A 111,916-nucleotide genomic window follows, 5' to 3' on the forward strand; every position below is an offset into this window, starting at 1 on the left:
GAGGAGCCGATCCTGCCCAACGTCGACACCTGGCGGCTGGAGGACCCCGGCCACCGCGAGGAGGTCATGGACCGCCTCGACGAGCTCGTGCTCAAGCCGGTGGACGGCTCCGGCGGCAAGGGCATCGTCATCGGCCCGCAGGCCAGCAAGGAGGAGCTGGACCAGCTCCGGGCCACCGTGAGCCGGTCGCCGCGCGGCTGGATCGCGCAGCCGGTCGTCCAGCTCTCCACCGTCCCGACGATGGTCGACGACGGGCTGCGGCCCCGGCACGTCGACCTGCGGCCGTTCGCGATCAACGACGGGGAGAAGGTCTGGGTGCTGCCCGGCGGCCTGACCCGCGTCGCCCTCGGCGAGGGCGAGCTCATCGTCAACTCCAGCCGCGGCGGTGGCTCCAAGGACACCTGGGTGCTCTCCGGGGACGGCCGCCGCACCCGCGTCGAGCCCCGGCCCCAGCGGCAGGTCCAGATCGGGACCGCCCCGCAGGTGGCCCTCAAGCGCTCCGAGGCCGAGCCGGCCGAGCAGGAGCAGCAGCAACAGCAGCAACGGACCACGACGAGCGCGGAAGGAGGCGCCCCGTGCTGAGCCGGATCGCCGAGTCGCTGTTCTGGATCGGGCGCTACCTCGAGCGCGCCGAGGACACCTCACGGCTGCTCGAGGTGCACCTCACGCTGCTGCTGGAGGACCCGGTCGTCGACGAGGAGGCCACGAGCGAGGTGCTGCTGCGGGTCATGGGCATCGACGGCACCGCGAGCCCCGACCACCAGACCGTCCTGCAGCTGCTCGGCTGGGACGAGACCTCGCTCACCTCGATGGTCGCCGCCTTCTACGGCGCCCGCGAGAGCGCGCGCCGCTCCCGCGAGACCGTCTCCCTGGAAATGTGGGAGGCCGTCAACACGACGTGGAACATGATGCGCGGCAACCGGCTCCAGCACGTACCGGCGCACCGCGCCTGCCAGCTCGTCCGGGAGCGCTGCGCCGTCGTCGGCGGCATCGCGGACACGACGATGACCCACGACGAGGGCTGGCAGTACATGATGCTCGGCCGTCAGCTGGAGCGGGTCGACATGACCTCCCGGATCATCGAGTCCGCGGCGTACAACGCCGACAGCCCGTATGCCTGGACGCAGACCCTGCGCGCCTGCGGCGCCCACCACGCCTTCATCCGGACCTACCGGGGCGCGGCCACCGACGCTCAGGCGGCGGAGTTCCTGCTGCTCGACCGCCTCTTCCCGCGGTCGGTGCTGGTCTCGCTGCAGGCCGCCGAGGAGGCCCTGGCCCTGCTCGACACGGCCGGCGGCGGCGGGCGACGCTCCGGGCTGACCGGAGAGGCGGTGCGTGCCCTCGGACGGGCGCGCGCCGAGCTGGAGTTCGGATCACTGGAGGAGACGATGGCCGACCTGCCCGAGCGCATGAGCAGGCTGCAGCGCACCTGCAGCGCCGTGAACGACACGGTGTCCGACCACTACTTCGACGGTGCCGGCCAGTCCGTCTGGCGGGCGGGGGTGCGCTGATGCTGCTGCGGATCGTGCACCGGACCGGCTACAAGTACGCCGGCATGGCCTCCCACTCCTTCAACGAGGCGCGGATGTCGCCGCGCTCGACGCTGCACCAGGCGGTGCTGCACACCAAGGTCGACATCGCGCCCACGGCGTGGACCAACACCTACACCGACTACTGGGGCACCACGGTGACGCAGTTCGAGGTGCACGAGCCGCACCCGCGGATGGCGGTGACGGCCTCGGCGACCGTGGACGTGCAGCGTCCGGAGGTCACCGGCGAGGGCCTGAGCTGGGACGCGGTCCGCAGCTCGGAGGTCTTCGACGACCTCAGCGAGTACCTCCTGCAGTCCCCGATGGTCGAGCCGCCCGAGGAGCTCAAGGCGCGGGTGGAGGAGATCGCCGGCCGGAGCGACACCCCGAGCGACTGCGCGCGCGAGGTGGTCGAGCTCATCCATGAGGAGATGGAGTACGTCTCCGGCTCCACCGGGGTGCACACCCGCGCCTCGGAGGCGTGGGCCAACCGCTCGGGCGTGTGCCAGGACATGTCCAACCTCACGATCGGCTGCCTGCGGGCGGTCGGGATCCCGGCCTGCTACGTCAGCGGCTACCTGCTGCCGGCGCGCGAGCCGGAGATCGGCACCCCCTACACCGGTGAGTCGCACGCGTGGGTGCGCTGGTGGGACGGCGACTGGGTCGGCATGGACCCGACCAACGCCATCCAGCCGGGAGGCCGCCACGTCGAGGTCGCGCGCGGCCGCGAGTACGGCGACGTCCCGCCGCTGCGGGGCATCTACACCGGCACCAAGAGCAGCTCGATGTTCGTCGAGGTGGAGCTGACGGCCCTGCGGCCCTGAGGCGCCCCTCGCTCAGCCGATGGAGACCGTGCCGCCGTGGTCGTCACGGGGCAGGTCACCGTCGGTGACAGCGCTGACCTGCAGGCTCTGGAAGTTCATCCCGCCGGAGTGCACGGTGAGGAAGGACGTCTCGCTCGCGTCCGCGCCGGCGCTGATCCGCACGAGCGACTGGCGCGGCGCGAGCCGCGTCGGGTCGACGACCACCCAGCGGTCCCCCACCGCCGCCTCGACGACGGCGTGGAAGTCCATGGGCGACAGGCCGGGGGCGTAGCAGGCGACGAGCCGGGCAGGTATGCCGCGCGCCCGCAGCAGCGCCAGCGTCAGGTGGGCGAAGTCACGGCACACCCCGGTGCGGGAGAGGTAGGTGTCGCTCGCGCCGTCGGTCACGGCCGAGGAGCCGATGACGTAGCGGATGTGCTCGTGGACCCACGCCGCGACGTCGAGGATCCCCTGCTCGCCGTCGACGTCACCGACCTCGGCGCGGGCCACCGCCTCCAGCCGGTCCAGGTCGACGTAACGGCTGGGCCGGACGTAGTGGATGCGGTCCAGCGGGCTCACCGGGGCGCCCGCGCCGCCGTCGGTCACGGTCGCGGAGTAGCTGACGGCGAGCTGGCCGGGCGGGACGTCGCGGATGACGTGCCAGCGCGTCCCGCTCGCCTCGTCGAGGACGTCCTCGACCTCGACCGCGTCGCCGTCGAGGGTGACGGTGAAGCGCTCCTTCTCCCGGCCGACGTCGTCGGCCACAGTCACGCCCAGGGTCGCCTCGACCGGGCTCGTGATGGCAGCGGTCAGGTCCGCGGAGAGGTGTCGTCGCATGCCCTCATGGTGTCAGGCCACCGGCGTGCCGCAACGCCCAGTGGTACATCACGACCGCCGCGGCCGCCCCGGCGTTGAGCGAGCGGGTCGAGCCGTGCTGCGTGATCGCGACGATGCCCTCGCACCCGGCCACCGCCTCCGCGCTCAGACCCGGCCCCTCCTGACCGAGCAGGAGCACGCAGTCGCGCGGGAGGGCATACCCCTCGAGGGGGACCGAGCCGGGCACGTTGTCGACCCCGATGACCGCAAGCCCCCGCTCCCCCGCCCAGGCCAGGAGGTGCGCGACGTCGGGGTGGTGCTCCTCGTGCAGGTAGCGGTCGGTGACCATCGCACCGCGGCGGTTCCACCGGCGGCGCCCGACGATGTGCACGCCACCGGCGTTGAAGGCGTTGGCGGTGCGCACGACCGAGCCGATGTTGAAGTCGTGCCCCCAGTTCTCGATCGCCACGTGGAAGCCGTGCCGCCGGGTGTCGAGGTCGGCGACGACCGCCTCGTGCCGCCAGTAGCGGTAGCGGTCGACGACGTTGCGCCGGTCGCCCTCGCGCAGCAGCCCGGGGTCGAGGTGCCCGGGCAGGTCGCCCCGCTCGTCCTGGGGCCACGGCCCGGCCCAGGGCCCGACCCCGACGCTCTCCTCCTGCTGCTCGCCCACCGCACGAGTGTGGCAGTCTGCCGCGCCCTTAACGTGGCCGACCTGCGCGTTTCGCACTACGGTGAGGATCACTCGCGGGCACCAGCCCGCACGCATACCCGAATGCGGCCCCGCGCGGGCCGCCGAACGGAGGGACCCACGATGGACAGCCCCACCACCTGGATCATGCTGATCCTGCTGCTGCTCCTCATCGGCGTCGTCGTCTTCTGGTTGCTGCGTCGTCCGGGGGACGACACCGGCGCGGCGCTGGACGCCCGCGACGAGGGCGGTCTGATCGGCAGCGAGGGACAGGACGGGGTGACGCCGGGCGCCGACCCGGCGACCTCCGGCTACGGGGGCGCGGACCCCGCGACGACCCCGTATGCGGGTGCGGACCCGGCCACGACCGAGCACGGGGGCACCGAGCCCGTCGAGCAGGCACCCGGGGTGACCGGCGAGGCACCGACCGGCGCCGCGGTCGGCGGCACCGAGAGCCACCGGCCCGAGGCGCAGGAGGGCGAGCTCGCGGGCACCGAGGGCGAGGCGCTCGCGCCGACCGAGTCGCGCTACGACACCGCCGCTCCGGCGTCCGCAGAGGAGGGAACCGTCGCTGACGCCGGCGCCGGGGACGAGACCGGTGAGGACGACCCGGACCGCTGGCGCGAGGCCGCCGCCATCGGCGCCGTGGGCGCGGCCGGCGGTGCCGCCGCGGTCGCCGCGCAGCCCGACGAGGGTGACGCCAGGTCGGACGACATGGAGGTCGTCGAGGAGACCGCGGTCGTCGACGAGGCGCCCGCCGACGAGGTCTACGTCGAGGAGGGCCCCGCCGAGGAGGTCTACGTCGAGGAGACCACTGTCGTCGAGGAGACCGAGGGCGACCAGCTCTACGCCGGCGAGACCTCCGACGAGGTCGTCGTCGAGGAGACGGTCGTCGACGAGACGCCGGCCGAGGAGGTCTACGTCGAGGAGACCGGCGGCGACCAGGCCTACGACGGCGCCTCGGACGGCGAGGTGGTCGACACCACCGTCGTCGAGGAGACCCCCGACGAGGTCGTGGTTGAGGAGACGGTCGTCGAGGAGACCCCCGACGACGAGGTCTACGCCGGGGAGACCCTGCCCGACGAGGTGCCCGCCGACGAGACGCCCTCGGGCGAGGAGGTCGCGGTCGGTGGCGTGCACGCGCTCTCCGACGAGGAGGTCAGCGACGGCGCCAGCGACGAGCCGCTGACTGGCGGCGGTCAGGCACCGGCCGGAGAGCCCCTCACCGCGGACGAGGTGCTGGACGCGCAGGAGGGCCAGGATGAGTACCCGGTCGGGGACTCCTCCACCACGTACCGCGCGGACGGTGGCGAGGCCGTGGCCGTGGAGACCGACGACGGCGTCGCTCCCGCGGCTCCGGAGGAGGACCAGCCCGGACGCTACGCCGAGCCCGACCGGGGCGGCGAGGGTCGCTGGACCGAGCCGGCCGGCACCGAGGCGGAGCCGGCCGAGGGCGGGTCGTGGACCGACCGCGGCACGGCGACGGGGACGGACCCGGTCGTCGACGACACCCCCGACCAGGGGTGGACCGAGCAGGGCACCGCGGCCGGTGCGGCGGGCCTGGCGGAGCGGGAGGACCAGACCTGGACCGACCAGGGCACGGCCACCCGCGACCACGAGACCGCGGTCGAGGAGCACCCGGCCCAGGGCTGGACCGACGAGGGCACCTCCGCCGGGGCCGCCCCCGCGCTCGACGACGAGCCGGCCCAGGGCTGGACCGACGAGGGCACCACCACCCAGGAACCCGGGTCCGCACCCGCTGCCGGGTCCGTGGCCGGGCCCGCGGTCGAGGACCAGCCCGCCCAGGGCTGGACCGACGAGGGCACTGCCGCCCCGGCCGAGCCCGCGGCGGGCGGCAACGACGTGGAGGCCCCGGTCTTCGCCGAGTCGATCTACGGCGCCGGCTCCGCCGAGCCGCTCGAGGACGGGTCCGGCCCCGCCGGCTGGGCCATCAAGGGCAACTCCGGGTCCATGCTCTTCCACACCCCGGAGTCACCGAGCTACGACGGGGTGCGTGCCGAGGTCTGGTTCGAGAGCGAGGAGGCGGCCCGTGCCGCCGGCTTCGCGCACTGGGACCGCCGCCAGCGCTGAGCCCCTGACCCCACCGAGCGGCCCACTCCGGCGGCCTCCGCACCGCGGATCTCCTGCCGGAGCGGGCCGCTCGGCATGTCCCGGGGCAGGTTCGTGCGGCTCAGCCCAGGCCGAGATCGCCCAGCTGGTATGCCGCCCGGTAGGTCAGGCCCTCGGCTTCGACCCGCTCGCGGGCGCCGCTGTCCCGGTCGACGATGACCGCCACCGCGACCACCTCGGCCCCGGCCTCGCGCACCGCCTGCACAGCCGTGAGGGGCGAGTTCCCGGTCGTGGAGGTGTCCTCGACCACGACCACCCGGCGCCCCTCGATCGAGGGACCCTCGATGCGCTGCTGCAGCCCGTGCGCCTTCTCACTCTTGCGGACGACGAAGGCGTCGAGCGGGCGGCCGTCCCGCCCCGCCGCGGCGTGGAGCATCGCCGCCGCCACCGGGTCGGCGCCCATCGTCAGCCCCCCGACGGCGTCCACCTCCAGGTCGTCGACGAGGTCGAGCATGACCTCGCCCACGAGCGGGGCCGCCTCGCCGTGCAGGGTGATCCGCCGGAGGTCGACGTAGTAGTCCGCCTCCGCCCCCGAGGAGAGCGTGACGCGGCCGTGGACGACGGCCAGGTCGGTGACGAGCTCGAGCAGGCGGTCGCGCGCAGTGGTCATGGCAGCAGCGTAGGCGAGGTCGGGCACGGGCCCGGTCGGGTCAGGGCCGCGCGGCCAGCACCACCAGCGCGGCGGTCCAGGCCAGGGGGGCCACGGCGACCGGGTCACCGTCGTGCAGCACCTTCTCCGGGAGGGCGCCCGCGTCGGTGCGGTGGTTGTCCAGCCAGTCCAACCACTCCTGCGCCTCCTCGGGCCGGCCGGCGTGCGCGGCCGCCAGCGCCTGGAGCGCCGTCTCGGGCGTCCAGGACACGCCGTCGTTGCGCCAGCCTGCCCCTGGCGCGAGACCGCCGGCCGGCCGGCGCTGGGCCGCCTGCGAGCGCAGCCTGGCCGGCTCGGCGCCGGCGACCGGCTCGTCCACGAAGGGCGGGAGCAGGAAGGTGACCGCGGCATCGGGACGGCCCCCGACGTGCCGCGGGAAGGACGGGCGGAACTCGTCCACCACCCGCTCGCGCACCGCCGCGGCCGTCGGCTCCAGCCGGGTGGGATCCACCCCGGCCGCCAGCCACTCCCCCTCCGCGACCGCGCCACCGGCATACAGGTCGGCGGCCGCCTCGAGCCCCATGAGCGAGGTGGCGGCGATCCCGAGCGTGAGCTGCTCCTCGGGTCGCTCCCAGTAGTCCGGCGAGGGGCGCGGCAGACCGGTGGCCGGGTCCAGCCGGTCCAGGAGGCGTGCGGTCGAGCGCACGACCAGCGGCGTGAGCAGCGTTGCCGAGTCCTCCCCGGAGCCGCTCACCGGCAGACCGGCGTCGGCGTCGATGACCTCCCGGGCAGCCCAGAGCGCCCAGCCCGGGCCATCCTCCTGCGCGAGCCGCTCGTCGGGCACCGTGCCGTCGCCGGCGGGCAGGTAGCGGGCCTGCATCGAGCCGTCCGGGGACTGCAGGTCCTGCAGCAGCAGGAGCACGTCGAGCGCGTCCTGCTCGTGCCCCGTCCGGGCCAGGGCCACGGCGACGAAGGAGGCGTCCCGGGGCCAGACGAAGCGCCAGGCCGGCGAGGCCCCGGCGAGCACCGCGCCCGGGGCGGTATCGGTGGGCCCGGTGAGGGTGTGCAGGTCCTCCAGCGCAGTGCGCAGCAGGTCGGCGTGCGGGGCGGCGGGATCGGGCTGCCACCCGGCCCCGAGCCAGACCTGTCGCCCAGCGGCACGCGAAGCCAGCACCGACACCTCGAGCGGTCGGGTCTCGCCGTCCGTCGACAGCGGGAGCCAGCCCTCGGCGGTCCGGCCGGGAGCGACCGCGACCAGGCGGCCCCAGGCGTCCCGGGTGACGCCCTCCTGGTGCAGCGGCACCTGGCGGTGACCCCCCTGCCACACCAGCGCACCGCTGCTGACGAGCAGCACGACGAGCAGGGCCGCCAGACGCCCTCTGCGGGTCATCCCGGAGGGTGCGGCGCGCGCCGTCGGGCGGCGAGGGAGCCCGCCACGGTGCGCGTGAGCCGGCGCGGGGCCACCCGCAGCACCCCGACCAGCACCTTGTAGGGCAGCGACGGCACGGACACGACCCGTCCGGCCGAGACGTCGTCGAGGCTGGCCCGCACCACGTCGGGCGCCTCGAGCCAGAGCGCGTCCGGCAGGCGGGACATGTTCATCTCGGCCCGCTGGTGGAACTCGGTGTGCACGAAGCCGGGACAGACCGCGGTGACGGTGACGCCGTGCGGCGCCAGCTCGGTGGCCAGGGCCTCGGAGAAGACCGTGACGTAGGCCTTGATGGCCGAGTAGTGGCCCATCACCGCGTAGGACGCGACGGAGGAGACGTTGAGGATCGCGCCGCGGCCCCGGGCCCGCATGGCCCCGCCGGCCGCGTGCGAGAGGACCATCACCGCCCGGACCATGAGGTCCAGGGCCGCCTCCTCCTCGGCCAGCTCACCACGGACGAAGCCACGCCTGGAGCCGAAGCCGGCGTTGTTGACCAGCAGGTCGACCGGCCGCTCGGGGTCGCCCACGCGTTCTGCGACCCGCGCCAGCTCCTCCCGGTCGGTCAGGTCGGCGAGGACCACCTCGACCTCGACGCGGTGCCGCGCCACGAGCTCGGTGGCCAGGCCCTCCAGCCGGTCGCGGTCGCGCGCCACGAGCACGAGGTCGTGTCCGCGCGTGGCGAGCTGGACGGCATACTCCCGACCCAGGCCGGACGAGGCCCCGGTCACCAGCGCTGTTCCCATACCGCCCAGGGTATGCCGGTGCTCCCCCCTCCCTTCTCTCAGAGGTGCTCGCGCAGCCAGTCGAGGTCGGCGACGTGCTCCTGCGCCCCGCCCGGGGTCTCGACGACGACCGGCGCCCCGGCGGCGCGCACCACGTCGGCCAGCTCGTCCGCAGGGAGCTGCCCGGAGCCCAGGTTGGCGTGCCGGTCGGCACCCGACCCGGCGGCGTCCCGCGAGTCGTTGGCGTGCACGAGGTCGATGCGGCCGGTGATGGCACGCACCTGGTCCACGACGTCGCCGAGCTCGATGCCACCGGCCCAGGCGTGGCAGGTGTCGAGGCAGAAGCCGACCCGCTCGGCGTCCTGCGTCGCGCTGATCGCCTCCCAGACGCGGGCGATCCGGTCGAGGTGGCGGGCCATGGCGTTGTCGCCGCCCGCGGTGTTCTCGATGAGCACCGGGGTGTCGCCGATCGTCAGCGACGCGATGGCCTTGCGCCAGTTGTCGAAGCCCTTCTCCGGGTCGTCGTCGGCACCCACGTGACCGCCGTGCACGATGAGCCCCTTGGCGCCGATCTCGGTCGCCGCGTCGAGGTGCTGCTGGAGCAGCTTGCGCGAGGGGATGCGGATGCGGTTGTTGAGCGTCGCGACGTTGATGATGTAGGGCGCGTGGACGTAGAGGTCGACGCCGGCCTCCTGCGCCGCGCTGCGCAACGCCTGCGCGCCGCCCTCGAAGCGCACCTCCGGCCCCTTGTAGCCCTGGGGGTCCCCGAGGAAGAACTGCACCAGCGACGCCTTGCGCGCCTGCGCCTCGGCGATCGGGTCGGTCTGCTCGACATGTGCTCCCAGGGCCGGCGTGCTCATGCGCTCCATCGTAGGCACCGTCACCGACAGGCCTACAGTGGTGCCGTGGCCTCCTTCTGGTTCGACGTGCTCGTCCCCGGACCGCCCGAGCAGGTCTGGGGACGGCTCTGGGACCTCGAGCGGCACACCGCGGCCATCCCGCTGACGACCGCTCTCGGCGGGCCGCTGGGCCCGGGCGCGGGCTTCGTCGCCCGGACCCGCCTCGGGCCGGTGCGGATCGACGACGAGATGGTGGTCCGCGAGTGGTCGCCGCCCGCGCACGCCGTCGTGGAGAAGGTCGGCCGCCCCCTCGGCGGCCGGATCGAGGTCAGCCTGCGCGCCGCCGGGCCGGACACCCGGGTCCGCTGGGAGCAGGGGTATGCCGTGACCGGGGTGCCCGACGCCCTCGCGGCGCTGGCTGCCCCGGCCGTGCGCGCGGCATACCTGCGCGCGGTGCGGCAGATCACCGCACCCTGATCAGGAGGTGTGCCCCTCCTCGTCGTGCTCGTGGTCGTGCTCGCCGTCCTCGTGGTGACCGCCCTCGTCACCGGTCTCGAGGTCGCCGGAGACCCCGGAGACCTCGTTGGGGACCTCGGGGAGCTCGGCCGAGTCGATGACCTGCATGTTGTCCAGGTCGACGATGTGGATCTCGTTCGAGGCTGGCTCGGTGACGAAGCCGAACTGACCGTGGACGAAGACGGTCGGCCGCGGCTCCTGCCACTCCAGCGGCTCCTCCCACGCCTCGACGACCGGGACCTCCTCGGTGACCTCGCCGCTCTCGGCGTCGATCACGTGCAGCGCCCCGTCGGTCCCGAGGACCAGCGCCTCACCCTGCGGTCCGCGGGCGAGGGAGCGGAAGGAGTATGACGTGCCCAGGTCGACCAGCTGCATCTCGCCGGTCTCGGTGTCGGTCAGGCTGACCCGCTCGGGCCGCTCCAGCTCGGCGTCCTCGTCCACCTTGTAGTCGCCGAGGACCACGTGGGAGAGCTCGGTGCCGGCGACGTTGCCGACCCGGCCGTAGTCGTCCGGGGACGCGACCTTGGTGAACGAGCCGTCGGCATACACCACGGGGCCGTCCTCGCAGCCCAGCACGACGGCCTCACCCTCGGCGACGGTCTCCCCGTGCACCCCGGGGCACTCGTCGGTGGTGGCGACCTCCTCGCCGTCGGCGTCGAGGACCCTGGCCCCGGTGCGCTCCTCCTCGGTGCCCACCGTCTCGAGCAGCGACCCGTCCTCGAGCCGCACCGCGACGCCGTGATGCGGGTCGGCGACCTCGATCGACTCGGTCACCGGCAGCTCGGCGGCCGTGGCGTCCAGCTCGGTGGGGTCGACCAGGTCGATCCGGCCGGCGCCGTCGAAGTAGAGCGCCGTCGTGCCGGCATGGCGTACGACGTGGCCGGGGTGCGAGCCCTCGGCGGCCAGGCCGGTCACTGCAGGGGCGGTCGTGTAGCTGTGGTTGTGGTTGCCGTGCGGCTCGCTCCACGTCCCCGCGTCGAGCAGGCGGAACGCGTCGCCCTCGGTGAGGAAGAGGTGCCGGCCGTCACCGGCGGGGTTGAGCCGGGTGAACCCCTCCGCCTCGAGGTCGCCCTCGACCTCGAGGGACAGGGCGTCGAGCACGAGGACGCCGCCGTCGTAGGTCACGGCCAGGCGGGGCGTGGGACCGGCCGCCTCCACGGTGGCGGCGGCCTCGGAGTCCTCGCTGGCCGACCCCTCCGCCGTCTGCTCGGAGTCCTCGGACTCCATGGACCCGGTGTCCTCGGTGCTGGAGTCGTCCTGCTGCTCGTCGGTCCCGGCTCCGGACGTCCTGGGCTCGGTGGCGCAGCCCGCGAGCAGGAGGGAGGCGGTCAGGGTCAGGAGAAGGAGGCTTCTATGCATGTGGGAATCATTATCAATCTCGATGACGGAGTCAAGTCCCCGCTGTGCACACCTCCATCACCCGCGCGGCACCGCGAGCCACCGCGTCGCCATGCCCTTCCTCGTCAGCTTCCCCACACCGCGGTCGCACCGCTGTGCCCGGCGAGGGTGACGGCCACGATCGCCCAGACCGCGGCAGCGGCCGCGAGCACCCCGAGCGTGGTACCGACCCATCCCGGCCAGCGGCCCGCCCAGCGCGATCGCCCCCACGGCGAGGTCGCGACCCAGTGCAGGACGCTGAGGACGGCCAGGATGATGCCGCCGAGGGCGGCGCGCACGCCCCAGGCCCCGTGCTCCTGCAGGACCTGGCTGCTGCCCACGGTCTGGAGCAGGATGTCGCCGTAGCTCTGCGTCACCCGGACGACCACCGCCGCGACCACGGCGAGCACCGGCATACCCCAGCCGAGCCAGCGGCGGAAGCGTGGCAGGACCACGGCGAGGATCTGGGCGCCCGCTGCGAGCAGCAGCAGGACGATGGCGAAGTGCACGAGCAACGGGTGTGCCGGTAGTCCGAGGACCATGGCGGCCTCACTCTCGGGGTCGGAGGTCCGAGACTTGCAGCGCACCCTGAGCGGTGGCTGTGTCGCACCTGGTGTGGAGGGTATTCGTCGCCGGCGGGGATTCGGGTGGCCGCGACGACGGGAGGGGGCGGGCGCATAGGGTGATCCGGTGCGCATCGCGACGTGGAACTGCAACAGCATCCGGAGCCGCGTGGACCGGGCGGTCGCGCTGCTCGAGCGGCACGACCTGGACGTGCTCGCCCTCCAGGAGACGAAGTGCCGGGACGACCAGTTCCCGCTGCTGCCCTTCGAGCAGGCGGGCTACGAGGTCGCGCACGTCGGGCTGAACCAGTGGAACGGCGTGGCGGTCGTCAGCCGGGTCGGGCTGGAGCAGGTCGAGGTCGGCTTCCCCGGGCAGCCGACGTGGGGATCCGGGGACGCCGAGGCCGTCGTCGAGGCGCGGGCGCTCGGCGCGACCTGCGGCGGCGTGCGGGTATGGAGCCTCTACGTGCCCAACGGCCGCTCGTTGGAGGACCCGCACCTGGGCTACAAGCTCGCGTGGCTGGAGGCGCTGCGGACGGCCGGCGCCGGGTGGCTGGACGCGCAGCCGGAGGCGCCCGTCGCGCTGATGGGCGACTGGAACATCGCCCCGACCGACGAGGACGTCTGGTCGGTCGAGTTCTACGAGGGGCGGACGCATACCAGCCCGGCGGAGCGCGAGGCCTTCCGCGCCGTCGTGGAGGCGGGGTATGCCGACCTCACCCGGGAGCACACGCCCGGCCCGGGGACCTACACCTACTGGGACTACACCCAGCTGGCCTTCCCGAAGCGGCGCGGCATGCGCATCGACTTCTGCCTCGGCTCGCCGGCCCTCGCCGCGCGGGTGGAGGGCGCCTTCATCGACCGGGAGGAGCGCAAGGGCAAGGGCGCCTCGGACCACGCGCCGGTGGTCCTGGACATCGCCTGACCCTTCCCCACCCGCTCCCCACCCCGGAGTGCCGTTACCTTCCTGCAACCTCCATCGCCCTACAGAGTGATGGAGGTTGCAGGAAGGTGACCGCACTCCCTCAGCGGCGGGCGTGGACCAGCGCGAGCGGCAGGGTGAGCAGCGAGATCGCGGCGACGAGGGCCATACCCCAGCCGAAGCCCGCCCCCACGGCCACGGCACCGACGAGGAGCGAGCCGCTGGCCGTGCCGGTGTCGAAGCCCGCGTTCCAGACCGTGCTGGCCGTGCCGACGCGCCGCGGGCCGGCCGCGGCGAAGGCCTGGAGCATCGTGAGGTTCTGCAGAGCCCCGTAGCAGAGGCCGACGAAGGCGCAGGTCAGCACCCATGCTGCGGCCTGACCCGTGGTGACCGGCTCGTGCACCAGCCACGCCATCACGGTGAAGACCGCGACGGTCAGGACGATGAAGGGCGCCACCAGGCGGTCCACGCCGATGCGGTCGGTGACCTCGCCGATGCGCCAGCGCGTGATGGCCGAGACCAGACCCATGGCGAAGAGGCCGGCCGCCGAGAGCCAGGGCAGGGCGACCAGCTGCGGGGCGAAGGTGATGACGGCGCCACCGGCCAGGGTCACGGCGAGCAGGACGAGGGTCGGCCGGAGCAGCGCCAGGTAGGTGCGGACGGTCGCCGGTGGTTCCTCCACCTCGGCCTGGCGAGGGTGGTGCGTCGCCCGGGCCGGCAGGTGGCGCGCGACCGCGATGCACGCGGGGATGCCGAGCAGCGGGATGGCGCCGACCGCGAAGACCGGCCAGTAGCCGAGCGTCTGCGCGGCCCAGCCGCCGAGCGGCATGAAGATGACGTTGGGGATCGACAGCGCCGCCGAGTATGCCCCGACCGCCGCGCCGCGCCGCGCGGGCTCGACGAGGAGGACGGCGGCGGCGTTGGCGGCGACGGTGAGGATGCCGAAGCCGACCCCGCGCACGGCCGAGAGCGCCAGGGTCGGTGCCAGCGCGTCGGTGAACCCGTGCAGCAGCGATGGCACGCCGAGGAAGAGCATCCCCAGCGACAGCACCCACGCCCAGCCGAGGCGGCTGATCGACCAGGGGACGGCGAACTGGGTGGCGACGGTCATGCCGAGCAGGACGAAGTTGACCAGGCCGGCGCCGCCGCTGTCGGCACCGCCGTTGACGGCCCACAGCGGCGCGACCGGCAGGAGCGCGGCATACCCGGAGAAGCCGGTGAGCGCGACGATCCCGATCGCGACCATGCCCGGCGCGGACCAGACCGACGCAGGACGCGGAGGTGGGCCGGCCTCCTCGTGGTCGGCCGGCTCGGGCGCGTGCGCGGTCACGCGCGCGCGGCCTTGGCGGCGGCCTTCTTCTCCTTCTTGTAGGCGCGCACCTGCTGCAGGGAGTCGGCGCTCGTCACGTCGGCGATGGACATGTGGACACCGTCCCGGCCGTAGTCGCCGGCAGCCTCGCGCCAGCCGTCCGCCGTCAGGCCGCGCTGCTTGCCGAGCAGGGCGAGGAAGATGCGGGCCTTCTGGTCGCCGTAGCCGGGGAGTGCCTTGAGCCGCTTGAGGATCTCCTTGCCGTCGGGCTCCCCCTGGGTCCAGATCGCCGCGCTGTCGCCGTCGTAGTCCTGGACGACCGCGGTGGCGAGGTCGTGCACCCGCTGGCCCATGGACTTCGGGAAGCGGTGCACCGAGGGCGGGGTGGCACAGAGCGCGACGAACTCCTCGGGGTCGGTCTGCGCGATCGCGGCCGGGTCGACCGACCCGAGCCGCTCGAGGATCTTGCGCGGGCCGTCGAAGGCGACCTCCATCGGGATCTGCTGGTCCAGGAGCATGCCGGTGAGCAGCGCGAACGGGTGCTCGGTGAGGATGCGGTCGGCCTCGGCCTCGCCGACCAGGTGCAGGGTGTCGCTCATGCTCCCAGGGTAGGGCGTGGTCGCGGGGCTACGGTGACGGCATGGAGCCTGATGACGCGGCGGTGCGCGGCGCCGACCCGGAGGTGCAGGCGTGGGCCTTCATCGACCAGCACCGGGCGATGCTGCGCGCCTCGCTCCACGGGCTCACCGAGGAGGAGGCGCGGGCCTCGCTGGTGCCTTCGCCGACGACCTTGCTCGGCCTGGTGAAGCACGCGGCCTTCGTAGAGCGGGTCTGGTTCGGAGAGGCGGTCACCGGGAGACCGCGGTCCGAGCTGGGCATCCCGGAGACCGTGGACGAGTCGTTCGAGCTGACCGCGGATGACACCGTCGGGTCGGTGCTGGCCGAGCACGCCGCGGCCGTGGCGGAGTCGCGCGCGGCGGTCGAGGGGATGACCGGCGACTCGATGCTGACGGGAAACCGTCGCGGTCCCCTCCCCCTGCGGTGGGTGCTCCTGCACGTGCTGCGCGAGCTGGCCCAGCACTGCGGGCACGCGGACATCCTGCGCGAGCAGGTGCTGGCAGCTCGGGACTGACACCGGGCTCGGGCAGCCAGACGCGGTATACCCCGGCGAGATGTCTGCGCGGGCCGATGGTCCTGCCGGTGCTCGTGCCCGCGCGACCTAGGCTGGGCTGCATGACGCTCGAAGCAGCCGCCGACGGATCCGCGCTCGGCAACCCCGGACCGGCCGGGTGGGGGTGGTACGTCGACGCGGACCGGTGGGCCAGCGGCGGGTGGGAGCGCGGCACCAACAACATGGGTGAGCTGACCGCGGTGCTCGACCTGCTGCAGCAGACCGGGGACCTGGAGGAGGATCTGCTCGTCTACTGCGACTCGCAGTACGCCATCAAGTCGATCACCCAGTGGATGCCGGGGTGGAAGCACAAGGGCTGGCGCAAGGGGGACGGCAAGCCGGTGGCCAACGTCGAGATCATGAAGGCGCTCGACGCGGCGATGCGCCCCAACGTGCGCTTCCAGTGGGTCAAGGGGCACGCCGGCCACGGGCTCAACGAGGAGGCGGACCGCCTCGCCAACGCCGCGGCGCAGGCGTATGCCGCGGGCCGCGAGCCGGAGGCGGGTCCCGGTTTCGCCGGGGCGTCTCCGGGCGGGTCCGAGCACGCCTTCGAAGTCACCACCCGGCAGCCGGAGGCGGACCTCTTCTCGCTGTCCGAGGAAGTCAGCGACGAGGACCAGGTCGTCGCCCTGGAACGCTCGCTGCTCAGCGACGAGCTGCGCGCCGACCCGGCCGATGTCGCCGGGCTGCTGCACCCGTCGTGGCAGGAAGTCGGCCGGTCCGGGCGGCTGCGGACCCGTGAGCAGCTGCTGGCCGAGATCGCGCCGCTGGCGGAGCCGGTCGAGCTCGAGGTCGTCGACACCCAGCGGCTTGGCCCGGACCTCGTCCTGGTGCTGTGGCGGGGCTCCGGCGACGGCGGGAGCACGCTGCGCAGCTCGCTGTGGCAGCGCACCGGCCAGCAGTGGCGTCAGCGCTTCCACCAGGCGACGCCCGAGGGCTGAGCCCGCGCGGTCACGTCGCGAGCGGCGGCGCGGCCGTCAGGTCGGGTGCCCGAGATTGCCCGCACCCCGAGGGCGAGCGCGACGACGGCGGCGAGGGCGGCGGCATACCCGGCACCCGTCAGGACCGTCTGCACCTGCACCACGGCAGCGTCGAGCAGGGCGTCGGTGTCGGTGGGGTCCGCTAGCGTCCCGACCTCAAGGTGGAACCGACGCAGGCCGAGGGAGGTGAGCAGCGCCAGACCCACGACCATCCCGACCATGCGCGCCACGACGACGAGCGAGCTGACGGTGCCGTGACCGTCCTCGCGGGCGTCGGCGAGCGCCGCGTCGTTGACCGGTGCGATCGCCAGACCGACACCGAGCCCGGCGCCGACCAGCGCCAGCGTGGTGCTGACGACCTCGTCCAGCGAGGCCCGTTCCCAGCGCGCCATCGCGAAGATCGAGACCGCCGCGACCGCCAGCCCCGGGGCGGCGACCAGCCCCGGGCCGATGCGGCGCAGCAGCCAGCCCCCGAGCAGCGCACCAACGGGCACGGCGACGAGGAAGCGCACCAGCACCAGCGCCGCATCGGTCTCGTCGGTGCCCTGGGTGAGCCGGGACAGCAGCGGGACGTCGACGACGATCGCGACGATCGCCGCGCCGATGAGGAGGCTGACGACCAGCGCGGGCCAGACCCGGCGGCGGACGACGCCCTCGGGGATCAGCGGGTTCGCGGCGAGCCGTTGCCGGAGCAGGAAGGCCACGGTCGAGGCGGCACCCAGCGGCAGCAGCCATACCCCCCAGGGGCCGAGCACCTCCTCCTCCGGGTTGGCCGTCGAGAAGGTCAGGACGAGCGACCCGAGGGCGATGGCCACGAGGGTGGCGCCGGGCAGGTCGGCGCGCAGCAGCAGCGGCAGCCAGCGAGACGCGGTGACGAGCACCAGGAGCAGCGTCGCCACGGCCGCGGCTGCACCGATCGGCGTCGCGACCCGGGAGGCCGACGCGGTGTCGAAGGGCACGAAGGGCACACCCAGATCGATCGAGGTGGTCAGGGCCTCGGGCGCCCACAGGGTCAGCGTCCAGAGCACGGTCGCGAGCGCCGCCAGCAGGTATGCCGTCGCCCGCGCCAACCTTCCGCGACGCCCGGTGGGTCCGTGGGCAACCATCCCCGACGCTCGGTGGGGCGTGGGGGAACCATTCGCGACGCCCGGTGGGCGCGTGGGGGGCGAGGGCCGGATGACGGCGACGCCGACCAGGGCCAGCAGCCCGAGCGCCACGTTGAGCCAGAAGATCTCCCGCCACCCGGCGACGGCGAGGACGAGCGCGCCCAGCAGCGGACCGACGACCGAGCCCATCTCCTGCACCGCGCCGACGACGCCCAGCGGCATACCGCGCCGGCCGGGCGGCCAGAGGTCGGCCACCAGCGCCAGGGTCGCGGGCACCAGACCGCCCCCGCCGAGACCCTGGAGGAAGCGGCCCCCCACCATGACCGGCAGCTCGACCGCGGCCGCGGTCACGGCCGAGCCGATGACGAAGACCACCAGGCACCACAGCAGGATCCGGCGCCGGTCGACCAGGTCGGACACGCGGCCGATGAGCGGCAGGACGGCGATGTAGCCGAGCAGGAAGCCCGAGATGATCGGGGTCCCCCGCTGCAGCGACTCGATGCCGACCCCGACGCCGGCCATCATGTCCGTGAGCGCCAGGACGACGACGTAGGTGTCGGCCGCGGCGAGGGCCACCGCGAGCGCGGCGACCGTCAGCAGCGCCCGCGCCCCCCGAGCCGGACGACCAGCCGCAGCGCCCGCTGCGACCCCCTGATCCCCCGCCGGCACTAGGGCTCGGTGACCGTGACCGGCTCGCCGTACTGGTCGAGGGTCACGGTGTAGGTCGAGGTCGTCGGGGGGTAGAACGGACCGGTGATCTCGACGCTGCGGACCTGCCAGGACTCCTCGACCAGCCCGTAGGTGACGTCGAAGGAGGACTCGGCGTCCCCGGCGTAGAGCAGGGCGGTGACGATCTCGCCGGGCAGCGTGCCCACGACCTGCTGCACCACCTCGGCCCCGGCCCGGGAGCGCTCGCCGAACTGAGGGTCGTCGGTCTGGGTGAGCAGCGACACCAGGCCGCTCTCCCGGTCGAAGAGCGTGGCCGGGTCGGGCACGCCCAGCTCCTCCGGGTCGGTGTTGACGTGCGCGGGCACGTAGGGCAGCTTCACGAAGAGCTGGCCGTCGAGCGCGACGGTCGGGATGTCGGCCTGGACCCCGGCCACGACCGCGGTGATCGTGCCGTCGAAGGCGGGCGGGTCCATCGTGCCGCTGCCGTCGGCGCTGATGATGTAGGAGCTCTCCTCCTCGGGCAGGTCGGCGCCGGCCATGGTCAGGTGGACCGACCCAGCGTCGGTGAGGACCCCGTGGGCCTGCTCCAGCCGGTCCTGCGCCGTCGGGGGCGGCGCCGAGCTGGTCGCGCTCTCCTCGCCGTCGTCGTCGGAGCACCCCGCGAGCGCGACGAGGGCGGCGAGCCCCACCACCCCGAGCATGCTCGAGCCGCGGGTATGCCGTGCGCCGGGAGACCTCATACCTTCAGTATCACGCACCCGTCCCCGACAGACCGTACGGCCGGTCGAGCGGAGATCGAGAGGGGAGTCTTAGCCGAAGCGGCCGGAGATGTAGTCCTCGGTCGCCTGCTGGCTGGGGTTGTTGAAGATGTTCTGCGTGCTGTCGTACTCCACGAGCTCCCCCGGCTTGCCGGTGGCCTCGAGGTTGAAGAAGCCGGTCTTGTCCGAGACGCGCGCCGCCTGCTGCATGTTGTGCGTGACGATGACGACGGTGTACTTGTCCTTGAGCTCGTTGATGAGGTCCTCGATCGCGAGCGTCGAGATCGGGTCGAGCGCCGAGCACGGCTCGTCCATGAGGATGACCTCCGGCTGGATCGCGATGGCCCGCGCGATGCACAGGCGCTGCTGCTGGCCACCGGACAGCCCCGAGCCCGGCTTGTCCAGCCGGTCCTTGACCTCGTTCCACAGGTTGGCACCGCGCAGCGACTTCTCGGTCAGCTCGTCGGCGGCCTTGCTGGAGATGCGCTTGCTGTTGAGCCGCACGCCCGCGAGGACGTTCTCCTTGATCGTCATGGTCGGGAAGGGGTTGGGTCGCTGGAAGACCATGCCGACCTGCCGACGCACGTCGACCGGGTCGACGCCGCGTCCGTAGAGGTTGGTCCCGTCGATGGCGACCTCGCCCTTGACGTAGGCGCCCGGGATGACCTCGTGCATTCGGTTGAGGGTGCGGAGCACGGTCGACTTGCCGCAGCCGGACGGGCCGATGAAGGCGGTCACGGATCGCGGCTCGATGGTCATCGACACCGTCTTCACGGCGTGGAAGTCGCCGTAGTAGATGTCGAGATCCTTGACGTCGATGCGCTTGGACATATCAGTGATTCTCTCTTCTCGGAACAGGGGGTATGCCGTCAGCGGCCGGTCTTGGGGGCGAAGAACTTCGCGATGGCGCGCGCGGCCAGGTTGAGCGCCACGACGATGAGCACCAGGAGCAGCGCCGCCGCCCACGCCCGCTCCCGGCTCGGCTCGATGAGCGCCGGGTCCAGCGGCTTGGTGAACATCCAGTAGGTGTAGACCGCCAGGCTGTTGATCGGCCCCTCGAACATGTTGGTGTTGAAGCTGCGCGCGAAGCCGATGGCCACCAGCAGCGGCGCCGTCTCACCGATGACGCGGGCGATGGCCAGGGTGATGCCCGAGGCCAGGCCCGACGCGGCTGTCGGCAGCACGACCTTGGCGATGGTGCGCCACTTCGGCACACCCAGGGCCAGCGAGGCCTCGCGCAGCTCGTTGGGGACGATCCGCAGCATCTCCTCGCTGTTGCGGACGACGGTCGGGATCATGAGCACCGACAGGGCGACCGCCCCGGCGATGCCCATCTTGGCGTCCCGGATGCCGACCACCTGCGTGAAGAGCGCGAAGGCGAAGAGGCCGGCGACGATGGACGGGATGCCGGTCATGACGTCGACGAGGAAGCGGATCCCCTTGGACAGGTGGTTGCTGCCGCCGTACTCCACCAGGTAGATCGCGGTGAACAGGCCGATCGGCACCGAGATGAGCGCCGCGGCGCCGGTGATGATGAGGGTGCCGACGATGGCGTGCCCGGCACCGCCGGCCAGCGTGCTCGTCTCCCCGTTGGCGTATGCCTGGTCGTCGGCCCCGGTGATCCCGACCATGTCCTGGGTCCAGAACCCCGGGCTGAAGGCCAGCGGCAAGCCCTGGCTGAACACGGTCCAGAGCATCGAGACGAGGGGCACGATGGCGCAGATGAAGGCGGCGTAGACCAGCCAGCGCATCACGACGTCGGTGGCCACACGGGACCCGCCGGTGGCGCGGTAGGTCGCCCACGACGTGGCGAGGAAGGCGAGGTAGGACACGACCAGCGCGAAAACCGGGTGCAGGTCGACGACGAACCAGAGCAGCAGCCAGAGCAGCACCGCCCCGGCGCCGATGAGCAGCAGCGGCCGCGAGCTCGTGGCCCGGACCGGTGAGGGGATGTAGCTCGGTTCGTCGTCCTGCCGGGGGGTCTGGGTGGTCTGGGTGGTGGTGCTCATCAGTTGGCTCCGGAGAACTCGGACCGACGCTCGACGATCCAGCGAGCGATCAGGTTGACGGCCAGGGTGAGGATGAAGAGGACGAGACCGGCGGCGATGAGCTCAGAGAGCCGCAGGCCTGCCGCCTCCGGGAAGTTCAGGGCGATCTCGGCCGGGATGGTGTTGTTGCCACCACCGATGAGGTTCCAGGTGAAGACGCCGGGCGAGAGGATGATGGCCACCGCCATCGTCTCGCCGAGAGCCCGCCCCAGGCCGAGCATCACCCCACCGATGACCCCCGGGCCGCCGAAGGGGATGACCGCGGTGCGGATCATCTCCCACTGGGTCGCCCCGAGGGCGAGCGCCGCCTCCTCGTGGAGCCGCGGCGTCTGCAGGAAGACCTCGCGGGAGACCGAGGTGATGATCGGCAGGATCATGACGGCCAGCACGATCGAGGCGGTCATGAGGGTGCGTCCGGTGGCCGAGCTGTCCTGGAAGAAGGGCAGGAACCCGAGGTTGGCCTCGAGCCACTCGAAGAGCGGCCGCAGCCGGGGGGCGAAGACGAACAGGCCCCACATGCCGAAGACGACCGAGGGCACCGCGGCCAGCAGGTCGATGACGAACCCGATGGCCTGGCCGATGCGGGGCGGCGCGTAGTGGGAGACGAACAGTGCGATGCCCACCGCGATCGGGGTGGCGATGAGCAGCGCGACGACCGAGGAGACGATCGTGCCCAGCAGCATGGGCCAGACGTAGCTCCAGAACCCGTTGCCCCCGCTGATCTCCTCTGCGGGCGCGGTGAGGGCCGGCATACCCTGCCACACCAGGAAGATCGCCACCAAGGCGAGGATCAGGAGGATGAGGACGCCGGAGAAGAGGGACGCGCCACTGAAGACGACGTCTCCGGCGCGCCGCTTCGCCTTGCCGTTCGCGGCCGGCGGCTCGGCCGTGGCGACGCCGCCGTTCGGTCCCGGATCAGGCTGCGCTGTGCTCATCGTGTACCTCTCGTCTGCGGTCGTCGGGCCGTGTCACGCACATGACGACGGACGTCCCCGGGGGCGACGTCCGCCGTCATGGCGTCAACTCGATGTCGGACGGGCTCAGCCGCCCTGGATCATGTCGATCGAGGACATGATCTGCTCCCGGGTGTTCTCACCGATCGGGGCCGAGCCGGCCGCGTCGGACGCCGCCTGCTGGCCCTCCTCGGAGGCCACGTAGGACAGGAACGCCTTGACGTTGTTGGCGCGGTCGGCGTCGTCGTACTCCTTGCAGGCGATGTGGTAGCTCACCAGCACGATGGGGTAGGCGCCCGACTCGGTGGTGTCCCGCGCGAGGTCCAGGGCGAGGTCGCCCTCGACGCCCGTGTCCGCCGACTCGGAGGTCTCGACGACCTTGGCCGCCGCCTCCGGCGAGAAGGGCACAAACTCCTCCCCGACCCCGATGGACGCGGACTGACCGGTCACGGCCGAGGCGTCGGCATACCCGATGGTGCCCTCGGTGGAGTTGATGACCTGCATGACCCCGGTGGTCTGCGCTGCGGCCTCGCCGCCCTCGATCGGCCACGCGTCGGAGGCCTCGTGCGGCCACGCGTCCGGGGCCGCGGCGGTGAGGTACTCCATGAAGTTCTCGGTGGTGCCGGACTCGTCGGAACGGTGGACCACCGTGATCTCCTGCTCGGGCAGGTCGGCGTCAGGGTTGTCGGCGGCGATGGCCTCGTCGTTCCACATGGTGATGTCGCCGTTCATGATCCCGGCGAGCACCTCCGGCGCGAGGTTGAGCTCGTCGACGCCGGGCAGGTTGTAGGGGACGGCGACCGGGGAGATGTACATCGGGAAGTTGATCGCCTCGCCGCTGGCACAGGCGTCCCCGACCATGCCCCGCTCCTCCTCGTCCAGGTAGGCGTCCGAGCCCGCGAAGTCGGTGGCTCCGGCCAGGAACTGCTCGCGACCCGCCCCCGAGCCGACGGCGTCGTACTGCACCTCGACCTCGGGCTCGACCTCGAGGTAACCGGCGATCCATGCGGTCATGGCCGACTCCTGGGAGGAGGCGCCGGCGCCGACCAGGCGACCGGAAAGGGCGTCGCCGCCCTCGGAACCGCTCTCGGCGCCGCCGGCGTCCGAGCTGCTGTCGTCGTCGCCGCCGCAGGCGGCGAGCGCGAAGGACGCCGCCATGGCGATGGCGACCGTGCGGGTCAAGCGGTGCTGCTTCACGGGGAACCTCTCTCAACGTCTGTCAGGGTCGCACCCCCGGCCGGTGGCACCGGCGCGTCCAGGGCGCGCTGGCGGCGTCGCCAACGCTTCCGAAAAGTAGGAGCCGCACGTGACGCGTTCTACGGCGTTGGATGAACGAGCGGTAAACGAGGGACGAAAGTCCGGCACGCTCGAGGTTCGGCGACGGTATGCCGTCGCGCCCCTGCTCAGCGCAGGACCAGGTCGTCTCCCTCACCGTCGACGTCGACCACCACGGTGGAGCCGTCGCGGACCTGGCCCGCGAGCAGCGCCCGGGCCAGCCGGTCGCCGATCTGGGTCTGCACCAGGCGGCGCAGCGGCCGGGCGCCGTAGGCCGGGTCGAAGCCGCGCTCGGCCAGCCAGCGCGAGGCCTCGTCCGTCACCTCGAGCGTGATGCGGCGGCCCTCCAGCCGGCGGCCCAGCTCGGCCACCTGCAGCCCGACGATGGTCGCGAGCTCGTCCTGGCTCAGCGGGTCGAAGATGACGACCTCGTCCAGCCGGTTGAGGAACTCGGGCTTGAAGCTCGCCCGCACCGCGCCCATGACCTGCTCGCGCTTCGTGGCCGCGTCGGTGGTGGGGTCGATGAGGAACTGGCTGCCGAGGTTGGAGGTCATCACGAGGATGACGTTGCGGAAGTCGACGGTGCGGCCCTGGCCGTCGGTGAGTCGGCCGTCGTCGAGCACCTGCAGCAGGATGTCGAAGGTCTCGGGGTGGGCCTTCTCGACCTCGTCGAGCAGCACGACCGAGTACGGCCGCCGGCGGACCGCCTCGGTGAGCTGCCCGCCCTCGTCGTACCCGACATACCCCGGGGGCGCGCCGATGAGGCGCGCGACCGCGTGCCGCTCGGAGTACTCCGACATGTCGATGCGCACCATGGCGCGCTCGTCGTCGAAGAGGAAGTCGGCCAGGCTCTTGGCGAGCTCGGTCTTGCCGACGCCGGTGGGTCCGAGGAAGAGGAAGGAGCCGGTCGGCCGGTCGGGGTCGGAGATCCCGGCGCGGGCACGACGCACGGCGTCGCTCACGGTGCGCACGGCCAGCCGCTGCCCGATGAGCCGTTCGGCGAGGACGTCCTCCATCCGGAGCAGCTTCTCGGTCTCGCCCTCGAGCAGGCGCCCGGCGGGGATGCCGGTCCAGGCGGAGATGACGTCGGCGATGTCGTCGGCACCCACCTCGTCCTTGACCATCGGCACGCTGTCGGGCGCGCTCTCCAGCGCCGACTCCTCCTCCTGCGCGGTCGCGAGCTCGGACTCGGCCGCGGGGATCTCGCCGTAGAGCAGGCGCGAGGCCCCCTCGTAGTCACCCTGGCGCTGCAGCCGCTCGGCCTGCGTGCGCAGGTCGTCCAGCCGCGCCTTGAGCTCACCGACCCGGTTGAGGCCGGTCTTCTCGGCCTCCCAGCGCGCGGTGAGCGCGGCCAGCTCCTCGCGCCGGTCGGCGAGGTCGGCGCGCAGCTTGGCCAAGCGCGCCTGCGAGGCCTCGTCGTCCTCGCGGGCGAGGTGCATCTCCTCCATCGTCAGCCGGTCCACCTGACGCTGGAGCTGGTCGATCTCGACCGGGGAGGAGTCGATCTCCATCCGCAGCCGGCTGGCCGCCTCGTCGACGAGGTCGATCGCCTTGTCCGGCAGCTGGCGCCCGCTGATGTAGCGGTCGGAGAGGTCGGCCGCGGCGACGAGCGCGGAGTCCTCGATGGCCACCTTGTGGTGCGCCTCGTAGCGCTCCTTGAGGCCGCGCAGGATCGCGACGGTGTCCTCGACGCTGGGCTCGCCGACGAAGACCTGCTGGAAGCGGCGCTCCAGCGCGGGGTCCTTCTCGATGTTCTCGCGGTACTCGTCCAGGGTCGTCGCGCCGACCATGCGCAGCTCGCCGCGGGCGAGCAGCGGCTTGAGCATGTTGCCGGCGTCCATGGAGGAGTCGCCGCTGGCGCCCGCCCCGACGACGGTATGCAGCTCGTCGATGAAGGTGATGACCTGGCCGTCGCTGCCGGTGATCTCGGCGAGCACCGCCTTGAGCCGCTCCTCGAACTCGCCGCGGTACTTCGCGCCCGCGACCATCGAGCCGAGGTCGAGGGAGATGAGCGTCTTGTCGCGCAGCGACTCGGGCACGTCGCCGGCGACGATGCGCTGGGCCAGGCCCTCGACGACGGCGGTCTTGCCGACGCCGGGCTCGCCGATGAGGACGGGGTTGTTCTTGGTGCGCCGGGAGAGGACCTGGACGACGCGCCGGATCTCGGAGTCGCGTCCGATGACGGGGTCGAGCTTGCCCTCGCGGGCCAGGGCGGTGAGGTCGGTGCCGTACTTGCCCAGCGCGTCGAAGGTCGACTCCGGGTCGGCCGAGTCGACCGGCTTGCCGCCCCGCAGGGCGGGGATCCGCTCGGCGATGGCGTCGGCGTCGAGGGAAGGGAAGGCCCCGGAGCGGGCGAGCGCGAGGAGCAGGTGGTCGGTGGAGACGAAGGAGTCCCCCATGGCCGACATGGCGTCCTGCGCGCCCTTGATGACGGCGTGCATGGAGCGGGACAGGCCGGGGTTGCCCATGCTGCTGCCGCTGGCCGTGGGCAGCGAGCGCAGCGCGGCGTCGGCCGCCTGCTTGGCGGCCTGCGGGGTGCTGCCGGCCGACTCGAGCAGCGGTCCGGTCGTCGTGTCGCCCTGCTGGGTCAGCGAGGCGAGCAGGTGGGCCGGCTCGACCTGGGCGTGGCCGGCCGCGGCGGCGTCGCGGACGGCGGTGGACAGGGCCTCCTGGGCCTTGGTGGTGAGGTTGAGATCCATGGTGGTGCGGTGCTCCTCCCGGCCGAGGACACGCGCGCGTGGTCGGCCCCTTCAGGTGGTGTCAAGAATGTCTGACGAGGACAACGCCGGTAAAGTTGAGTCCATTCCGCTCAACTTTGACTACAGCGTCAGGAGAGCCAGGGACAGGCCCATGACCACGGCGCCGAGGGAGAAGCCGGCGACCAGGTCACGGCGGCGGGCGGCATACCGCAGGGCGGTGGGGATCAGCTCGACGAGGCTGACCGCGATCATCATGCCGGCGACGAGCGCCAGCGAGAGGTCGACCCACTCGACGGGGAGCAGGGCCCGAAGCGCGAGGTAGCCGAGGACCGCCCCGACCGGCTCGGCCAGCCCCGAGGCCGCCGCCCAGAGCATGGCCCGCCGGCGGCTGCCCGTGGCGGCGTAGATGGGCGCCGCGACGACCAGGCCCTCGGGGATGTTGTGGATGGCGATGGCCGCCGCCAGCACCACCCCCACCCTCGGGTCGTCGAGGGTGGCCACCAGCGTGGCCAGGCCCTCGGGGAGGTTGTGCAGCCCGACGACGCCGGCGAGGAGCAGGCCGGTGCGGAGCAGCCCGACGTCGAGCTCGCCGGACCGGATCCGCCGCAGGTCCTCGCCGCCCCCGGCCTCGGCCGGGGTGAAGCGGTGCGGCATGAGGTGGCAGAAGAGGTGGACGACGGCGCCGCCGACCACCATCGCCCCCAGCACCCAGAGCAGGGCGGCCCGGCCACCGACGACCTCGGACAGTGCGCGCTGCGCCGAGGGCGCGATCTCGAGGACGGAGATGGTGATCATGACCCCCGCCGCGAAGCACAGCGCCGCCGCCATCACGCCGGGGCGCAGCGCGACGCGCCTCGTGCCCAGCCAGCCACCGACGCAGGTCGACAGCCCGGCGAGCACGGTGACGGCGAGCGCCAGGGCCACGGCATACCTCCTCGGGGACTGCCGTGCGAAGTATGCCCGACCGCGCCACCATGGGCCCATGGAGATCACGACAGAGGTCGGCGACATCACCGAGGCGGACGTGGACGCGGTGGTCAACGCCGCGAACTCGACGCTCCTGGGCGGCGGGGGCGTGGACGGGGCGATCCACGCGGCCGCGGGGCCGGAGCTGCTCAAGGAGTGCCGGCGGGTGCGGGCGGCGCGCTGGCACGACGGGCTGCCTGTCGGCGAGGCGGTCGCGACCGGGGCCGGGAGGATGCCGGCGCGGTGGGTCATCCACACGGTCGGCCCCAACCGCCACCGCGGGCAGACCGACCCCGAGCTGCTCGCCTCGTGCTTCCGGCGCAGCCTCGAGGTGGCCCAGGAGGTCGGGGCCGCCTCGGTGGCCTTCCCCGCGATCAGCGCCGGGGTCTACGGCTGGGACCCGGGCGAGGTGGCGCGGGTCGCGGTGGCGACGGTGCGGCATACCGCCGAGGTCGTGCCGGGCGTCGAGGAGGTGCGCTTCGTGCTCTTCAGCGAGGACGTGCTCGCCCGCTTCGAGCAGGCCCTGGCGTAATCCTGTCCCCCGCTGCCCAGCCCCGCCGCCCGCCCGCCCCGCCCCCGCCGGAGTGCGGTCACCTTCCTGCAACCTTCATCGCGCTAGAGGGTGATGAAGGTTGCAGGAAGGTGACCGCACTCCGGGCTCAGGGGGTGGGGGCGCTGTCAGGGGGTGGGGGCGCTGTCAGGGGGTGGAGGCGGCGGTCGGCGGCTGCGTGGCCGGCGCGAGGGTCTCCGGTGCACGGAGCCAGATCAGGGCGCCCAGGAGGCTGACGGCTCCGGTGGTCGCCAGCGCCGGGCCGAAGCCGACGAGGTCGACGACCAGCCCGGTGAGCACGGGTCCGACGATCACCCCGCTGTCGGTGGCCATCTGGTAGGTCGACAGGACCGTGCCCCCGTTGCGCTCCTGACCGACGATGTCGGCGATCGCCGCCTGCTGCGCCGGGTTGACGAAACCCGCTCCCACCCCGGAGACCAGGCTCAGCCCGAGCAGCACCGCCAGCGAGGAGGCCGCCCCGAGCCCGGGCAGCAGGCTCAGCCCCAGCATCCCGAGCGACACCCCGGAGGTGACCATCCCGGCGATGATGAGGGGCCGGCGCCCGACCCGGTCGGCGAGCCGGCCCGTGACCTGGAGGGTGATCGCCGTGCCGAGCGCAGCGGTGGTCAGCGTCGCACCGGCCACCCAGGTCTCGTCGCGCACGGCAGCGGCCAGCAGCGGGATCACCGCCATCCGGACGCCGAGGTTGGCCCACCCGTTGGCCACGCCGCACGCCAGCGCGGCACGGTATGCCTTCTCCCCCAGCGCTTCTCGCACCGTGAGCACGGGGCGGTCGGCCTCACCGGGCGGCGGCCGCAGGCGCGCCCCGCCGAGCCCCACGGCGACGACGAGGGCGGCGACAACGAGGGCGACGGCATACACGACGAAGGGCACGCGCATGCCCCACTGGGCGATGAGGCCGCCGATGACCGGCCCCACCATGCTGCCGATGATGAACGAGCTGCCCCACAGCGAGGAGACCCGCCCGCGGATGCCGGGCGGCGCCAGCCCGACCACGAGGGCGATGGCCGAGATGGTGAACATCGTCGAGCCCAGGCCGCCGAGGCCGCGGAAGACGAGCAGCTGCCAGTAGCTCTGGGCGAAGGCCGTGGCCAGCGAGGAGACCGCCACGACCATGAGCCCGGTGAGGTAGACCGGGCGCTCCCCCAGCCGCTGGACCAACCGGCCGCCGGCGGGGGCGAAGACGAGGCGGCAGAAGGCGAAGGCGGACACGACGATCGTGGCGGCGGTGGCCCCGACGTCGAAGGAGCGGGCGAAGCCGGGCAGCACCGGCGAGACGAGTCCGAAGCCGACGGCGATGACGAAGGAGGCGCCGACGAGGATCCAGATCTCGGACGGTATGCGGACCCGCTCGGCCGTGGGGGCGCTCACCGGCGCCTCAGGTGCTCGCGCAGGTAGGGCAGGGCGACGTCGACGAGGCCGTGTCCGGCCGGGACGATGAGCTCGCGGTCGATGAGGCGGCCGCGGACGACGTTGCCGTGCTGCTTGCTCACGCCGAGCCGGGCCGCGACCTCGCCGGTCGAGGAGGGCCCGTCGTCGATCGACATGGCCTGGAGGTAGTCCAGCTGGCCCTGCGGCAGCTCGCGCAGGGCGGGTGTGTGGACCAGGCGGCTCATGCGGTCCACGACGAGCGGCAGGGTCGTCTCGACGTCGGCCTCGGTGATGACCTCACCGTCCCCCGCCGCGCGCCAGGCCTGGTAGCCGACGAGCTGCAGCAGGTAGGGGTAGCCGTGGGCGATGACGGCGAGCCGCTCCACCGCCTCCGGGCTGATGACGCGCCCGGCCCCACGCACGGTCTGCACCGCGGCGTCGCGCACCTCCTCCTGGCGCAGCGGCTCCAGGTCGACCCGCTCGGCCCGCCGCAGGAAGGTCGAGCCCTGCTGGGCCAGCAGCGTCCCGATGCCGGCGGGCAGCCCCGCCCCGACGAAGGCGACCTCGCGCTCGTCGCGCAGCAGGTGCTGGTATGCCGACGCGAGCCGTGCGACGTCCTCGACCGGCGCGGCCTGCACCTCGTCCAGCGTGAGGAGCACCCCGGTGCCGTGCGACTCGGCGATCTCCGTGAGGCGCTGGAGCATGGTGGCGACGCTCTGGCTCGTCGGGTAGGTCTCCGTCGTCTCGGTGGCCAGCGACCCGACCGCGCTGATCCCGCCGCCCGTGACGCGGCGCCGCTCGGCGTCCGGGTCGTGCTCGGCCAGGTGGGCGGGCAGGACGCTGCGCTCCAGCTCGTCCAGGAGGCCCGGCCCCTCGGGCAGCCGGATGACGTGCCACCCCCGGGTGCGGGCCCGCTCCTCGAGCTCGTTGAGCACGACGGTCTTGCCCATCCCCCGGGCGCCGCTCACGAGGATCGAGCGCATGGGCGAGCCGGGGCCCTCGTCGAGGGCGACGTCGAACTCCTCGAGCAGGTCGCCGCGGCCCGCGACGACGCGCGGGCTGGCGCCGAAGCTGGGCCGGAAGGGGTTTCCTCGCCTGGGCACGTCTGTCACGCCTTTCCCGGAACGCTCCGTGTTTGATCTGTTTTACCGGCGAGAGATGATTTTACTTATTTTACCCATCGGTCGCCTCGCCACCCAGGAGCCGGGCATACCGGGCCAGGTCGACGTTGCCCCCGGTGAGCACCACGCCGACCCGCTCGCCCGGCCGCACCGGCACGGCCCCACTCAGCACTCCCGCCAGGCCGAGCACGCCGGTCGGCTCGACCACCTGCTTGAGGGTGCCCGCGACCAGTCGCATCGCCTCGATCAGCTCGTCGTCGGTCGCGGTGACGACCTCCTCCACGCCGGCGCGCAGGATCGGGAAGGTCAGCTCGCCGAGGTGCTGGGTCTGCGCCCCGTCCGCGATGGTGACCGGGGTGTCGATGTGGACGATGCGGCCCTCCGCCATCGAGCGCCTCGCGTCGTCCCCCGCCGCCGGCTCCACGCCGTAGACGCGGACCCCCGGCGAGAGCTGCCGGGCCGCGAGGATCGACCCGGAGAGCAGCCCGCCGCCGCCGAGCGGGGTCACGAGCACGTCGAGCGGACCGGCGTCCTCGACGAGCTCCCTGACCGCGGTGCCCTGGCCGGCGATGACGTGCGGGTGGTCGTAGGGCGGGATCACCGTGGCGCCCCGCTCGTCGGCGAGGGCGCGCCCGATCTGCTCGCGGTCCTGCGTGTAGCGGTCGTAGCGCACCACCTCGGCGCCGTAGCCCTGCGTCGCCTCGACCTTGAGCTCGGGCGCGTCGAGCGGCATGACGATGGTGGCGGGTATGCCCAGCTCCCGGGCCGCGAGCGCGACCGCCTGGGCGTGGTTGCCGGAGGAGTACGCGACGACCCCGGCCGCCCGCTGCCCGTCGTCGAAGGCGGAGAGCGCGGTGAAGGCGCCGCGGAACTTGAAGGCGCCGACGCGCTGGAGGTGCTCGGCCTTGAGCAGCACCTCGGCGCCGACCACCGCGTCCAGCCGGCGCGAGGTGAGGACCGGCGTGCGGTGGGCGACCCCGGCCAGCGTGGCGGCTGCCGCCTCGACGTCGGCGTAGGTGGGGAGCTCGGGCATACCCGCAGCCTGCGGCATCGCCCGCCCCTCGGCAAACCGGTCGGCGCGGGTCTGGGTATAGGTTCGAGGGCCATGCAGACGTGGCATCGGGTGGGGGACGTCGACTGGGTCGAGGGCGAGCCGTTCGCGGCGCCGGAGAGCGGTGGGGAGCCGCCGGTCATGGCCGGGCTGGTCATCGGGCGCGGGTATGCCCATCAGAGCATCGCCACGCTCGGGGCCGCCGACACGGTGGCCTTCCTGCTGCGCCGCGAGCTGTCCCGTCCCCTGGAGACCGCGAGCGGCACGGTGCAGGTCGAGGCGCGCTCCTCGGTCGGCCTGCTGGAGACGACCCTCTCGGCCCTCGGAACCCGCGCCGCGGTCACGAGCGCCCTCCAGCGGTTGGTCGAGATCCTGCACGATCCCGGGCTGCTGGAGATCCCGAGGGAGCTGCCCGCCGGGGACGAGCACCCCTGGGCCGGGTGGAACAAGGAGCTCGGGGCATGGTTCGGCGTCGGGCCGGCGAGCCTGTCCGCCCAGATCAACCCGGCCTGGACCGGTGACCCTGCGGCGCTGCGGCAGGAGATCGCCGCCGCCGGGCCAGCCCGGGCCCCGGTCGTCGGCTTCGTCTCCGACCCCGAGCTCATCCGGCCGCTGCCCGCCGGAGGCGGCTCCGACCTCACGGTGCCCCTGCGGTGGCGGGACGTGGGCGGCCACGCGGTCGGCGCGACCTTCGAGAACAACCTGCTCACCGCCCGCGCCGGTCTCGGTGCCGCCGGGATGACAGCGATCGACCTGCTCGCCGGCACCCTGCACCGGAGCGTGATCACGATGACCGGCGCGGCCAAGGATCTCGCGGTCACCGCCTACCCGGTCGGCGACAGCCGGCTGCTGACGGTGCGCGCGCTGACCACCCCCGCCACCTACGACCACCGGCGCGCCCGGTCTGCGGTCGGCGAGGCGCTCGCGGCCTACCCCGCGCTGTCGGAGGAAGCGCTGGCCGCGCGGCTGGACAGCATCCGGTCCCAGGCCCAGCGCCCACCGGCCGTCGCCAACCTGGCCCTGACCCGGCTGCTCACCGGCGAGCGCACCGACGACGCCGTCCGTGCGGCCGAGGTGGACGCGCTCACCGCCGAGGCCGTGCGCGAGGCGGTGGAACGGCTCGCCGACAACCTGCTCGTCGGGCAGGCCGGCACGGAGGAGGACCCGGCATACCCGCTGCTGGTCCCGGCCCCGGTCCCGGACCCGGGCGGCGACGCGGTGACCACCCGCACCCGGGTGCCGATCCTGGACGAGCGGCGCGGGGACACCCACCTCGAGATCTCCGCCACCCCGACCCGGGTGGTGTCCACCACCAAGCCGCTGACCTGGGTCAACGCCGTGTTCCCCGACTTCCCCCGCCGGCGTGGCGAGCCGCTCCCGAAGCAGACCGAGCCGGTCGCGCCGTCGACCCTCGACCTCACCCGGCTCGTCGGGAGGTTCGACCAGGGCGAGACCTACAGCTCGCTCATCGACGAGGACGGGCGCGTCGTCGGGATCCCGTGGAACGCCCTGCGTCGCCCCGGTCCGCTGCGGGAGATCGTGGACGGCGCGACCTCGCCGGAGCAGCGTCGCGCCCTCCCGCCCCACCCGGAGGCCGACCTGCTCGTCACGCGGCGGATCCGCAACCGGCGGATCAGCGTGGCGCTCTTCACGGTGGTGCTGCTCTTCTTCGCCAGCATGTTCTTCTGGCCGGACTCGCGCGGCCCGCAGCAGGAGCCGACCGTCGCGACGGTGCCGCTGGGCGAGCAGGTCACGCTGGGCAACGGGTCCACCGTCACCGTGTCGGACGCGCGCTGGGAGACCGCCGAGGCATACCCGCACCAGACGGTCCTCGCGGAGGTGGAGTTCTGCGGCGGGGGCGAGACGGTGCAGCGCGGGTCCGACGCCCAGGACCGCAACGTGGTCGGCGAGTCCCACTTCGACATCGGGGGGACCGACGCGGCGACCCGGCGCGGTATGCGGCCGGGCGGGACCTATCTCGCCGCGACCGAGCTGGAGGAGGGGCAGTGCACCTCGGGGCTGGTGTCGATCGAGGTCGAGGTGGACGCGCCCACGCAGGAGGCGACCGTGCAGTACACCAACCAGACCGGCGACGACGTGCAGTGGGAGCTGTGAGCCCGGCCTGACCCGGGGGGCGAGCCGCTCGCCCTCGCCGGAGTGCGGTCACCTTCCTGCAACCTCCATCACCCTGTAGCGCGATGAAGGTTGCAGGAGGGTGACCACACTCCGGCGAGGGGGAGGGCCTGTGGACAAGATCTGCGGGCCGGTCCCCGACTCGGACACAGTGCAGGTATGCCGAACGAACCCCACCAGCCCGAGCCGTGGCCGTTGCAGGCCGGCCAGCAGGACCTCGTGCTCCGTCTGCTCGAACGCGGGCACGGCACCGTCCTGGGCCGGGAGCTCTTCGAGCTCGGGCTGACCCCTGAGACGACCCGGGTCCTGGTGTCGAGGAAGCTGCTGGTCCGGGCAGGCCGTGGGGCCTTCATCGACGGTGCGGCGTATGCCTCGGCAGACCCGGAGGGACGGCACGTGCTGCGCTCGGTCGCGCTGGCCCGCACCTGGCCGCCGGGTGTGCTCGTGAGCCACTCCAGCGGCGCGCTGCTCCACGACCTGCCGCTCGTCCAGCCCGTAGGCGACCGGGTCCACGGGTGCCGCAGGACGGCCGGCCAGCACCGCCGGCGGAAGGCATACACCATCCACACCGGCTACGCGGACGCCACCTGGACGACGATCCGCGGGGTCCAGGTGCTCGAGCCGCGCCTGGTCGTCATGGGCGTGGCCGAGCTCCATGGACGCGACGCCGCAGTGGCGGCCGCCGATGCCGGCGTGCACCGGGGGCTGGTGCAGGCGCAGGACCTCCGCGACGCACTGGTCGGCCGTGACCACCATCCCGCGCACGCCGTGATGACGCAGGTGGCGGAGCTGGTCGACGGCCGGACCGAGTCGCCGGCGGAGAGTCTCGGTCGTCTGCTGCTCGTCGACCTGGGCTACCGACCGGTCCCGCAGGTGGAGATCCGTGACGCCTTCGGCGCCTTCCTGGGGCGCGTGGACTTCCTGCTGGACGGGACCAGGGTGGTCATCGAGATCGACGGGATGGGGAAGTACGCCACCGCCGAGGACCTCGCCGCCGAGAAGCGTCGCGAGCTGGGGCTGCGCCGCGCCGGGTATGTCGTCGTCCGGCTCGTCTGGTCCGACCTGCGGCATCCCGGCCGGGTGCGGGCGCTGGTCGAGGCCGCGCTCGCGACCGCCGCCTGACGGCATACCCCCGCCACCGCCGGCGGAGGCATACCCCCGCCACCGCCGGGAGTGCGGTCCACCCCCACCACGAGCGAGAGTGCGGTCACCTTCTTGCAACCTTCATGGCGCTAGAGGGTGATGGAGGTTGCAGGAAGGTGACCGCACTCGGCGGGTATGCGTGGTCGGCGCCTGCTCGGCGGGACTTCAACCTGGGGCGAGTATCCCTGCCCGGGGCGAGGGCGCCGGGCTCAGTCGCGCGGCCAGCCCTGGGGCCGCCAGAGCGCGAGGGCCGTGGTGCTGCGGCCGCGGGGGCGCTGGCCGGCGCGCACGGCGACCACCTCGCCCTCGAGGTCGGCGGCGAAGACCCGGCCGGCCTGGGCCGCGTGGTCGCGGAGCCGCTCGTTCTCGGCGAGCAGCTGGGCGGCACGGTCCCGCAGCGCCTCGACCTGGACCTCCAGCTCCATGATGCGCTGGATGCCGGCCAGGCTGACGCCCTCGCCGGAGAGCCGCTGCACCTCGCGCAGCCGGTCGACGTCCCGCGAGGAGTAGCGCCGTCCCCCACCCCGCGTGCGGGACGGGGTGACGAGGCCGAGCCGGTCGTACTGCCGCAGCGTCTGCGCGTGCATACCCGCCAGCTCGGCCGCGACCGAGATGACGTAGACCGGGGTGTCGCGGTCGACCATGTCGATCAGGCCCTGGCCCGCGCGATGAGGTCGGCGCGGGGATCGCTGCCCTCGGCCTCGGCGCGCAGCGCCTCGACCGCCTCCTTGGCGGAGTCGGACAGCTCGGTCGGCACGACGACCTGCACCTTGGCGAGCAGGTCGCCGGTGCCCTTCTTGGTCGCGATGCCCCGGCCCCGGACGCGCAGGACGCGCCCCGACGGGGTGCCCGGGGAGACCTTGACCTTGACGGTGCCACCGTCGAGCGTCGGCACCTGCACGGTCGCGCCGAGAGCGGCCTCGGCGAAGGTCACGGGCAGGTCGACGGTGAGGTTGTCGCCGTCCCGGCCGAAGACCGGGTGGGGGGTGACGGCGACCTTGAGGTACATGTCACCGGCCTCGCCACCCTGCATCGGCGCGGGCATGCCCTTCCCCTTGAGCCGGATCCGCTGGCCGTCCTTCACCCCGGCAGGTATGCGCGTGGTGATCCGGCCGCCGTCCGGCTTGGACAGCGTGACGGTGTCGCCCGCCGCCGCCGACCGGAAGTCGAGCGTGGTGGACGCCTCGACGTCCTGGCCCTTCGGCATACCGCCGCCGTAACCGCGACCGGCGAAGCCGCCCCCGCCCGGGAAGCCCTGGCCCCCGGGCTGGAATCCACCCGGGAAGCCCTGGCCGCCCTGCGAGAAGCCTCCACCGCCGCCGAAGGCGCCGAGCAGGTCCTCCAGGTCGACACCGCCCATGCCGCCCTGACCGCCGGTGCCGAAGCGCACGTTCTGCGCGCCGCCGCCGCCGAACATCTGGGCGAAGACGTCCTCGAAGCCGCCGCCGCCCGCGCCCGGCCCGCCGGAGCCCGCGGTGAAGCGGGCGCCGCCGCCCATGGCACGCACGGCGTCGTACTGCTTGCGCTGCTCGGCGTCGGAGAGCACCGCGTAGGCCTCACCGATGTCCTTGAACTTCTGCTCGGACGCGGCGTCACCCGGGTTGTTGTCCGGGTGGTACTGCCGCGCCAGCTTGCGGTAGGTCTTCTTCAGCTCCTTGGCGTCCACGTCCTTGCTGACGCCGAGGATCGCGTAGAAGTCCTTCTCGAACCAGTCCTGGTTCACCATCGGTGCTCACCTCCTCCTTGGCTGCTCATTCTGGCGACCGACCGCACGGTCTGCGTCGACCGGCCGCGCGGCCGGTGTGCGCAAACCGTGCGGTCGGTCGGGGTATGCCGCATGGGTACGTCCCTCAGCTCGGGTCCGCGACGGCGACGCGCGCGGCGCGCACGACCTGCTCGCCGACCTTGAAGCCGGGCTGCATGACCTGCACGACGGTCATCTCCGTGGTGCCCTCGGGCAGCTCGACCTGCTCGGCCGGCAGGTGCATGAGCGCCTCGTGGACGTTGGGGTCGAAGACGTCGCCGACCGCGCCGACCCGCTCGACGCCGAAGCGGCCCAGGGCCTGCTCCAGCTTGTCGGCGATCGCCGCGAACGGGCTGCCCTCGGTGAGGTCGCCGTGCTCCCGCGCGGAGTGCACGTCGTCCAGCACGGGCAGCAGGGCCTCGACCACGGCACCGGTCGCCCGGCCGCGGTCGGTCTCGCGCTCGCGCTGGGTGCGGTTGCGGAAGTTGACGAACTCCGCCTGCATCCGGCGCATCTCCTCCAGCCGCTCGGCGGCCAGCAGGGTGTCCGGGTGGGTGTCGGTCTCGGTCTGCGGCTCGGTCGCCTCGGCGGCCTCGCCGGCTGCCGGGTCGCCCCCGGCGGGGGTGGTCTGATCGCTCACAGCCTCTGCGCCCTCGTTGTCGGTGGTCTGCCGCAGCCGGCCCGTCTCGGGGTCGATGCGGCGCTTGTCCCGGATGACCGGGCCCTCCCCGGGGCGCTCCTCGTCGGGAGCGCCCTCGGGGTGGGTGCCGTGCGGCTGGTCGGTCACTTGGTGTCCTCGTCGTCGTCGACGACCTCGGCGTCGACGACGTCCTCGTCGGTGCCCTGCTGGGCCCCGGCGTCGGCGCCACCGGGCTCACCGCCCGGGAAGCCGGCCCCGGCACCCGCGCCCGCACCGGCCCCGGCGTCGCCCGCCTCGGACTGCGCGGCATACATCGCCGAACCCATCTTCTGGCTCTCGGTGGAGAGGGTCTCCATCTTGGCCTTGATGTCGTCCAGGCTGGCACCGCTGTCGGCCTTGAGGGCGTCCTTGAGGTCGGTCAGCGCGGTGTTGACCGGGCCACGGGTGTCCGCGGGCACCTGGTCGCCGGAGTCGGAGAGGAACTTCTCCGTCGAGTAGACCAGCTGCTCCGCGGTGTTGCGGGTCTCGGTCTCCTCACGGCGGGCCTTGTCCTCCTCGGCGTGCGCCTCCGCATCCTTGATCATCCGGTCGATCTCGTCCTTCGGCAGCGCCGAGCCGCCGGAGATCGTCATCGACTGCTCCTTGCCGGTGCCACGGTCCTTGGCGGACACGTGCACGATGCCGTTGGCGTCGATGTCGAAGGTGACCTCGATCTGCGGCACGCCACGGGGGGCCGGGGCGATGCCGGTGAGCTCGAAGTTGCCGAGCAGCTTGTTGTGCGCGGCGATCTCGCGCTCACCCTGGTAGACCTGGATGCCCACCGACGGCTGGTTGTCGCTCGCCGTGGTGAAGACCTCGGACCGCTTGGTCGGGATCGCGGTGTTGCGCTCGATGAGGCGCGTCATGATCCCGCCCTGGGTCTCGATGCCCAGGCTCAGCGGGGTGACGTCGATGAGCAGCACGTCCTTGCGGTCGCCCTTGAGGACACCGGCCTGCAGGGCGGCGCCGACGGCGACGACCTCGTCCGGGTTGACGCCCTTGTTGGGCTCCTTGCCGGTCATCTTCTTGACCAGCTCGGCGACCGCGGGCATACGGGTGGAGCCACCCACGAGGACGACGTGGTCGATCTGGTCGACCTTGATCCCGGCGTCCTTGATGACCTGCTCGAAGGGCTGCTTGAGCCGGTCGGTGAGGTCGTTGTTCATCTGCTCCAGCTGGGCGCGGGTCAGCGTCTCGTCCAGGTGGATCGGGCCGTTCTCGCCCATCGAGAGGTACTGCAGGTTGACCGAGGTGCTCGTCCCGGAGGACAGCTCCTTCTTGGCCTGCTCCGCGGCGTCCTTGAGTCGCTGCAGCGCGATCTTGTCCTTGGACAGGTCGACGCCGGACTGGTTCTTCACCGTGGTGACCAGGTGGTCGATGATGCGCTGGTCCCAGTCGTCACCACCGAGCTTGTTGTCACCGTGGGTGGCCTTGACCTGGATGGTCGCGAAGCCGTCGTCGGCGTCCTTGCCCACCTCGAGCAGGGACACGTCGAAGGTGCCGCCACCGAGGTCGAAGACGAGGATGAGTTCGTCCTCCTTGCCCTTGTCGAGGCCGTAGGCGAGCGCCGCGGCGGTGGGCTCGTTGATGATGCGGAGCACGTTGAGGCCCGCGATCTCGCCGGCCTCCTTGGTGGCCTGGCGCTCGGCGTCGTCGAAGTAGGCCGGCACGGTGATCACCGCGTCGGTGACGTCCTCGCCCAGGTAGGCCTCGGCGTCCCGCTTCAGCTTCTGCAGCGTGCGGGCGCTGATCTCCTGCGGGCTGTACTCCTTGTCGTCGATCTTCGTGCTCCAGTCGGTGCCCATGTGGCGCTTGACGGAGCGGACGGTCCGGTCGACGTTGGTGACGGCCTGCCGCTTGGCGACCTCACCGACGAGGACCTCGCCGTTCTTGGCGAAGCTGACGACGGACGGGGTGGTGCGCCCACCCTCGGCGTTGGCGATGATCTCGGGCTCGCCACCGGTCAGCACGGCGACGGCCGAGTTGGTGGTGCCGAGGTCGATTCCGACTGCACGTCCCATGAACTGCTCTCCTTGGTATGTCGTTGCGCACCTCGTGCGCGGGGGTTGACACGTCTGCACTCAACTCTGCTCCGTGGCCGAGGTCTTGTCAACCCGAGGCTCAGTGAAGTTGAGTTCATCAGGCTCAACTACATACCGGCCCCCGTTGTTCCCGCCCGGCCCCCTGCTTCGGCCCCGTCCTCGCGCAACCGGGTCTACCGTGACCCACGTGACCGACTCCCAGCAACCTGCCGAGCAGGGCGGCAGCCTGCTGACCGTGCTCATCGCGCTCGGCGCCAACACGATCATCGCCGTCGCCAAGAGCGTGGCCGCCTTCCTCACCGGGTCGGCCTCGATGGTCGCGGAGGCCTCGCACAGCTGGGCCGACGCGGGCAACGAGATCTTCCTGCTCATCGCCGAGCGGCGCGCAGACAAGGACCCGGACCGGACCCATCCCTTCGGCTACGGCCGCGCGGCCTACGTCTGGTCGATGATCGCGGCCTTCGGCCTGTTCACCGCGGGGTCGATCCTGTCGATCACGCACGGGATCGCCGAGCTGCGCTCCGACGACCCCGGCAGCGACTACCTCATCGCCTACATCGTGCTCGCCATCGCCTTCGTCCTGGAGGGGGTGTCCTTCCTGCAGGCGGTCCGCCAGTCCCGCGAGGGCGCCGCGCGCGCCCAGATGCGCCCGCTGCGCTTCGTCATGGACACCTCCGAGACGACCCTGCGGGCGGTCTTCTTCGAGGACCTCGCCGCGCTCATCGGCATCCTGCTCGCCGCCGGTGGGCTGGTCGCCCACGAGATCACCGGAGAGGCGATCTACGACGCCATCGGATCGATCCTCGTGGGGGTGCTGCTCGGTGCGGTCGCGCTGCTGCTCATCTCCCGCAACATGCAGTTCCTCGTCGGTCAGGCCGTGAGCCCCCGGGTGCGCAAGTTGGCGCTCGACTCGCTGCTCGCCGAGGACTCCATCGAGCGCGTCACCTTCCTCCACCTGGAGTACGTCGGTCCCTCCAAGGTGCTCCTCCTCGCCGCCGTGGACCTCGTGGCGGACGAGACCGAGTCTGTGCTGCAGGTCCACGTGCAGGACATCGAGGACCGGCTGGAGTCGAACCCGCAGGTGGCCCGCGCCATCCTCAGCCTGTCGGCCCCCGGCACCGAGGCGATCACCGGCTGAGCTGGGGCAGACGCACCTCCCGGCGTGCACTTCCCTGCGTCTTGCGCGGGTGACCTGGGGTTTCACGATGCGGGACGCGGAAGTGCGCGCCGGTCGGCACGCTGGGACTCGCCGATGAAGACGCCCGCGTTGCTCGCGCACGGCTTCGGCGTGCTCGCGACCGTGCATGACGCGCTCCGCCGGGCCTCCTTGCCGCGCGCGGCGTCAGAGGTCGGCGTGGCCAACCACGTCGGCGCACTCGAGCTGCCTGCGGCAGTGGCACGCGGCACGGACCGGATCCACCAGTGGGCCGACCCCACCCTCACCGACTACGTCGACCGGGCGCGCCGGCCCCGGGTCGACGACCTCGCCCTCACCGCATGGTTCTGGCTGCTCGAACCAGCAGCCGGCCCGCCCTGGCCACAGCAGGCCGGGCTCGTCGCTGCGTGGTACGAGCGCTACGACGCCGCAGCCGAGGCCGCGACGGCTGCTCACGATCAGCGACCCTGTGACCTAGCATCATGATGCTAGGTTGGGTGCATGAGGACGACGATCACCCTGAGTGATGATGTCGCAGCGGAGGTCGACCGGCTCCGGCGGGAGAAGGGGATCGGCCCGAGCGAGGCGGTCAACTCCCTGGCGCGCCGGGGCATGGCGGCCCCGGAGGAGCCGTCCTCCGGCTACGAGCACCGGTCCACCCGACTCGGGCTCAAGGTCGACGTCCGCAACATTGGCGAGGTCCTCGACCTGCTCGACGAGGCACCGTGATCCTCGACGCCAACATCCTGCTCTACGCCGTCGACGAGGACAGCTCCTACTGGCGGCCCGCCTCCCGTTGGCTCACCGATGCACTCCGCGGCCACGAACGGATCGGGCTGCCGTGGCAGAGCATCGGCGCCTTCCTGCGGATCTCCACCCACCCCCGGATCGCCGAGCGTCCCTTGTCGGCCGCCGCAGCGCAGGAGTATGTGGACCGCTGGCTCGCCGCTCCTCCGGTGTGGGTCCCTCCTGCCACCGAGCGCACGGTCGAGGCCTATGCCCACCTCGCCGGTACCCATCACATCACCGGCAACCTCGTGCCCGATGCCCAGCTCGCTGCACTGGCTCTGGAGCTGGGCGTCGCCGTCGTCTCGGCGGACTCCGACTTCGCCCGCTTCCCCGAGGTCCGGTGGCTCAACCCCCTCGCGAGCACTGGCTAGTCTCTCCGGCATGGCCCACGGAACCCACGACCACGGCGACGACCCCCGCAACGAGGACATCCTCATCTGGGTCAACGGCGACCTCAAGCCGCGGGCCGAGGCGGTGGTCTCGGTCTTCGACTCCGGCTTCGTCCTCGGCGACGGGATCTGGGAGGGGATCAGGGTCCACGACGGCCAGCCCGTCTTCTGGGAGCAGCACCTCGACCGGCTGCTCGAGGGCGCCGCGGCGATCATGCTCGACATCGGGATGACCCGGGAAGAGCTGCGGGCCGCGGTCGAGGACACCCTGCGCGCCAACGAGATGCGCGACGGCGTCCACATCCGGCTCATGGTCTCCCGCGGGGTGAAGTCGACGCCCTACCAGGACCCCCGCGTCACCGTCGGCCCGGCGACGGTGGTCATCATCCCCGAGCACAAGGAGCCGCTGCCGGCCACGGTGCGCGACGGGATCACCCTCTTCACCACGCACGTGCGCCGCGCGACGCCCGACACCCTGGATCCCAAGCTCAACGCGCACAGCAAGCTCAACGACATCACCGCCTGCATCCAGGCATACACCGCCGGCGCCGACGAGGCGCTCATGCTCGACCCGCACGGCTTCGTGGCGACCTGCAACAGCACCCACTTCTTCGTCGTCAAGGGCACGCCGGAGGAGCCAGAGGTCTGGACCAGCGACGGCCGCTTCTGCCTGGCCGGCATCACCCGAGCCAACGTGCTGCAGGTCTGCCGCGACCGCGGCCTGCCCGCGCAGGAGCGGACCTTCAGCCTCACCGACGTCTACAGCGCGCAGGAGGCCTTCGTCACCGGCACCTTCGCCGGCGTGGTCCCGGTGCGCTCGGTCGACGGCCGCACCATCGGCACCGGCGCGCGCGGCCCGGTCGTGGAGCGGCTCCAGGGCTGGTATGCCGAGCACGTCGCCGCCGACGCCGCCCGCCGGAGCGCCTCGTGACTGTCCGCATCGCCATGTGGTCCGGGCCTCGCAACATCTCGACCGCGATGATGCGCTCCTGGGAGAACCGCCCGGACAGCGAGGTCTTCGACGAGCCGTTCTACGCGGCATACCTGCAGCGCACCGGCATCCACCACCCCGGTCGCGAGGACGTCATCGCCTCCCAGCCGACGGACCCCGCCGAGGTCGCGCGCCGGCTCCTGGCGCCCACGGAGGCGGTGGTGTCCTACTCCAAGCAGATGACCCACCACTACCTCGACGGCGACGACCTCACCTGGGCGGGGCAGGTGCGCAACGTGCTGCTCATCCGCGACCCCGCCGAGGTGGTCTCCTCCTACGTCCGCTCCCGCGAGTCCTGCGTCCCGGAGGACATCGGCCTGCTGCAGCAGCGCACGCTCTCGGACCTGCTCGGGTCGCCACCGGTCATCGACGCGGCGGACTTCCTGCGGGCACCCGAGGCATACCTGCGCTGGCTGTGCGAGTGGCTCGGCATCGACTTCACCGACCGGATGCTCACCTGGCCGGCGGGCCCGCGCGACTCCGACGGCGTCTGGGCGCCGCACTGGTATGCCGCCGTCGTCGCCTCGACGGGGTTCGCGCCCTACCGGCCGCGCGAGGTGGAGCTGAGCGAGCACGACGCGGCGGTCGCCGAGGCGTGCCGGCCGGCCTACGAGGAGTTGCGCGAGCGGGCCCTGCGCCTCTGAGTCCTAGGCCTGCAGCAGCTTGGCCGCCCGCTCGCCGATGACGACGCTCGGGGCGTGCGTGTGCCCGCGGATGATCTCGGGCATGACCGAGGCGTCGGCGACGAGGAGCCGCTCGACGCCGCGCACCCGCAGCTCCGGGTCGACCACGGAGTCGGGGTCGGAGCCCATGCGGGCGGTCGAGGTGGGGTGGTAGAGCGTGTGCGCGTGCTGCTCGAGCGCCACGACGGCGCGCTCGGTCGGCGAGATCTTCTCGCCCTCGACGGGGCGGACGAAGGTCCCGTCGGTCACGGCACGAAGTGCGGGCGAGTCGAGGATCCGCTGCGCGATCGCGAGGCCCGCCAGCATGGTCGCGCGGTCCGCGCCCTCGGGGTCGCTGAGGTAGCGGGGGTCGATGACCGGGTGCGCGAAGGGGTCGACCGAGGCGAGGGCGATCGTGCCGCGGCTCTCCGGCTGGAGCAGGATCGGGCCGAGCGTCAGCCCATGCTCGGGGATGCCGTGCAGCCCCTCGTCGGCATACGCCACCGGGGCCCAGATCAGCTCCAGGTCCGGCTCGGCCAGCTCGGGCCGCGAGCGCACGAAGCCGTAGGCCTCGGCGACGTTGGACGTGAGCATCCCGCGGCGCCGCAGCAGGTAGCGCGCCAGGTTGGCCACCGAGGTGGCCGAGGCCAACGTGTCCGCCGAGGTGCGCGGGATGAGCCCGCTGACCAGGTGGTCGCGCAGGTTCTTGCCCACCTCGGGGGCGTCGACGACGACCGGTATGCCGTGCTCCTGCAGCTCATCCCTGGCACCGATGCCCGAGAGCATGAGCAGCTGCGGCGTGTTGACCGCGCCGCCGCAGAGCACGACCGCCTGGCGGGCGGTGGCCGTGCGCGTGACCCCGCCGACGGCATACTCCACACCGGTCGCGACCCGTCCCTCGAGGAGCACCCGGGTCACGTGGGCTCCGGTGCGGACCTCGAGGTTCTGGCGGCCCGCTGCCGGCTTGAGGTATGCCCGCGCCGTGCTCGAGCGCGCGCCGCGCCGCTGCGTCACCCGGGTCCGGGCGAAGCCGTCCGGTGCGTGCGGGTTGGCCTCCTCGACCGCGTACCCGGCCTCGGCGGCGGCCCGCAGCAGCCGGTCGGTGAGAGGGCTGGGGTCGCGCTGGTCCTCGACCGACACGAGGGTGGACTCCAGCAGGGGCGCGACCTCGTCCGGCCCCCAGGTCGGACCGGCCAGCTGAGCCCAGCGGTCGTAGTCGGCCGCGAAACCCGGCACCCACATCATCGCGTTGAGTGATGAGGACCCGCCCAGCACCTTGCCGCGCGGCCAGTAGATCGAGCGGCCCGCGAGCCCGGGCTGGGGCGTGGTGCGGTAGTTCCAGTCCGCCGAGGACTCGAAGAGCCGCGAGAAGGCGGCCGGGATGTGGATGTCAGGCGAGCGGTCACGGCCACCCGCCTCCAGCAGCAGCACCCGGCGCGAGCCGTCCGAGGTCAGCCGGTGCGCGACGACGGCGCCCGCCGACCCTGCTCCCACGACGACGACGTCGAAGGCCTCCTCTGCGCTCACGGGCACCAAACTAGCCCGGGCTCAACGCCGAGGTCCCCGATCCGGACGGGCGCGCCGGCGACACGCCTCTGAGACGGTATGCCGGTGACCAGACCGACGCTCCACCTCATGGTCGGGCTTCCGGGCACCGGCAAGACTGGGTGCCGACGTCGCGCTGTGCTACCTGGAGCTCGAGCCGGCCGAGCAACGCCGCCGGCTGGACGCCCGTCAGGTCGACGCACCGCAGACCACCTGGCCCATGTCCGAGGAGGAGCTGCGCGGGTGGGCAGACGCGTTCCAGGTCCCGACACCTGGCGAGCTGGACGGCACCGAGCCCATCGACGAGCCGCCACAGGGATTCACGAGCTGGGCCTCCTGGCGCGCCCACCGCTGGCCGCCCTCCCTGCCGTGACCGGTCGGCCCTGGCCCGTCGTGACCGACGGTCGTCCCACCCTGCGGTGACCAGCGATGTTGCGTATACTGGCAGGTGACGCTCGGGGGTGCGCGTCAGGGAATTCTCAGGGATGGTCTCTACCGTGGGAAAGGTTATGGTCTCTTTTCGTCGTCTCACCAGCCTGCCGGTGCTCATCGGCGCGCTGGTCCTGGTGACGTACCTCGCGGCGGCTCCGCTGCGCGAGTTCGACCGTTCCCTGCACGGCTTCTGGTCCGACGAGCTGACCCCGCGCTGGACCGACTTCCTCGACCAGGTGCCCAACGCCGTGGCGGGTCAGGCCGTCTGCCTGCCGGTTCTGCTGCTCGTGGCCTTCACCCTGGCCTGGAAGCACCGCACCTGGCGGCCCGTCCTCATCGCGGGCGCGACCGAGGCCGGGTTCTACGGCGTGGTCGGCGGTCTCAAGCTGGTCCTGGCGCGCACGTCCCCGAAGGCCGACGACGTCTCCGGACGCTTCTTCAACGGCGGCGCCGAGGAGCACGGGTGGTACGGCATGACCTACCCCTCCGGTCACGCCGCCGAGGCCATCCTCATCTACGGCGCGGCGGCCTACCTCCTCGTCGTCTACTCGCGCCCGGACTCGCGGCTGCGGCGCCGGCTCGGCTGGGCGATGACGCTCATCACCATCAACGCCGTCGCCGTCGCCTACTACCTCGGCTACCACTGGCCCTCGGACCTCATCGGCGGGATGCTCACCGGCGCCGTCGTGCTGCGGGTCATCATCGACGTCGACCAGTGGCTGGCCCGTCGCCGGGCACGCGCCGCGTGGCAGCGTCTCGAGCGGACCCGCGAGGCCGCTCCCGTGGCCCCGCGCCCGGCGCCGACCCCGGTCGGTGCCGCCAGCCCCGCTGCGGCGCCCGCCCCCGTCCCGCCGCGCATACCGGCCGGGCACGGTCACCGCGAGCACGACCGCGAGCCCGAGCTCGTCCCCTAGCCTGACCCGGTGAGCCGCACCGACACCGACGCCCTCGTCGTCGGTGGTGGTCAGGCCGCGCTCGCCGCCTCCTACTACCTGCGTCGGCAGGGTGTGGAGCACGTCCTGCTCGACGCGGCACCGGACCCCGGCGGCGCGTGGCGGCACACCTGGCCCTCGCTGCGGCTCTTCTCCCCCGCCGCATACTCCTCACTACCGGGCTGGCGCATGCCCCCGACCGAGGGCGAGGAGAACCCGGACGCGGGTCACGTCATCGACTACCTCACCCGCTACGAGGAACGCTACGACGTGCCCGTCCGGCGCCCCGTGCGCGTGCTCGACGTGCGGCGCCGCGGCGAGGGCTTCGAGGTGAGCACCGACTCCGGGAGCTGGCGGGCCCGCGCGGTCGTCGGGGCGACCGGCACGTGGTCGCGACCCTTCGTCCCGGCGGTCCCGGGACTCGCCGACTTCCGGGGTCTGCAGCTGCACAGCGGGGGGTATGCCGGTCCGCGCGCGTTCGCGGGGAAGCGCGTCCTCGTCGTCGGCGGGGCCAACTCCGGCGCCCAGATCGCGACCGACCTCCTGCCCGTCGCGGAGGTGACGTGGGCGACCCTCGGGGAGCCGCGCTACCTGCCGGACCACGTCGACGGGCGCGAGCTCTTCCGGGTCGCGAGCGCCCGGCTGCGCGGGGAGGGCGAGGGCGTCGGCAGCCTGGGCGACATCGTCGCCGTGCCCCCGGTGCGCGAGGCCCGGGACCGTGGCTCGCTCGTGCCCGGCCCCATGGTGCGCGGGCTCACCCGCGACGGGGCCGTGGGTGCGGACGGGGTCGAGCGGCCGGTCGACGCGGTGATCTGGTGCACCGGCTTCCGGCCCGAGTTGTCCTGGCTGTCCGGCATCGAGGTGCCGCGGCGCGAGGGACGCCCGGTCACCGACGGCACCCCAGTGGTGCCCGACGTGCCGGGCCTCTTTCTCCTCGGCTACGGCGACTGGTGCGGCGCCGCGTCGGCGACCCTCATCGGCGTCGGCCAGTGGGCCCGGCTCGCCGCGGAGCGGATCAGAGCTGCTTGACGACGCGCGCAGGGTTGCCGACCGCCACCACGTCGGCGGGCAGGTCCTTGGTGACCACGGCACCGGCCCCGACGACGGTGTTGTCGCCGATCGTGACGCCCGGGCAGACGATGACGCCCCCGCCGAGCCAGACGTTGTCGCCGAGCGTGATCGGCTCGGCGGCCTCCAGCTTGTCCCGGCGCGGCTCCGGGTCGATCGGGTGCGTCGGGGTGAGCAGCTGGACGTTGGGCCCGATCTGGCAGTCGGCGCCGATGGTGATCGGCGCGACGTCGAGCAGCACCAGCCCGAAGTTGGCGAAGGTGCGCGGCCCCACCCGGACGTGGGTGCCGTAGTCGACGTAGATCGGCGGCTTGAGATAGGCGTCCTCCCCCAGCTCGCCCAGCAGCTCCTCGAGCACGGGGCGGGCGGTGTCGGGGTCCTCGACGGTGCGCCGGGCATACTCCGCCTGCAGCCGCGTCGCCAGCTGCGCCAGCCGGGCGTTGTCCGGGTCGTCGGCGATGTAGAGGTCGCCGGCGAGCATGCGCTCCCGGTTGGTGCGGTCGTCCCCGGCGAAGTAGTCCTTCATGCCCGCGACGCTACCGGTCGCCGACCTCAGTCCCCGGTCGGAACTGCGGCGGGGCGCATCGTCCAGCTGGCGAGCAGGGCGAGCTGCTCCGCCGCCGGGCTGTCCGGCGCCGCGGTGTAGACGTTGATCCGCTGGCCGCCGTCGCCGGGCAGCTCCATCGCCTCGAAGTCCAGGCTGATCTCGCCGACGAGGGGGTGCCGGAAGCGCTTGGTCCCGGTGCGGTGGTAGCGCACGTCGTGCCGCGCCCAGAGCTGCCGGAACGGCTCGCTGCGCGTGGACAGCTCCCCGATGAGGTCCTGCAGCACCTTGTCGTGGGCGTCCTTCCCGGCCTCGGCACGCAGGAAGGCCACCGCGTCGTGCTGGATCTTCTCGAAGTCGACGAAGAAGTCGGGCGCGGCCGGCGACAGGAAGACGAAGCGGGCGGTGTTGGGCATACCCTCGCCGGTCCACTCGTAGACCGGCGCGTAGAGCGCACGCCCCAGCTCGTTGCTCGCGAGCACGTCGAAACGCCCGTTGCGCAGGTAGGCCGGCACCGGCATGAGGTCGAGCATCCGCTGGATCGTCGGGCGGACGCGGGTCGGCGTGGGCCGCCGGCGCGAGGGGCGGCGCGTCGTCGCCGTCTGCACCAGGCGGTAGAGGTGGTCGCGCTCGGCGTCGTCGAGCTGCAACGCGTGGACCAGCCCCTCGAGCACGCCGTCGCTCACCGCGCCGACGTTGCCGCGCTCGAGCCGCGTGTAGTACTCCACGCTGATCCCGGCCAGCAGCGCGACCTCCTCGCGCCGCAGCCCGGTGACGCGACGGTGCGCGCCGTAGACGGGCAGCCCTGCCTGCTCGGGCGTGATCCTTGCCCGGCGGGTGGCGAGGAAGTCGCGGATGTCGTCCTTGGTGCTCACCCCTCCACGGTATGCCGGTGCGCCGGGCGTGCCAGGTCCTGGCGGTACCCCTCTCGTCCGGGTCTGCCACGCGCCCGCACCCGGCGGGAGGGTGGAGGCATGGCCACACCCCTCCCCCGACCGGACACCTCTTCCGTCCGCCCCTCTCCCCGACCGGACACCCCTTCCGTCCGCACCTCTCCCGACCCGACACCCTCGCAGAGCCGGGCGATCCTCGCGATCATCCTCGTGAGCTACTTCCTCATCCTGCTCGACAACGCGGTCGTCTTCACCGGCCTGCCGGCGATCGAGGCGGGCCTCGGACTGAGCGGGGCCGGACTGTCCTGGGTGCAGGACGCCTACACCCTGGTCTTCGGCGGGCTCCTGCTGCTCGGCGCGCGGCTCGGCGACCTGCTCGGACGCCGCCGCGTCTTCGTCGCCGGGCTCGCGATCTTCGTGCTCGCCTCGAGCCTCATCGGGCTGGCGCCGACCGGCACCTGGCTCATCGCGGCCCGGGCGCTGCAGGGCGTCGGCGCCGCGATCGTGGCGCCCTCGTCGCTGTCACTGCTCATGGCGAGCTTTCCCGAGGGCGAGGCGAGGTCGAGGGCCGTCGCCGCGTATGCCGCGACCGCCGGCATCGGCGCGAGCCTCGGGATGCTCGTGGGCGGGGCGGCCGCGAGCTGGGTCTCCTGGCGGGCCGGCTTCTTCATCAACCTGCCGATCGGCGCGGCGATGATCGCGCTCGCGCCCCGCTTCCTGCCGGAGACGCCCGTGCGCCGGGGCGCCTTCGACCTGCCCGGGGCCCTGCTCGCCACAGCAGGCACCGGCGCGGTGGTACTGGGCGTCATCGAGTCCGCCGGGCGCGGTTGGGACGACCCGCTGGTCCTCGGCTCGCTCGCGGTCGGCGCTGCGCTCGTCATGCTGCTCGTCGCGCACGAGCGGCGCGCCCCCGAGCCGATCCTGCCGCTGCGGCTCTTCGCCGACCGACGCCGCACGTCGGCATACCTCGCGCGCATGCTCTACTCGGCGCGATGATCGGCTTCTTCTACTTCACGACCCAGTTCCTGCAGGGCGTGCTCGGGTTCACCCCGCTGCAGGCCGGGCTCGGGTTCCTTCCGATGACCGTGGTCAACTTCGCCGTCGCGAGCGCGGTGCCGCGGCTGCTGCGACGCCTCGACCCGGGGGTGCTTCTGACGCTAGGCGTCGCGGTCACCCTCGCGGGCACGGGCTGGCTGTCGCTGGCCGAGCCGGGTGCGGGCTACCTGCTCCCCGTCGCCGCACCGATGGTGCTCGTGGGCGCCGGCCAGGGGCTGGCCTTCGCGCCGCTGACCTCCTTCGGCATCGTCGACGCGCCGGCGCAGGAGGCCGGCGCCGCCTCCGGCCTGGTCAACACCTTCCACCAGCTCGGTATGGCGCTGGGCCTGGCCGTCCTGGTGGCGCTCACCGCCTCGGTCGCCGAGCCGGTGGCCGAGTTCGGCCTCGCGCTGCGCGGTGCGACCGCCCTGCTGAGCCTGAGTCTGCTCGTCGTGCTGGCCGGGCTGCTCCCGGCGCACCGCGCGGCGCTGGCCACCACGCATACCCCGCAACACAGGAGGATCACGAGATGAGCACCACGGACCAGGGCTGGAGCCCGCAGGACCTCGACCGGATCGGCGGTGCCGAGGAGCTGGAGCTGGCGACACGGCGCGACGACGGGTCACTGTCGACGTTCACGATCATGTGGGTGGTGCGCGCGGGCGACGACCTCTACGTCCGCTCGGCGCGCGGCCCGGCGGGCGCGTGGTGGCGGCGGGCGCTGCGCCACGGCGAGGGCGTCGTGCGTGCCGGTGGCGGCGAGCGCGAGGTGACCTTCGAGCACCTGGCGGCCGGCAACGCGGCCCATCCGGCGATCGACGCGGCCTACCACGCGAAGTACGACCGCTACGGCCCGCGCATCGTCGGCAGCGTGGTCGGCCCGTCTGCCGCCCAGGTCACGCTCCGGCTGCTGCCGGCCGATCGGGGCTGAGCGCGCGGCTGTCCTCTGACATGCTCGCAGGATGAGCGACATCGCGAGCAAGGCCACCGAACTCCTCCGGCTGCACCACACCGGCGAGACCCTCGTGCTGCCCACCGTGTGGGATGCCTGGTCCGCCCGGGCGGTCGCCGACGCCGGCTTCCCGGCGCTGAGCATCGGCAGCCACCCGGTCGCCGACTCGCGCGGGCAGCAGGACAACGAGGGGATGACGCTCGACGACGCCCTGGACAGCGTCCGGCGCATCGCCGCCGCGGTCGACATCCCGGTCACGGCTGACGTGGAGTCCGGCTACGACACCCCCGCGGTCGAGCTGGTGGGGCGGGTGCTCGACGCCGGCGCGGTCGGGATCAACGTCGAGGACACGGTGCACAGCGAGGGCCGGCTGCGCGAGGTCGCCGAGCACGCCGACTACATCGCGGCGCTGCGGACGGCGGCGGACGAGGCCGGTGTCGAGCTCGTCATCAACGCGCGCACCGACGCCTTCATGGGCGCGGTGGTGGAGTATGCCGACCCGCTCGCCGAGGCGGTCACCCGGCTGCGCGCGTGCGAGGAGGCCGGCGCCCGCTGCGTCTACCCAGTCCGGGTGCCCGACGCCCGCTCGCTGGAGACGCTCCTCGCCGAGCTGCACGGCCCGGTCAACATCACGGCCCACCCGGTCGACGGCGCACCCTCGGGGTCGATGGACGAGCTGCGTGCGGCCGGCGTCCACCGCGTCACCTTCGGGCCGCTGCTCCAGGCGAGCCTCGGCGAGAGGCTCACCGAGCTGGTGCGCGGCTGGCGCTGAGCGCCTCCCGCGACCTCGGGCGACGGTCATCGTCCAACCCCGCTATCATCGGCGCATACCGATAAAAGAAGGATGATGACCACCGCCTCCCTCGCGCCCACCGACGCCTCGGTCGCCGCCGCGGCGCTGTTCCACGGACTGAGCGACCCGTCGCGGGTCTCGATCCTGCGCCACCTGCTCCTGGGGGAGCACAACGTCCGCGAGCTCACCGACCACCTGGGCCTCGCACAGTCGACCGTGTCCGGGCACCTCGCCTGCCTGCGCGGCTGCGGCCTCGTGACCTCCCGCACCGTCGGCCGCTCCTCGCGGTTCAGCGTCACCGACCCCACCCTGGTGAATGCCCTCTTCGCCGCGACCGAGGACGTCCTCGCGGTGACCGGCGAGGCCGTGGTGCTGTGCCCGTCGAGCGGGCCGGGAGCCACCCCGTGACCTCGCTGGAGCTGCTCACCCCCGGCGCCGCCGCGCGACGGCGCACGCTGCAGCGGCGGGCCAGACTGCTCGCCCTGGCCTCGGTGGTCTACAACGTCGTCGAGGCGGTCGTGGCGGTCGCCGCGGGGCTGGTCGCGGGATCCGTCGCCCTCGTCGGCTTCGGGCTGGACTCCGTGGTCGAGGTGAGCAGCGGGCTCATCGTGCTGTGGCAGTTCAGCCACCGGCTCCCCGAGGAGCGCGAGCGGCAGGCCCTGCGGATGATGGCCATCGCCTTCTTCGCCCTGGCCACCCTCGTCTCGGTGGAGTCGGTGCGGGCGCTGGTCTCGGGGCGCGAGGCGGAGACCTCGCTGGTGGGGATCGGCATCGCGGTCGCCTCCCTCGTCATCATGCCGGTCCTCTCCTGGGCGCAGCGCCGGACCGGCCGGGCGCTCGGCTCCAACGCCGTGGTCGCCGACGGCACCCAGACCCTGCTGTGCACCTACCTGTCCGCCGTGCTGCTCGTCGGGCTGCTGCTCAACGCGACGCTCGGCTGGTCCTGGGCCGACCCGCTGGCCGGGCTGGTCATCGCCGGCATCGCCCTGCGCGAGGGGATCCTCGCCTGGCAGGGCAAGGGCTGCTGCGCCTCGTCGGGTGGCGGGTGCGGCTGCTCCGGCGGCACCTGCAGCTGCTGAGCAGCGCGCCGCTCAGGCGCCGAGGTCGCGGCGACGTCGGCGCAGCGTCCGCACCAGGTCGCCACGGCGCCTCGGGTCGAGGCCGATCGCGCCTGCCTCCACCTCGTCGACGACCTGCTCCGTGACGAGGAGCACGTCGTCCAGACTCCGGGTGGCCGCCCGCTCGGGCAGCCTGACGGTCTCCGCGAACTCGAGGAAGGCCTTGCGGGTCAGGTTCTCGCGGCGTCCTGCGAGGGGCAGTGCCGCCGTGGGGTCGCCGTAGGGCACGGTGCTGGGCACGTCATACATCGGCGACACCCGCCACTCACCGGAGCGCTGGAGGACGGAGAGGTTCTTGGCGTGCAGGTCGCCGTTGCCGGTCGCCCAGGCGTAGGCGAGCTGGGTGAAGACGGCCCGGAGCGCGACGGGGCGGGCAGCGGTGACCGCGGCGACGCCGCGCGCGAGCGTCTCGCTGGTCGTGGCGTACTTGTCGGCGGGGTAGAGCCCCAGGAGCTGGGCGCCGTCCTCGACCGCCAGCCGCCGCATCTCCCCGGTCGGCGTCACCTCGCGGTCGAACCGCTCGACGAGCAGCGCCGGTCGCTCGTGGCGGTCGTGCACCACCCGCGCGCTCGCCACCGGGTGACGCAGCCGTCGGGCCAGACCGAGGAAGTAGGCCTCGTTCGCGACGACGTGCGGGAACTCGGGAACCTCGAACTTGAGCAGGTAGCCGCGGCCGTCGTGGACCAGGGGAAGGCTGAGCATCCGCCCCGACACCTTGTCCTGCACCCCCGCCAGCGCGCTGGGGTCCCCCACCCCGGCCTGCTCCAGGAGGTCGGAGAAGTCGAGCTCGGCGAAGCTCGCCGTGGAGGACGTCGTGGCGACCACAGGTTCGCCGACGTCGGGCGCCCACCCCTCGGGCAGCACCCGCACGTCGCCCACCGGGTCCGCGCCGACGGCCAGCAGCAACGACATGTCGTCGTCGGCACTCGTCTTGACCGACCGTCGCAGTGCCGTGAGCCTGCGACCCTCGGGCAGCAGGTTGGCGAAGAACGGCGGCACGGCGCCGCCCGCTCGGACCACAGGCTCGTCCGTCAGCGGCAGCGTGGTCGCGACCGGGGGTCCGCCCTCCTCCAGGTATGCCTGGTCGTAGCGGAAGGTCACCGTGCCGTCGGCACGCTCCAGGGTCGCCGCCGGGCGGCCCGCCTTGAGCACCTGTGCCCGCCGGACGTCGCGGGGGTCGATCGCCTGCCTCACGGGCGGGACGCACCCGCGGATCGGACCTGCACGAGGAGCTCGAGACCGAGCACGTCGAGCACCCGCTGCAGCAGGTCCAGCCGCACCGACGGCTTGCCCGACTCGAGCTCGCGGACGAAGCGCTCCGAGACCCCGGCGAGGTCGGCCACGTCGGCCTGGCGAAGCCCCAGCGCACGGCGTCGTTCCACCATCACGGCCGCATCCATGTCCCACCTCCGACCGGCACGATCCTGCCGGTTGGGCCAGCATGGCACGATTCTTGACGACTCACCACCCTGATCGGCAAAAGAATGCCGATGAGACCGTCTCAGGGGCGTGAACCGACCATCGACGCCTCGACCGGCATGATCGTGCCGGTCTGCGTCGGTCCCTGGGTCGGACGACGGGCGCGTCAGCACCTTAAGGTGACGTGCGTGGAGCAGCAGCCTCGATCCCTGGTGAGCGACACGGCCCTGGTCTTCGAGGGCGGCGGGATGCGGGCGTCATACACCTCGGGGTTGGTCGTGACCCTGCTCGAGGCGGGCATCGACCTCGGCTGGGTGGGCGGGATCTCGGCCGGCGCGAGCAACACCTGCAACACCCTGTCGCGCGACGCGTGGCGCGCGCGTCAGAGCTTCACCGACTTCGCCGCGGATCCGCGCTTCGGGGACTGGCGCAGCTTCGCCCGGGGCCGTGGGTGGTTCGACGCAGAGTACATCTACGAGCAGACCTCGCTGCCGGACCAGGCGCTGCCCTTCGACTTCGAGACCTTCCTCGCGCACCCGGCGAAGGTGCGGATCGGCGCCTTCGACGCGCTCAGCGGGGAGCAGGTCTACTGGGGCAGGGACGATCTCGCGACGATGCGCGACCTCATGGTCCGGGTCCGGGCGTCGTCGACGATGCCGGTCGTCATGCCGCCGGTGACGATCGACGGGCGGGTCTACGTCGACGGCGCGCTCGGGCCGTCCGGGGGCATACCGCTGGACGCGGCGCGGGCCGACGGCTTAGAGAAGTTCCTCGTCGTGCTGACGCAGGAGCGCGGCTACGTCAAGGGGCGCCAGCGGGGGCAGGGCTTCCTGCGGCGGCACTTCCGGCGCTTCCCCGCCGTGCCGGACGCGATGGCGCTGCGGGCCGACCGCTACAACGCGGTGCGGGAGGAGCTGTGGGAGCTCGAGGCGAGCGGGGCGGCATACCCCTTCGTGCCGGAACGGATGCCCGTCGGCAACGGCGAGCGCGACATCACCAAGCTGCGCGCCAGCTACGACGCCGGCCTCGCGCAGGCCCGCCGCGAGCTCCCCGCGATCCGCGACTTCCTCGGCCTCGCCTGACCCCGACCGGCCGCACGGTTTGCGTCGACCGGCCGCACGGTTTGCGGCGCACCGACCGCACGGTTTGCGCACACCGGCCGCACGATTTGATCCTCCGAAGCAAAGTGCGCGGCCAGTCGACACAAAGTGCGCGGTCGGTCAGACCAAAGTGCGCGGCCAGTCGACACAAAGTGCGCGGCCGGTCCGTTGCTCGAGGGTCGGGTCAGGTGTCCAGGAAGTCTCGGAGGAGGTCGACGAGGGCGGCGGGGGCGACCTCGTTGAGCGCGTGGCCGGCGCCGTCCACGATGCGCAGTCGCGCCCCCGGTATGCCGTCGGCCAGCGCCCGCGCACCCGGCTGGCTGGTCTTGTCCTTCGCGCCCACGAGCACGAGGGTCGGCGCCTGCACCTGGGGTAGGGCGTCGGTGAGGTCGGCCGCGCGCGTCACCTCCATCGCCTGCAGCAGCCGCTCCTTGGAGACGCCCGCCTCGGCCAGCCGGGAGGCGGGCATGAGCTTGAGCGCGGCGCCCTGGACGCGCAGGGCCATGCGCGGCGGGCGCACCTGGCCTCCGATGAGCACGAGCCGGCGCACCCGCTCGGGGAAGTCCGCCGCGAGCCGCGTGGCCACCATCGCGCCGTAGGACAGCCCGCACAGGTCGACCTGCTGCATCCCCTCGAGCATGAGCTGCTGGTCCAGCGCCGCGGCGGAGTCGGCGAGCGGAACCACCTGCTTCTCGGTCGGTCGCAGGCCCGGCACCCACGGCGTGAGCAGCCGCCGGCTGCCGTAGAGCGAGACGACGACGTCCTCCCACGCCATCGGCGCCTGGCCCTCCGCGTGCAGCAGCACCAGGGGCGTCGGGTCGACCGCGCCGGACTCCTGCGGCTCCTCGCTCATCGCTCGTCCGCCGCGGCCTGGTCGTCGGCGGCCTGGGCGGCGGCCGCGTCACCGGCGGCCTCCCGCTCCTCCTCCGCCTTGCTCTCGGGCTCCTTGTGCTCGGGCTCCTCGGCGTCCTCGCCCTCCCCCGTCCCGTGCGGGTCGCTGACGCAGAACTCGTTGCCCGCCGGGTCGACCATGACGGTCCAGCCGAAGTCGTCCACGTCGTGGGTCCGCACCACGTCGGCACCGAGCTCCACGAGCCGCGCGACCTCCGGGGCACGCTCGCCGCCGGACAGGTCGAGGTGGATCCGGTTCTTGCCGGGCGAGACCTCGTCCACCCGCTGCAGCCCGATCGCCGGCTCGCCCTTGAGCACGACGAAGTCGTCCCAGTCGAAGGCCACCTCCGTGCGGAGCGCCTGGGTCCAGAACTCGACCATCGGCTTCAGGTCGTCGCAGTCGATCGTCACCATGTGCACGCTCAGCATGCGCCCATCGTGTCAGGTCGCGCCCGTGGTCCGTCGGAATGCCTCGGCACCGCTCCCCGTTGACGCCCATAACAGCTGAATCCGACGAAAGGACGTCACCGTGCCCACTCGTTCCGCCCGCACCGCCTGGACCGGCTCCCTGCAGGACGGCTCCGGCAAGGTCGAGCTCACCAGCTCCCAGCTCGCCACCTACGACGTCTCCTTCCCGACGCGCAGCGCCGACTCCGCCGACGGCAACACCTCCCCCGAGGAGCTCATCGCCGCGGCGCACTCCGCCTGCTACGCGATGCAGCTGTCCGCGTTCGTCGCCGAGGCCGGCGGCACGCCGCAGGCGCTGGACGTCTCGGCCGACGTCTCGCTCGGCGAGGACCCCTCGGACGGCGGTTTCAAGCTCACCGGGATCACGCTCACCGTTCGCGGTGAGGTCGACGGTATCGACGAGGCCGCCTTCCAGAAGGCCGCCGAGGACGCCAAGGCCGGCTGCCCGGTCAGCAAGGCGCTCACCGGCGTCGAGATCACCCTGGACGCCGCGCTGGAGTCCTGAGCCCCTCCTCGACCGGACACCCCTTCCGTCCGTCCTCACGCCGGACGGAAGGGGTGTCCGGTCGGGGGTCTGGGATGCTGCGAGGTATGCCGACCCACCAGCGCAGCGGGCACGTCGCCGTCGACCGGGGCCCGGACGGCGTCGCGCACGTCCGCCTCTCCCGGCCGGACAAGCTCAACGCCCTCACCCTGGCCATGCTCGACGACCTCGTCGGTGCCGCGCGCAGCCTCGGCCGCGACGAGGGCGTCCGTGCCGTCGTGCTCACCGGGGAGGGCCCGGCCTTCTGCGCCGGGCTCGACCTGCACGCCGCCCTCACCGACCCGGTCGGCATCGGCACCCGCTTCCTGCCCCGGCCCTGGCGCGGCACCAACATCTTCCAGGAGGCCTGCTGGGCCTGGCGCCGGCTGCCCGTGCCGGTCGTGGCCGCGGTCCACGGGCACTGCCTCGGCGCAGGCATCCAGCTCGCGCTCGGCGCCGACCTGCGCACCTCCACCCCTGACGCGTCCTGGTCGGTCCGCGAGGTGCGCTGGGGGCTCGTGCCCGACATGACCGGCATCCGCTCGCTCGCCGAGCTCGTCGGCGTCGACGTCGCCAAGGAGCTCACCCTCAGCGGCCGGCTCGTCCCCGGCGGCGAGGCCCACGAGATGGGCCTGGTCACCCGCACCGGCACCGACCCGGTCGCCGAGGCCCGCACCCTGCTCGAGCCGATGCTCGGACACGACCGCACGGCCCTGGCCCGCGCCAAGCGGCTCTTCACCACCTCCTGGCACTCCTCCCCGCGGGCCACCTTCGCCCGCGAGCGCCGTGCCCAGCTCGGGCTGCTCGCCCGCCTCGCGGGCGACCGCAGCGGCCTCCCCGGCGGCACCCGACCCACGACCAGCGGCGAAGGTGCCGGTCGAGGTGCGGCCGGGCATACCCCCTGACAGGCTGTGGCGACCATGAGCGAGGCGAACCAGCGCGACTCCCGGCGCGAGGACACCGATGAGCTCGACGACGTCGGCGTCCTGCCGCGGACCCGCAGCATCACCCGGTGGGACCGGTTCTGGCGACCGTTCTGGATGCTGCCGACGGTCATCGTCGTGCTCGCCACGGTGACCGGCGCGCTGCTGCCGGAGTGGGAGAAGACCTTCGACGAGCACCTGCCGTTCGTCTTCCAGGGCGGCCCGGGCGGCGCGCGCGACATGCTCGGCAACATCGCCGGGGCGATGATCTCGGTGACCGGCCTCGTCTTCTCGATCACGATGGTCGTGGTGCAGCTCGCGAGCAGCCAGTTCAGCCCGCGCGTGCTCAGCGACTTCCTCTCCAGCCGGATCACGCAGGCGACGCTGGGCATCTTCGCCGCGACCTTCACGTATGCCCTCACCGTGCTGCGGTCGGTGCGCGGCGACACGGGCGACATCACCGCCTTCGTGCCGCAGATCTCGATCACGCTCGGCTTCCTGCTGGTGCTGGCGAGCGTGGCGATGTTCCTCGCGTTCATCCACCACATCACGACCTCGATCCAGGTCTCCTCGATCGTGTCCCACCTCGGGGAGTCGACGATGGCGATCGCCGACCGCTACTTCCCCCGCTCGGACGACCCGACCGCGCAGCGCCGCGACGCGCGGTGGGACGAGCCGGAGCAGCAGGCGCCGCTGACCGTCGAATCGCAGGAGCACGGCTACGTCGTCGAGATCGACCACCGCTCGCTCGTGAGCTGGGCGACCAAGCGCGACGCCGTCGTGCAGGTGCTCACCCCGGTCGGGCGCTACGTCACCGAGGGCGCGCCGGCGCTGCGCGTCTGGGGCCTCGACGTGCCCGGAGCGCCGGTCACCGTCGCCGAGCACCGCGACGACCAGGAGGAGCTCGAGTCCGAGCTCGACCTCGCGACGCTGCGCCGGGCGGTCGCCGTCGAGCAGGACCGCGCCTTCAACCAGGACCCGGCGGTCGGCATACGCAAGCTCGTCGACATCGCCGAGCGGGCGCTGAGCCCGGGCATCAACGACCCGACGACCGCGAGCCAGGTCATGGACGAGATCCACCGGATCCTGCGGCGGGTGGTCACCCGCCGCAACCTGCCGCGGGCGGTGCGGCGCGAGGGCGTGGTGCGGCTCGTGCATACGCCGCAGCGGGTCGAGGAGCTCATCGACCTCTCGCTGGAGGAGGTCCTGCACTACGCGGAGAACTCGCTGCAGGTGCCGCGGCAGGTCCTCTTCATCATCGAGCGGCTGCGGCCGGTGGCGCTGCCGGAGTATGCCGAGGCGCTGGACCACTGGGAGCGCGTCGCCCGGCAGATCGTGCGGCGGGCCCGCGCCGAGGACGAGGCGGCGCCGACGGAGCAGCGCGCGTGAGCCTGCCGGAGATCACCTGGAAAGGCGTCGCCGTCGCGGCGGCGGTGCTCGTCGGGTCGGTGCTGCTGGGCCAGGTGGTGCGGATGGCCTTCGGCCGGGCGCTGCGCTGGCGGGGCCGCAGCGAGGAGTCGGCGCAGGTCTTCGGGCGGCTGCTCGGCTGGGTCGTCGTGGCGCTCGGGATCGGGATCGCGCTGACCGTGCTCTTCCCCAGCGTGCGGCCGGTCAACATCCTCGGCGGCGTCGGGATCGTCTCGATCGCGGCGGGCATCGCCTTCCAGACGGTGCTGGGCAACCTCTTCGCCGGCATCGTCATCCTGGCGCGCGACCGGATCCAGGTCGGCGACCAGATCGCGCTGCTGGAGCAGGCGGGCACGGTCGTGGAGATGCGGCTGAGCTCGACCTCGGTGCGGACCTTCGACGGGCGGCTCGTGCTCGTGCCCAACGGCGTGCTGCACAGCAACCTGGTCACGGTGCAGACCGGCTACGAGCACGTGCGCAGCTCGATCACCATCGAGCTCGCGGACGACGACGACCTCGCCCGCGCGCAGGACCTGGCGGTGAGCACGATGCGTGCGCTGCCGCAGGTGCTCGACGAGCCGGCACCGGAGGCATTCTTCACCGCCGTCGGCACCAAGGCGGTCGTGCTCGAGCTGCGGTTCTGGTCCGGCGCCCGCCAGCTCGAGACCAAGGAGGCGACCGACGCGGTGATCCAGGCCGTGCTCGGGGCCTTCGCCGACGCCGGGATCGAGACGACGTCCGACGCGGTGACGGTCGACGCCGGGCCGCGGCTGCAGCGGACGCTGCGCGAGACCTTCGGCGAGCAGGGGCCCGCCTGACCGGCGCGGTCGGGCTGGCGAGCCCCCGGCATACCCTGACCGGCATGGACGGTCGGGTCGAGGTCTGGGGAGCGCGGCTGCACAACCTGCGCGACGTCGACGTCAGCCTCCCCCGCGGCGCGCTCGTCGCGGTGACCGGGGTGAGCGGGTCGGGCAAGTCGAGCCTGGCCTTCGGCACGATCCACGGGGAGTCGCAGCGGCGCTACCTCGACTCCGTCGCGCCGTATGCCCGTCGCCTCCTGCACGGCGCGCTCGACCCACAGGTGCGCGACGTGGGCGGGCTGCCGCCGACGGTCGCGCTGGAGCAGGGCCGAGGGGCGGGCGGCGCGCGGTCGACCGTCGGCACGGTGACCACGACCGGGGCGACGCTCCGGATGCTGCTGAGCCGGTGCGGGGCATACCCCGAGGGCGCGGAGCGGCTCGACTCCGACCACTTCTCGGCGAACACGGCACAGGGTGCGTGCCCGCGCTGCGGCGGGCTGGGGGTGGAGCACGAGCCGACCGAGGCCTCGATGGTGCCGGACGACTCGCTCTCGATCGCGGAGGGCGCGATCGCGGCGTGGCCGGGGGCGTGGCTGGGCAAGAACTACCGCGACATCGTCGCCACGCTCGGGCACGACATCGACGCGCCGTGGCGCGAGCTGCCCGCAGCGACGCGGGAGTGGATCCTCTTCACCGACGAGCAGCCGGTGGTCACGGTGGTGCCGGTGCGCGACGCGGAGCGGATCAACCGGCCCTACCAGGGCACGTTCTCCTCGGCGGCGCGGTATGTCCGGCGCACGCTCGCGGAGACGAAGAGCGCGACGTCGCGGCGGCGGATGCTGCGGTTCGTCGAGACGCGGCCGTGCCCGGAGTGCGGTGGGCGGCGGCTGCGGCCGGACGCGCTGGCGGTGACGTGGCAGGGGCTGGCGATCGACGAGGCGGCGGCGCTGCCGGTGGACGCTTTGGTGTCGGTGCTGCGGGAGCGGCGCGGGGAGCTCCAGGGCGAGGACGCCCAGGCGCAGGCGGAGCAGGTGCTGGTGGAGGACCTGCTGGGGCGGCTGGAGCTGCTGCTCGACCTGGGGCTGGGTCACCTGTCGCTGGACCGGCCGGCGGCGGGGGTGTCCTCGGGCGAGCTGCAGCGGCTGCGGCTGGCGACGGCGCTGAGGTCGGGGCTCTTCGGGGTGGTCTATGTGCTCGACGAGCCGTCGGCCGGGCTGCACCCGCGCGACGTCGACCAGCTGATGCGGCTGCTGCGTGCGCTCGTGGCGGCGGGCAACACGGTCGTGGTGGTCGAGCACGACATGGCGGTGGTGCGGCAGTGCGACTGGGTGGTCGACGTCGGGCCGGGCGCCGGGCGCGACGGCGGGGAGGTGCTGTGGTCCGGGCCGGTCGCGGGGCTGGCCGGGGCGGAGGAGTCGCCGACGGCGGCGTACCTGGACGACCCGGTGCACCTTGCTGAGGTGCTGGGCGAAGATGCCCCGGCCGGTGGGCGGGAGCCGTCCGGGGCGTTGGAGCTGCGCGGGTTGCGGCGGTATACCGTGCGGGGCGTCGACCTCGACCTGCCGCTCGGGGTCGTCACCGTGGTGACGGGGGTGTCCGGGTCGGGCAAGACGAGCCTGCTCGACGCGGTGCACGACGTGGTCGGGGCGCAGCTCGCGAGGGTGGAGGATCTCGAGGAGGCGGTCGAGGCGGAGGGGGACGACGAGGGGTTCGACGAGGGCGAGGACGATGCCTCGGCGGGATCGGTGCGAGCCGTGGGCGCGGGGGCTCCCCGGCGGGTCGTGCGGATCACGCAGAAGCCGATCGGCCGGTCGCCGCGGTCGACGCTGGCCACCTACACCGGGCTGTGGGACGCGGTGCGCAGGACGTTCGCCGCGACGCCGGAGGCGCGGGAGCGCGGCTTCACCGCCTCCCGGTTCAGCTTCAACACGAAGGTCGGCCAGTGCCCGACGTGCGGCGGCGAGGGCGCGGTGGCCGTCGAGCTCCTCTTCCTACCCGGCACGTATGCCCCGTGCCCCACCTGCCACGGCGACCGGTTCGGCCCGGAGACGCTGGAGGTCCGGTGGCAGGGGCACACCGTCGCGGACCTGCTGCGGATGAGCGTGCGCGAGGCGCGAGAGGTCCTGGCCGAGGTGCCGGCGGCGGCACGGGCGTTGCAAGCGTTGGATGCCCTGGGGCTGGGATACCTGCAGCTCGGGCAGTCGGCCACCGAGCTCTCCGGCGGCGAAGCGCAGCGGATCAAGCTCGCGACCGAGCTGCAGAAGCAGCGCCGCAGCGCCACGCTCTACCTCTTCGACGAGCCGACCACCGGCCTGCACCCCGCCGACGTGCACCGGCTCCTGGCGCAGCTGCACGCGCTGGCCGACCACGGGCATACCGTCGTGGTGGCCGAGCACGACCCGGTGGCTGTGGCGACGGCAGACGTAGTGGTCGAGCTGGGGCCGGGTGCTGGGGATGAAGGCGGCCGAATCGTGGCGGTCCGTGGGCGGACGTGACATCACTGTCATGCCGAGTTGCGGACGCCTTCACATCCGCAGCCGTATGCCTACGGCCACTCGAATGCACCACTCGTGCCCAGATGTGCTCCCAGGGAGCGTGTGTAGCGCCGTGGGCCACCCGGCGCGCCCCCCAAGGAGCCGGCCACGACATGACGCGCCTCCGAACAGTCCCGTCGACAGATTGATAGGTTCGACACATGACGGAACAGACAGTCGCTCGGCCAGCCGAGTTCGCATCCGTCTACGTCGAGCGGGTTACTACCCGCAACTTTCGAGGCATCACTGAATGCACAGTGGAGTTGGAGCCTGACTTAACACTCCTAGTGGGGCGTAACAACGTCGGTAAGTCCCGTATCCTCAGCGCGTTGCAACTCGCCTTCGGCGGCCGCCCAGCTGATGTGGACGACTTCACCGTCGGGGATACGTCGGAACCTGAGATTGACGTATTCGTAGCCCCGGGCCCGCCCAGTTCGGAGGCTGATGAGGACGCCTTCGACGAGGCTTTCGGACGGCGGTTCGCGGGGTTCAGTCAGACCACGCAGGAGGAGCCCTTCCGAGAGCGGGTCGCTTGGCGGACCCATGTACGGCGGTCTTCCGAAGGAACTGGGGCCAGGTCGGAGGCGGTATTCCTGACCTTCAACGCAGTGAGCGGCATCTGGATCGAGCAAGGACGGCCGTTCCCTCTTTCTCGCGACCATCGTCAGGCGTTCGCGGTAGACCTCGTGAATACAGGCCGCGACTTAATGGAGGAGCTCGGCCGACGCGGTTCGAGCATTCGCAAGGTACTGAGTGACCTTGAGATGGTGGAGGCCGACCGCGACTCGCTTGAGTTGCAGTTGACGACACTAGGTCACGATATCGTAACCGGAAGCAGGACCTTGTCGTCCATCGCAGGATCGCTTCGCCAGTTGAACCGTCTAATTGGGAGCATGGGTGCACCCGAGCTAAATGCACTGCCTCTACGGTTAGAAGAACTTGCCCGGTCAATCTCGATCGACCTCAATAGCGGTAACGGAGCGATGCCGATTCGACTCCACGGGGCGGGATCCAGAAGTCTGGCCTCGCTCCAAGTTCAGGGCGTACTCTATGAGCGCCGACTCGGAACAGACGGTCCTCCGGTAAGGCCACACCCACTCACGCTAATCGAGGAGCCAGAAGCCCACCTACACCCGCAGGCGAGCCTGGAACTGGCCGGCCTGCTGAGCAACCTCCGGGGACAGAAGGTTCTTAGTACTCATTCGCCGCAGTTAGTGACGGCGGTTGACCCGCGATGCATTCGGATACTACCGGGCGGCAAGCCAGAACTGCGCGTGATTGATCTAGGTCCCGCTGAGTCCGACGCTGCGGCGACGCACCGAGCCTTCAGGCCGAGCGCACACCGGGCCGAAATGGAGAAGCTGCGGCGATTGGTGGAACGGCCGTTTGGGGAACTTCTGTTTGCCAATGCCTTGGTGATAGGCGACGGAGCGAGTGAGCGAGCCTTTTTGCCAGTGGTTCTTCGACACGCCCTGAATGAGAAGGCACACGGAATTTGCGTGATCGATCCAGAGAGCATGAACGGGACACTCGCTCATGCCGCTGTTAAGTTCGCGAATATGATCGGCATGCCTTGGTTCTTATTCGCTGACTCGGATATTGAGGGTCAGCGGGCTGTGAAGGGACTGCTTGCCGCCCACGGGGCCAGCGACGTGACTAAGGTCGTTTGGGCAATGGGCGTAGATGGCTCGGGAGACCCGATCGAAGGTGCGTTCGAGGAGATGCTTACAGTATTCGACAGGGAACTTTGTCGTAGAGCGTGTATGGACATTGGGGTGGTGGTGGCCGATTCAGATTCAGTGCTACACGCGATGAAGGAACTCAAGGGCAACGGTGGAACTGCGTTCGCAAGCAGGTTGATCGAGGAGTATCCGTCCGTGAGCAACTGGCCGAGTTCCCTCCAGACTCTAATCAGCCGACTTGGTGCGGTGTTGTGACATGACAGGTCCAAACTTGGTCGAGCTAGTGCCGAGTCCGGAGCAGGCGGCGGCCATTGCGAGTGACGATGAAGCCGTAGTCGTTGTGGCGAGTGCTGGGAGCGGGAAAACGGAGGTAGTAGCAAGGCGCGTGGAGCGCCTGCTTGAGGAGAGTTCCGAGTCGCTGGGTCGCGTTCTGGCTGTAACTTATACAGTCAAGGCAGCTGCCGAGTTGCGAGAGCGGTTTCGGGTTCGTCTCGGGAACGTTTCTCGGCGGATCGAGACCGAAACAGTGCACGGCTTCGCGCACGCTCTGCTCCGGCAGCATGGGACGCACATCGGTTTGCCCGCCGAGCCTGAACTAATGGTTCGTGACGAAGATCGGGCTGAGCTCCTAGACCGCTGGCTCGAGGACACGGGAATCGACCCCCCCGACAATACGCTGGAGACTCTTCGTCGACTGGACCTAGCTCGGGCCACTCGAACCCATTGTGAGTTCTTGGACGAATGGGAACAGGCGCTCCAGAACGCCGGTGCGCTTGATTACCCTGGCCTACTTTTGGCAGCGACCGAGCTTTTGGCGGTGAAATCTGTCAAGAGGCAGATAGGTCGAGTCTATGAGCAGGTGATTGTAGATGAGGCTCAGAACCTGACCCCAGCGCAGTACGAACTCCTGATGACTTTGACGTCTGAGAGCGACGGTCGACTGACCACGCCGACTATGTTAGTGGGCGACGACAAACAATCCATCGTGAGTTTCGCCGGTGCGGACCCTAAGCTCATGCTGCGATTTGCGGAGCAGTTCAACGCCACCCGCTTTGACTTGACTGCGAACTTCCGCTCTGCGACGGCCATTGCTCAAGCCGTAGAGGCGGTTGCGGCCCGGCTGGGCAACACTAACCCTATCGGCGAATTTGCGGCCGCAGGGGAGGTCAGCGTTCGCGAGGAACGCGATGAGGCGTCAGAAGCGGACTTGGTGGCGAATTGGGTCGAGGAGTTGCTAACTCGGGGGCTCAGGCCGGATGTCCTCGCCCCGGACGAGAGCGCCACAGCGCAACCCGAACAGATCGCTGTTCTCGCTCGGTCAGGCAGCGCGCTCAAGTCTGTCCGCGCAGCGCTGGCAGAGCGCGGCATTGAATTCGCATCTTCGAGTACGTCCGGCGAATGGCTCGCCAGTACCCCAGGCCGGATCGCAATGGAGATCGTCTCCCTTCGTACGTCGGAAGAGCACCGTTCGACACACTGGCAATTGGGACGCTTGCTGAATATCTCCGAAGATAAGGTCTCCACGGCCAGCCAACTCGCGGACGTATTGCAGGCCCACGCTGATCCCTCAGCCGCTGCTTTGGCCGTAGCAGCCCAGGTAGGCAGTGTTAGTGACTTTGCAGCGGCGCTCAGTTCGGTAGAGCTGCCGGATTCCGTTCCGCGTGAGGAACTCGCCGCTTGGGAATCTGACCTGAGCCTACTCGTGGAGGCGTGGTCCCGCTTTGACGCCGAGGTGGATCGTGCCGCAGTGACATGGGGGAACTTCAAGTTGTTCTGTGCCAAGCAGCAGCGAGGTGATGATTTGGCCCCAGGGGTACGTCTGCTAACGATTCATAAGGCCCAAGGCCGGGAATTCCTTGCCGTTGCGGTTGTGGGACTTAACGACGGTCAACTCCCCGACTTTCGTGCAACGTCAGAGGAGGACCTAAAGGCCGAGTTGAGGACGTTCTACGTGGCTATCAGCCGGGCGCGGCGCTCGTTGCTCTTAACTCGCCCCGCGTCTCGAATGACGAGGTACGGAAGCAGGGCATCAAGCGCTTCGAGGTTCCTCGAACTTATTCAGTAGCTCGTGGCTAGTGCGTCGAGGGGTGCCTATCACCGCGGGCTCGCGATCCGGGGGGGGCGACTCCCATTAAGATGCCCGGCCTCCAGGGGCCAGATTAGTCGCGGATTCGGTGGGTTGTCTCCCCCGTTCGCTCGTCTGTCAACCGGTCTCCGCGGATCCTATGGGTGGTCTCGCCTGTGTTCTCGTCGGTGACACGGTCGCCCCGTATGCGATGAGTAGTCTCCCCCGTCCGCTCGTCGTCAACGCGCGCCCCGCGTATGCGATGTGTAGTCTCGCCGGTCGCCTCGGAAGTCAGCCGTCTGCTCATGCGCTCATGATCCACGATCGTACTGACATGGGCGAGCGCGGCGAGACTGTTCAACGTCACGCCCAATGGAGCTCGAGCAGAAGACAGGTCCGGTCATGCCACCCAGAGCTGGTCCCAGGTGCCGGGCCGCAGGCCCCACTCTTGCCCGATAGGATGGGAGCGAGGGGCAGCCGAACGCAGGAGTGGAGCAACATGGCGATCATCCAGGTTCCGTTAGACATTCCCGAAGAGGTCCTCGCCCGAGTCCTGACAGGGGAGTACGTCAGAGACGGTGGGGTTATCCGTGATCTCGGTGGTCGGCTCGTCAAACTCCTGGATGACGCCGATGTGGGAACTGGGATCGAAGAAGCAGCAGCCCGAGCCGGCATTGACAAGTGGGGAGGTCGGTCGTTGACTTTTGCGGTCGGTCTAGGCCTCGTCGCTGTGGCAGCGGCGAGCGGCGCTGCGGTGTGGGGTAGCAAACGCCGAAGGGCCGCTGAAGTCGAGGACGATCTCATAGGCGTTCCTGCCCCGACGTCTCTAACTGAGTATCTTGACGCCGCTGGTGAAGGAACCCTCAACGCCGTTGTGATCGACGCACTCTTGGCTGATCTCGATGCTGCGCAGGATGAAGATCAGGCCAACATGCCCTTCAGTGGGTTTTCATCGGAACGATTGAGGGCCCTCGCAGGAATCGTCGCCAGCTACACCAACGAACTGATCGGTGCGAATGCGCTTGAACTCGATCGATTGCCTGTAGCGGCAGACACCTCCGTCGGCTCATTGGATGACCTACGCCGCCACCTTGAACTGCAGCGCCGCATGTTCGACAACGCTGCCGCGTAGGCAGCCGTCGAACGCTGCACGCGACCCCGGACCGGTGCCCCCGAGTGGCTGCAGACGCACTACTTTGCCGCAACGCGCCTGGTTGCTTCCGATTTCCTTGTGTTGTCGGCGCCCAACGATGTCGTGAGCAGTGAAGAGGTCGGCTGCGCCGTCACAGCCGCCGGGGTGATGCAGCAACGACCGTCGGCGTGTCCTCGGGGCCGCGTACGACGACCGCGGCGCTGCGTCCTTGCGGCTGCGACAACCAGACACAGTCACCCTTAGTGAGCCGTGACGTCACACCGGACCGGGCGATCGCGACAACATCGTCCTCACACCGGACGTGGAGCTCGCCGAGCTTCTCGGAAACTACGACACCGCGCACCAAGGAGTCGGGAGGTCGTCTTACCCAACTTGGCGTCGCGAGAAACCACCAAGCGGGACCGAAGACGACGGCGAACACCACCACGCTGAGAACGGTCTGCCAGAAGGACGCAGAAGTCGTAGCGCTCATGGCCACTGACCAAAGCACCCCCAGGACCATCAAGACCAACGGAAAGGCCAGGCGATGCCGCCTCGCCGCCCTGTGCTGAGAATGACAAGTCCATTTGGCCCCACTGTGCTGTTCTGATTTGGCCCCACCCTCGGGGGGGGGGGGGGGGGCTGAGGGCGTGTCGATGGTGCTCGGTCTCCCCGGAGGGGGTCAGCGTGGTGGGGTCACCTCCTGGCGGGTGCGGGTGGTAGCGAGTCGGTAGGACTGGGTGCCGGTGTTGATGATGTGGGCGTTGAAGGTGAGCCGGTCGACGACGGCGGCGGCCAGTCGGGGGTCGGTGAAGGTGGTGCCCCACTCGCTGAACGGGGCGTTGGACGCGCAGGCGATGGAGGCTCGTTCCTCGCGGGCGGTGATGATCTGGAAGAGCAGCTCGGCCCCGCGGGGGTCGAGGTGGACGTAGCCGATCTCGTCCAGGCACAGCAGGTCCAGTCGGGCGTACCGGTTGACCACGCGGGTGAGCTGCTTGTCGTCGGCGGCCTCGGTCAGCTCGTTGACCAGGGCCGCGGTGGTGATGTAGCGGACCCGGTGACCCTGCTCGGCCGCGGCCATGCCCAGGGCGATGAGTAGGTGCGTCTTGCCGGTTCCGGAGTCGCCGAGCAGCACCAGCGGTTGCCCGGCCTCGATCCACGCGCCGGTGCCCAGGTGGGCCAGGGTCGCGGCGGGCAGGTCGGGCAGGCGGGCGGTGTCGAAGTCGGACAGGCGCTTGTGGCGGGGGAACTTGGCCTCGTTGATCCGACGTTGTCGGCGCCGGTGCTCACGGTCGTCGCACTCGGCGGAGAGCACCTCGGCCAGGAATGCCAGGTGGGTCAGGCGGGCCTTGGCCGCCGCGGCCGCGTACCGGGCGGCTTCCTCCCGCACGGTCGGCAGCCCCAGGGCCTTGGCGGCGGCGGTGACCGCGGCCTGGGCGGCGTCGGCACCGAGCGCGGTGACCGCTGGCGTGGCCGCGCTCATGCTCCGGCCCCGGTGAGCAGCTGGTCGTAGGAACCCAGGCAGGGCGCCGGGCGGTGGACCAGGGCCGCTGGTGGTGCACCCTCGGGCACGGGCACCGGTGGCGGGCTGGGCGTCGCGTGCAGGAGCCGGCGGGCGGTCATGGCGATGACGTCGGCGTCGAAGACCCCGGCTGTCGTGGCCTCGGTGATCCCGGTCAGCACCGCGTGGGTGGGCAGGGTGCGGTGCAGCAGCAGCGCCTCGATCAACGCCCTGGTGCCGCCGCTGTCGCCCAGGCGGGCACGGGCGGCCCTCCAGTACGCCTCGTGGACCGGGGTGAACGTCCGGTTCGCCCGGGCGGTCGCCAACGCGCTCGAGCCGGCCAGGGCGCCGGGTTTGCGGGTCAGGACCTCCAGGTAGTGGTCCAGCACCAGGTCCTGGGAGCCCTTGTGCAGGGAGCGGACGTGCTCGGCGATCACCGTGCCGCGGTCCAGCACCCGCACGGTCGTGGCGCCGAGCGCGACGTCCAGGCGGGTCCCGGCGTAGCGGGCCGGGACCGAGTAGTACGACTGGCGCACGCACACTCGCGCCTTGGCGTCCACCCGCACCGACAGTGCCGCCGAAGCGTCGAAGGGGACTGGTGGCAACGCCAGCAGCAGCGGGGCCTCGTCCGCGAACATGGCTCCGACGGTGACCCGGCGGGCGCCGATGCGGCGGGCGTCGTCGCGGGCGTCGGCGGCGGCCATCGCCTCGTTCAGCGCGGCCAGGGAGCCCACGTGCGGGACCGGGGTCAGGTGCCGGCGACGGAACCGGCCGATCTCTCCTTCGACCCCGCCTTTCTCGTGCGCGCCCTCGATCCCGGGCTGGCAGTAGAAAGAGTCGAAGCCGTAGTGCGACCGCAGGGCAACGAAGCGTGGGTGTTCGAACCGTTCCCTGCCCAACGCGCACCGGATGACCGCGGGCTTGAGGTTGTCGTAGCGGATCATCCCGGTCGGTGTCCCGCCGAACGCGGCGAACGCGCGCACGTGCCCGTCCAGGAAAGACTCCTGGGACTGGTTGGCGTAGGCGTAGTGGAACGCCCGGCCCGAGTGCGACAGGCGCATGCAGAACATCCACAGCCGCAGCACGACGCCGCCGATGCTGGCGCGGAACTCACCGAAGTCGACCTCGGCCTCCTCACCCGGCGGGTGCTCCTGGACGATCATCACCTGGGTCTGTGACCCGGCGACCTCGGCGCGTAGGCCGGCCACGAGGTTGCGCACCGTGGACTCGGCCACGACCGCTCCTTCCTCCTCGATCAGCCGCTGCCAGACCCGGCGGGCGGTGTGCCGCTGCTTGCGGGGCGCGTCCAGGTCCTGCGTCAACCAGGACCGCACGAGTTCCACGTGCGCACCCGTGACAGGTGCCTCACGCTCGGGCACCTTCCGTGGCGGTGGGACCGCGTCGGCCAACGCCGCACGGACCGTGCGCCGGTGCACACGGTGCTTCCTGGCGAGCTCTCTGATCGACAGGCCTTCATCGCGCCGGTCGCGTCGGATACGTTCGAACTGCTCCACTCTCGATCTCTCCTTCACCCTCCACCTCCGTGATCGCCTTGGCAGACGATCCGGACAGTAGAGGGAAGTTCGGGGTCGAGGGTGGGGCCACTTCAGACCAGCACTACACCTCCAAGTGGGGCCACTTCAGACTGGCACACTCACTGTGCAGAGCCTCGACCGCTGCCCCTTCGCCGGCACCCTCAACCGACGCGGTCCCATCACCGCTCATCGCTTCGCTTTCCCTGTCCACCTCTTCGGGCCAGCAGGCTTGCAGAATGCCATGTCGAGTGGGCTGAATTCCACCTCTCTCAGCATCACCGAGCCAGTTACCAACGTTTATCGACTCTCGTTCGCTCAGTCTGACAACGCTGTCGGGTTCCGCGGCCAGAGCTCCCACTTCGGAAGGTGTCAAGGCGGGTGAGACAGTTTCCGTCAGGCGGTCTGTATGAGGGCCTCCTGTGAGGGCTGGTTGATCCACGCTGCCTGGGGCAGTCTGGGCGGCTCGGGCCGGCGGTTGCCGAACCGCTCTGGGTGGGCGGCGTAGGCCGCGTCCAGGGTGAACTGGCGCTGAGCGCGGACCTGGCCGACGGTGCCGTAGTGGACACTGGCGGGGGTGTGCAGCCCGATGCCGGAGTGGCGGTGCTCGTGGTTGTAGTAGGAGAAAAACTGCCCGGCGAACGCGCGGGCGTCGGCCAGGGACCCGAACCGCTCGGGGAAGACCGGGGCGTACTTGAGGGTCTTGAACGCGGCCTCGCTGTACGGGTTGTCGTTCGAGACGTGCGGGCGGGAGTGAGACCGGGCCACGCCCAGGTCCACCAGCAGCTGGGCGACCGGTTTGGAGGTCATCGAGGTGCCCCGGTCGGCGTGGATCGCCTCGGGCACGCCGTGGATGCCCATGGCGTGCTCGAGCATGTTCTTGGCGATCTGCGCGTCCTCGCGGGCCGCGATCGTCCAGGCGACGGCGAAGCGGGAGAAGATGTCGAGCACGACGTACAGGTCGTAGAACACGCCGCGGTCTGGGCCGCGCAGTTTCGTGATGTCCCAGCTCCATACCTGCCCCGGGGCGGTGGCCACCAGCGCTCGGGCCGCGCCCGGGGCGGGTGGGTGGCCTGCCGGCGTCGTTCACCAGCCATGTCGTTCTCGTGCAGGATGCGGTGCATCGTGGACTGCGAGCACAGGTAGGTGCCCTCGTCCAGCAGCGTCGCCCAGGCCTGCGCGACCGACTTGTCGGCGAACTCCTGGCTGGTCAGCACCGCCAGCACGTGCGCCCGCTCGGCCCCGGTGAGCTTGTTGACCGGTGCCGGCCGCGGCGTCGAGGGGCCTCGCGGGGGCGGGTTCTTGGCCCGGTAGTGGCCGGCGCGAGAGCGGCCCAGCAGCCCGCACGCCCTGGCGGTGCCGACGTGGACGGCGAGGTCGTCGACGGCTGGGTTGATCACCGCCGCGACCGCGGCGGTTGCTCCGCGCTCTCGGAGAGCGTCTCCAAGAGCGCGTGTGCTTTTCCCACCAGATCCAGGGCAGCTTTCGTGCGGGCCAGCTCGGCCTCGGCCTTCTCCGCCCGTGCCCGCAGCGCCTGCATCTCCTTGTCCCGCCGGTCGCGTGGCGGGCCGGCCAGCCCGGCTTGCGCGCCGGCTGCGGCGGCCTTGCGCCACTCGATGATGTGTGAGCTGTAAAGGCCCTCCCGGCGCAGGATCGCGCCCCGCTCACCGCGGTCGGCCGCGTCGTACTCGGCCAGGATCGCGGCCTTGAACTCAGCGGTGAACTTCCGCCGCTTCGGCTGGTCAGCGCGAGGGGACATAACCCCATCATCGGTGCCGACATCAGCTGTCGTCATCGTCATCTCAAAGTGTCCATCTCTCGCCCCGTGCGAGGTCAGTAGCAGATCAGCAGTGGTGTCTCACCCCATCCTGACGCACAGGGCTTCGGCAGATACTCATCTGCCGCGTCAGGCGACGTCAGGGAGCAGTGACTGACCCGTCGTCGCCCACCACGTAGATGTCGATCTGCAAATCCTCGAGCACCCAAGCGGGAACGCGCCGGACCGCACTCACAGCTGCTGTCGGCACCACGACCGCAAATCGCGTCCCATCGCTCGGCCCTGTCGCCGGCATGCGCCGCAGTAGCTGACCGAACATCGTGTCTACGTCTAAGCCGATCGCGGCCGTACGCCCTTTCGCCTCGGCCAGCACCTTGAGCCCGTCCTTCTCCGCCACCACATCCACGTGGTCGACCTCACGCGATACAGACCACCCCCTTGCGCTCATGAAGCCACAGAACGCTTCAATGACCCGATCCTCGTCGCCGTGCATGACTGAATCGTAGGTGCAGGAAACGACACTGTCATGCCGCTGCGGGTGACCTCCCACCAAACGACTCGCTGGTACAGACGTGTCCTCTGCCTTGTTCCAAAGTCCAGGACGACAGGTGGACTAGCCTCGGTACATGAGTGACTACAGCGACACGCTGAACTGGACTTTGGAGAGAATGGGCCGATGGGCCCGCCGCGTGCAGTATGGAAAATGTGCCTACCGGGCCCCTGGCTCGGACCTCGACACGCCACTATTAGGGCGTCGTCACCACAACACCGGCCTGGTGGCTTGGCGCGCACTCGGCACCGCAGGCGAGCATGCGGGGCTGGCGCACTTGGTCACGGCAGGTACGGGGGGTGTTCCAAGCAAGCCTTATCTCAGCCTTGCGCGGGCGACTCTTTTGGGATCAGCTCGCGCCCTTTACGTCCTGGAACCTGAGAAGTTGCAGGATCGTGAGGTTCGCACCCTGCGCTTGCTGCGCAGCGAAGCCAACGACGTTCTCAACGTCGTGCGGGACGCGGAGGAGAGCGCTGGTGTCACGCGCGATACCGAAATGGCCCGAACCGAGGCCGAGCAGTTCGTAAGTGACTGCGAGGCAGCTCTCCAGTCTCATGGGCAGAAGGCAGGTTCATCGATCAAAGAGACTGAGATGCTCAAGCTGGTGGCACCGCTCATGCCGCCTGGCTCGAAGGACCCACTTCACAGCGTCATGACCCTCTGGCGCATGGGATCGGGCACCGCGCACGCCCGGACCTGGACTTGGGATACAGACTTTGAGGAGCAGGCCAGCGAGGTGCAATTCCTCGTGATGTGGTCCAACGTCATGGGTCTCATGGAAGCGGCCTGGGACTTGTGGTGTCAGCGACGAGGCGACGACACAGACATCCCCGATGTGTAGCAGGCCAAAGCACCGGCCGATCCAGGCTCTGACAGGACGCACGTCAAACGCCGCTCGTCGGTCCTCCTGGGCTCTGTGAAAGAGTATTCTCCGGATACTTCCTTACGCCGATAGGCGTTGACCGTTGACATTCGCGGAATATTCCCGAGAGTCTAGAAATCCCAAGCCCACGCCCCATCGACGCCCATGTTCATGCCATTCAGCACCATTGACCCGGACTCCACGCCCGTATCCAGAACGATCTTGCCCCTCACCTCTTCTCCGGGCCCGATTGATTCAGGCAGCACTTCGCTCTCGTTCAGACAGCCGTACGCATTGCCGACGGAGTCGTTCTCGCGTTTGCTGTCCTCATCGAAGACTGCGAAGTCGTGCGCGGAGATCATGACTTGGCCGAACGGGTCCTCAGATAGCTCCGGCATGGTGTGGACCTCGAAAGTGAGCGCCACGAACTGGCCGTTCTTAGCTGGCTGCGCGTATTGAGAAGTGCACCCGACATCGACCTCGATGTCGGTCACCCGGAACACGGCGGTGAAATCGCCGTTCGGCAATGTCATGCCTGCCCATTGGCCGACGTCCTTGACAAGGTTGCCGCGTGCGTTGGTCTGCGGCTCCCCGAAGTCGTAGTCGCTCGCGTTCTCGTCGTCCGTTTCCTCGGCGCTTTCCCCGGCAGTGCCCTCCGTCGTGGGGGTTGTATCGCTCGTTTCTGTCACCCCGGAGTCGTTCGACGTCGGCGACGCTGCCGCCGCAGGCTGAGTGACCGTCTCCGTTACTGTCACCATCTGCGGGTTGGTGGCTTCGCCGCAGGCGCTCAACGCCATCGCTGCGCACCCCATTGCCGTGATAGCGAAAGTCCGCCTCATGCCCTGCCCCTCCACATTGTCCCTGCCGTTTCGAGACAGACGCTAGCAGTGGCGGGGAACATGCGTTGAAGCGGCAGGCGCAGCGTTGAGCCTACTGTCTCTTTCACTGCGCTGCGCCGCCTGTGACGAGCGCACGGACCGCAGGCAATCTCGAGCAACCTGTTTAGGTCCGACCTGCAAGAGGGACTCGCCATCGCGTCGCAGTCTAGTCAAGAGAGCAGGCAAGTGCCCTGCGACGACCGCGCGCTCTTGCCGCATAGTGTCAGGCGGGGTCAGGCGCCCCGGGTACCGGCTGTACGAGGTAGTTGACCCGGATGATCACTTCCGGTAGATCGTCCAACGTGGCCGCGATCTCTGCCGTTGGGTACAGGAGGTCGACAGCTAAACGCACGTCCGACCGATCGTCGTTCAGACCCATTCCGAAAGAGGCCTTCTGATGGTCGGGTAACCCAGCCAGCGCTCCTTGGGCGTCCTCCAACTCCTGCCAAGTGTGACGGCTCTCGTGCATCGTGACAAGAACGCCGGGATGTTCCTCGGCATAGACCTGAAGGAGCTCATCGAAGGGCTTCGGGTCGCTGCCGCGCTGCCTGATGACCGCACCGCGAACCTGCGGGTCTGCGGGGAGGAAGCGCCAAAGTAGATCTCCAGAGTCGAACAACGGATCCTCGATGGCGGCCGTCCGCTTATTGCGCTTCGGGGCAGGCGAGTCCCCAGTTGCTGGTCGATCAGGAAGGGAGGTGCTCGGGCCCAGCCCTTCAACCATGACCACCTGCTCTACTTGGATCCAGCCCTCAGCGTCCCACCGGCCCCACACCTCGACACATCTGCCTCGAAGCGGTGTGAGTTCGGGCGCACAGTCAGCCAGCAGCTGCACCCCCGGATACTCACGCGGTACCCGGACGTCATCGGGCCAGGCCTCATTCTCTTCTCCCCAGAACCCCACGCACATCCGATGATCATCCCGCTCGACTAAACGTCCACGAGCCACCACCTTCTCGCCAACAGTGATCATCACTTGACTTCCCTCCCCCCGAGTAGCGCGCACTTCATTCTTAGCGTAGACAGACGCCGCCTCGCGCGCACGTCCTGTACTGCCGCGCTTCGCACACTGTTGCCGCTGTCGACAGCCGCCAGTTGCAATGTGCGCGGTCAGACCCTCGTCGCCGCTGGATTCAGTGCGTCGGCGGTGTCGGCTCAAACTCGCGCGTGGCGATCCTGTCCAAGAATTGAAGGCCGCACCGGCACCTATATGGAATGTGGAGTGTGACCTGTGGCTGGACCAGCTTCCCCGCGCCAGTTGCCGTCACTGGGTGGGCGTTCATCCCGCAGGACGGGCAAGTTCGTGGCCCGATGTCCATGGCAACCAGCCTGGCACCGTCTCGCCGGTTGAGCAACGGCGCGAAGCCGGTCCGCGTCAGGCGACCGGCATCCGCTTCTGCCGCGTCGCGTGAAGGGTTCACTTCCGTCATTCTCAACGAGTTGGCCCCTCCCTCACCGCGGCGACAGGCTATTCATGCCGCCGCTCATCGTCCTCTAGGGTCTGGATGGATTTCCGCTCGATTCGGCGACGCTGGGCGACGAAGTAGCTCAACCAGATGCCCCACCCCAGGACGACGACCGCAACGGGCAACCAGAACAAGACAGGGTGCCGGTGCTCGGGGGCACCCAGGGCCAAGCCGATCCCCCAGACAGAGCCGAGGGCCATAACCATCGCCGCAGGCACGGCTCTGCGGCGCTCAACATCCAAGACGTCGAACGGCTCGTTCTCACCCCTCGCAGTACCCATGGCCGAGCACTCTAGTCAGGGAAACAATCAGCGCCGGCTGAGCCAGGAGTGCACGCTCATGCCGCATAGTGTCAGGCGGGGTCAGGCATCCCGCATGCCGGTTGTACGAGGTAGTTCACTCGGATGATCCCTCCCGGTAGATCGTCCAACGTGGCCAAGATCTCTGCCGTTGGGTACAGGAGGTCGACAGCTAAGCGCACGTCCGACCGATCGTCGTTCAGGCCCATTCCGGAAGAGGCCTTCTGATGGTGGGGTAACCCAGCCACCGCTTCTTGGGCGTCCTCCAACTCCTGCCAACTGTGACGGCTTTCGTGCATCGTGACGGGAACGTCAGGGTGTTCCTCGGTGTAGACCTGCAGGAGCTGATCGAAGGGCCTCGGGTCGCTGCCACGCTGCCTGATGACCGCACCGCGAACTTGCGGGTCTTGGGGGAGGACGCGCCAGAGTAGATCTCCAGACTGGAACAACGGATCCTCGATGTCGGCCATTCGCGCACTGCGCTTTCGGTCAGGCAAGTCCCCAGTTGCTGGTCGATCAGTAAGGGAGGTGCTCGGGCCCGCCCCTCCAACCATTGCCACTTGCTCGACTTGGATCCATCCCTCAGCGTCCCACCGGCCCCAGACCTCGACACATCTGCCTCGGAGAGATGTGAGTTCAGGCGCAGAGTCAGCCAGCAGCTGCACCGCCGGATACTCACGCGGTACCCGGACGTCATCAGGCCAGGGCTCATTCCCTTCTCCCCAGAACCCCAAGCACGTCTCATGATCATCCCGTTCGACTAAGCGTCCACGGGCCACCACCTTCTCGCCGACTGTGATCACCACATGACTTCCTTCCCCGGGTAGCGCGCACTTCGTTTCTAGCGTAGACAGAGGCCGCCCCGCGCGCACGTCCTGTACTGCCGCTGGTCGCTCGGCGGGTGAGGTGGGGACCCAAATCTTGGTGCGCTGTTAGGGACGTAGCCGCCTTCCGCTGCACTGTCGTTACATGTAACGTGGTAGGCATGACGGTGAAGCATCGAGTCAGCGAGTACCGGCGCAGGATGCGCGCACGCGGACTTCGACCCGTGCAGATCTGGGTGCCGGACGTGCGTAGCGAGCGCTTCGCACAGGAGGCCGAACGTCAGGCGGCCCTGGTCGCCAGGGCGGACGAGCAGTCCGATGACCAGGAGTTCGTCGAAGCCGTCACCGCCCCCTGGGACGAGGAGTGAGGCGCGGCGAGCTGTGGACCGTCGCCGGGGGTGTCTACGCCTCCAAGCCGAGGCCCGCACTGATCGTGCAGGACGACCTCTTCGAGGGCACTGCCTCGGTGACCGTGGCGCCCCTGACGACGACGCTGGTAGATGCCCCTCTGCTTCGCGTACGCGTCGCCGCCGATGATTTCACCGGCCTGCAGCACGACAGCCAGGTCATGATCGACAAGGTCACCACAGTCCGCCGTGAGAACGTCGGTACCCGCATTGGCCGCCTGGCGCCCGAAAGTCTCGTGGAGGTCGAACGCGCCCTCATGGCTTTCCTCGGCCTGGCTAGGTAGCGGACGCGTCTGTCTGTGTCGTCGCAGTAGCCCCGACCGTGATGGAGCCGGCCTGGCCAAGGTTCAGGGGTAGCGTCCCCTGGGTGCATTTCACCGAGTTCGACACCCGCCTGGCGGCCTACGGGTTGCTCATCTCAGACGACGACCAGATCCTGCTGACCTGGTTCAACGGGGGCGGCCGCACAGAGCCCGGGTGGACGATGCCCGGCGGCGGCGTCGAGTTCGATGAGTCCATCGAAGATGCTGTCGCGCGTGAGGTGTTCGAAGAGACCGGGTACACCGTGGACGTGGGCGACATCGTCGCCGAGCACCACTTCACCCTGCCCCGCCAGGGCACCCGCCGCCCCATGCGTTCCCAGCAGTTCCTCCTCACGGCCACCATCACCGGCGGTGCACTCGGGACGACCGAGACCGACGGCACGACCGACTTCGCCGCCTGGGTCCCCCTGGGCGAGGTCACCGCTCTGCATCCACGGGCCGACATCATCGAACTCGCCCTGGACGTCCTGCGACAACGAAACCACTGACCAGACAAGGCGTCCTCACAGCCCCCAAAAAGGACCAGCAGACGACTGTCCGCTCGGGCTAGTCTCGCCACCTATGCCTCCCGAACCTCTCGCCGTGCTGCGCCGCGTCCGGCCGAACGACAGCGAGGCAATCCTGCAGGCCTTCGCAGCCCCGGACATGTCCCGCCAGGGTGACGTCCACGACCTCAGCACTGCGGCGACCTACGCACAACGCCTGTCCGAGAACCCGTTCGCCTTCGGTCTCACTACCGACGGCACGCTTCGCGGGGTCGTCGCCCTCAATGTCGACCACGGGAACCGGCTGGGCTGGTTCTGGTACTGGACGCACCCCTCCCACCGCCAGCGCGGTCTCACCAAGTGCGCAGCAGGGACCGTGGCCAACTGGGCGCTGAGCGACGGCGGACTCGAACGACTCGAGCTGGGCCACCGCGCCAACAACCCTGCCTCCGGACGCATCGCCCAAGCAGCCGGATTCATCCAAGAAGGCCTGGAGCGAAAGAAGTTCCTCATCGACGGAGACCGCGTCGACGTGCTGACCTACGGACGCCTGCGCACCGACCCATCACCCAACACCCCAGAACTTCCCCTCACCGCCACCTAGACCACCCTGGCAAACCGTCCGCAAATGCCGCACCGCGCGAGTCGACGGTGGCCGGAATGTCAGACCGTCGCAGTCGCTGCGTCGAGGTCAGGCCTCCGGTCGCGGATCGGGCAGGACGTCGCGCCACGACTGCTGCGGCGCGTATCCGAGGAGCTCGCGGGCCTTGTCGATGGAGTAGAAGGTCTCGTCCGGGCCCATCTCACGCTTCAGTTCGACCCCGTCGTAGAAGCGCTGCCGGACCTCCTGGGTGGTCAGGGCGACGGACATGTCCGCGTTGGCGACGTTGAAGACCTCGTAGCCGAGCCCATCGACCTCCAGACACCGCTGCACCATCTGGCCGAGGTCGCGGGTGTCGATGTAGGCGAAGATGTTGCGCCGCCTCAGCGACGGGTCGTCGAGGAAGTCGGGGAACAGCTCGGCGTACTCGTACGGCTCGATGACGTTGTTGATGCGCAGGCCGTACACGTCGGCACCGCTGCGGGCCTGGAAGGAGCGGGCCGTCACCTCGTTGGCCACCTTCGACATGGCGTAGGAGTCCTCCGGCACCGTCGGGTGGTCCTCGTCGACCGGTACGTACTGCGGTCGCCGCTCGCCCTGAGCGAAGCAGATCCCGTAGGTCGTCTCCGAGGAGGCGAACACGATCTTGCGGACACCCAGCCGTGTCGCGGCCTCCAGCACGTTGTATGTGCTCAGCACGTTCGTCGCGTAGGTGCGGGCATCGGAGGCGATCAGGATCGCCGGCAACGCCGCGAAGTGCACCACGGCGTCGTAGGCAGGCTTGTCGGCGAGCTCCAGCTCCTCCATCCTCGCCAGCCCTGCCAACGCCGAGTAGGTCTCGCCGGCGTCCGTGAGGTCGACCCTCAGGTCGGCCACGTCCGGATGCTCCAAGGGGACGAGGTCGGCGTTGGTGACCTGATGGCCCTGCTCGGCCAGGTAGGTCGCGACGTGCTTGCCGGCCTTGCCGCTGCCCCCGGTGAAGAAGATGCGCATGACGTGATTACATCACCCTGGCGGATTCCTCCATGGTGCGCCTAGAGTCGCTGCATGAGGAAGCTCATCGTCTCAGTGCTGACCTCGTTGGACGGTTACTACGAGGGGCCAGGTCACGACCTCGCGGTCATGCCGATGGAGGACGCCTTCAACACCCACAACCTCGACCTGATGCGACAGGCGAGCACTCTCGTCTACGGCAGCACCTGGTTCCGCGGCAACTGGGAGCACTGGTCCGCCGTCGCCGCGGACAGCTCGGCCGGAGACCGCGAGCACGAGACCGCCCAGCTCGTGACGTCGCTGGACTCGCTGGTCATCAGCGACTCCCTGACGATCGCGTCCGACGAGCCGTGGTCCTCGACCACCCGCGTGGTCTCGCGCGACCAGGCGCCGGAGGAGATCTCCCGGCTCAAGGAGGGAGAGGGCGGCGACCTGCTGATGTTCGGCAGCTCGACGACCTGGAACCCGCTGCTCGCCCAGGGCTTGGTCGACGAGGTCATCGTGCTCGTCGGTGCGGCTCTGCTGGGCGACGGTTCCAAGGTGTATGCCGGCCCCCGCGCGCAGCTGCGCCTGCTGGACGCGCAGGTCCTGGCCGACTCCGAGCTGGTCGCGCTGCGCTACGCGGTCGCCACCGCGGACGGCTGAGCTTGCGCACCTGAAGGCCAGCCCGCCGTCCGTCTACGCTGCCCCCATGGGCATCCAGCGCCTGCACAACGTCCTCATCGTCGTCGGCCTCGCGCAGCCCTTGACCTGATGACCGCGCTCGGCCAAGGGGGTCGCAAACCTCCTGTCCCGAATCGGAGTCACTCGGTGCGAGGCCCGGCCCCTCACAGTCACGGTGAGTTACAGTGCGGAATTCGCCGGAGGATGTTGGAGGAATCATGGCGCTAGGTCCGAACTACGTTGTTCTGCAGGTCGTTCTCAAGGAGAAATTCTTGGGAACCGGCTCGGGAAACCTCACCGAGCTGGAAACCGTCATCAACCACCAGGCCGCGAAAGGCTACCGGCTCCACACGATCAGCACGACCGCCTCCGGCAGCAAGGGCTTCGGTGGCGGTGACCGGGTTCAGGCCACCATGGTGTTCGAGACGATCTGAGCTGCTCCGGCGGGCTTGATCACCGGCTCAGGGCTTCTTCCCGATCTCGCCGAGGTGGGTGTGGGTGAAGCTGTCCGTGAACTTGAGTCCGTACCCAGCAGGCGGTCGACGGCGATGTGGAAGGCCCACGTCACGGCGACGAAGAGCGGCCATCGGGCGTCCCCTGGCACCACCCAGGCGAGCACGAGCAAGGCGGCTGGTCCCACGTAACTGTGGCCCACGTTGTAGGTGATGCCGCCCAGCCTCGGTGAGGCGAGGTAACCGAGCATCGAGACGTCCCAGACGAGGAACACCACGAGGAGCCACCACCACGCGAAGCCCAGCTGCACGAAGGCCACCACCGCAAGCACCGCAACGGTGGCGCTCTCGATCCGCTGGAACCAGACCGGAAAGGTCACGCTGTCAGTATCCCCGGTCCGACCCCGCAGGACCACCCTTCTCTTGCCGCCGTGGGAGCCTCACGGCCGCCGGCTCGGCACACATCTCAGGCGGGAAGACCCCGCTGGAGACGTAGCGGTCGCCGCGGTCGCAGACCACGAACGTGCTTGCCGGCCTTGCACCCACAGGCGCCTCGCCATGAGTGCACTGATCGGGCATCCTTGGAGGAATGGTGTCGATCAACATCCTCGGCTACCCCAGCAGCGCCGCTGCGTACTGTGTCGGCGTCGAGCACGCGCCGGCCGCTCTGCGCGAGGCCGGCCTGGTGGCCGCGCTGGAGTCCGCAGGGCACCAGGTCGACGACCTGGGTGACCTCCCGGTCCACCTGTGGAAGCCGGACCAGGAGCGCCCGCGGGCCCAGAACCTCGACGAGGAAGTCGAGGCCCTCCGTAGGCTCGCCGACACAGCGGCGCCGTTCGTCGCGACTGACTCTCGCCTGCTCGTGCTCGGCGGGAGCTGCACGGTTGCGCTCGGGCTGTGTGCCGCGGTGGCCGATGCCGGTATCGAGCCGCACCTCGTCTACGTGGACCGTCACCTGGACCTCAACACGCCGGACTCGACCGCCGAGGGGTCGCTCAGCTGGATGGGTATGGCGCATGCGCTCGGCCTACCCGGCGCCGAGGAGTCCCTGGTCCGGCTGACCGGCCGGTCCCCGCTCCTGGCCCCGAGGCACCTGAGCTACCTCGGGGTCGAGCCCACCGTCGAGGCCACCGAGTGGGAACGCGAGCAGGTCGACCACCTGGGGATCGCTGTGACCACCCAGGCAGAGCTGGTCGCAGATCCTGCGGCCGCTGCGCTCGCCTCGCGAGGCGCCCTGCCTGATGGGCCGTTCGTGGTCCACGTCGATGTCGACGTGCTGGACTTCCTCGACGCACCGCTGGCCGAGAACGTCAACGGGCGCAACTCCGGCCCGACCGTGAGCCAGCTGGGTCAGGCACTGGCCGCGCTGTCGCGTGAGCCGGGACTCATCGGTATGTCGGTCGGACAGCTCGTGCCCGCGCACGCCTCCGCCGACCCCACCTCCCTCGGCCGGTTCGTGGATGCGCTCGCTCAGGCGGGGAAGACCCCGCTGGAGAGGTAGCGGTCGCCGCCGTCGCAGACCACGAAGACGATCGTCGCGCCCTCGACCTCCTCGGCCACCTGCAGGGCGGCCCAGCAGGCGCCACCCGCGGAGATGCCGCCGAAGATGCCCTCCTCGCGGGCCATCCGGCGGGCCGTCTCCTCAGCGTCGGGCTGAGCGACCTCCACGGTCCGGTCCACCGCCGAGGGGTCGAAGATCCTCGGCACGTACTCCGGCGGCCAGGCGCGGATCCCGGGGATCCGCGAGCCCTCCGCGGGCTGCGCTCCGACGATCTGGACGCCGGGGTCGCGCGACTTCAGGAAGCGCGAGACGCCGGTGATGGTGCCGGTGGTGCCCATCGCGGACACGAAGTGCGTGATCCGTCCGTCGGTCTGGCGCCACAGCTCCGGGCCGGTGCCGTCCTCGTGGGCGCGGGGGTTGTCCGGGTTGCCGAACTGGTCCAGGACCCGCCCTCTCCCCTCCTGCTCCATCCGCGTCACGACGTCGCGGGCCTCTTCCATGCCGCCGTCCGCCGGGGTGAGCACGAGCTCGGCCCCGTATGCCTTCATCGTCTGGATCCGCTCGGTCGAGGCGTCCGCGGGCATGACGATGACCAGCGGGTAGCCGCTGATCGCGGCCGCCATCGCCAGGCCGATCCCCGTGTTGCCGGACGTCGCCTCCAGCAGGGTGTCGCCGGGCGAGATCTCCCCTCGTGCCTCCGCGCCACGGATCATGCTGATCGCCGGCCGGTCCTTCACCGACCCGGCCGGGTTGTTGCCCTCGAGCTTGGCGAGCAGCACGTTGCCGCGGCGTTCGTTGTCCGGCCCCGGGAGGCGCTGCAGCCGCACCAGCGGGGTGCCGCCGATGGTGTCCTCCATCGTGGGGTAGGGCGCGGGATCGCTCATCCGCCGGAGTCTACGGCGGATGAGCGATCACCGAGGGCTGGCCGCCTGTCGGCTGCGGGCCGGACCCCGCTATACCGAGAGCGCCTCGACCTTTTTGGTCACCCGCCCGCCCTCGTTGCGCAGGAAGACGATGTGGCCAAAGTCGAGCTGCGACCAGCCGTCGGTGTCCTCGGTGAGCGCCTCGGAGGCGAAGATCACACCGGTCGCCTCGTCCTCGGCGCACTGCTCGAAGGCATACGTGCTCGTGTCCTCCTCGAACTTGCGCCCCATGAGGAAGTAGAGCGGCTCCAGCAGCATCGAGAGGCTGAAGTCGTCGGTGCCCGGCTCCGACTTGCGCAGCTCCCGCCAGTCGCCGGTCGGGTCGGTCTCCCCCTGCAGCCCGAGGCCGGCGTTGACGCCGATGATGCGGTCCTGCGACACCAGCGCCAGCTTGAGCTTGGTCAGGCCCGGCAGGTCGAGCTTGTCCATCGCGCTGGCGACCAGACGGATCAGCTCCTCGACCGCGCGCTGCACGTCCTCGTCGCTGTCGCCCTCGAGCAGCGAGAGCAGCAGCACGTAGATGAACTCGGTGTCCGTCGAGCCCGCCATCTGCTTGAGGTATTCGTCCTTGCAGTGCTGCAGCAGCTCACGCTGCAGGATCTGCCAGCCCGGCAGGTAGCCGTTCTGCGCGACGATCCAGCGCGTCCCCTCGAAGGAGAACGGGTGACAGTTCTCGTCGGCCAGCACGACCTTCGCGTCGTAGGCGGCGGCGCGCACGTGGGCCAGCATCGTGCTGGCACGCAGGCTCGGGACGATGCGCTCCAGGTTGTCGTCGTAGAAGGCCGCCATCGGCCGGCGGTAGATGAAGGGCTTCTCCGGGTGTGCCAGGTGCTCGCCCCACGCGCCGAACCCCCAGCCGGCCAGCTGCAGCTCCGGGTGGCTCTCCGGGTCGAGGGCCTGGTTGACCAGGCTGTTCTCCGGGGTGAGCAGCAGGTTCTCCAGCGGGGTCTCCGGCCCGATGAACGCGAGCACTCGGCACATACGTTTCCTCCACAGATGACCTGGACGTCGGTGATCGGTCGTCAGCCTAGGCGGACGACCGCGTCGGCGGACCCTCGGTCCGCCTCCCGCGTGGCGGATCGGCGATGATCGGAGGGACAACGACCGTCGACGAGGAGAACCCGATGACCGTCGCCTCCGACCTGGCCGAGGTGCTCGGGGACCGGCTCAGCCGCACCCCGGAGGACCTGCAGAGCTTCGCGGGGGACAGCTCCCGCGCGCAGCCCGAGGGTATGCCCGTGGCCGTCGTCCACGCCGAGAGCACCGCGGACGTCTCGGCGACCCTGGCCTGGGCCTACGCGAACGGGGTCCGGGTGTCGGTGCGAGGCGCCGGAACGGGCCTGTCCGGTGGTGCCGTCGCCTATCCCGGCGGGCTGGTGCTGTCACTGGCACGGATGAACCGGATCCGCCGCATCGACGAGGTCAACCGGCTCGCCGACGTCGAGGCGGGCGTGGTCACCTCCGACCTGGACACCGCCGCGAAGGAGCACGGCCTGTTCTTCCCGCCCGACCCCGCGAGCGCCCGCACGAGCACGATCGGCGGCAACATCGCCACCAACGCCGGAGGGCTGCGGTGCGTCGCGCACGGGGTCACCGCCGACTCGGTCGCCGCGCTGGAGGTGGTGCTCGCGGACGGGCGCGTGCTGCATACCGGGGCGCGCACCCGCAAGAACGTCGCCGGGCTCGACCTGACCAGCCTGTTCACCGGCTCCGAGGGGACCCTCGGGGTCATCACCGCCGCCACCGTGCGGCTCAAGCCGGTGCCGGCGGGCGAGCCGCGCACCTTCCGGGTCGGCTTCGACCGGATGGCCGACGCCGGCCGCGCCGTCACCGCGATCGCCGCGCTGCCGACCCCGCCCGAGGTGCTCGAGCTGATCGACGCCTATAGCGTGGAGATCATCGAGTCCTACCAGCCCAGCGGGCTCACCGTGCCGGGCGCCGCGATCCTCGTCGGGCAGACCGTGGGTCCGGGGGCTCAGGCGCAGGCCGAGGACATCGTCGAGGTATGCCGCCGGCACGGCGCAACCGACAGCGACATCGCCGAGTCCGACGAGCTCATCGAGGCTCGGCGGCTGGCCAACCCGGCGCTGACCGCGCGCGGGCTCCGCGTCTCCTGCGACGTCGGCGTCCCGCTGAGCGAGCTCACCGCGGTCTTCGAGGGCATCGAGGAGATCGCGCGTGCCCACGGACGCCGGGTGTCCACGGTCGCGCACGCCGGCGACGGCAACCTGCACCCCAGCGTGCAGGCGGGCGACACCCGCGAGGAGCACGAGGCCGCCGAGGCCGTCATCCACGACATCACCCGGCTCGCGCTGTCGCTGGGCGGTACGGTCACGGGCGAGCACGGGATCGGGTCGCTCAAGCTGCACGAGCTGTCGTGGCAGCTCGACGACACCTCGCGGCAGGTGCAGGCCGCGATCAAGAGCGCCCTCGACCCGCGGGGCATCCTCACACCGGGTCGGGGCATCTGAGGCTGACCCGTCGCCCTGAGGGGTTCGGCGTGATGAGATGGCGGGCATGAACCCGGCCACGAACGCAGCCCTGTCCTTCGTTCTCCTGGCGGTCTTCATCTATCTCATCTACTTCGCGGTGCGCTCGGCAGTCCTCAGCGCCCTGCGAGAGTTCTACGGGACACGCAGCGCAGCACATGAGGATCCAGAAGCGCGACAGGCGGACCAACGTCCGGAATGAGCGGCGGCCCGATCGCAGGAGAGCTTTGGCAGCCGCGACCGTAGGGTGGGCCGATGGGACTTCGGGAATTCTTCGGCATGACGCGAGCTGAGATGCAGAGCGGCTATGTGCGCAACGAGAGGGGCTCGATGCCCGTCTGTCAGGAGTGCGGGGCTGTGGTGGCCTACGAGTCCCAGTCGCGGCACACGGCGTGGCACGACGACGCCACGCGCGCACGGCATACCGGTTGATCCGGGGAGAAACGGTGGGGACAGAGCAGGCTGCACGATGGAGCTGGCTGACGGGCGGCTGGGCCGGGTTCGTCCTCGCCCTGCTGGTCGGCGCCGCCACGTATGCGGTCTGGCTCGCGTGGGACAACGAGAACTACTACGACGCCGCCCTCGGCGCCTACCAAGGTCCCTACCGGCCCATGCAGGTCGTGGGCTGCGGGCTCACGTTCGTCGTCGTCACCGCCCTCCTCGCCCTGCGCTGGCCGCCCCTGGCCGTGGCAGCTGGGAGCACCGTCGGCTTCTGGCTCTTCTGGACGATCCAGGCAGGCAGCAGCGACCAGACGGGGCTCTTCCTCTTCGGCTCGATCCTGCTGTTCCCGGTCCTGGTGGCGGGAAGCGGCCTCGCCAGCGGGATCGGCTTCGTGCTGCGCAGACGATGGAGACGAACGACGAGGTCGCGGCAGAGCGGTACCGGGGACTGGAGGTGAGACGGCCACGACTTCGTGCTGATCACCCACTGCGGCATCGACGACCTTCAGCTCGAGGGACAGTGGTACGAGCGCGTCGGCGGCCTGCTCGACGACGGCTCGCGCAATCCGCCGGACGGCTGGGACAACCCGGAGCAGGAGGGCACCGTCACCCGCGTCGACGAGACGACCGTCGTCTTCACCGATGACGCCGGGCACAGTGAGGAGTTCGTCCTGCGCGAGGGCGCTACGGAGCCGAAGGACAGCTGCGACTGAGTGACCAGGACCCTTGGAAGGCCCTTCGCTGGAGCTTCTCGCGCCCGGCCCGCGCGGGAGGGCGATGATGGAGGTATGCGCATCGCGATCCTGGCCGGGGGCAGCCGGGGCGACTACCAACCGGTGACCGCGGTCGGGCAGGAGCTGCAGGCGCGCGGGCACGAGGTCGGCGTCACGGCCTCCAGCGACTACGCCCCGACGATCCGCGACGCCGGGCTGGGTGTCGAGGAGATCCGGGTCGACGCGATGCGGATCTACCGCGAGGGCACCGTCGCCGAGCGCATGGCCGGCGCGAGCATCGGGCGCCAGGTCGGCGCGCTGCGCCACCAGGCCGAGGCCATGGCGCCAGAGCTCGCTCGCGCCCTCGTCGAGCTCTGGCCGCGCTACGACGCCGTCGTCTCCACCGCCTTGACGTTCCCGTGGGCCGGGCAGCTCGCCGCCCGCGACCCGCGCCCGCAGGTGCTCATGCTCTTCGTGCCCGCCCTGCCCTCGGTCTGGGGCGACGCCAGCATGTTCGCCACCCGCGCGGGCCGCTCCCCGCTCAACCTCCTCGACGGCCTGCGCGGTCTCGGCCCGGGCATGGCGATGGGCTCCCCCGTCGCCGACGCGCTCGCCGGCCACGGCATCCCCCGCGGCACGGGGGTGCGGGCGGCACGGCATACCCTCACCGTCCCCGCCTTCATCGCGCACTCCCCGCAGCTCATCGCGCCGCGCCGGGTCAGCGGCCGCCGGATCGTGCTGACCGGCTACCCCTTCCGCGACTCGCCGCCCGGCACGACCCTCGACGCCGGCCTCGAGCGCTTCCTCGCCGCGGGGGCACCGCCGGTTTACGCCGGCTTCGGCAGCCAGAGCCTGCGCCAGACGCAGGAGGCTCTGCGGCACACGATCGAGGGCGCGCTGGCCGCCGGGCACCGCGTGGTCGCGCTGCGCGGCACCGGGCTCGAGGAGAGGTATGACGAGCGCGTCGCCTTCGTCGACGGCGCCCCGCACGACGTGCTCTTCCCCCGCATGGCCGCGATCGCGCACCACGGCGGGGCCGGCACGACGGCGGAGGCGACGCGCTCGGGCGTGCCGCAGGTCGTGGTGCCCTTCGCGCTCGACCAGCCGTTCTTCGCCCGGCGGGCGCACGAGATCGGCGTGGCCGCGGCTCCGGTGCCGGTGGGGCGCACCTCCGTCGACACCCTGCGCGGCGCCTTCCGTGCCGTCGGCGACAGCGGGACACGACGCCAGGCGGCGCTGATCGGGGCACGCGTCCGGGCCGAGCGCGGCCCGCAGGCGGCGGCCGACCGGATCGAGGCGACCCTACTCAGGCCTCGCCGAGCACAGTGACGAGCCGGTCCACCATCCGCCGCGCCTGCTGCTCCTATCGGAGTCCTAGGTTATAAGGGACAATACGGCGAGCCGATGGCTCATGACACGAGCTAGTCGCAACTCATCTAAGCGGGCGAAGTCGACGCAAGCCAAGGTGTGATTGACACCGGGCGTTGTGAGCGCCTTTTCAGGGGGTGTAACGCGTGCACTGGCGAGGTGCTCACGCTGATGTTACCGTGACTTGCCTACGCTATTTACCGAAATGCAAGGGGATGCCATGAGCAGGCGATTGGGCGTTGTGATCGCGCTGCCGCTATTCGCGGTGTCAGGCCTCGCAGGGCCGGCGGTGTCGGCCGCGGAAGGCAATACTACGGAGAACATCGAAACGGTAATCTCGACCGAAGAACTGACCGAGAAGGTCTATCATGAAGACATTGGTGAGTATGTTACCTTTACCGGCATTAAGACTACTTCTCTGCTGACGGGGACAGACGATATCAGTACGACCACTGCGAACACTTCGTCGGGGTGTCGCGTCACCGAATGGGCGGGAAATCCTCAAATGGTGCGCGGTAGTTCCGCTCCTGACACAGAGTATGTTTCCGCTAGTGGTGACAAGACCTTATCTCCTGCGCGTAACCGTAATGACATTTCCATGTCTTTAAAGGAGTGTAGGTGGGTCGGTTGTTCCTACCGCCCCACAAGAGATGACGACTCGGGTGACGTCTATCCCGGCGCAACGAAGTGGCTTAACGTCTCCTACACATGTGGGGATTCACGTGAATACTACGCGCTCAGCGGGCTGTACCAATATGGAAGTAGCGATCGAGTTAGGTTGTGCGGATGAGCGCCACCGTTCGATCTGACACTCAAGAGCAGATAACCGGTCGCGGCCTGGGGGCAGGAATTCAGGTCTTCCTTGGCCTAAGTGTCATCGTCGCCGTAGGGGCGGCTGAGCACCTCTACAAATGGGCGAACGTGGATGGCCGCCCATCTTTGGTTGCTCTGGCTGGCGGTTTGTCTCTAGGTGCCTTGTTGTGCGGCATCGTCGGTATGTCAAGTACGCGGCTAGCGGGACCTTTCCTGTGGTCTTTAGTGGCTGGATTGGGTTTGGTCATCGTGTGGGGGGTGATAGCTACGCAAGGCAGCGTCATTCCCCCATCTGACATTCCAATGCGACCCATCTTCCCCGAACTAGTTATAGCCATGGCGTGGAATTTCGCCACCTGGTGTACCTTCGGTGCGGCTCTTGGTTCACTCATCAGGGTCCGAACCCTACGGCAGCGGAAGGGAACCACAGGCTGATCTGGACTTACGCCCACGTCGTGCGAGGACCAGTGCTCGCTGAGCGCGGCTAGCACCCGGCCGCCGGCCCCGCGGACTGGCGAGGGCCGCCGATGTAGGTGGACGTCCAGCGGTGCCCGGTGAGCGACTCTGTGGGGCGGCGCGTTGTTGCCCCGGTCGTGGCCCGGACCGCGCTGCGGTTCGGGCTCGTTCTCGCCCGCGCAGCCCATCAGCCGCGCAGGAGAGCAGGGTGAGAGCCGGATGAGGGGACGGTGAGAGGGGCCCGCGCGAGCGCATACCCTGGCGGGGTGAGCACCCACATCGCCGCCGAGCCCGGCCAGATCGCCCCCCGTGTTTTCCTGCCCGGCGACCCGCTGCGCGCCCGCTGGATCGCCGAGAACTTCCTCGACGACGCCGTCTGCTACACCGAGGTGCGCGGCATGCTCGGCTTCACCGGCACCTACCGCGGCGAGCAGGTCTCGGTGCAGGGCACCGGCATGGGCCAGCCCTCGGCCTCGATCTACGTCAACGAGCTGATCAGCGAGTATGACGTCCAGCAGCTGCTCCGCGTCGGCTCCTGCGGGGCGCTCACCGAGCGGCTCAAGGTGCGTGACGTCGTCATCGCCCAGGCCGCGGCGACGGACAGCTCGATGAACACCCTGCGCTTCGGCGGCTACCACTACCCCGCGACGGCAGACTTCGGGCTGCTGCGCGCGGCGGTCGAGGCGGCCGAGGCCGGGGACGTGCCGCACCTGGTGGGCACGGTCTTCTCCTCGGACAGCTTCTACCACTCCCGGCCCGAGCTGACCCAGAAGGTCGTGGAGTACGGCGTCGTCGCGGTCGAGATGGAGGCCGCCGAGATCTACACCCTCGCCGCGCAGCACGGTCGCCAGGCGCTGGCCGTCTGCACCGTGTCGGACCACATCGTCACCGGCGAGGAAACGAGCGCCCAGGAGCGCGAGCAGACCTTCGGCGAGATGATCACCGTCGCCCTCGACGCCGCGATCGCGACGCCGCTGCCCTCCGCCTCCTGACCGACCGCACGGTTTGCGCGCACCGGCCGCACGGTTTGCGCATACCGGCCGCTCAGTTTGCTGATTCGAACGCAAACCGTGCGGCCGGTCGACACAAAGTGCGCGGCCGGTCGACGCAAACCGTGCGGCCGGTCGGGGTCAGGACCGGAGGAAGGCGCGGACCTCGTCGGCGAAGCGCTCCGGCTGCTCCAGGTGCGGGCTGTGGCCGCAGCCCTCGTAGACCACCTCGGTGTAGTCGCCGGCCGCCTCCAGGACCGCGCGTACCTGGCTCACCATGGGCTGGGTCGGGCAGACCTCCTCGCCGGGGTAGCCCGGCACCGCGCCGAGCTTGCCCAGCTGCGCCAGGTCGAACATCGAGGTGTCCGACACGATCTGGTCGGAGTCGCCGCGGATCCACAGCACCGGCGGGGCCGGGTCGAGGTCGGCGAAGCCGGACTGGTCGAGGTACTTCGGCGACAGCGCGTTGTTCATCCCCGTCGTGCCCGGCGCCACCCCGGGCCAGTTGCCGCTGGTCACGGTGTCGCCCGGGTAGACGTCGTCGCCGACCGAGGTCTTGAGCATCGCGTCGAGGTATGCCTCCTCCACCTCGGGCGCGAAGGTGAACCCGGGCGCGACGTAGAACGCGCGCAGCGTGGTGCGCGGGCTCGTCGGCTCCTCCCCGCGGTCACCGGCCGCGAGCGCCGCGCAGAACTGCGGGTTGGCGGTGCCGCCGCCGCTGCCGGCGAAGTCGTCGGCCACCGGCCGGCCGTCCTCCCCGGTGCTGCCGCCGAAGCCGAACGGGCTGCCCGGCGCCTCGAGCACCAGCCGCCGCACCCGCTGCGGGTGGTCGATCGCCAGCTGCAGCGCGACGTTGCCGCCGGCCGACCAGCCGAGCACGTCCACCGGTCCATCCACGCCCAGCGCGTCGAGGACCGCCGCGACGTCGTCGGACAGGTCCGCCATGCCCCGGGTGGCGTCGATCGTGGCCCGGGCGGAGTCGCCATACCCCCGGAAGTCGGGCGCGAGCACGTGGAAGTCGGCCGCGAGCGCGTCGATGAGCACGTCGAAGAAGGCCGAGGACGACACGTTGCCGTGGATGAGCACGACGGTCGGTGCGCTCGGGTCCCCCGCCTCGCGGACGGCGGTCGTGGTGCGGGCGGTCTGGACGTCACGGAGTGTCATGACGGCATCCTGCCTCACTCCTGCGGCGGTATGCCGTCCTCCAGCACCATCCCGGCCGCCTCGCCGGACCCGATCGAGGCCAGGTGGCGCGCCACGTAGGGCGCGACGTGGTCGGCGACCTGGTCCGGCGCGACCCAGTGGACGGCGCCGATCTCGCTGGCCTGCAGCACCGCGCCGTCGGCCAGGTCCGGGTGTACGCCGAGGTCGAAGACGAGCAGCAGCGCGTCCTCCCACTGGCGGTAGCGCGGCAGCCAGTTGACCGCGAGCAGCTCGCCGACGGGCAGGTCGGCGCCGAGCTCCTCCTGCAGCTCGCGGCGCAGCGTGGTCCGCGGCGACTCGCCGGGGTCGACCACCCCGCCGGGCAGGTCCCACTCCCGCTTGTAGGTCAGCTCGCACAGCAGCACGTGCCCGCGACCGTCGCGGACGACGCCCTGGGCGATGACCCGCTTCTTGGGCAGCGTCGCGTTGAGCATCCCGAGGAAGGCACCCGGCTCGCCCGGGGCCGGGTCGTCGGCCAGCCGGCCGAGCCGCAGCAGGTCCACCGCCTCCCCGTCGGCCGTGCTGCCGCGCCCGCGGCTGACCCCCTCGGGCCGCAGCCCGGCCCGCTGCAGCAGGCGCCGCGTGTCGACGTCGTCGGCGCGGACCTCGGCCTCGACCCGCTGGCGCCCATCGGCGAAGGCCTGCTCCACCATCGCGACCACGGCCGCCACGGCACCCTCGGGGTCGCGGCCGCCCAGCCCGGACAGCCCGGTGAGCGCGACCACCCCGTCCGCCACGGCGCGCAGCCGCACGGCCGCGGGCTCGACCTCCTCCTCGGGAGCGGGCATACCGTCGGGCCTCAGACGTGGCGCCGGCTGGTGATGACCCGGAACCGGTTGGAGACGAAGGCGGCGTCGGCGTAGGCGGCGTTGGCCGCGGGGTTGGCGCCGGTGCCGTGGAAGTCGGAGAAGGCGGCCGTCTGGTTGACGAAGATCTGGCCGGTGAGGTTCTCCGACAGCGCCACCCCGGCGTCCGCGGCGGCCTCCCGCGCGTCGTCCAGGACCTCCTCGTCGGTGGCATACACCGCCGCGGTCATGCCGCCGTGCTCGGCGACGGTCCGCGAGAAGCGGCGCAGCGAGTCGGCGGTGTCCTCGGTGCGGATGACGAAGGCGACCGGGCCGAAGCACTCCTGCGTGTATGCCGCGTCGTTGGCGGCGTCGACCCCCACCAGGGCGGGGGTGCGCACCACGGCGTCGGGGTAGGAGGGGTGGGCGACGGCGCGGCTGTCGAGGACGACGTCGCCGCCGAGCCGGTCGGCCAGGCCCGGGATGTCGGTCGCGCGCCCGCGGACGTCGTCGTTGACCGTGGCACCGAGGACCTCGACCGCCTTGGCGTCGTCGGCGGTGAAACCGCTGATCGCCTGGCCGAGCTTCTCGGCGAACTCCGCGGCGGACAGGTCGCCCTCGTCGGTGCGGACGGTCGGCGGGACGTAGACGTTCTGCGGGGCGGTGCACATCTGCCCGGAGTAGAGGGAGAAGGAGAAGGCCAGGTTGCCCAGCATGCCCTTGAGGTCGTCGGTGGAGTCGACGACGACGGTGTTGAGCCCGGCCTTCTCGGTGTAGACGAGCTTGCCCGCGCCCGCCGCCTCGGTCTCCAGCCAGTGGCCGAAGCCGGGGCCGCCGGTGTAGTCGATGATCTTCACGGCCGGGTGCAGCGCGAGGTCCTTCGCGAGCGTGCCGCCGTCGTCCTCCGCGGCGAGCTGGACCAGGGCCGGGTCGAAGCCGGCCTCGGCGAGGGTCTCGCGGGCGATCTGCACGGTCAGCGCGAGCGGCAGGACGGCGTGCGGGTGCGGCTTGATGACGACCGGGTTGCCGGTCGCGAGCGAGGCGAAGATGCCGGGGTAGGCGTTCCACGTGGGGAAGGTGTTGCAGCCGATGACCAGCGCGACGCCGCGCGGCACGATCCGGTAGTCCTTCTGCATCCGGATCGGGTCGCCCTTCGCCGGCTTCTCCCAGGTCACCGACTCCGGGACGCGGCGCTGCTCCTCGAGCGCGACGACGACCGCCTCGAGCGCGCGGTCCTGGGCGTGCGGGCCGCCGGCCTGGAAGGACATGACGAACGGCTGCCCGGAGGTGTGCATGACCGCGTGCGCCATCTCGTGGCTGCGCGCGTTGATCCGCTCGATCACCTCGGTGAGCACGGCGGCCCGGACCTCGGCGCCGGCGTCGCGCCAGGCGGGCAGCGCCTGCTGCGCCGCCTCCATCGCGGCGTCGACGTCCAGCTCGGGGTAGCGCACCCCGAGGGTCGGGCCGTAGGGGCTCTTCTCCGAGCCGACGCTGCGGCCGGTCGTGGGCTGCTCCTCGAGCCCGTCGAAGTCCTTGTTGAGGGTCTCCTGGTGCGCGAGCTGGCCGCGCTCGGAGGAGCCCTCGCCGTAGACCCGGGGGCTCGGCGACTCGGGGTAGCGGCTGTAGTAGCTGCGCTCGCGCAGGGCCTGCGTCGCCGCCTCGAGGGTCTCGCGGTGGGTGTCCAGCAGGGGGTGCGTCGTCGCGGTGGTGGCCATGGCTCTCAGGGTAACGACGCCCGCGCGGGCCTGCCCAGCGGCATACCTGGGCGGTTGTGTCCCGTGGAAGTCGCGAAGGGTGCCGACTCCCACGGGACGCTAACCGGCCCACCCGCCGCGTCGGAGCGCCGAGGCGATCTGGTCGAGGAAGACCGCGGGGTCCAGCCGCCAGCCGAGGACCGGGATCTGCAGCGAGACGAGGTCGCGCTGGTCAATGGCGAGGGCGTTGCCGCGCACGGCGTCGTCGACCCCGTGCAGACCCCACTGGTGGTGGGCGCCCTGGATCTCGCCGTGCACGCCGTAGTCGTCCCAGAACAGATCGAGATAGACCCGCCCCGCGCCGACGGTCCGGGTGCTCTGCCGGCTCGGAGCAGGTATGCCGTGGGCCCGGCACGCCGCGACGACGTCCAGCTCGTTGATCGAGTGGGAGCCGTCGCAGACGTCGCGGATCACGGCACCGAGCAACTGCCGTCGGGCGCAGCGTCGCGTCCCGCCCCAGCGGTCCATCAGCGCGCTGGTCGACACGAGGCGCTGCTGCACGGTCATCGCCACCAGCGTCGCGGCGGCCCGGTCCGTGCGCTCCCACTGCGCGGCGCGCAGGAGCGCCACGTCGGTCTTGGTCCGCCGCAGCCCGACGGGGATCACCGGCCCGAGGTCACGCAGGACGTGGTGCCGGACGCCGGGCAACGAGCGGACGGTGGCGTTGCGCGGGACCGAGACGTCGATGGGCGACGCCTCCCAGTGCTTCAGCCCGGAGACGACCAGGGAGGTCGCGCCGTCCAGCACCGCACGAGGGCCGGACTCCCACAACGCCCACCAGAGGAGCCCTTCGCCTCGCGGCTCGGTGCCCGCGATGCACAGGGTGTGGCAGCCGGCGCGGTGCCACACCCCGTGATCGACCTCGGCCCGGATGTCCTCGTCGGTCAGTCCCTCGGCGATCAGGTCCGCGCGTCGGACGACGCCGGAGTGGCAGTCCGCCAGCAGGCGTGCGACCTCGTGGCGCCAGGCACGTCGGCGAGCCGCAGCGCTCGGCGCTCGTGCCATGCCTCCCCCTGCCCGCACCTGCCCCCCGGCTCGTGCGTCGGCCCCCAGCCTGACAGAGGTGGACCTCCCGTGGCCCCGGTCGTCCACAGCCCACGACGGTCCCGTGGGAGTCGGGAAGGGTCCCGACTCCCACGGGACCGTCGTGACCCGGTGAGGGAGCTCAGCTCCTGCCGTCGGCGAAGGCCAGCAGGTCGCGGACGACCTGCTCCGGCTCCTCCAGCGCAGGCCAGTGACCGCCCTCCGGGTAGAGGGTGAAGCGCTCCACGGCGAAGAAGCGCTCGCACAGCTCGCGCGGCGGCATCATCAGGTCACCGCCGAAGAGGGCGAAGGCGGTCGGCACGTCGACCTTGGCGGGTGTCCACGCCTCGCCACCGGCCGCGCCGCTCCAGGCGGACTGCTCCGCCGAGCCCGCGCCGTCACCGGCCGGCTCCTCCCAGGCGTCCGCATGCCAGTTCGCCTCGGGCTCGGAGTGGAGCGATTGCACGAACCGGCCGTCCTCACCCGGCCGACTGCCGAAGGAGTCGAGGTCGGCGGCGAGGATCCAGGCCGGGCTCGTCCCGGCGACCGCGCGCATCCCCCGGGTCATGTGCGCCTGGTCGCTGTAGCCCGCCTCCACCGCGGCCTCGGCGAGGGTCCGACCTGCGTGCAGGAGCCGGTATGCAGCACGCGCCCGCGCCAGCTGCTGCAGCTGTTTCGGGCCCATCCCCGCCGCCGCGCTGGACCGGCGCCGCAGCTGCCGGTCGGAGTAGGCCGTGGCGTCCCCGGCGAGCGCAGCCGCGATGGCCTCGTCGGTCAGCAGCACGCCCTGACGGTGCAGCAGGGTGACCATCTCCTCCAGGGCGCGGGTGTCGGCATACCCGGGGACGGGCAGCCGGACCCCACCGATCTCGACGGACGCGCCGTCGCACGGCAGGTCGCGAATCTCGCCGAGCAGCGACAGCTTCGGGACGTGCCGGAGGAAGACGTGCGCGGGCAGCTCGACGCCCCAGCCGCGCTCCCCTGCGCGCAGGTCGAGGGTCCGCGGCTGCGTGCTGGGCCCGATGAGGGTGGCGACGACGTCGGTATGCCCGTGGCGTCGGCTGAACGCGATGCCCCAGAACTCGTTCGCCGCGTCGGTGTAGGTCGCGTCCTCCTCCACCTCGACCCACCACAGGACGGAGACCAGCGGCGAGGCGGACTCGGTGAAGGTGTAGGCCACGGTGTGACGCTAGCGCGCTGGGCCTGAGCCGAGGGGCGAGCGTCGTCGCTGTGGCTCCCCGCGCGAGCGTCCCGTGGAAGTCGACAACGGTCACGACTCCCACGGGACGCTCTGGAGCGGGCCTCTCAGGCGACCGGCTGCTGCAGGTCCACCGACCAGCCGGCGCCGTCGCCGTCGAAGGGCGTGACGTCATACACCTCTCGGCAGGTGCCGTGCGGGGTGAGGCCGCGGTCTCGACCTCGGCGACGAGCCCCTGCCAGGCCTGCTGGATGCCGGACAGGTCACCGCCGGCGTAGCGGACGGTCAGCGCCCGCGCCTGGGCCTCGACCGTGGCCCGCTCCAGACCGTCGGGGACGGGCGCGTCGCCGATCTGCTCAGCGGCCGAACAGGCGGGCGAAGAACCCCTTGCGCGCAGGCTCGGAGGTGCGGTCACCGGCCTCGTGGGTCGACTCGCCGGCGCTCGGGTATGCCTCGTCTCCCGGCGCGGCGACGCCGGGCTCCACCGCCGGGCCCTCGTCGAACATCATCTCGGTCCCGAAGACCCCTTCACCCTCGAGGACCTCCCAGTCCTCCTCCACGAAGGCGTCCCAGATCTCGACCCCGGTGACGTCACCCACGAGCCCCAGCACCGTGTCCTCGGTGAGCAGCTCGACGCCGTCCTCCGCGGGCAGCGCCGGCCCCTCGTCGACCTCGCGGTGGCCCGCGGAGTCCACGACGTGCCGGCGCGCCCCGTCCGGCTCGCAGACGGCGAAGGAGTAGGTGTCGCTCGTGCTGCCGAGGAGCGCGGCCACGACCCGCCGGCCCAGCGTGCGCGCGAGCATCTCGTCCTCGGTGGCGAGCAGCATCATCCCGCCGACGAGGACGAGCCAGTCACCGACCGGCGGGCGACCACCATCTCCGGGTCGGACGAGATGCTCGCCTCGTCCCCGCTCGACCGGGCCCCGGTCGGCCGCAGCCCCACCGCCGCGAGGTCCTCGACCGCCGCGCCCTCGACATACACCAGCCCCATGTTCATTCCCATGACGCCAGTATGCCGACGCGACGCCCCCGGGCGCCGTCGTCCACAGGCGGACCGCTCATGCCATGGTGGACCCATGCCAGAGTCGCCGACGCCGCCGCACGCCCTGCTCAGCCCTCCGGACCAGACCGCAGTCGCCGTCATCGGGGCCGGGGCGATGGGCGCCGGGATCGCGCAGGTCGCGGCGCAGGCCGGCCACCCCGTGATCCTCGTGGACGCACAGCCGGAGGCGGCCGAGCGCGCGGTGGCCGGGCTGCGGGCGACCTTCGACAAGCTCGTCGCCAAGGGCAAGGTCACGCGGGAGGACGCGGACGCCACCCTCGCGCGGGTCACGCCGCACACCACCGCCGACATGAGGACCATCCCGGCGGTGGCGCTCGTGATCGAGGCCGTGGTCGAGCACCTAGACGTCAAGCGGGCGATCTTCCGCCAGCTCGAGAGCGCGCAGCCGAGCACAACGGTCCTGGCGACCAACACCTCCTCGCTGTCGATCGACGACATCGTCGGGGAGGCCTGCTCCGGGCACGACGCGGCGCTGCACGGCGGCACCTCGCCTGCCATGGCCCACCCGGAGCGGGTCCTCGGCCTGCACTTCTTCAACCCGCCGCCACTGATGAGGCTCGTCGAGGTCATCACGGGCGCCGCCTCGGGGGCCGACGTCCTCGACGCGGCCTCGGAGCTGGTGCGCCGCTGGGGCAAGACGCCGGTGCGGTGCACCTCGACACCGGGGTTCATCGTCAACCGCGTCGCCCGCCCGTTCTACGGCGAGGCTCAGCGCATGGTCGCCGAGGGGCTCGCGGACCCGGCGACGATCGATCTGGCGCTGCGCGGCGCCGGCTTCCGGATGGGGCCGTTCGAGCTGACCGACCTCATCGGGCAGGACGTCAACCTCGCCGTCGGCGAGTCCGTGTGGCGGCAGACCGGCGAGGACCCGCGCTACGCACCGACCGACTGGCAGCGCGAGCTCGTGCGCGAGGGCAGGCTCGGCCGCAAGACCGGGCGCGGCGTCTTCGAGTATGCCGACGGCCGGCCGGTCGACGCCGAGCCCGACGCGGCGCTCGCCGAGCAGCTGGTGGGCGGCCCGGTGCAGACCGACCCGGTCGCGCGCACCCTCGCCATGCTCGTCAACGAGGGCGTCGACCTCGTCCATCGCGGCGAGGCGAGCGCCGAGGACGTCGACACCGCCATGACCCTCGGCACCAACTACCCCCACGGCCCGTTCGCCTGGCTGGAGCAGATCGGCGCCGACACCGTCCGCCGGCAGCTCGCTGAGCTCGACGAGCTCTATCCCGGCGGCCGCTACCGACCGAGCGAGGCACTGTGACCGACACCGATCTCAGCCACGTCCACCGCATGTGGGACCAGGACAGGGCCTCCGCCGCCCTCGGCATCGAGCTCCTCGACGTCGAGGTCGAGACCACCGAGGGAGGCCGTCGCCTGGGTCGGGCCCGCACCCGCATGCGGATCGTCGACACGATGGTCAACGGCCACGACATCGCCCACGGGGGCTACGTCTTCACCCTCGCCGACTCCACCTTCGCCCTCGCCTGCAACGCGACCGGCCGCACCACGGTCGCGGCGAGCTGCGACATCACCTATCTCCTCCCCTCACGGCTCGACGACGTCCTCGTCGCCACCGCGGCCGAGCGGGTGAGCTACGGCCGCAGCGGGATCACGGACGTCACGGTATGCCGCGCCTCCGACAGTGCCGTCGTCGCCGAGTTCCGCGGGCACTCCCGGGCCATCAGGCCGTCGTGAGCCAGGAGGGGCGCCCAGCACGCCCCGGGACAGCGGACGAGGACCGCATGTCACCGGAGCGCCGGCGGGAGCTCCTGCGTCGCTACCGGTCCCTGGGCCTGGGGGAGCTGGTGGCCGCGGCCGTCTTCGTCGTCCTCGCCGCGGCGGTCCTGCAGCCACGGTGGTCGGGCCGGGACTGGGCCACCCTGTGGTGGGGGCTCGGCCCGCTGGTCCTGGTCCTCGTCCAGGCGGGCGTCTACTGGCTGCTCGCCCGGTCGTGGGTGGGGACCGGGACCATGCCGACGAGGCCGGCGAGGGCATACCGGGCCTTCCGCATCCTCGACCCGCTGCTGCTGGCGGTGGGCATCGTGGTGATCGTCGTGCGCGGCGGCGACGACGCCGGTGCGCTCGTCCTCACGCTCGGTGTCTGGCTCTTCGCGGTGGTCGAGTTCGTCAACTACTTCGTCGTGCGGCTGGCCTATCCCCCGACGCTCTGGCTGCGCGAGGTGACGCGGTGGCGCTCACCACGGCTCGTGCGGGACCTCCGGGGGTGACACCGGACGGGACGCCCCGTGGTGCGGGCCCGAGGGCGGGGCATACCCTGACGAGCACCGGCGACGAAGGAGACGCGAGCGCATGACCCTGCCCGAGATCGACGAGCGCCCCGACCTGCACGACGAGGCCGAGACCTGGTCGGTCGACCAGCTGCGCGCCCACCAGCTCGAGCGGCTGCAGAGCTGCGTGCGGCGCGCGTACGACGGGGTGGACCACTACCGCCGCCGGCTTGATGCGCACGGGGTGCACCCGGACGACATCACCAGCCTCGACGACGTCCGGCGACTGCCCTTCACGACGAAGGCCGACCTGCGCGACAACTACCCGTTCGGGCTCTTCGCCGTGCCGCGGGAGCAGTGCGTGAGGGTGCACGCGAGCTCGGGCACGACCGGGCGACCGACCGTCGTCGGCTACACCCAGGGCGACATCGACACCTGGGCCACCCTCGTCGCCCGCTCGCTGCGCGCCGCGGGCACGCGGCCCGGCGACCTCGTCCACGTCGCCTACGGCTACGGGCTGTTCACCGGCGGGCTGGGCGCGCACTACGGCGCCGAGCGGCTCGGCTGCACCGTCGTGCCGATGAGCGGCGGGCAGACGGACAAGCAGATCCAGCTCATCACCGACTTCGGGCCGCGCGTCATCATGGTGACGCCCTCCTACTTCCTCTCCCTCGTCGACGCGATGACCGAGAAGGGCATCGACCCGGCCGACACCTCGCTGCAGATCGGCGTCTTCGGGGCCGAGCCGTGGACCGAGGGGATGCGCGCCGAGATCGAGCAGCGCTGCCAGATGCACGCGACCGACATCTTCGGGCTCTCCGAGATGATGGGCCCGGGCGTCGCGCAGGAGTGCGTCGAGACCAAGGACGGGCTGACGCTCTGGGAGGACCACTTCTACCCCGAGATCATCGACCCGATCACCGAGGAGCCGCTGCCCGACGGCGAGGAGGGCGAGCTCGTGCTCACCGCGATGACGCGGGAGGCGATGCCGGTGCTGCGCTACCGCACCCGCGACCTCACCCGGCTGCTGCCTGGGACCGCACGGCCCGGTATGCGCCGGCTCGCCAAGATCACCGGCCGCAGCGACGACCTCATGATCGTGCGCGGGGTCAACGTCTTCCCCACGCAGATCGAGGAGCTCGTGCTCGCGACGCCCGGGCTGACGCCGCACTTCCAGTGCATCCTCACCCGCCCGGGTCGCATGGACCAGCTGACGATCAACGTCGAGGGCGAGCCGGGCCTGGGCAGCGAGGACCGCAACCGGCTCGCCGGTGAGCTGGGCAAGCAGATCAAGGACCGCATCGGTACGACGGCCCAGGTCGTCGTGCTCGCCGAGGGAGGCGTCGAGCGGTCGGTCGGCAAGGCGCGCCGGATCGTCGACCAGCGCGACGCCTGACGCTTCTCCGCCCCGCTGCCCCGCTGCCCCGCTGCCCCGCTGCCCCGCTGCCCCGGCCGACCTTCGTTTTCGACTACTGGTTTCGTCGCCATGGCGAACAAACGAGAAGTCGAAATCCGGCAGACGGGCTCACCCCCCGAATTCGACTACTGGTTTCGTCGCCATGGCGAACAAACGAGAGGTCGAAATCCGGCCATCGGGTATACCGTGCGGCCGGTCGAAGCAAACCGCGCGGCCGGTCCGCACAAACCGTGCGGCCGGTCGACGCATACCGCGCGGGCGGTCACGTCTGGGTCACGATCAGCGGCCTGACGTCGGGGAAGGCTTCGGGGGCGTCGGAGCGGCACCCTACAGTCCTTGCGTATGAGGTGGGCGAGCTTCGCGAGGGCGCGGGCCCGGGCTTCGGCCGGGCTGCTCCTCACCCTGCTCGCGCTCGTCGTCGTGACGACGGCGATCATCGCCGGGACGGTCGGCTACTCGACGGCGGCCGCGAGCACGGCCGCCCGCGCCGCCCTGTCCCAGGGCGAACCCACCGAGACCGGTGTCCAGGTCCAGACCCGCCTCGCGGAGGACCCGCAGCGCCAGGACGAGCTGGCCCGGCGAACCATCGCCGACGCCTTCGCCCCGGCCCCGGTGAGCATCGGCCGCCTCGTGGTCAGCGAGCCCCGCCCGGCGCAGCTGGACGGCACCGTTCTTGACGGCGAGCTCGTGGTCACCGGTGGCCCGGACCTCGCGACGGGCGGGACCGCGCCGGCAGGTCTTGTCACGGTGGTCGACGGCACCTGGCCGGACGGCGACGGCGACGGGACGCCGGACGCCCCGACCCAGGGCGCGCTGCACGTCGGAACCGCGCAGGCCTGGGACGTCGAGGTCGGCGACGTCCTCGTCGTCGCGGACCGGGCGGTCGAGGTCAGCGCGACCTGGCAGCCGGTGGACGCGCAGGACGCCTTCTGGTTCGGCGACGAGCTGGTCCGCACCGGCGTCGCCGACGAGGACGCGACCCTCGGACCGGTCGTCGTCGACGAGGCCCTGGCGCAGCAGGTCGGTGCGCCCTTCGTCCGCTGGCCGGTGCGCCCGGACGCCGACGCGATCACCCCGGACGACCTCAGCGTCCTCGCGAGCGGCGCCGAGAACCTGCGCTCCGAGCTGCGCGACGTCGAGGGCCTCACGGTCCGCGGCGTCCAGGTCGAGGGCGACCTGGCCCCCACCGCCGGTCAGGCCGCGACCAACCTCGCGACCGCCCGTGCCCTCGGCGTCGTCCCTCTCTCGGTCCTCGTCCTCGTCACCGGGCTGGCCGTGGTCCAGCTCGCCCGGCTGCTGGCCACCACCCGCGAGCCGCAGGCCCAGCTCCTCGTCGCGCGGGGCGCCACCCGCCGCCAGCTCCTGCTGAGCACGCTCGCGGAGTCCCTGGTCGTCACGGTGCTCGGCGCGGCGGTCGGCACCCTGCTGGCCCGCCTCGGCCTGCTCCTCGTGCCCGGCAGCGAGGGCGCGACAGCGCGGGTCGTCGCCGCCGGGGCTCTCACGCTGCTCGGTGTCGCCCTCGTGCTCACCGCAGTCGCCTGGTTGCAGGCCGGCCGGCTCGCCGGGGGCCAGGCGATCGCCGACCGCTCGGGCCGGGCCCGCGCCGCGACCGCCCTCGCCACCCTGGTGCTCGTGCTCGGCGCGGCAGCCCTGAGCTGGTGGCAGCTGCGGCGCGCCGGGTCGCCGCTCACCCGCGCCGAGGACGGGACCCTCGGCACCGACCTCGTCGCCGGCGCCGCACCCGCCCTGCTGCTCGCCGCCGCCGCGGTGGTCGCCGTGGCGCTCCTCGGACCCCTCAGCCGCGCCGTCGAGCTCCTCACCCGCCGCACGCGCACGACGGCCGCCCACCTCTCGTCGGCCCAGGTGAGCCGGCGGCTGCCGGTGTATGCCGTCCCCGCCGTCCTCACCGTCCTCGCCGTGGGCTCCACGACCCTGGCGGCGCTCTACTCCGGCACCAGCGCGCAGCTGCGCGACGACCTGGCGGCGGTCGGCGAGGGAGCCCCGCTGCGGGCCGACGTGGTGCGCCCGCCCGCCACGGTGGAGCCGGGCGTCGTCCCGGACCCGCCGCCGGACCTCGCCGAGCTGCCGGAGATCGGCGCCGCCGCGCTCGTGTGGTCCGAGCCGGACGCGCGGGTCGGTGACGTCCCGGTGCCGCTCATGCTGGCCCCCACGAGCACCGACGGCGGGCTGGCGCAGGTCGCGAACGTGCCCCAGGGCATACCGGGCGGTCTCGTGCCCACCGGGCTGGACGAGGTGCTCGACGCCGAGGGCGACCACCTGGCCGACGAGGTGATCACGGTGCCGGAGGGTGCGACGGAGGTGAGCATCGAGCTGCGGGCCGAGCGGGGTGTCGACCGTTGGGAGCTGGCGCGCCTGGACGGGATCGCGCAGACCGAGCAGGAGATCGCGGACCAGGTCGCGGAGCTTGAGTCCGAGACGTCCACCGACGACGAACCACCACCCGAGGGCGAGGAGCAGCCGCCGGCAGAGCTCTCCGAGGAGATGCTCCTCGACCGGGTCGAGAGCGAGGTCGCCGCGGTCGCGGCACCGGTCGAGGTCGGCCTCACGGTGCTGGTCGAGGACGTGCGGACGGGGATGACGAGCTCGGTCGACACCACCACCGTCGAGCTGCCCGGCCCGCGACTGAGCTACGACCCGGCCACCCTCGACGACTTCGCCGCCGAACCCGCCCGCACCTCGGCGACCCTGACCCTCACCCTGCCCGAGGGACGCCAGCACCGACTCCGCGCCGTCACGCTCCACCTCCCGGAGCCGTACCCGTCGGACGCGCCGGCCGAGTTCGTCTTCACCAACAGCTCGACCACCCTCGAGCTCGACCTGTCGATGCGGGCCGAGGGCGTGGACCTGCTCGCCGACACCGGGGAGTGGGGCAGCACGGATGCGCTCACCGCGGCTCAGGCGGCCCCGCTGGCCGAGGAGGCCGCGGCCGTCGAGGAGGCCAGCGTCGAGACGACGGTCGAGGTCGAGCGGGGCTACGTCGGTGACGAGGGCCCGGCGGTCTCGACCTTCACCGAGAGCAACGAGCCGCTCGTGCCCGCCTGGCTCGACACCTCCGGGGCCACCTGGCACCTGGAGGTGCAGGACTCCACCACCGGGCCGTCCCGGCTCGTCGTCGCGCCCGGCGTCGAGCCGCCCGACCTCACCGGCAAGGTCCCTGGACCCGGACCCGGAGCCGGACCTGAGCAGGCCACCTCCAGCTCGGCCGTCGTGCCCGTCGCGCTGACCCGGCAAGCGGCCGCCGCCGCGGACCTCGCCGAGGGCGACCCCATGACGCTCAGCCTGGTCGGGACCACCGTGCCCGCACGCGTCGAGGCGGTCGTCACCGCGCTGCCCGGCCAGCAGGGGGAGACGGCGGCCCTGGCCGACTCGAGGGTCGCGTCGCTGGTCCTCGCGGAGCAGCAGCGCAGCCTCACCTGGCCGACGCAGGTCTGGGCCGCCCCGTCCGGCGACACGCAGCAGGCGGTCGACGCGCTCACCGCCCGCGACGACCTGCGCGCCGTCACCGGCCCGGGCACGGTCTCGGTGACCGACGCCACGAGCGCCGCACGGCTGGTCTTCTGGGTCGCCTCCGCCGGCGCCCTGCTCCTCGCGCTCACCGGCATCGCCGCGGTCGCGGCGACCCTGCTGTCGTCGCGCCGCTCCGAGGTCGCGGTGCTCCGTGCCCTCGGTATGCCGCCCGCCCAGCAGTCCCGCTCGCGGGCGATGGAGCTGGTCGGGGTGGTCGCGGCCGCGATCGCCTTCGGGCTGCTCGCCGGCTGGCTGGTCGGGCAGGCCGTCGTCCCCGAGCTCGCCTCGTCGACCACCCAGCCCGGCCGGCTGCGGCTGCCGGCCGCCCTGCGGCTGGAGGCGGCGCCGTGGGGCGCCGTGGTGGCGCTCACCGCCGCGGGCGCGGTGCTCCTCGCGTGGCTGCTGGGGTCGCGCGTCCGGGCCCAGGCGCTGGACCGCACCTACCGGGAGGAGATCCGGTGAGCCCGCGGCACGGCATACCCCACCGCACCGGTGCCACCGGGCTGGCGCGGCGCCAGTTCGCCGCGGACCCGTGGGTGTCGCTGGGTCTGGCCCTGCTCGTCGGCACCGTCGCGCTGCTGCTGACCGCGGTCCCGCGGGGGCTCGTCGACGTCCAGTCGCGCCAGCTGGTCCAGGAGATCGGCTCCCTGTCCGCGGCGCAGCGCGACCTGCGGGGCGACTGGCAGCGGACGGTCGTCTTCGGCTCCACGCAGGACCTCACCGGCGACCCGTCCGCCGACGGCTGGGCGCCGCTGGTCGAGGGCGCCGAGCGGGTCCGCGCCGAGCAGCCCGAGCCGCTGCGCAGCACGCTCGGCCCCGCGCAGTTCCTCGTCCGGCTGACCGACACGGTCGACTACGCGCCCCCGGTCGAGTCCGGCTACTACGCCGCCACCCTGAGCCTGGCCGTCGACCCGGACCTCACCGAGCACGTGGACCTCGTGACGGGCGACTGGCCCGAGCTGGTGGTCGATCCTCCCGTGTTCGGCCCGGACGCGCCGCAGCAGGAGCAGGACGACCCGGAGCCGGTCCCGGTGGTGCTCCTCGACGAGGCCGCGGACGAGCTCCTGCTCGAGGTCGGGGACGAGGTGCAGGGACTCGTGGTCGCCGGCACCTACACCCCGACGGAACCCGACGACCCACGCTGGCAGCACGTCGACAACGGCGCCACGCTGGGCACGCTCTACGACCCCAACCTCGGCGAGAGCGCGTATGCCACCGCCTTCCTCTCCCCCGACAACCGGGGCAGCATCGGGCAGCCCGCCTCGGTGCGGATGCGGATGTGGTTCCCCGTCCAGCCCGGGGCGATCACCGGCAGCACCGGCCAGGTCGAGGCCCTGCGGGCCCAGGTCAACGGCTTCCTGGCCGAGCAGCACACGCTGGCCACGGCCGACGAGATCGGCGATGCCGGCGCCGCGCAGGTGCCGCTGTTCACCACGGACCTCACCGAGGCCCTGGGCCGCATCGTCAGCCAGCAGCGGGCCACCTCCTCGCTCCTGGCGGTCGTGGCGGCCGGCCCGCTCGGGGTCGCGCTCGCGGTGGCGGCCCTCGGGGCCCGGCTGGTGGTGCACCGGCGGCGCCAGGCCCTGGCGATGACGCTGGCGCGGGGCGCCTCACCCGGTCAGCTGCGGCGGCTCATCGCGGGCGAGGGGCTGCTGCTCGGCGTCCCCGCCGCGGCGCTGGGGCACCTGGGCGCGACCCTCCTGGTGCCTGGCCCGACGCCGTGGTGGCAGTGGCTCGTCACCGCCGTGGTGGCCCTCGTGCCGTCGGTCGCGCTGGCGGCGTCGGTCGACGACGCCTCGCTGCAGCAGCGCCGCAGCGACCTGTCCTCCCGCAGCGCCAGCCGGTGGCGCTGGGTGGTCGAGCTCGCCGTGGTGGGCCTGGCCGGGGTGGCGACCTGGCGGCTGCTGGACCGCGGCGCGCGCGGCGACGGCGCCGGCCAGAGCGGCATCGACCTGCTCGCCGCGGGCACCCCGGTGCTGCTCGCACTGGCGGCCTGCGTCCTCACGCTGCGGCTCTACCCCCTGCCGCTGCGCGCGCTCGCCGCCGCCCTGCGGGGCCGACCCTCGCTGACCCCCTTCCTCGGTGCCTCCCGGGCGCTGCGCGACCCCGCGGGCGGGCTCGTCCCGGCGCTCGCGGTCGTGCTCGGGACGGCGATCGCGCTGGTCAGCGCTGTGCTGCTGTCGACCGTGACCCGGGGGGCCGAGGTCGCCGCGTGGGAGGCGAACGGCGCCGCCGTCCGCCTCAACGGCCCGCTGCTCAGCGACGAGCTACGCGCGGAGATCGAGCAGATCGACGGTGTCGTGGCGGTCGGCGGGGTCGCGGACACCGGCGCCACCCGCGACCTCGTCGTCGACGGCGAGCGCCAGGCGATCCGGGTCTGGGCCGCCGAGCCCCAGGTGCAGGAGGTGTATGCCCGCTCCGCGCCGGTCCCCCCGCTGCCGGACGAGTTCTGGCGGGACGAGGGCATACCCGCCGTCGTCACGCTGCTCGGTGCCGACGAGATGATCCCGGACGACGCGACCGAGGTGCAGGTGTCGCGGCTCGGCGAAATCGAGGTGGTCGGGCACCGCGACCAGGTCCCGGGGATCCTCGTCACCGGCGCCGGCGTCCTCGTCGACGGCGAGCGCTGGGTCGCCGCCGGCGGCAGCATGCCCGACGTCACGACCACGCTCGTCGGGGTCGCCGACGGCGCCTCGCCCCAGGCGGTCGCCGACGACGTGACCGAGCTCGTCGGCACCGGCGGGGTCGTCACGACCGTCACGACGCGGCTCGAGGCCTTCGAGGACGCCCCGGTCACGACCGGGCTGCGGCAGCTCTTCGTCGGCGCCACCGTCGTCTCCGCGCTGCTCACCGTGCTCGCCGTGGTCGTGGTCCAGCTCATGGGGTCCACCGCGCGCACCGCGCTCCTGGCCACGTTGCGGACCCTGGGCCTCGGGGCGCGGCAGACCCGGGCGCTGACCGCCTGGGAGTTGGCCCCCTTGCTCGTCACGTCCCTGCTCGTGGGGACGCTGCTGGGGCTGGGCGTGCCATGGGTGCTGCTGCGCGGCCTCGACCTCACCGGCCTCACCGGCGGGAGCGCGCAGCCCGCCCTGTCCCTGGACCTGCCGCTGCTGGCCGCCGTGCTCGGCGCGGTGGTCCTCACCGTCCTGATCGCCGTCACCGTCAGCGCCTGGATCGCCGGGCGCACCAACCTCGCGCAGGCCCTGCGCGTCGGGGAGGACCGATGAACCCGCACGACACCACACCGACCGAACACCCCTCCCGTCCGCCCACGGACCAGACCGGACACCCTGCGGTGGCGGAGCCCCCTGGGCGTGGCGACATCTGGTGCGAGGACCTGGTGCGCATCTACTCCACCGAGGGGGTGGAGGTGCAGGCGCTGCAGGGGCTCAACCTCGTGGTCGACCCCGGCGACGTCGTCGCCCTCGTCGGCGCCAGCGGCTCGGGCAAGTCGACGCTGCTCGGCATCCTGTCCGGCCTGGACCGGCCCACGGGCGGTCGCGCCCGGGTGGCCGGGGTCGACCTGCTGTCGATGAGCCGGGCGCAGCGAGTCGACTACCAGCGGCATACCGTCGGCTTCGTCTGGCAGCAGACGTCCCGCAACCTGCTGCCCTTCCTCACCGCGGCCGAGAACGTCGCCCTGCCGATGGTCATCTCGGGTCGGACCGAGCGCGAGCAGCGGGTGGGCGAGCTGCTCGACCTGCTGGACGTCGGCGACTGCGGGGCGCGCCGTCCGGCCGAGCTGTCCGGCGGCCAGCAGCAGCGGGTCGCGATCGCCACGGCGCTGGCCAACTCCCCCGCCGTGCTCCTCGCGGACGAGCCGACCGGCGAGCTCGACGACGCCGCCTCGGCCCAGGTGCTCGAGGCGATGCGGGCCTCGGCCGGCGAGCTCGGCACGACGGTGCTGGTCGTCACGCACGACCCGACGGTCTCCGACCACGTGCGGCGCACCGTCGCGATCCGCGACGGCCGGACCTCGACCGAGGTGCTGCGCTATGTCGTCACCGACGAGTCGGGAGAGCAGCGGCAGGTGGCCAAGGAGTACACCGTCATCGACCGCGCCGGGCGCATCCAGCTGCCCCGGGCGCACGTCGAGGAGCTGGGCCTGCGCGACCGGGTCCGGCTCGAGGCCGAGCCCGACCACGTGCAGGTGTGGCCGGACGACGAGGAGCACGCCGCCGGCGAGCGACGAGACGGACCCGATCGGACACCCCTTCCGTCCGAGCGCGAACCGCGGGAGTCGCGCCCGGTACCTCAGGAGGAACGATGAGCGAGCCGACGGCATACCAGGACCAGGCGGACAGCGGCACCGGCGCGGTCGTGCTCACCGGGCGCGACCTGCACCGCACCTTCGGCACCGGCGCCACCGAGGTCCACGCCCTCGCCGGGGTCGACCTCGAAGTGCCCGCGGGGCGGCTCACCGTCGTCCGCGGGCCGTCGGGGTCGGGCAAGACGACCCTGCTCAACCTGCTCGGGGGCCTGGACCGCCCGACCGGGGGCCAGGTGCTGCTCGACGACGGGCGGGTGCTCTCCGAGCTGCCGGAGAAGGACGTGCTGGCGGTGCGGCGCGAGCGGATCGGCTACGTCTTCCAGAGCTTCGGTCTCGTCCCGGTGCTGTCGGCGGCCGAGAACGTCGAGGTCCCGCTGCGGCTGCAGCGGACCCCGGTCGGCGAGCGCACCCGGCGCGTCGAGGAGGCGCTGGAGCTCGTCGGGCTGGCGCGGCACAGCAGGCAGCGGCCCTACGAGCTCTCCGGCGGGCAGCAGCAGCGCGTCGGGATCGCCCGCGCGCTGGTCAGCGACCCCGACATCCTCATCGCCGACGAGCCGACCGGGCAGCTGGACTCGGACACCGGCGCGATGATCATGGACCTCTTGGTCCGGCTCACGCATGAGCGCCGCATCGCCTCCGTGGTCTCCACGCACGACCCGGTCCTCATGGGGCGGGCCGACCAGGTGGTCGAGCTGCACGACGGCCGGCGGGTCTGAGCCACCGGCCACACTCCTACCCAGAAGTTGTTCCTCTGCGGTGATGCATCAGCGCAGAGGAACAGCTTCTGCGTAGGAGTGGCGAGACTCGCTCAGTCGGCCGTGCGGAAGCCGCCGTTGCTGTGGAGCAGCTGGCCGGTGATCCAGCCGCCCTGCTCGGAGAGCAGGAAGCGGACGAGGTCGGCGGTGTCCTGCGGCGTCCCCAGGCGACCGAGCGGCGTCTGCGCGGTGCCCGCCTCGCGGATCTCCTCGGTCATCCAGCCGGTGTCGATCGGCCCGGGGTTGACGACGTTGGCCCGCACGCCGAGGTCGGCCAGCTCGTGCGCGGCCGCGACGACGAGGCGGTCGAGGGCTCCCTTGCTCGCGCCGTAGGGGAGGTTGTATGCCGTGTGGTCGCTGGTCAGCGCCACCACGCGGGCGGCTCCGCGGTCGACGACCGCCGGGTCGAGCTGCTCGGCGAGAGCCCTGATGAGCAGCCACGACGCCCGCGCGTTGACCGCGAAGTGCCGGTCCCACGACTCGACCGTGGTGGTGCGGATGGCACTGTCCACACTCTCCGCGTGCGAGAGCACCAGGGCGGTGAGGTCGCCGCGCCGGTTCGCCTCGCGCACCAGCCGCTCCGGCACCTCGGGGTCGGCGAGATCGGCGGCGACGACCTCGACCTGCGCGCCGAGCTCCCGGCAGCGCGTGGCCACGGCCTCGGCGTCGTCCGGGCTGTGCTCCAGCCCGACCCGCTCGTCGTAGCCCGGCCAGTGGCACAGCGTCAGGTCCCAACCGTCCCCGGCCAGGGCGAGGGCGATCCCCGCCGCGATGCCCCGGCGGCGTCCGACCCCGGTGAGGAGCACCGTGCCGCAGCTCATCGCGGACCACCCCCGGCACGACGCGCGTGCAGCGCGCGGACCTGCTCGGCCAGATCCGGGTCGGGGCCGTCCACCACCGCACCGGGCACGACCTCCTCGATCGGCAAGGGTGCGACCGGGCCCGGCTCCCGGCCCAGCTCTGCCGACCACGCGGTCAGCTGAGCCGTGGATGAGGCATACACGATGCGCCCCAGGCCGACCCAGCCGTGGGCGGCGGCGCACATGGGGCAGTGCTCGCCGGAGGTGTAGACGGTGCTCGCCGCCCGGTCCGGCGGCGAGAGGTGCTGCGCGGCCCAGCGGGCGATCGCGAGCTCGGGGTGCTGCGTGTGGTCACCCCCACCGATGTGGTTGTGGTCCTCGAGCAGCACCTCGCCCTGCGGCGAGACCAGGACCGAGCCGAAGGGGTCGTCACCCGCCTCGAGAGCGGCCTGTGCGAGCTCCACCGCCCGGGTGAGATGGATCCTGTCCGTGTCGTCGATGCCCACCGGCCCACCGTAGTTCGCCGCACGTGCGGGGGACGGCGAGAGCGGCCAAAACCCCCGCCGACTGTTCGGAGCCGACAGCGGCGGCACGGCGTCATACCCTGGAACAGCCGGGACCGTGCTCCCGGCGACCGACCGGCAAAGGGCAGAGGAGACACCATGAGCTGGGCACCGCCGCCACCGGACCGCGACCGCGAGCGCGACCACCTCACCGGCCCCACCGACGCCGCGCCGTGGGACGTTCCCCCGATCCCGGCCTGGTCGCCGACGTCGGCCTACGGCCAGCCCGAGGACACGCCGCCCACCCGGCCGGCACCGCCGCCGCAGCTGCGCTACGCCGACTGGGGCGAGCGGGTCGCCGCGACGCTGCTCGACTGGAGCCTCCTCTTCGGGGTCCTCGTCGTCCTGGGGGTGGTCAGTGGCATCGTCGAGCCGCTCGAGGACCTGGCCGGCTTCGCATGGGTCGCCTCGCTCGGCTACCTCGCCTGGCTCAACGGCTCGAAGGGGCAGTCGCCCGGCAAGGCGCTGCTCGGGCTCAAGGTCGTCCGCGAGGCCGACGGGTCGCCGCTGGGCGGGTTCGTGGGCCTCGTGCGCGGCGGGCTCCTGGGCCTGCTCAGCCTCTTCACCGTCGGCATCTTCTTCCTCGTCAGCGTGCTGTGGCCGTTCCGCGACCCCAAGAAGCGCGCCGTCCACGACCTCGTCGTGAGCGCCGTGGTGGTCTCCGGCTACCCCAAGGCCCCGGTGAGCCCGCGCCTGCTCAAGCCCTGACCCCGGCGCCTGGGCGGTCGCGCGCCCGGGATCTGACAGCATGAGCGGTATGCGCGTCCTCGTCACCGGCGGTGCCGGCTACATCGGGTCCCACACCGTCATCGCCCTGGCCCGGGCCGGGCACGAGGTCGTCGTCGTCGACGACTTCTCCAACAGCAAGCCCTCGGTGACCCCGCGCCTGGAGGAGCTGGCGGGCATACCCGTCCCGGTGCACGCCTTCGACCTCGCCGACGGCGACAAGCTCGACTCGCTGCTGGCGCAGGAGTCCTTCGACGCGGTCATCCACTTCGCGGCCTTCAAGGCGGTCGGCGAGTCGGTCGAGAAGCCGATCGACTACTACCGCAACAACATCGGCGCGAC

At 71.6% G+C, this 111,916-nt stretch carries 112 protein-coding genes (2 of these 112 only partly in view); 59 read left to right on the forward strand and 53 right to left on the reverse strand.

Annotated features, from left to right (window positions below):
- The 3 genes in view from SGUI_RS07815 to SGUI_RS07825 are tightly spaced (each overlapping or abutting the next) and all read left to right on the forward strand, a layout consistent with a single transcriptional unit that may run on beyond the window.
- Positions 1-582 carry the 3' end of a circularly permuted type 2 ATP-grasp protein gene (locus tag SGUI_RS07815; protein ID WP_066638438.1) on the forward strand. The gene continues 1,014 nt to the left of window position 1, outside the view, so the window shows 582 of its 1,596 coding nt (coding positions 1,015-1,596); its start codon lies beyond the left edge, outside the window; it ends in the stop codon at positions 580-582.
- The gene (locus SGUI_RS07820) at positions 576-1,511 is read left to right on the forward strand and encodes an alpha-E domain-containing protein (protein ID WP_066638444.1); all 936 of its coding nucleotides are present in this window, start codon (positions 576-578) and stop codon (positions 1,509-1,511) included. Before SGUI_RS07815 ends, SGUI_RS07820 begins: the two co-directional genes overlap by 7 nt.
- On the forward strand, positions 1,511-2,353 hold the full coding sequence (locus SGUI_RS07825) for a transglutaminase family protein (RefSeq protein WP_066638446.1): 843 nt from the start codon (positions 1,511-1,513) through the stop codon (positions 2,351-2,353). The genes SGUI_RS07820 and SGUI_RS07825 overlap by 1 nt, the downstream gene beginning before the upstream one ends.
- A 12-nt stretch (positions 2,354-2,365) precedes the next feature.
- Here SGUI_RS07825 and SGUI_RS07830 read toward each other — a convergent pair whose 3' ends face one another.
- Together SGUI_RS07830 and SGUI_RS07835 are read right to left on the reverse strand one after the other, a co-directional pair.
- Positions 2,366-3,169, reverse strand: a complete 804-nt coding sequence (locus SGUI_RS07830; RefSeq protein WP_066638449.1) for a transglutaminase-like domain-containing protein — start codon at positions 3,167-3,169, stop codon at positions 2,366-2,368.
- Positions 3,170-3,173: 4 nt separating this feature from the next.
- Positions 3,174-3,818, reverse strand: coding sequence for a TrmH family RNA methyltransferase (locus tag SGUI_RS07835; protein WP_066638452.1), 645 nt, complete (start codon positions 3,816-3,818; stop codon positions 3,174-3,176).
- Positions 3,819-3,959: 141 nt separating this feature from the next.
- On the opposite strand from SGUI_RS07835, the gene SGUI_RS07840 reads away from it, so the two are divergent.
- Positions 3,960-5,927, forward strand: coding sequence for a sunset domain-containing protein (locus tag SGUI_RS07840; protein WP_066638455.1), 1,968 nt, complete (start codon positions 3,960-3,962; stop codon positions 5,925-5,927).
- Positions 5,928-6,027: 100 nt separating this feature from the next.
- Here the strand turns inward: SGUI_RS07840 and pyrE are convergent, their stop codons facing one another.
- The 4 genes from pyrE to SGUI_RS07860 are packed head-to-tail and all read right to left on the reverse strand — an operon-like array spanning position 6,028 to position 9,566.
- Positions 6,028-6,576, reverse strand: coding sequence for an orotate phosphoribosyltransferase (gene pyrE, locus SGUI_RS07845; protein WP_066643025.1), 549 nt, complete (start codon positions 6,574-6,576; stop codon positions 6,028-6,030).
- 40 nt (positions 6,577-6,616) lie between these two features.
- Positions 6,617-7,945 carry a glycoside hydrolase family 15 protein gene (locus SGUI_RS07850; RefSeq protein ID WP_066638457.1) on the reverse strand — a complete coding sequence of 443 codons (1,329 nt, stop codon included), beginning with the start codon at positions 7,943-7,945 and terminating at the stop codon, positions 6,617-6,619.
- Positions 7,942-8,727 carry an SDR family NAD(P)-dependent oxidoreductase gene (locus SGUI_RS07855; RefSeq protein ID WP_066638459.1) on the reverse strand — a complete coding sequence of 262 codons (786 nt, stop codon included), beginning with the start codon at positions 8,725-8,727 and terminating at the stop codon, positions 7,942-7,944. Before SGUI_RS07855 ends, SGUI_RS07850 begins: the two co-directional genes overlap by 4 nt.
- A 38-nt stretch (positions 8,728-8,765) precedes the next feature.
- Positions 8,766-9,566, reverse strand: a complete 801-nt coding sequence (locus SGUI_RS07860) for a deoxyribonuclease IV (protein ID WP_083190833.1) — start codon at positions 9,564-9,566, stop codon at positions 8,766-8,768.
- 45 nt (positions 9,567-9,611) lie between these two features.
- Here SGUI_RS07860 and SGUI_RS07865 point away from each other — a divergent pair, with 45 nt between their 5' ends.
- Positions 9,612-10,022, forward strand: coding sequence for an SRPBCC family protein (locus tag SGUI_RS07865; protein ID WP_066638467.1), 411 nt, complete (start codon positions 9,612-9,614; stop codon positions 10,020-10,022).
- On the opposite strand, the gene aztD is transcribed toward SGUI_RS07865, so the two are convergent.
- Positions 10,023-11,420, reverse strand: coding sequence for a zinc metallochaperone AztD (gene aztD / locus SGUI_RS07870; protein ID WP_066638470.1), 1,398 nt, complete (start codon positions 11,418-11,420; stop codon positions 10,023-10,025).
- 104 nt (positions 11,421-11,524) lie between these two features.
- A complete protein-coding gene (locus SGUI_RS07875) occupies positions 11,525-11,947 on the reverse strand; it encodes a hypothetical protein (protein WP_066638475.1) in 423 nt (140 codons plus the stop codon).
- A gap of 181 nt (positions 11,948-12,128) precedes the next feature.
- Here SGUI_RS07875 and SGUI_RS07880 point away from each other — a divergent pair, with 181 nt between their 5' ends.
- Positions 12,129-12,926, forward strand: a complete 798-nt coding sequence (locus SGUI_RS07880) for an exodeoxyribonuclease III (protein WP_066638478.1) — start codon at positions 12,129-12,131, stop codon at positions 12,924-12,926.
- Between the two features lie 100 nt (positions 12,927-13,026).
- On the opposite strand, the gene SGUI_RS07885 is transcribed toward SGUI_RS07880, so the two are convergent.
- On the reverse strand, positions 13,027-14,253 hold the full coding sequence (locus tag SGUI_RS07885; protein WP_237141475.1) for an MFS transporter: 1,227 nt from the start codon (positions 14,251-14,253) through the stop codon (positions 13,027-13,029).
- On the reverse strand, positions 14,250-14,831 hold the full coding sequence (locus SGUI_RS07890; protein ID WP_066638485.1) for an HhH-GPD-type base excision DNA repair protein: 582 nt from the start codon (positions 14,829-14,831) through the stop codon (positions 14,250-14,252). The genes SGUI_RS07885 and SGUI_RS07890 overlap by 4 nt, the downstream gene beginning before the upstream one ends.
- A 41-nt stretch (positions 14,832-14,872) precedes the next feature.
- Here SGUI_RS07890 and SGUI_RS07895 point away from each other — a divergent pair, with 41 nt between their 5' ends.
- Positions 14,873-15,364: a DinB family protein gene (locus SGUI_RS07895; protein ID WP_066638488.1), complete on the forward strand. Its 492-nt coding sequence runs from the start codon at positions 14,873-14,875 to the stop codon at positions 15,362-15,364.
- Positions 15,365-15,465: 101 nt separating this feature from the next.
- Entirely contained in the window at positions 15,466-16,344 is an 879-nt protein-coding gene (locus SGUI_RS07900) for a ribonuclease HI family protein (RefSeq protein ID WP_066638491.1), read from the forward strand.
- On the opposite strand, the gene SGUI_RS07905 is transcribed toward SGUI_RS07900, so the two are convergent.
- The 8 genes from SGUI_RS07905 to SGUI_RS07940 form a co-directional block, all read right to left on the reverse strand.
- Positions 16,311-18,065, reverse strand: a complete 1,755-nt coding sequence (locus SGUI_RS07905; protein WP_237141476.1) for an MFS transporter — start codon at positions 18,063-18,065, stop codon at positions 16,311-16,313. The genes SGUI_RS07900 and SGUI_RS07905 overlap by 34 nt on opposite strands.
- A gap of 92 nt (positions 18,066-18,157) precedes the next feature.
- Complete coding sequence (locus SGUI_RS07910) at positions 18,158-18,898, reverse strand: LppX_LprAFG lipoprotein (protein WP_083190569.1); 741 nt, start codon at positions 18,896-18,898, stop codon at positions 18,158-18,160.
- Positions 18,899-18,967: 69 nt separating this feature from the next.
- Positions 18,968-19,747, reverse strand: coding sequence for a phosphate ABC transporter ATP-binding protein PstB (pstB, locus tag SGUI_RS07915; protein WP_066638497.1), 780 nt, complete (start codon positions 19,745-19,747; stop codon positions 18,968-18,970).
- Between the two features lie 38 nt (positions 19,748-19,785).
- On the reverse strand, positions 19,786-20,925 hold the full coding sequence (pstA, locus tag SGUI_RS07920; RefSeq protein ID WP_066638500.1) for a phosphate ABC transporter permease PstA: 1,140 nt from the start codon (positions 20,923-20,925) through the stop codon (positions 19,786-19,788).
- On the reverse strand, positions 20,925-21,899 hold the full coding sequence (gene pstC / locus SGUI_RS07925) for a phosphate ABC transporter permease subunit PstC (RefSeq protein ID WP_066638502.1): 975 nt from the start codon (positions 21,897-21,899) through the stop codon (positions 20,925-20,927). The genes pstA and pstC overlap by 1 nt, the downstream gene beginning before the upstream one ends.
- Positions 21,900-22,004: 105 nt before the next feature.
- Positions 22,005-23,114, reverse strand: coding sequence for a phosphate ABC transporter substrate-binding protein PstS (gene pstS, locus SGUI_RS07930; protein WP_066638504.1), 1,110 nt, complete (start codon positions 23,112-23,114; stop codon positions 22,005-22,007).
- Between the two features lie 206 nt (positions 23,115-23,320).
- A complete protein-coding gene (gene clpB, locus SGUI_RS07935) occupies positions 23,321-25,891 on the reverse strand; it encodes an ATP-dependent chaperone ClpB (protein WP_066638507.1) in 2,571 nt (856 codons plus the stop codon).
- A 120-nt stretch (positions 25,892-26,011) separates the two neighbouring features.
- A complete protein-coding gene (locus SGUI_RS07940) occupies positions 26,012-26,815 on the reverse strand; it encodes a ZIP family metal transporter (protein ID WP_066638510.1) in 804 nt (267 codons plus the stop codon).
- Between the two features lie 58 nt (positions 26,816-26,873).
- Here SGUI_RS07940 and SGUI_RS07945 point away from each other — a divergent pair, with 58 nt between their 5' ends.
- A complete protein-coding gene (locus SGUI_RS07945) occupies positions 26,874-27,389 on the forward strand; it encodes an O-acetyl-ADP-ribose deacetylase (RefSeq protein ID WP_066638513.1) in 516 nt (171 codons plus the stop codon).
- A gap of 165 nt (positions 27,390-27,554) precedes the next feature.
- On the opposite strand, the gene SGUI_RS07950 is transcribed toward SGUI_RS07945, so the two are convergent.
- From SGUI_RS07950 to SGUI_RS07960, 3 genes are all read right to left on the reverse strand, one after another.
- Complete coding sequence (locus tag SGUI_RS07950; protein ID WP_066638515.1) at positions 27,555-28,799, reverse strand: MFS transporter; 1,245 nt, start codon at positions 28,797-28,799, stop codon at positions 27,555-27,557.
- Positions 28,796-29,902: an ATP-binding protein gene (locus SGUI_RS07955; protein WP_066638517.1), complete on the reverse strand. Its 1,107-nt coding sequence runs from the start codon at positions 29,900-29,902 to the stop codon at positions 28,796-28,798. Before SGUI_RS07955 ends, SGUI_RS07950 begins: the two co-directional genes overlap by 4 nt.
- A gap of 70 nt (positions 29,903-29,972) precedes the next feature.
- Complete coding sequence (locus SGUI_RS07960; protein ID WP_237141477.1) at positions 29,973-30,971, reverse strand: threo-3-hydroxy-L-aspartate ammonia-lyase; 999 nt, start codon at positions 30,969-30,971, stop codon at positions 29,973-29,975.
- 54 nt (positions 30,972-31,025) lie between these two features.
- Here SGUI_RS07960 and SGUI_RS07965 point away from each other — a divergent pair, with 54 nt between their 5' ends.
- Both SGUI_RS07965 and SGUI_RS07970 read left to right on the forward strand, forming a co-directional pair.
- Complete coding sequence (locus SGUI_RS07965) at positions 31,026-33,086, forward strand: hypothetical protein (RefSeq protein ID WP_157621772.1); 2,061 nt, start codon at positions 31,026-31,028, stop codon at positions 33,084-33,086.
- Positions 33,087-33,263: 177 nt separating this feature from the next.
- Entirely contained in the window at positions 33,264-34,226 is a 963-nt protein-coding gene (locus SGUI_RS07970; RefSeq protein ID WP_066638520.1) for an endonuclease domain-containing protein, read from the forward strand.
- Positions 34,227-34,456: 230 nt separating this feature from the next.
- On the opposite strand, the gene SGUI_RS07975 is transcribed toward SGUI_RS07970, so the two are convergent.
- The 4 genes from SGUI_RS07975 to dnaK all read right to left on the reverse strand — a co-directional run bounded on the left by SGUI_RS07975 (position 34,457) and on the right by dnaK (position 38,691).
- Positions 34,457-34,891 (reverse strand): heat shock protein transcriptional repressor HspR, encoded by a 435-nt coding sequence (locus SGUI_RS07975; protein ID WP_066638522.1) that lies wholly within the window; start codon positions 34,889-34,891, stop codon positions 34,457-34,459.
- Positions 34,892-34,896: 5 nt separating this feature from the next.
- On the reverse strand, positions 34,897-35,973 hold the full coding sequence (locus SGUI_RS07980) for a DnaJ C-terminal domain-containing protein (RefSeq protein ID WP_066638524.1): 1,077 nt from the start codon (positions 35,971-35,973) through the stop codon (positions 34,897-34,899).
- A 124-nt stretch (positions 35,974-36,097) separates the two neighbouring features.
- Entirely contained in the window at positions 36,098-36,778 is a 681-nt protein-coding gene (locus SGUI_RS07985) for a nucleotide exchange factor GrpE (RefSeq protein ID WP_066638525.1), read from the reverse strand.
- Positions 36,775-38,691 (reverse strand): molecular chaperone DnaK, encoded by a 1,917-nt coding sequence (gene dnaK / locus SGUI_RS07990; RefSeq protein ID WP_066638528.1) that lies wholly within the window; start codon positions 38,689-38,691, stop codon positions 36,775-36,777. Before dnaK ends, SGUI_RS07985 begins: the two co-directional genes overlap by 4 nt.
- Positions 38,692-38,899: 208 nt before the next feature.
- Between dnaK and SGUI_RS07995 the strand changes: the two genes are divergently transcribed.
- The 6 genes from SGUI_RS07995 to SGUI_RS08020 all read left to right on the forward strand — a co-directional run bounded on the left by SGUI_RS07995 (position 38,900) and on the right by SGUI_RS08020 (position 42,681).
- Positions 38,900-39,850: a cation diffusion facilitator family transporter gene (locus SGUI_RS07995; protein ID WP_202816614.1), complete on the forward strand. Its 951-nt coding sequence runs from the start codon at positions 38,900-38,902 to the stop codon at positions 39,848-39,850.
- 114 nt (positions 39,851-39,964) lie between these two features.
- On the forward strand, positions 39,965-40,354 hold the full coding sequence (locus SGUI_RS08000) for a hypothetical protein (RefSeq protein ID WP_066638530.1): 390 nt from the start codon (positions 39,965-39,967) through the stop codon (positions 40,352-40,354).
- Positions 40,355-40,369: 15 nt separating this feature from the next.
- Complete coding sequence (locus SGUI_RS08005; RefSeq protein ID WP_066638531.1) at positions 40,370-40,597, forward strand: ribbon-helix-helix protein, CopG family; 228 nt, start codon at positions 40,370-40,372, stop codon at positions 40,595-40,597.
- Entirely contained in the window at positions 40,594-41,028 is a 435-nt protein-coding gene (locus SGUI_RS08010) for a TA system VapC family ribonuclease toxin (RefSeq protein WP_066638532.1), read from the forward strand. Before SGUI_RS08005 ends, SGUI_RS08010 begins: the two co-directional genes overlap by 4 nt.
- Positions 41,029-41,038: 10 nt before the next feature.
- Positions 41,039-41,977 carry an aminotransferase class IV gene (locus SGUI_RS08015; protein WP_066638534.1) on the forward strand — a complete coding sequence of 313 codons (939 nt, stop codon included), beginning with the start codon at positions 41,039-41,041 and terminating at the stop codon, positions 41,975-41,977.
- Positions 41,974-42,681, forward strand: coding sequence for a sulfotransferase-like domain-containing protein (locus SGUI_RS08020; protein WP_066638536.1), 708 nt, complete (start codon positions 41,974-41,976; stop codon positions 42,679-42,681). Before SGUI_RS08015 ends, SGUI_RS08020 begins: the two co-directional genes overlap by 4 nt.
- A gap of 3 nt (positions 42,682-42,684) precedes the next feature.
- On the opposite strand, the gene SGUI_RS08025 is transcribed toward SGUI_RS08020, so the two are convergent.
- Positions 42,685-44,226, reverse strand: a complete 1,542-nt coding sequence (locus SGUI_RS08025) for a GMC family oxidoreductase (protein ID WP_066638538.1) — start codon at positions 44,224-44,226, stop codon at positions 42,685-42,687.
- A gap of 238 nt (positions 44,227-44,464) precedes the next feature.
- Here SGUI_RS08025 and SGUI_RS17390 point away from each other — a divergent pair, with 238 nt between their 5' ends.
- The 3 genes from SGUI_RS17390 to SGUI_RS08035 all read left to right on the forward strand — a co-directional run bounded on the left by SGUI_RS17390 (position 44,465) and on the right by SGUI_RS08035 (position 46,637).
- Entirely contained in the window at positions 44,465-44,617 is a 153-nt protein-coding gene (locus SGUI_RS17390; RefSeq protein ID WP_157621773.1) for a hypothetical protein, read from the forward strand.
- Positions 44,618-44,753: 136 nt separating this feature from the next.
- Complete coding sequence (locus SGUI_RS08030; RefSeq protein ID WP_191090966.1) at positions 44,754-45,590, forward strand: phosphatase PAP2 family protein; 837 nt, start codon at positions 44,754-44,756, stop codon at positions 45,588-45,590.
- A gap of 9 nt (positions 45,591-45,599) precedes the next feature.
- A complete protein-coding gene (locus tag SGUI_RS08035) occupies positions 45,600-46,637 on the forward strand; it encodes an ArsO family NAD(P)H-dependent flavin-containing monooxygenase (RefSeq protein ID WP_066638542.1) in 1,038 nt (345 codons plus the stop codon).
- Here the strand turns inward: SGUI_RS08035 and SGUI_RS08040 are convergent.
- Together SGUI_RS08040 and SGUI_RS08045 are read right to left on the reverse strand one after the other, a co-directional pair.
- On the reverse strand, positions 46,624-47,202 hold the full coding sequence (locus SGUI_RS08040) for a sugar O-acetyltransferase (protein WP_066638544.1): 579 nt from the start codon (positions 47,200-47,202) through the stop codon (positions 46,624-46,626). The genes SGUI_RS08035 and SGUI_RS08040 overlap by 14 nt on opposite strands.
- A gap of 26 nt (positions 47,203-47,228) precedes the next feature.
- Entirely contained in the window at positions 47,229-48,095 is an 867-nt protein-coding gene (locus tag SGUI_RS08045; RefSeq protein ID WP_066638546.1) for a helix-turn-helix transcriptional regulator, read from the reverse strand.
- Between the two features lie 99 nt (positions 48,096-48,194).
- On the opposite strand from SGUI_RS08045, the gene SGUI_RS17990 reads away from it, so the two are divergent.
- From SGUI_RS17990 to SGUI_RS08070, 6 genes are all read left to right on the forward strand, one after another.
- Positions 48,195-49,109 carry an MFS transporter gene (locus tag SGUI_RS17990; RefSeq protein ID WP_237141478.1) on the forward strand — a complete coding sequence of 305 codons (915 nt, stop codon included), beginning with the start codon at positions 48,195-48,197 and terminating at the stop codon, positions 49,107-49,109.
- Complete coding sequence (locus SGUI_RS17995) at positions 49,106-49,681, forward strand: MFS transporter (RefSeq protein WP_237141479.1); 576 nt, start codon at positions 49,106-49,108, stop codon at positions 49,679-49,681. Before SGUI_RS17990 ends, SGUI_RS17995 begins: the two co-directional genes overlap by 4 nt.
- The gene (locus SGUI_RS08055) at positions 49,678-50,079 is read left to right on the forward strand and encodes a DUF2255 family protein (RefSeq protein WP_066638550.1); all 402 of its coding nucleotides are present in this window, start codon (positions 49,678-49,680) and stop codon (positions 50,077-50,079) included. Before SGUI_RS17995 ends, SGUI_RS08055 begins: the two co-directional genes overlap by 4 nt.
- A gap of 31 nt (positions 50,080-50,110) precedes the next feature.
- Positions 50,111-50,872 (forward strand): isocitrate lyase/PEP mutase family protein, encoded by a 762-nt coding sequence (locus SGUI_RS08060; RefSeq protein ID WP_066638552.1) that lies wholly within the window; start codon positions 50,111-50,113, stop codon positions 50,870-50,872.
- Between the two features lie 72 nt (positions 50,873-50,944).
- Positions 50,945-51,301: an ArsR/SmtB family transcription factor gene (locus SGUI_RS08065; protein WP_157621774.1), complete on the forward strand. Its 357-nt coding sequence runs from the start codon at positions 50,945-50,947 to the stop codon at positions 51,299-51,301.
- A complete protein-coding gene (locus SGUI_RS08070; protein WP_066643035.1) occupies positions 51,298-51,972 on the forward strand; it encodes a cation diffusion facilitator family transporter in 675 nt (224 codons plus the stop codon). The genes SGUI_RS08065 and SGUI_RS08070 overlap by 4 nt, the downstream gene beginning before the upstream one ends.
- Positions 51,973-51,984: 12 nt before the next feature.
- Here the strand turns inward: SGUI_RS08070 and SGUI_RS08075 are convergent, their stop codons facing one another.
- The gene (locus SGUI_RS08075) at positions 51,985-53,205 is read right to left on the reverse strand and encodes a type II toxin-antitoxin system HipA family toxin (protein WP_066638555.1); all 1,221 of its coding nucleotides are present in this window, start codon (positions 53,203-53,205) and stop codon (positions 51,985-51,987) included.
- Positions 53,202-53,411: a type II toxin-antitoxin system Y4mF family antitoxin gene (locus SGUI_RS08080; protein ID WP_066638556.1), complete on the reverse strand. Its 210-nt coding sequence runs from the start codon at positions 53,409-53,411 to the stop codon at positions 53,202-53,204. Before SGUI_RS08080 ends, SGUI_RS08075 begins: the two co-directional genes overlap by 4 nt.
- Positions 53,412-53,678: 267 nt before the next feature.
- Between SGUI_RS08080 and SGUI_RS08085 the strand changes: the two genes are divergently transcribed.
- Positions 53,679-54,512 (forward strand): patatin-like phospholipase family protein, encoded by an 834-nt coding sequence (locus SGUI_RS08085; RefSeq protein WP_066643037.1) that lies wholly within the window; start codon positions 53,679-53,681, stop codon positions 54,510-54,512.
- A gap of 202 nt (positions 54,513-54,714) precedes the next feature.
- Here the strand turns inward: SGUI_RS08085 and SGUI_RS08090 are convergent, their stop codons facing one another.
- Together SGUI_RS08090 and SGUI_RS08095 are read right to left on the reverse strand one after the other, a co-directional pair.
- Entirely contained in the window at positions 54,715-55,383 is a 669-nt protein-coding gene (locus SGUI_RS08090) for an alpha/beta fold hydrolase (RefSeq protein WP_066638557.1), read from the reverse strand.
- A complete protein-coding gene (locus tag SGUI_RS08095) occupies positions 55,380-55,850 on the reverse strand; it encodes a VOC family protein (protein ID WP_066638560.1) in 471 nt (156 codons plus the stop codon). Before SGUI_RS08095 ends, SGUI_RS08090 begins: the two co-directional genes overlap by 4 nt.
- Positions 55,851-55,950: 100 nt before the next feature.
- Between SGUI_RS08095 and SGUI_RS08100 the strand changes: the two genes are divergently transcribed.
- From SGUI_RS08100 to SGUI_RS17395, 8 genes are all read left to right on the forward strand, one after another.
- Entirely contained in the window at positions 55,951-56,394 is a 444-nt protein-coding gene (locus SGUI_RS08100) for an OsmC family protein (RefSeq protein WP_066638562.1), read from the forward strand.
- Positions 56,395-56,480: 86 nt separating this feature from the next.
- Entirely contained in the window at positions 56,481-57,317 is an 837-nt protein-coding gene (locus SGUI_RS08105; RefSeq protein ID WP_083190573.1) for a crotonase/enoyl-CoA hydratase family protein, read from the forward strand.
- A 15-nt stretch (positions 57,318-57,332) separates the two neighbouring features.
- Positions 57,333-58,724 carry a DUF2254 domain-containing protein gene (locus SGUI_RS08110; protein WP_157621775.1) on the forward strand — a complete coding sequence of 464 codons (1,392 nt, stop codon included), beginning with the start codon at positions 57,333-57,335 and terminating at the stop codon, positions 58,722-58,724.
- Entirely contained in the window at positions 58,721-59,560 is an 840-nt protein-coding gene (locus SGUI_RS08115; protein ID WP_066638565.1) for a mechanosensitive ion channel family protein, read from the forward strand. The genes SGUI_RS08110 and SGUI_RS08115 overlap by 4 nt, the downstream gene beginning before the upstream one ends.
- Positions 59,561-59,604: 44 nt before the next feature.
- Entirely contained in the window at positions 59,605-62,037 is a 2,433-nt protein-coding gene (locus SGUI_RS18275) for an AAA family ATPase (protein WP_066638567.1), read from the forward strand.
- A gap of 200 nt (positions 62,038-62,237) precedes the next feature.
- On the forward strand, positions 62,238-64,013 hold the full coding sequence (locus tag SGUI_RS17065) for an AAA family ATPase (RefSeq protein ID WP_083190574.1): 1,776 nt from the start codon (positions 62,238-62,240) through the stop codon (positions 64,011-64,013).
- 1 nt (position 64,014) lies between these two features.
- Positions 64,015-65,823 (forward strand): ATP-dependent helicase, encoded by a 1,809-nt coding sequence (locus tag SGUI_RS08130; RefSeq protein WP_083190575.1) that lies wholly within the window; start codon positions 64,015-64,017, stop codon positions 65,821-65,823.
- Between the two features lie 499 nt (positions 65,824-66,322).
- Complete coding sequence (locus tag SGUI_RS17395) at positions 66,323-66,955, forward strand: hypothetical protein (RefSeq protein WP_157621776.1); 633 nt, start codon at positions 66,323-66,325, stop codon at positions 66,953-66,955.
- A 682-nt stretch (positions 66,956-67,637) separates the two neighbouring features.
- On the opposite strand, the gene istB is transcribed toward SGUI_RS17395, so the two are convergent.
- From istB to SGUI_RS08155, 5 genes are all read right to left on the reverse strand, one after another.
- Positions 67,638-68,438 carry an IS21-like element helper ATPase IstB gene (gene istB / locus SGUI_RS08135; RefSeq protein WP_066636906.1) on the reverse strand — a complete coding sequence of 267 codons (801 nt, stop codon included), beginning with the start codon at positions 68,436-68,438 and terminating at the stop codon, positions 67,638-67,640.
- The gene (gene istA / locus SGUI_RS08140; protein WP_066636904.1) at positions 68,435-69,988 is read right to left on the reverse strand and encodes an IS21 family transposase; all 1,554 of its coding nucleotides are present in this window, start codon (positions 69,986-69,988) and stop codon (positions 68,435-68,437) included. Before istA ends, istB begins: the two co-directional genes overlap by 4 nt.
- 396 nt (positions 69,989-70,384) lie before the next feature.
- Positions 70,385-71,026, reverse strand: a complete 642-nt coding sequence (locus SGUI_RS18395; RefSeq protein WP_418314013.1) for a transposase — start codon at positions 71,024-71,026, stop codon at positions 70,385-70,387.
- Positions 71,027-71,384: 358 nt separating this feature from the next.
- The gene (locus tag SGUI_RS18400) at positions 71,385-71,789 is read right to left on the reverse strand and encodes a transposase (RefSeq protein ID WP_153011684.1); all 405 of its coding nucleotides are present in this window, start codon (positions 71,787-71,789) and stop codon (positions 71,385-71,387) included.
- A gap of 115 nt (positions 71,790-71,904) precedes the next feature.
- Positions 71,905-72,258 (reverse strand): hypothetical protein, encoded by a 354-nt coding sequence (locus tag SGUI_RS08155; RefSeq protein WP_066638572.1) that lies wholly within the window; start codon positions 72,256-72,258, stop codon positions 71,905-71,907.
- Between the two features lie 133 nt (positions 72,259-72,391).
- Here SGUI_RS08155 and SGUI_RS17405 point away from each other — a divergent pair, with 133 nt between their 5' ends.
- Positions 72,392-73,156, forward strand: a complete 765-nt coding sequence (locus tag SGUI_RS17405; RefSeq protein WP_157621777.1) for a hypothetical protein — start codon at positions 72,392-72,394, stop codon at positions 73,154-73,156.
- Between the two features lie 152 nt (positions 73,157-73,308).
- On the opposite strand, the gene SGUI_RS08170 is transcribed toward SGUI_RS17405, so the two are convergent.
- The 3 genes from SGUI_RS08170 to SGUI_RS08185 form a co-directional block, all read right to left on the reverse strand.
- Entirely contained in the window at positions 73,309-73,974 is a 666-nt protein-coding gene (locus SGUI_RS08170; protein ID WP_191090968.1) for a hypothetical protein, read from the reverse strand.
- 304 nt (positions 73,975-74,278) lie between these two features.
- Complete coding sequence (locus tag SGUI_RS08175; RefSeq protein ID WP_157621779.1) at positions 74,279-75,031, reverse strand: hypothetical protein; 753 nt, start codon at positions 75,029-75,031, stop codon at positions 74,279-74,281.
- Between the two features lie 842 nt (positions 75,032-75,873).
- On the reverse strand, positions 75,874-76,290 hold the full coding sequence (locus SGUI_RS08185; RefSeq protein WP_066638581.1) for a hypothetical protein: 417 nt from the start codon (positions 76,288-76,290) through the stop codon (positions 75,874-75,876).
- A 515-nt stretch (positions 76,291-76,805) separates the two neighbouring features.
- Here SGUI_RS08185 and SGUI_RS08190 point away from each other — a divergent pair.
- The 4 genes from SGUI_RS08190 (at position 76,806) to SGUI_RS08205 (ending at position 78,463) form a co-directional block, all read left to right on the forward strand.
- Entirely contained in the window at positions 76,806-77,012 is a 207-nt protein-coding gene (locus SGUI_RS08190) for an antitoxin MazE-like protein (protein ID WP_066638586.1), read from the forward strand.
- Positions 77,009-77,335 (forward strand): type II toxin-antitoxin system PemK/MazF family toxin, encoded by a 327-nt coding sequence (locus SGUI_RS08195; RefSeq protein WP_022923225.1) that lies wholly within the window; start codon positions 77,009-77,011, stop codon positions 77,333-77,335. Before SGUI_RS08190 ends, SGUI_RS08195 begins: the two co-directional genes overlap by 4 nt.
- An 83-nt stretch (positions 77,336-77,418) precedes the next feature.
- A complete protein-coding gene (locus SGUI_RS08200) occupies positions 77,419-77,862 on the forward strand; it encodes an NUDIX hydrolase (RefSeq protein WP_083190576.1) in 444 nt (147 codons plus the stop codon).
- 94 nt (positions 77,863-77,956) lie between these two features.
- Positions 77,957-78,463, forward strand: coding sequence for a GNAT family N-acetyltransferase (locus SGUI_RS08205; protein ID WP_202816615.1), 507 nt, complete (start codon positions 77,957-77,959; stop codon positions 78,461-78,463).
- Positions 78,464-78,550: 87 nt separating this feature from the next.
- Here the strand turns inward: SGUI_RS08205 and SGUI_RS08210 are convergent, their stop codons facing one another.
- On the reverse strand, positions 78,551-79,453 hold the full coding sequence (locus SGUI_RS08210) for an NAD-dependent epimerase/dehydratase family protein (RefSeq protein ID WP_066638590.1): 903 nt from the start codon (positions 79,451-79,453) through the stop codon (positions 78,551-78,553).
- Positions 79,454-79,507: 54 nt separating this feature from the next.
- On the opposite strand from SGUI_RS08210, the gene SGUI_RS08215 reads away from it, so the two are divergent.
- Together SGUI_RS08215 and SGUI_RS08220 are read left to right on the forward strand one after the other, a co-directional pair.
- A complete protein-coding gene (locus SGUI_RS08215) occupies positions 79,508-80,098 on the forward strand; it encodes a dihydrofolate reductase family protein (protein WP_066638593.1) in 591 nt (196 codons plus the stop codon).
- A gap of 236 nt (positions 80,099-80,334) precedes the next feature.
- Entirely contained in the window at positions 80,335-80,550 is a 216-nt protein-coding gene (locus tag SGUI_RS08220; RefSeq protein WP_066638594.1) for a DUF4177 domain-containing protein, read from the forward strand.
- Here SGUI_RS08220 and SGUI_RS08225 read toward each other — a convergent pair.
- Positions 80,520-80,948: a DUF4260 family protein gene (locus tag SGUI_RS08225; RefSeq protein ID WP_202816616.1), complete on the reverse strand. Its 429-nt coding sequence runs from the start codon at positions 80,946-80,948 to the stop codon at positions 80,520-80,522. The genes SGUI_RS08220 and SGUI_RS08225 overlap by 31 nt on opposite strands.
- Positions 80,949-81,157: 209 nt before the next feature.
- Between SGUI_RS08225 and SGUI_RS08230 the strand changes: the two genes are divergently transcribed.
- A complete protein-coding gene (locus SGUI_RS08230) occupies positions 81,158-82,069 on the forward strand; it encodes an arginase family protein (protein ID WP_237141480.1) in 912 nt (303 codons plus the stop codon).
- On the opposite strand, the gene cysM is transcribed toward SGUI_RS08230, so the two are convergent.
- Together cysM and SGUI_RS08240 are read right to left on the reverse strand one after the other, a co-directional pair.
- On the reverse strand, positions 82,039-82,953 hold the full coding sequence (gene cysM, locus SGUI_RS08235; protein WP_066638595.1) for a cysteine synthase CysM: 915 nt from the start codon (positions 82,951-82,953) through the stop codon (positions 82,039-82,041). The genes SGUI_RS08230 and cysM overlap by 31 nt on opposite strands.
- 69 nt (positions 82,954-83,022) lie before the next feature.
- Entirely contained in the window at positions 83,023-83,973 is a 951-nt protein-coding gene (locus SGUI_RS08240) for a class II glutamine amidotransferase (RefSeq protein WP_066638601.1), read from the reverse strand.
- A gap of 104 nt (positions 83,974-84,077) precedes the next feature.
- Between SGUI_RS08240 and SGUI_RS08245 the strand changes: the two genes are divergently transcribed.
- The 6 genes from SGUI_RS08245 to deoD all read left to right on the forward strand — a co-directional run bounded on the left by SGUI_RS08245 (position 84,078) and on the right by deoD (position 90,264).
- On the forward strand, positions 84,078-85,463 hold the full coding sequence (locus tag SGUI_RS08245; protein WP_237141481.1) for an FAD-binding oxidoreductase: 1,386 nt from the start codon (positions 84,078-84,080) through the stop codon (positions 85,461-85,463).
- Between the two features lie 46 nt (positions 85,464-85,509).
- Positions 85,510-85,683, forward strand: a complete 174-nt coding sequence (locus SGUI_RS08250; protein ID WP_157621780.1) for a hypothetical protein — start codon at positions 85,510-85,512, stop codon at positions 85,681-85,683.
- A 244-nt stretch (positions 85,684-85,927) separates the two neighbouring features.
- Entirely contained in the window at positions 85,928-86,380 is a 453-nt protein-coding gene (locus tag SGUI_RS08255; RefSeq protein WP_066638609.1) for a hypothetical protein, read from the forward strand.
- Between the two features lie 15 nt (positions 86,381-86,395).
- Entirely contained in the window at positions 86,396-86,635 is a 240-nt protein-coding gene (locus tag SGUI_RS08260; protein ID WP_066638611.1) for a hypothetical protein, read from the forward strand.
- Positions 86,636-86,710: 75 nt separating this feature from the next.
- Complete coding sequence (locus SGUI_RS18295; RefSeq protein ID WP_066638613.1) at positions 86,711-87,964, forward strand: glycosyltransferase; 1,254 nt, start codon at positions 86,711-86,713, stop codon at positions 87,962-87,964.
- Between the two features lie 1,574 nt (positions 87,965-89,538).
- Positions 89,539-90,264 carry a purine-nucleoside phosphorylase gene (deoD, locus tag SGUI_RS08270; protein WP_066638618.1) on the forward strand — a complete coding sequence of 242 codons (726 nt, stop codon included), beginning with the start codon at positions 89,539-89,541 and terminating at the stop codon, positions 90,262-90,264.
- 138 nt (positions 90,265-90,402) lie between these two features.
- On the opposite strand, the gene SGUI_RS08275 is transcribed toward deoD, so the two are convergent.
- The 7 genes from SGUI_RS08275 to SGUI_RS17410 form a co-directional block, all read right to left on the reverse strand.
- The gene (locus SGUI_RS08275; protein ID WP_066638621.1) at positions 90,403-91,425 is read right to left on the reverse strand and encodes an alpha/beta fold hydrolase; all 1,023 of its coding nucleotides are present in this window, start codon (positions 91,423-91,425) and stop codon (positions 90,403-90,405) included.
- A gap of 14 nt (positions 91,426-91,439) precedes the next feature.
- Positions 91,440-92,252, reverse strand: a complete 813-nt coding sequence (locus SGUI_RS18010) for an NUDIX hydrolase (protein WP_237141482.1) — start codon at positions 92,250-92,252, stop codon at positions 91,440-91,442.
- Positions 92,253-92,263: 11 nt separating this feature from the next.
- Positions 92,264-93,964 carry a phenylacetic acid degradation protein PaaN gene (gene paaN, locus SGUI_RS08285; RefSeq protein ID WP_066638624.1) on the reverse strand — a complete coding sequence of 567 codons (1,701 nt, stop codon included), beginning with the start codon at positions 93,962-93,964 and terminating at the stop codon, positions 92,264-92,266.
- Between the two features lie 99 nt (positions 93,965-94,063).
- Positions 94,064-95,008: a hypothetical protein gene (locus SGUI_RS08290; RefSeq protein WP_066638627.1), complete on the reverse strand. Its 945-nt coding sequence runs from the start codon at positions 95,006-95,008 to the stop codon at positions 94,064-94,066.
- Positions 95,009-95,168: 160 nt separating this feature from the next.
- Positions 95,169-96,206 carry a helix-turn-helix domain-containing protein gene (locus tag SGUI_RS08295; protein WP_066638630.1) on the reverse strand — a complete coding sequence of 346 codons (1,038 nt, stop codon included), beginning with the start codon at positions 96,204-96,206 and terminating at the stop codon, positions 95,169-95,171.
- A gap of 374 nt (positions 96,207-96,580) precedes the next feature.
- The gene (locus SGUI_RS08300; protein ID WP_066638639.1) at positions 96,581-97,054 is read right to left on the reverse strand and encodes a hypothetical protein; all 474 of its coding nucleotides are present in this window, start codon (positions 97,052-97,054) and stop codon (positions 96,581-96,583) included.
- Positions 97,051-97,227: a hypothetical protein gene (locus SGUI_RS17410; RefSeq protein WP_157621781.1), complete on the reverse strand. Its 177-nt coding sequence runs from the start codon at positions 97,225-97,227 to the stop codon at positions 97,051-97,053. Before SGUI_RS17410 ends, SGUI_RS08300 begins: the two co-directional genes overlap by 4 nt.
- A 73-nt stretch (positions 97,228-97,300) precedes the next feature.
- Here SGUI_RS17410 and SGUI_RS08305 point away from each other — a divergent pair, with 73 nt between their 5' ends.
- The 8 genes from SGUI_RS08305 (at position 97,301) to SGUI_RS08340 (ending at position 109,446) form a co-directional block, all read left to right on the forward strand.
- On the forward strand, positions 97,301-98,548 hold the full coding sequence (locus SGUI_RS08305) for a 3-hydroxyacyl-CoA dehydrogenase NAD-binding domain-containing protein (protein WP_066638644.1): 1,248 nt from the start codon (positions 97,301-97,303) through the stop codon (positions 98,546-98,548).
- Positions 98,545-98,982, forward strand: coding sequence for a hydroxyphenylacetyl-CoA thioesterase PaaI (paaI, locus tag SGUI_RS08310; protein ID WP_237141483.1), 438 nt, complete (start codon positions 98,545-98,547; stop codon positions 98,980-98,982). Before SGUI_RS08305 ends, paaI begins: the two co-directional genes overlap by 4 nt.
- A gap of 47 nt (positions 98,983-99,029) precedes the next feature.
- Positions 99,030-99,515: a hypothetical protein gene (locus SGUI_RS08315; RefSeq protein ID WP_066638647.1), complete on the forward strand. Its 486-nt coding sequence runs from the start codon at positions 99,030-99,032 to the stop codon at positions 99,513-99,515.
- Positions 99,516-99,597: 82 nt separating this feature from the next.
- Positions 99,598-100,911 carry a phenylacetate--CoA ligase PaaK gene (paaK, locus tag SGUI_RS08320; protein WP_066638650.1) on the forward strand — a complete coding sequence of 438 codons (1,314 nt, stop codon included), beginning with the start codon at positions 99,598-99,600 and terminating at the stop codon, positions 100,909-100,911.
- Between the two features lie 363 nt (positions 100,912-101,274).
- A complete protein-coding gene (locus SGUI_RS08325; RefSeq protein ID WP_066638653.1) occupies positions 101,275-104,922 on the forward strand; it encodes an FtsX-like permease family protein in 3,648 nt (1,215 codons plus the stop codon).
- Positions 104,919-107,687, forward strand: a complete 2,769-nt coding sequence (locus SGUI_RS08330) for an FtsX-like permease family protein (protein ID WP_066638656.1) — start codon at positions 104,919-104,921, stop codon at positions 107,685-107,687. The genes SGUI_RS08325 and SGUI_RS08330 overlap by 4 nt, the downstream gene beginning before the upstream one ends.
- A 68-nt stretch (positions 107,688-107,755) precedes the next feature.
- Positions 107,756-108,730: an ABC transporter ATP-binding protein gene (locus tag SGUI_RS08335; protein ID WP_237141306.1), complete on the forward strand. Its 975-nt coding sequence runs from the start codon at positions 107,756-107,758 to the stop codon at positions 108,728-108,730.
- Positions 108,727-109,446, forward strand: a complete 720-nt coding sequence (locus SGUI_RS08340) for an ABC transporter ATP-binding protein (RefSeq protein WP_066638659.1) — start codon at positions 108,727-108,729, stop codon at positions 109,444-109,446. The genes SGUI_RS08335 and SGUI_RS08340 overlap by 4 nt, the downstream gene beginning before the upstream one ends.
- 92 nt (positions 109,447-109,538) lie before the next feature.
- Here the strand turns inward: SGUI_RS08340 and SGUI_RS08345 are convergent, their stop codons facing one another.
- On the reverse strand, positions 109,539-110,306 hold the full coding sequence (locus tag SGUI_RS08345; protein ID WP_066638662.1) for an SDR family oxidoreductase: 768 nt from the start codon (positions 110,304-110,306) through the stop codon (positions 109,539-109,541).
- Positions 110,303-110,791 (reverse strand): nucleoside deaminase, encoded by a 489-nt coding sequence (locus SGUI_RS08350; RefSeq protein WP_202816564.1) that lies wholly within the window; start codon positions 110,789-110,791, stop codon positions 110,303-110,305. The genes SGUI_RS08345 and SGUI_RS08350 overlap by 4 nt, the downstream gene beginning before the upstream one ends.
- A 156-nt stretch (positions 110,792-110,947) precedes the next feature.
- Here SGUI_RS08350 and SGUI_RS08355 point away from each other — a divergent pair, with 156 nt between their 5' ends.
- A complete protein-coding gene (locus SGUI_RS08355) occupies positions 110,948-111,556 on the forward strand; it encodes an RDD family protein (RefSeq protein ID WP_066638665.1) in 609 nt (202 codons plus the stop codon).
- A 49-nt stretch (positions 111,557-111,605) separates the two neighbouring features.
- Positions 111,606-111,916, forward strand: partial view of a UDP-glucose 4-epimerase GalE gene (galE, locus tag SGUI_RS08360; RefSeq protein ID WP_066638668.1) — the 5' portion only. It continues 706 nt past the right edge of the window; 311 of the gene's 1,017 nt are visible here — the first part of the coding sequence; the start codon lies at positions 111,606-111,608; its stop codon lies beyond the right edge, outside the window.

It is taken from the genome of Serinicoccus hydrothermalis (genome assembly GCF_001685415.1).
GTDB lineage: Bacteria > Actinomycetota > Actinomycetes > Actinomycetales > Dermatophilaceae > Ornithinicoccus > Ornithinicoccus hydrothermalis.

What these genes read in the sequence shown, in the direction of transcription:
- SGUI_RS07830 (WP_066638449.1), bottom strand. Translation starts at nt 3,169, where the DNA reads ATGCGACGACACCTCTCCGCGGACCTGACCGCTGCCATCACGAGCCCG.
- SGUI_RS07850 (WP_066638457.1), bottom strand. Translation starts at nt 7,945, where the DNA reads ATGACCCGCAGAGGGCGTCTGGCGGCCCTGCTCGTCGTGCTGCTCGTC.
- SGUI_RS07900 (WP_066638491.1), top strand. Translation starts at nt 15,466, where the DNA reads ATGACGCTCGAAGCAGCCGCCGACGGATCCGCGCTCGGCAACCCCGGA.
- SGUI_RS08130 (WP_083190575.1), top strand. Translation starts at nt 64,015, where the DNA reads ATGACAGGTCCAAACTTGGTCGAGCTAGTGCCGAGTCCGGAGCAGGCG.
- SGUI_RS08170 (WP_191090968.1), bottom strand. Translation starts at nt 73,974, where the DNA reads ATGGCGTTGAGCGCCTGCGGCGAAGCCACCAACCCGCAGATGGTGACA.
- SGUI_RS18275 (WP_066638567.1), top strand. Translation starts at nt 59,605, where the DNA reads ATGGACGGTCGGGTCGAGGTCTGGGGAGCGCGGCTGCACAACCTGCGC.
- SGUI_RS07980 (WP_066638524.1), bottom strand. Translation starts at nt 35,973, where the DNA reads ATGGTGAACCAGGACTGGTTCGAGAAGGACTTCTACGCGATCCTCGGC.
- SGUI_RS17990 (WP_237141478.1), top strand. Translation starts at nt 48,195, where the DNA reads ATGGCCACACCCCTCCCCCGACCGGACACCTCTTCCGTCCGCCCCTCT.
- SGUI_RS07855 (WP_066638459.1), bottom strand. Translation starts at nt 8,727, where the DNA reads ATGGGAACAGCGCTGGTGACCGGGGCCTCGTCCGGCCTGGGTCGGGAG.
- SGUI_RS08325 (WP_066638653.1), top strand. Translation starts at nt 101,275, where the DNA reads ATGAGGTGGGCGAGCTTCGCGAGGGCGCGGGCCCGGGCTTCGGCCGGG.
- SGUI_RS08110 (WP_157621775.1), top strand. Translation starts at nt 57,333, where the DNA reads ATGAGCGAGGCGAACCAGCGCGACTCCCGGCGCGAGGACACCGATGAG.
- SGUI_RS07975 (WP_066638522.1), bottom strand. Translation starts at nt 34,891, where the DNA reads ATGGTCGACCGCGACACCCCGGTCTACGTCATCTCGGTCGCGGCCGAG.
- SGUI_RS08290 (WP_066638627.1), bottom strand. Translation starts at nt 95,008, where the DNA reads ATGGCACGAGCGCCGAGCGCTGCGGCTCGCCGACGTGCCTGGCGCCAC.
- SGUI_RS08055 (WP_066638550.1), top strand. Translation starts at nt 49,678, where the DNA reads ATGAGCACCACGGACCAGGGCTGGAGCCCGCAGGACCTCGACCGGATC.
- SGUI_RS08030 (WP_191090966.1), top strand. Translation starts at nt 44,754, where the DNA reads ATGGTCTCTTTTCGTCGTCTCACCAGCCTGCCGGTGCTCATCGGCGCG.
- SGUI_RS08185 (WP_066638581.1), bottom strand. Translation starts at nt 76,290, where the DNA reads ATGGCCGACATCGAGGATCCGTTGTTCCAGTCTGGAGATCTACTCTGG.
- SGUI_RS07895 (WP_066638488.1), top strand. Translation starts at nt 14,873, where the DNA reads ATGGAGCCTGATGACGCGGCGGTGCGCGGCGCCGACCCGGAGGTGCAG.
- SGUI_RS08215 (WP_066638593.1), top strand. Translation starts at nt 79,508, where the DNA reads ATGAGGAAGCTCATCGTCTCAGTGCTGACCTCGTTGGACGGTTACTAC.
- SGUI_RS08245 (WP_237141481.1), top strand. Translation starts at nt 84,078, where the DNA reads ATGATCGGAGGGACAACGACCGTCGACGAGGAGAACCCGATGACCGTC.
- istB (WP_066636906.1), bottom strand. Translation starts at nt 68,438, where the DNA reads ATGAGCGCGGCCACGCCAGCGGTCACCGCGCTCGGTGCCGACGCCGCC.
- SGUI_RS08275 (WP_066638621.1), bottom strand. Translation starts at nt 91,425, where the DNA reads ATGACACTCCGTGACGTCCAGACCGCCCGCACCACGACCGCCGTCCGC.
- SGUI_RS08230 (WP_237141480.1), top strand. Translation starts at nt 81,158, where the DNA reads ATGGTGTCGATCAACATCCTCGGCTACCCCAGCAGCGCCGCTGCGTAC.
- SGUI_RS08090 (WP_066638557.1), bottom strand. Translation starts at nt 55,383, where the DNA reads ATGAGCGAGGAGCCGCAGGAGTCCGGCGCGGTCGACCCGACGCCCCTG.
- cysM (WP_066638595.1), bottom strand. Translation starts at nt 82,953, where the DNA reads ATGAGCGATCCCGCGCCCTACCCCACGATGGAGGACACCATCGGCGGC.
- SGUI_RS07960 (WP_237141477.1), bottom strand. Translation starts at nt 30,971, where the DNA reads ATGCCGCAGGCTGCGGGTATGCCCGAGCTCCCCACCTACGCCGACGTC.
- SGUI_RS08060 (WP_066638552.1), top strand. Translation starts at nt 50,111, where the DNA reads ATGAGCGACATCGCGAGCAAGGCCACCGAACTCCTCCGGCTGCACCAC.
- pstA (WP_066638500.1), bottom strand. Translation starts at nt 20,925, where the DNA reads ATGAGCACCACCACCCAGACCACCCAGACCCCCCGGCAGGACGACGAA.
- SGUI_RS08105 (WP_083190573.1), top strand. Translation starts at nt 56,481, where the DNA reads ATGCCGACCCACCAGCGCAGCGGGCACGTCGCCGTCGACCGGGGCCCG.
- SGUI_RS08250 (WP_157621780.1), top strand. Translation starts at nt 85,510, where the DNA reads ATGAACCCGGCCACGAACGCAGCCCTGTCCTTCGTTCTCCTGGCGGTC.
- SGUI_RS08315 (WP_066638647.1), top strand. Translation starts at nt 99,030, where the DNA reads ATGTCACCGGAGCGCCGGCGGGAGCTCCTGCGTCGCTACCGGTCCCTG.
- SGUI_RS07965 (WP_157621772.1), top strand. Translation starts at nt 31,026, where the DNA reads ATGCAGACGTGGCATCGGGTGGGGGACGTCGACTGGGTCGAGGGCGAG.
- SGUI_RS08210 (WP_066638590.1), bottom strand. Translation starts at nt 79,453, where the DNA reads ATGCGCATCTTCTTCACCGGGGGCAGCGGCAAGGCCGGCAAGCACGTC.
- SGUI_RS08015 (WP_066638534.1), top strand. Translation starts at nt 41,039, where the DNA reads ATGGCCCACGGAACCCACGACCACGGCGACGACCCCCGCAACGAGGAC.
- SGUI_RS08080 (WP_066638556.1), bottom strand. Translation starts at nt 53,411, where the DNA reads ATGGATGCGGCCGTGATGGTGGAACGACGCCGTGCGCTGGGGCTTCGC.
- SGUI_RS18400 (WP_153011684.1), bottom strand. Translation starts at nt 71,789, where the DNA reads ATGACGATGACGACAGCTGATGTCGGCACCGATGATGGGGTTATGTCC.
- pstB (WP_066638497.1), bottom strand. Translation starts at nt 19,747, where the DNA reads ATGTCCAAGCGCATCGACGTCAAGGATCTCGACATCTACTACGGCGAC.
- SGUI_RS08095 (WP_066638560.1), bottom strand. Translation starts at nt 55,850, where the DNA reads ATGCTGAGCGTGCACATGGTGACGATCGACTGCGACGACCTGAAGCCG.
- SGUI_RS08005 (WP_066638531.1), top strand. Translation starts at nt 40,370, where the DNA reads ATGAGGACGACGATCACCCTGAGTGATGATGTCGCAGCGGAGGTCGAC.
- SGUI_RS17995 (WP_237141479.1), top strand. Translation starts at nt 49,106, where the DNA reads ATGATCGGCTTCTTCTACTTCACGACCCAGTTCCTGCAGGGCGTGCTC.
- SGUI_RS17395 (WP_157621776.1), top strand. Translation starts at nt 66,323, where the DNA reads ATGGCGATCATCCAGGTTCCGTTAGACATTCCCGAAGAGGTCCTCGCC.
- SGUI_RS08040 (WP_066638544.1), bottom strand. Translation starts at nt 47,202, where the DNA reads ATGAAGGACTACTTCGCCGGGGACGACCGCACCAACCGGGAGCGCATG.
- SGUI_RS07840 (WP_066638455.1), top strand. Translation starts at nt 3,960, where the DNA reads ATGGACAGCCCCACCACCTGGATCATGCTGATCCTGCTGCTGCTCCTC.
- dnaK (WP_066638528.1), bottom strand. Translation starts at nt 38,691, where the DNA reads ATGGGACGTGCAGTCGGAATCGACCTCGGCACCACCAACTCGGCCGTC.
- pyrE (WP_066643025.1), bottom strand. Translation starts at nt 6,576, where the DNA reads ATGACCACTGCGCGCGACCGCCTGCTCGAGCTCGTCACCGACCTGGCC.
- clpB (WP_066638507.1), bottom strand. Translation starts at nt 25,891, where the DNA reads ATGGATCTCAACCTCACCACCAAGGCCCAGGAGGCCCTGTCCACCGCC.
- aztD (WP_066638470.1), bottom strand. Translation starts at nt 11,420, where the DNA reads ATGCATAGAAGCCTCCTTCTCCTGACCCTGACCGCCTCCCTCCTGCTC.
- pstC (WP_066638502.1), bottom strand. Translation starts at nt 21,899, where the DNA reads ATGAGCACAGCGCAGCCTGATCCGGGACCGAACGGCGGCGTCGCCACG.
- SGUI_RS08355 (WP_066638665.1), top strand. Translation starts at nt 110,948, where the DNA reads ATGAGCTGGGCACCGCCGCCACCGGACCGCGACCGCGAGCGCGACCAC.
- SGUI_RS08000 (WP_066638530.1), top strand. Translation starts at nt 39,965, where the DNA reads ATGAAGACGCCCGCGTTGCTCGCGCACGGCTTCGGCGTGCTCGCGACC.
- SGUI_RS07910 (WP_083190569.1), bottom strand. Translation starts at nt 18,898, where the DNA reads ATGAGGTCTCCCGGCGCACGGCATACCCGCGGCTCGAGCATGCTCGGG.
- paaK (WP_066638650.1), top strand. Translation starts at nt 99,598, where the DNA reads ATGACCCTGCCCGAGATCGACGAGCGCCCCGACCTGCACGACGAGGCC.
- SGUI_RS08305 (WP_066638644.1), top strand. Translation starts at nt 97,301, where the DNA reads ATGCCAGAGTCGCCGACGCCGCCGCACGCCCTGCTCAGCCCTCCGGAC.
- SGUI_RS08300 (WP_066638639.1), bottom strand. Translation starts at nt 97,054, where the DNA reads ATGATGCTGCTCGCCACCGAGGACGAGATGCTCGCGCGCACGCTGGGC.
- SGUI_RS07860 (WP_083190833.1), bottom strand. Translation starts at nt 9,566, where the DNA reads ATGAGCACGCCGGCCCTGGGAGCACATGTCGAGCAGACCGACCCGATC.
- SGUI_RS17405 (WP_157621777.1), top strand. Translation starts at nt 72,392, where the DNA reads ATGAGTGACTACAGCGACACGCTGAACTGGACTTTGGAGAGAATGGGC.
- SGUI_RS17410 (WP_157621781.1), bottom strand. Translation starts at nt 97,227, where the DNA reads ATGGGAATGAACATGGGGCTGGTGTATGTCGAGGGCGCGGCGGTCGAG.
- SGUI_RS07825 (WP_066638446.1), top strand. Translation starts at nt 1,511, where the DNA reads ATGCTGCTGCGGATCGTGCACCGGACCGGCTACAAGTACGCCGGCATG.
- SGUI_RS07890 (WP_066638485.1), bottom strand. Translation starts at nt 14,831, where the DNA reads ATGAGCGACACCCTGCACCTGGTCGGCGAGGCCGAGGCCGACCGCATC.
- SGUI_RS07945 (WP_066638513.1), top strand. Translation starts at nt 26,874, where the DNA reads ATGGAGATCACGACAGAGGTCGGCGACATCACCGAGGCGGACGTGGAC.
- SGUI_RS07970 (WP_066638520.1), top strand. Translation starts at nt 33,264, where the DNA reads ATGCCGAACGAACCCCACCAGCCCGAGCCGTGGCCGTTGCAGGCCGGC.
- SGUI_RS08220 (WP_066638594.1), top strand. Translation starts at nt 80,335, where the DNA reads ATGGCGCTAGGTCCGAACTACGTTGTTCTGCAGGTCGTTCTCAAGGAG.
- SGUI_RS08085 (WP_066643037.1), top strand. Translation starts at nt 53,679, where the DNA reads ATGCGGGCGTCATACACCTCGGGGTTGGTCGTGACCCTGCTCGAGGCG.
- SGUI_RS17390 (WP_157621773.1), top strand. Translation starts at nt 44,465, where the DNA reads ATGTCCGAGGAGGAGCTGCGCGGGTGGGCAGACGCGTTCCAGGTCCCG.
- SGUI_RS08065 (WP_157621774.1), top strand. Translation starts at nt 50,945, where the DNA reads ATGATGACCACCGCCTCCCTCGCGCCCACCGACGCCTCGGTCGCCGCC.
- SGUI_RS08155 (WP_066638572.1), bottom strand. Translation starts at nt 72,258, where the DNA reads ATGCACGGCGACGAGGATCGGGTCATTGAAGCGTTCTGTGGCTTCATG.
- SGUI_RS08190 (WP_066638586.1), top strand. Translation starts at nt 76,806, where the DNA reads ATGACGGTGAAGCATCGAGTCAGCGAGTACCGGCGCAGGATGCGCGCA.
- SGUI_RS18010 (WP_237141482.1), bottom strand. Translation starts at nt 92,252, where the DNA reads ATGCCCGCTCCCGAGGAGGAGGTCGAGCCCGCGGCCGTGCGGCTGCGC.
- SGUI_RS18295 (WP_066638613.1), top strand. Translation starts at nt 86,711, where the DNA reads ATGCGCATCGCGATCCTGGCCGGGGGCAGCCGGGGCGACTACCAACCG.
- SGUI_RS08340 (WP_066638659.1), top strand. Translation starts at nt 108,727, where the DNA reads ATGAGCGAGCCGACGGCATACCAGGACCAGGCGGACAGCGGCACCGGC.
- paaN (WP_066638624.1), bottom strand. Translation starts at nt 93,964, where the DNA reads ATGGCCACCACCGCGACGACGCACCCCCTGCTGGACACCCACCGCGAG.
- SGUI_RS17065 (WP_083190574.1), top strand. Translation starts at nt 62,238, where the DNA reads ATGACGGAACAGACAGTCGCTCGGCCAGCCGAGTTCGCATCCGTCTAC.
- SGUI_RS08345 (WP_066638662.1), bottom strand. Translation starts at nt 110,306, where the DNA reads ATGAGCTGCGGCACGGTGCTCCTCACCGGGGTCGGACGCCGCCGGGGC.
- SGUI_RS08240 (WP_066638601.1), bottom strand. Translation starts at nt 83,973, where the DNA reads ATGTGCCGAGTGCTCGCGTTCATCGGGCCGGAGACCCCGCTGGAGAAC.